Below are 113,013 nucleotides of genomic sequence, written 5' to 3'. Positions count from 1 at the left end.
ACCCAGAGACCGCCTCCCAACCCTCTTCCCGTCCACCGATTGGGTGCATGGTCGTCACGTCGTCCTCGTGTGACCAGACGTCCGCCATGGAGTCGGCATTCCCGTTCGCCATCGCTTCCAGCGCCCCGTAGAACTGGTCGGATGCGGCTCGGACGTCGTCTTCAGCTGCTACGCGTTTTGTAGACATTACAAACCTCACGGTGATGACGGCTCCAGAGCACATATACTAAATCTATGATATTTCGTACGGTCATCTATTTCGGACGTTTCGCCGGTAGGAGGCCTGACTGCTCGTTTCGACTAGAGTGAGTAAGGGACTGTACACGTCGGTATCGGACTGTTCGAACCGACACTGGATGCGAGACTCGCACCCCGTAGTTAGCACGGTCTCGACAAACTATCACCAGTCGAGAATTTCAACAGAGCCGCGTCTCCGACTGCTTCGACCGTCGGCTTCACCGTCTCTCCGACCGCTCACACTCGACCGCCGCCCGGACTCGCCCGAAGCGAAACGTTCGTTTGCGTGACGGACCTCGGCACGCGCATGTCGCTGTTTTCTATCTTCGTCACCGCGCTCCTGCCGATTCTCGCCATCGGCGCGGTGGGGTTCGCCCTCGGTCGCGTCCGCGACGTGGACCCCGAGCCGCTCAACACGGTCACGGTGTACGTCCTCGCGCCGGTCCTCGTGTTCTACAGCCTCGCGACGACCGAACTCGCCGGCGAGACGCTGGCGACTATCACCGCCGGCGTCGTCGTCTACCACGTCGCCATGCTCCTCGTCGCGGGGGGCGTCGCCCGACTCGCCGGCGTCTCCGAACCCCTCCTCGGCGCGCTCGTCCTCGTCGCCGCCTTTCCGAACTCGGGGAACTACGGCATCCCCGTCAGTTCGTTCGCCTTCGGCGACACCGGCCGCTCGACGGCTGTCGTCTACCTCGCCGTCCAGAGCGTCCTCATCTACACGCTGGGCGTCTACATCGCCGGACGGGGGACCGACCGCGACGACGGCGCGCCGGGGTGGCGCGTCGGCCTCGAACGCATCGTCCGCATCCCGCTCGTCTACGCGGTCGTCGCCGCGCTCGCGGCCCGGTGGCTCGGCGTCGTCCCGCCGACGGGCGTCCCCGCGATGGAGACGCTCAGGCTCGTCGGCGACTCGTCGATTCCGATGATGCTCCTCATCCTCGGCATCCAACTCGCGGGGGCCGACCTCGGCTCGACGCTCTCGGAGGTCGGCGTCGTCGCCGCGCTCAAGACAGTCGTCGCCCCCGCGGTCGCCATCGCCGTCGCGCTCGTCGCCGGTTTCGGCGACCCGACGGTCGCGCGGACGTTCGTCCTCGAATCCGCGATGCCCGCCGCGGTCACACCGCTCATCCTCGTCGCGGAGTTCGGCGACGCCACCGGAACCGGCTCGGCCACCTCGCTCGCCGAGTTCGTCTCCGCGGCCGTCTTCGTGACGACCCTCCTCAGCGTGCCCGCGCTCTCGGTGCTCATCTACCTCTTGAACCACGGCTTCGTGGTGTAGGCCCCGTTTCGCCACGATTTTGTGCGCTCTCTCCCACCTCCGAGTATGAAGATCGGATTCATCGGTGGCAGCGGTATCTACGAGGCGCTCCCGCTGGAGAACACCCGCGAGGAACCCGTCGAGACGCCCTTCGGCGAGCCCTCGACGACGCCCGTCGTCGGCGAGTTCGGCGACACCGGACGCGAGGTCGTCTTCCTCCCGCGACACGGCCCGGACCACCAGCACTCGCCGACGACGCTCCCCTACCGCGCGAACATCTTCGCGCTGAAGCAACTCGGCGTCACCCACGTCCTCGCCAGCAACGCCGTCGGCAGTCTCAAAGAGGACCTGCCGCCGCAGACGCTCGTCGTCCCCGACCAGATTTACGACCGCACGAAACACCGCCCGCTTACGTTCTTCGACGAGGGCATCGTCGTCCACCAACCCTTCGCGATGCCGTACGACGAGGAGCTCGTCTCCATCCTCGCCGAGGCCGCCGAGGAGGCGACCGACGCGCAGGTCCAAGCGGGCGGCACCTACGTCTGCATCGAAGGCCCCTCGTACTCCACGAAGGCCGAAAGCGAACACTACCGCGCACAGGGCTGGGACGTCATCGGCATGACGACCATCCCCGAGGCCAAACTCGCCCGGGAGGCCGAGATGGCCTACGCGACCATCACCGGCGTCACCGACTACGACGTCTGGAAGGAAGACAGCGAAGTCACGCTCGACGAGGTGCTGAAAAACGCCGCCGCCAACGAGGAGGCCATCAAGGAGACCGTCGAGGCCGCCATCCGCAAGATTCCCGACGGCCACGAGACCGACAGCCACTCCGCACTCGAAGGGACCATCAACACGCCCGACGAGGCCATCCCCGCCGAGACGAAACAAAAGCTCGCGCCGCTCATCGACGAGTACGTCGACTGAGCCGGCCTCAGTCGTTCAGTTCTGCGGATTCTGGCGAGTTGCCCTCCGGCTCCGGGGCCTCGCCTTCGCCGCGCGCCGCCTCGTCGTCCGGCGAGAACTCGACCGCGTGACAGCGCGCGCAGTACGCGTTTTCGCCGCGGTCGGTCGTCGCGAGCGGGATGCCGGCCGCCACGAGTTGCGTGCTGAACTCCCGAGCGACGCCGCTTTCGTCCGACTCGCCGCAGACGACGCACTCGCGGACCGCCCGCGGCGACGTGACCACCTCGCGGACGCGACCGAACGAGGTCGGACTGTACGAGACGTAGCCGGGAAAATAGCAGTGCAACCAGAATATGGGCAAGAAAAACAGGAGCGCCCACGTCCAGATGGCAGACTGGGGAAACAGGATAGCCGCCGCGAGCGCCGCGAACAGCGTCGACGTGACGAGCGAAACCGCGACCGTCAACCGCCGGAGCGTGCTGGAGAGCAGGGTCGGATGGGGCACGCCTGAGAGTGACGACGGGCCCGATAAAATAGCTAGTCGTCCGCGATAGCCTCGGCTTCGAGTTCGGGGTCGTCGCCGTCCTCATCAGCACCGTCGGAGCCGTCGGCGACCGCCTCGGCTTCCGGCGCATCAGTTCCGTCGGCGGTCGAGTCGACCCCCGACCCCGCGCCGGGGTCGGCGTCGAACACCTCGGGGTTCCGAATCCAGAGGTCGCCGAACAGGTCGTCCTGCTTGAGGTAGACCGTGCTCCGGTGGGACAGAAACAGGAGCGCGAGGTAGGTCGTCATCACGGTGTCGGCCACGTCGCGAACCTCGGCGAACAGCACCTCGTCGCGGCCCTTCTCGTAGTGCGTCGCGAGCACGTCGCCGACGGCTTCGACGACCGCCTCGATGTCTTCGTTGTGGGCGGTTCCCGTCACGTCGTCCTCCGTGGGCTCGCCCGCGCCGCGCATCTCGCCGGGCGTGTGGTAGTCGAGCGTCTGCGTCCCGCGGGAGAAGCCGCGCGGCGACTCGGAGGTGTCGTACTCGCGGCGGCGCTTCCACCACGACCCGCGTTCGACCTCCCGGAGTTCGCGGACGAGTTCGTCCAGCGTCTCCGGCGACCCGCGGGCGTGCTTGCGTTCGAGCCGACGGTCCATCTCGTCTTCCAGCGCGTCGATGGGGTCGAAGCCGGGCGGGCCGTCGCCGTCGTCGCCCGGATGGCCCTCATCGCCACCGCCCTGTAAGGCGAGTTCCCACGGTTCGAGTTCCTCCTCGTCGGGTTCGTCCGGCGCGAGGAGTTCGTCGGACTTCATGCGCAGGAGGACGCTCGCGTAGAACAGCGCCCGCCCGGTCGTCCGGAGGTCCATCGCGTCGAGGCGGTTCAGGAAGGCGTCTGTGACCTCCACGATGTCGATGTCCCACGGGTCGATGGTGCCCTCCTTTGCGAGTTGGACGAGGAGTTCGACCGGTTCGACCTCGTCGTCGTCGGTCTCCGAGACGTCCTCCGGGAGGACGTCGTCCATCGCGTCGGGTTCGGTGGGGCCGGTGGAGTCAGCGGCGTCCGGAGTGGTGTCGACCGCGGAGCCCGACTCGGCGTCGTCGCCGCCGAACGAGAAGACCGCGTCGTCATCGTCATCCTCGTCGCTCGCGTCGCGCTCGCCGCGCCCGCGAGAGAGATTCAGTTCGGGGATGTCGTCAGTCATCCGCCGGAACCTCCGCTTCCACGTCCGCGTCGGCTCCGCCGCCGTCACCACCGTCGGCGTCGTCGCCGTCGTCGCTTCCGCTGTCGTCGCCGCCGAACCCGTCCGCGTCGCCTCCGTCGCCTCCGTCGCTTCCGGGCCCGCCGTCGCCGCCGAACTGGATACCCGTGACGGCGCTGACGTTGTCGCCCTGCATCGTCACGCCGATGGCGCGCTCGGCGCGTTCGAGGAGCGCGGAGCGGTGCGAGACGACGACGAACTGGGCGTCGCCCGCGAGGTCGTCGACCATCTGGCCGACGCGCTCGGCGTTCGCGGCGTCGAGGAAGGCGTCCACCTCGTCGAGCGCGTAGAACGGCGCGGGGTTGTGCCGCTGGATTGCGAAGATGAACGCGAGCGCCGTCAGCGACTTCTCGCCGCCAGACATGGCGTCGAGGCGCTGGATGGGTTTGTCGCCCGGTTGGGCCTTCATCGTCAGGCCCTCCTCGAAGGGGTCCTCGGGATTCTCCAACTGGAGGTGACCCGTCCCGTTCGACAGGCGCTCGAAGATGTCGGTGAAGTTCTCGGCGATGGCGTCGAACGACTCCATGAACGTCGCCTTCTTCTGGGACTCGTACTGGTCGATGCGGTCGGCGATGGCGTCCCGCTCTTCGACCAGCACGTCGCGGCGCTCTTGGAGGTCTTCGAGGTCGGCCTTCACGTCGTCGTACTCGTCGATGGCGAGCATGTTGACCGGTTCGAGCTCTTCCATCTCCTCGGTGAGGCGCTCGATTTCGGACTCGACCGTGTCGTGGTCGGGAATCTCGTCGGGGTCGTAGTCGCCGACCTGCGATTCGAGTTCGTCGATTTCCCACTCGAGGCGCTCCGCGGCCGAGCGCATGCTTTCGAGCTTCGATTCGACCGCGTTCACCCGGTCTTTCTTCTCGTCGCGGGCGCTCCGAGCCTCCCGGAGGTCGCCCTGGAGCTCCGTGCGGTCCTCCTTGAGGTCGACCAGTTCCTCCTCGAGTTCGGCGACCGCCTCGCGCTTGGCCTCGAGGTCGTCCTCGCGGTCCTCGATTTTCGACTCCGACTCGGAGATGGACTTACGGGCCTCTGCCTTGCGGTTCTGGGCGGCCTCGACCGTGTCGTGGAGGTCGTCGACCGCGTCCTCGGCGTACTGCTTTTCGAGCTGAATCTCGTTGAGTCGGCCGTCGAGCGTGGACATCCGGTCTTCGAGGTCGTCGATGTCCGCGCGAATCTCGTCGGCGCGGGCGGTGAGTTCCGGGATCTCGGAGTCCGCGAGTTCGGCTTCGATGTCCTCGATTGCGGCTTCGACCGTCTCGATTTCGTCGTCGAGGTCGGCGATTTCGTCGTCGAGGTCGGACATCTGTTCGTCCACCGACTCGCGTTCGGACTGGAGTTCGTCGAGGCGGTCGTCGAGGCGGTCGATTTCGGCTTCGGCGTCCTCGATGTCCTCCTCGGCGTCCTCGATTTCGCGCTCGATGGTCCGGACGCGGTCGGCGGCGTCGGAGGCCCGGCCGCGGGCGTCGTCGAGGTCGTCGTCGATGTCTCGAATCTCCTCGTTGAGCGAGCGACGGCGGTCTTCGAGCTTCGTAATCTCCTTCGCGAGGCGGTCGAGTTTGCCCTCGCCGGACTTCGAAAAGGAGTAGCGAGAGCCGCCGCCGGAGCCGCCGGTCATCGCGCCGGAGCGCTCGACGAGGTCGCCGTCGAGGGTGACCATGCGGTAGTCGCCCATCAGGTCGCGGGCGGTCCCCATGTCCTCGACGACGAGCGTCGAGCCGAGGACGTACGAGAAGACGGACTCGTACTGCGAATCGTAGTCGACGAGGTTTCGCGCGAAGTCCACGACGCCGGGGTTGTTGGGCTTGCGCGGCAGGCTCCGGTTGTCCATCTTCGTGATGGGCAGGAACGTCGCGCGACCCGCGTTTCGGGACTTCAGGTGGTCGATACAGGACGAGCCCACGCCGTCGTCGTCGACGACGACGTTGGCGAGGCGGCCGCCGGCGGCCGTCTCACACGCCTTGGCGTACTCGCCGTCGACGGAGCCGAGTTGGCCGACCGCGCCGTGAACGCCGGAGATGCCGGCGTTGAGGATGGTCGTGACGGCTCGGGGCCACGAGTTGTCGCCGTCCTTCCCGGCGCGGGCTTCGAGGCGGGCGTACTCGGACTGCTTGGTCTGGAGTTCGTCCGTGACCTCCGAGAGTTCGTCGTTCAGTTCGGCCTTCTCGGCCTGCAGGTCCTCGATGACGCCGTCTATCTTCGCTTTGTTCTTCTCGGCGGTGTCGAGTTCGCTGTGCAGGTCGGAGACCGTCGCCTTCAGTTCGGGGATGCGCTCGCGGGCGCGTTCGAGTTCGTCCCGCGTCTCCGAAATCTGGTTCGAGCGGCGGCGCGCGTCGTCGAGCAGGCGGTCCTTGGCGCGCTGGCGGTCGTTTTTCTCGTCTTTGAGCTCGTCGAGCGTCTCCTTTCTCGCCGCGAGTTCGGACTTCAGCTCGTCGAACTCGGTGTCGACCGAGTCGATTTCGGCCTGCACCTCGGAGAGTTCGACCCGCTTGGACTGGATATCGCTTTTGACCGACGCCTTCTCGACTTTGACCTCGCGGATGTCGTCTTCGAGGTCGTCGATCTGTTCTTGCTTGCGGTCGATGTCGACGAACGCCTTCCGGCGCTCGGCCTCGGCGTCGTCGCGCTTTTCCTCGGCGGCCTCGATGGCGTTTTCGAGCCGGGAGATGTCGCCCTTTATCTCCTCCATCTCCGACTTGATGCGGAGCTGTTCGTCCTCTCCCTTGCGCTCTATCTCGCGGGTGAGGTCTTCGAGGTCCGCTTCGAGACGGGTGACCTTGCCCTGTCGCTCGTCGAGTTCGGCCTGCAGGTCTTCGAGGTCTGCCTCGGTGGACTCGATGCGCGATTCGGTCCGCGAGAGGTCGTCGCGCTTGTCTTCGAGCTCCGCAGCCTTCAGGTAGCCCTCGTACTCCTCTTTCTCTTCGCGGAGTCCCTTGTAGGTGAGCGCGGTCTCGCGCTCGTCGGCGAGTTGGTCGAGGCGCGTCTCCTTTTCCTCGATGCGGAGGTCCGCCTCGTCGACGCGCTCTTCGACCGCCTCCAACTCCTCGAAGGCGGCGTCTTTCTTCTCGTCGAACTCGGCGACGCCCGCGATTTCGTCGATGATGCCCCGCCGCTGGTAGGGCGTCATGTTGATTATCTCGGTCACGTCGCCCTGCATGACGACGTTGTAGCCCTCGGGGGTGATTCCCGCCTGGGCGAGCAGGTCCTTGATGTCCGAGAGGTTGACGGAGCGCTCGTTGAGGTAGTAGTACGAGTAGTAGTTGTCCGGCGTCTCCTTGACGCGGCGCTTGATGGTTATCTCCTCGACGTCGCCGACCTTGTCGGTGCCGGCGGCGTTGACGACCTGCGACCGGTCGAGCGTCCCCTCGGAGTTGTCGAGGACGACCGTGACGCTGGCCTCCTTGGGCTGTTTCGCGGCCTCGTCGCTCCCGTCGGCGTGACCGGGGTTGTAGATGAGGTCCGTCAGCTTCTCGGCGCGAATCCCGCGAGTGCGGGCGAGACCGAGCGCGAAGAGGACGCCGTCGATGATGTTCGATTTGCCGGAACCGTTCGGGCCCGTAACGACCGTGAAATCCTCGTAGAACGGGATGCGAGTCGGCCGCCCGAAGCTCTTGAAACCGTCAAGGACGAGCTCTTTGATGTGCATGGGTTGGTGTTCACGCGGGCGACGCCCGCAGGTGGAGCGCGCCGCATGAACACGGGGCGCGCTCGCGTCGGACGGCGCGCCCGATTACGCGACGATGATGTCGTCGTCGGGGGTCTCGCCGTCGCCTTCGTCAGTCTCGTCGGTCTCGTCCGGTTTAGTCTCATCGCCGTCGGCCGGCGCCGCCTCGTCGGCTTCGCCGGGCTCCGCGGCGGACTCGGCTTCGGTCTCCCAGTCGCCGCGACGGGTCGCGGCCCGCGAGGGGACGTCCACGTCGTTGGCGTCTTCGAGCTGGCGAAGCCGTTCTTTGGTCTCGACGAGTTCCTCGGTGAGTCCGTTCACGGCGGCCTGCAGTTCTGCGACTTTGGATTCGAGTTCCTCCACCCGGTTACTCATGGGTAACATAGCCCCTCGCGTGAGACATAAATGTGCGTCAGACAATCACCGAAAATGTGATACGTGTGCGGGCGACCCCGCCCTCGAACGCTCGCCGCCGGCCCCTCAGTCTCGGTACGACTCGGTCGTCGTCTTCCGGAGCGAGCGGACCGCCTCGAGGTACTCCTCCCGACTGCGCTTTTCTGCTTTCGCCGCGCGGACCTCGGCCATCGCCTCGGGGCTGGTGAGCAGGTCGACCAGCGTGCAGGCGGTGAGTTTCGCCGGGATGACGTACGCCATCTCCTCGTCGACGACCCGGAAGTCCCGGGCGTGAATCGCGCCCTCGAAGCCGCCGGTCCACGGGTGGATTCCGGGGACGAGCTGCGTGATGTCGCCCATGTCCGTCGAGCCCGAGAGGTGGGCGTGGCCCTCGTCGACGGCGTCGGGGCCGACGATGTCGCGGGCGTTCTCGTCGTAGAACGCGACCATCGTCTCGTCGGTCCGAAGCGGCATGTAACCGGGGTAGTCCTCGATTTCCACGTCGCCGCCGACGCCCATCGCGCCGGAGGCGAGCGCCCGGTTGACCGACTCGTTCGCCTCGGAGACGGCCTCGACGGAGGCCGCGCGGACGTACGACTCCATCGTCACCTCTGCGGGGACGACGTTGACGCCGTCGCCGCCGCGGGTGATGATGGGGTGGACGCGGACGTGGTCCTCGTCGCGGAAGCGCTCGCGCTGGGCGTGGACCGCGTTCATCCCCAGCATCGCGGCGTTGAGCGCGTTGACGCCCTCGTCGGGAGCCGCGCCGGCGTGCGCCTCGGCCCCGCGGTAGGTGACGAACTTGCCGACGAACCCGTTCGTCGAGAAGTCGCTCGTAATCGTCCGCTCGGGCGTGTCGCTGCCGGCGTGCATCATCGCGGCGGCGTCCCAGTCGTCGACGTAGCCGCGGCGGATGAGCTCCTGTTTGCCGCCGAAGAACTCGATGTCGCCCGCTTCGAGCAGGTCGCGGCGGTAGTCGAGGTCGAGGTACTCCTCCGCCGGGACGGCGACGAACTCGACCGCACCGTCGAGGTCGTCGACGACGCCGCTGCCGACGAGGCCGAAGGCGGCCCCGACGAGGTGCGCGAGTTGGGCGTTGTGGCCGCAGGCGTGGACCGCGCCGGTCTCGGGGTCCGCCATCGGGTGGTCCGGGTTGACGAGCGCGTCGAGTTCACCGAGGACGGCCGCGACGAAGTCGCCCGAGCCGGCTCTGGCCCGCGCGCCGGTAATCGCCAGTTCCGTCTCCACGTCGAGGTCGAGGTCCTCGAAGAGAGAGACGACCTTCTCGGTCGTCTTGACCTCCTTGTAGCCGAGTTCCGGTTCGGCTTGCACGTCCTTCGCGAAGGCGATGATTTCGTCGGCGCGGTCGTCGATAGCGTCGCAGACGCGGGCTTTGAGGGCCGCGACGCGGTCGTCGTCGGTCATCGCGTCTCACTCCTGCGGGCGGAGCGGTCGTCGGTGGCGGTCGTCATCAGATAATCCCCTGTGCGGAGAGCACGGCCTGCGAGATGAGCGCGGAGCCGAAGAACGTCCCGAAGAAGACGAACACCGCCACGAGGACGAGCTTCCAGCTGACTTCCTTCATCTTCCCGGTCTGGAGGCCGATAGAGAGCCCCGCGTAGGCGAGAATCGGCGTCGTCGTCGCGAGGAAGTCGACCTTCCCGACGGCGGCCAGAAACGGCGCTTGGACCGGCGAAAACGGGAGCGCCAGGGCGAACGCGAGAATCATCGCGTAGGCGAACGCCGGCAGGTCGAGCGGAACCAGCCGGCCCATGAGCAGGGCGACGAGCCCGATGAGGACGATGAGCGCCATGCCGGGGAGCGCGGCGAGGAAGCCGGTGCCGGTGGCGAGGAGGTTCGCCGTCAGCGTCAGGAACGCCACCACGAGCAGCATCTTCAGCGACTCGACGGAGAACTCCGGGGTCGACATCGACATCTCACTCACCTCCGTCGGTCGCGGCGGTACCGCGGCCGAGTACGGGTGCGAGGACCGCGTAGAGGCGCGTGATGACCGGGAGGCCGACGAGGATGACCATGTAGAGCCCCGTGATGCCGGTCAGGAGGTTGCTCGTCGCGGCGAAGCTCAGAATCTGGTCTTCGGCGACGCCCGCGCCGCCGACGGCCGCCGCCAGCGACGTGGAACAGGCGGTCATCATACTCGCGGAGCCCATGCCGCAGGCCATCGAGAGCGCGAGCGGGTGGAGCCCCGTCGCGGGGGCGAAACCGCCGAGCAGACCGAAGAAGACGGTTCCGAGGACCGTTCCCGTCATGTAGGTACCGAGGACGCCGCGCCCCTCGGGCGACTCGATGCCATACTTGTCGGTGATGACGCCGAGGGTCGGTTCGCGGGCGATGCTGACCGCGGCCCCGATGGACTCGCGCTTGAGGCCCAAAAGCAGGGCGAGCGGGAGGGCGACGAGAATCGTGCCGAGGTTACCGAACTCCTGCAGGACGAACGCCGGGCCGGCCGCCACGAGGTCGTAGAACGACGGCGCGACGAGCGTTCCGTACTTGACGCCGAGCGGCATCAGCGCGATGACCAGAAGCGGCGAAGCGATGCGGCTCACGTCCTCGTCGACGACCCGCCGGAGCGGTTCGAAGAGCGACCCGAGGACGCTGTAACTGAGGACGAGACCGAGGACGACGGCGTACAGGAGCGGCAGGAGCACGACCTGCCCCGGCCCGAGCGGGAACGTTATCGTGCCGACGAGTTCCGCGACGACGACGATGAAAAGAACCGTCAGGTGCGTCCGGAGGTGCGCCGAGAGTCGGCCGCCGGTGCGAATCGGTGCCCATCTATCCGAGGTGGTATCGTTTGTCATATGTGAACGACGTCTGTGAATCGTGGAGATGAAACGCCAGTATATAAAACCTCGTTAGTGATTGTCTGCCGGTTGTGGCAGGGGTCGGTGCCGGGGCCAGCGACCCACGAACGGGCTCCGCTGCGACCAGTCCCGTTAGTCTTTAGCCCACCGCCGTCGAAGCGCGGCCAATGACTGCGCAAGCGCTCGAACAGCGCGAACTCGCGGTCGTCATCGGGTTGGAGGTCCACGTTCAACTCGAGACGGCCACGAAGATTTTCTGTAGCTGTTCGACCGAGCCTGCCGAGGACGAGGAGCCGAACACCCGCGTGTGCCCCGTCTGTCTCGGGCTGCCGGGCGCGCTCCCGGTGCTCAACGAGGCGGCGGTGGAGTCGGCGGTCAAAATCGGCAAGGCGCTGAACGCCGATATCGCTGAGGACACCCGCTTCCACCGGAAGAACTACTACTACCCCGACCTGCCCAAGAACTTCCAAATCACCCAGTACGACGCGCCCATCTGCGCCGACGGGACGCTGGAGGTGTCCGTCGAGGGCACCCGCCGAGACATCGGCATCACGCGCGCCCACCTCGAAGAGGACCCCGGCAGCCTCCAGCACAAAGGCGGCAGCATCGACACGGCGGACTACACCCTCGTCAACTACAACCGCGCCGGTACGCCGCTGGTCGAAATCGTCACCGAGCCCGACTTCCGGAGCCCGCAGGAGACTCGCGCGTTCCTCGCGAAGCTCGAAGAGGTGCTCGAATACCTCGGCGTGTTCGACGCCACCCGCGACGGCTCGCTCCGCATCGACGCCAACATCTCGCTCGTCCCCGCCGACGAGGTCGACGACGACGGCTCGATTTCCGACGAGGCGCTCGAGGCGGCCAACCGCACCGAGGTCAAGAACATCTCCAGCCACAAGGGCGCAGAGAAGGCGCTGGCCTACGAGGTCACCCGCCAGAAGAACGCCATCAAGCGCGGCCGCGCCGTCGAGCAGGAGACGCGCCACTGGGACGAGTCCCGCGGCATCACCGTCTCGATGCGCTCGAAGGAAGAAGAAAAGGACTACCGCTACTTCCGCGAGGCCGACCTCCCGCCGCTCCAGGTCGCCCACTGGAAGGAGGAGATTCCGATTCCGGAACTCCCCGACGCCCGCCGCGAGCGCTTCCACACCGAGTACGGCATCGACGAGGAGTCCGCCTCGAAGCTCACCTCGACCAAGGAGGTCGCCGACTTCTTCGAGGACGTGGCCGCCGAGTTCGACGCCGACCTCGCCGCGACGTGGGTCGCCGACAACCTGCTCGGCGAACTCAACTACCGCGACATGCACATCACGGACGTGTCGGACCGCCTCGACGAGTTCACGCGGCTCGTCGAACTCGTCGACGCCGACGAGGTGACGACGAAGAACGCCGAGGAAATCGTCCTCCGCGAGATGCTCGACGAGGGCAAAGACCCCGACACCATCGTCGACGAAGCAGGACTCGGCAAGGCCGACGACGACGAAATCGGCGGCTTCGTGCAGGAAGCCATCGACGAGAACCCCGACGCCGTCGAGGACTACCACGACGGCGAGGGCGGCGCGCTGAACTTCCTCGTCGGACAGGTCATGCAGAAGTCCAAGGGGAGCGCCGACCCCGGCACCGTGAACCAGTTGCTCCGCGAGCGACTGGACGAGTAACCGACCGTCTTCGGTTTCGCTTCTCCGCGACGAGCGGTCGTTTCCTGTTAGGGTCGGCGTGCGTGGCTACGACCAGTCATCGTCATCATCGTCGCGCCCGAACAGCATCGCCGACCCGAGGACGACCGCGAACCACGTCAGCGCCTCCTCCGTTGCCGGGGAAGACGGAAGCGGACGCTCCACGCCGGTCCGGTAGACGAGGAAGTAGTCGCCGTCGACCTCGAACACTCTCGCGCCCGCGTCCGCAGACCAGAGTTCGCGGTCCGTCGTCGCCGACCCGTCTTCGATAACCGTCCACGCGGTCGGGTACCGGTCGGGAGGTCGAGCGACCCCATCCAGCGCCGCCGCGGCCGAGACGCGCGCCGTCGAGAGGACGTACCGGCCGTCCTCCCACGTCGATTCGCGCTCGAAGACCCGGCCGTCGTAGTACGCGAGGTACGGTTCGTCGGCGTCGAGATGCCCGGACGAACTGAATTTCACGTCCGGGTGGTCCACCGCGAGCGTCCCGTTCAGGGTCGCGGCCTCCAGCGCGCAGTAGCGAGTCACCGACGACCCGACCGAGCAGGCGAATCCGTCGATGCCGTGCCACAACTCCGAGCGAGCGTCGCGGTCGGGGACGACGAGTCGGTTGTCCTCGACCCCGATATCGGCTGACTCGTAGGTGTACGTCGGTCCGGTGAGCCCGAGCGCAGGTCCCCAGAGCGGCGTGAAAATCAGCAGGACCGCGAGGCCGAGACGAAGGTGTTCGGTGGAGGGCTGTCGCATGGCGCTCCCTTCCGACCCGTCGAGGAAAGTCGTTCTGCTGTCAGGTCAGTCGGGAGGGGTCGAAGGTGGTCGAGATTAATCGTCGCCCGCCGCCGGCGTCGCCCCGCGGTCGAGGACGCCCTCGCGCCACGTGCCGAGCCGGAACCACGCGACGGCGACCGCAAAGGAGGCGACGGCACCGACGACGTACGCCCACCAGAGGCCTTCGACGCCCCACGCGAGTCCCGAGACGGGGCCGACGACCGGGAGAGAGACGGTCCACGCGAACGCGACCGCGAGGGCGACCGGGACGCGGAAAATCCACCGCGAGAGGAACGACAGCGCCATCGCGGCCTTGGTGACGCCCGCGCCGCGGAACGCCCCCTGAATCACCATCACGCCGCCGAAGAACGCCCACGACGGGGCGACGATTCGGAGGAACGTCACGCCCGCATCGATGACCGGCTGTTCGTCGATAAAGAGACGCATCGCCTCGGCCGGGAAGGCCACCACGAGCCCCGCGGCGGCGAAGAGCAGCCCCATCGTCCCCGCCATCGCGGTCCACGCGACCGAGGCGGCCCGGTCGGGCGTCCGCGCGCCGAGGTTCTGGCCGACGCCGGTCGCCGTCGCCTGCCCGACCGCGCCGGAGACGGTCCACGAGACAGACATGAGTCGGACGCCGATACCGTAGGCCGCGGTCGCGGTCGGCCCGAACCGGGCGACGAACGCGGCCATCACGACCGCAGAGAAGCTCCGTGCCCAGCCATCGAGAGTGGCCGGGGAGCCGATATCGACCAGCTTTCTGAGGCGCTCCGGGTCGGGGCGGAGGTCGGTGGGGCGGAGTCTGACTCCCCAGTCGCCGCGCAGGAGGATGTAGACGCCGGCGGCCGTCGCGAACAGTCGGGCGATGAGCGTCGCAATCGCCGCGCCGCGGGTTCCCATCCCCGCGATTGGGCCCCAGCCGATGATGAGAATCGGGTCGAGGACGACGTTGAGGCCGGCGGAGGCGACCATGAGCCACATCGCGGTCTTCGTGTCGCCCGCGCCCTGTAGCGCCGCCCGGAACGCGAAAAACAGGAACGTGAGCGGGAGCGAGAGGAAGATGACTTCGATGTAGGCGAGCGCCGCGGTGAAGACGGCTCCCTCCGCGCCGATGAGTTCCAAAAGCGGATGTCTGAACGCGAAGCCGGCGACGGCGAGGACGACCGACACGGCGAGGGTGAGAAGCACCGTCTGGCCGACGACGCGGTCGGCCTCGCGGTCCTCGCCCGCGCCGACGTGTTGCGAGACGAGGGCGATGGTCGCCGCGGTGATGCCCATCGCAGTCGAGACGAACATCCAGCTCGTCGGGAACATGAGCGAGACGGCGGCGACGGCGTCCGCACCGACGCGGCCGACCCAGAACACGTCCGCGAGGTTGTACAGCGTCTGGAGGAGGTTCCCCGCGACGAGCGGCCACGAGAGCGAGAGCAGTTTGGGGGCGATTCGCCCCTCGGTCATGTCGATTCGCGAATCACCCGACACGGTCTCAGGTTCGGCGGGGAGGATGTCAACGCTTCTGGTGTCGCGGGCGCGCTCGGTGTCGAGCCGGGTGGCAAGGCGAGTCGGTGAAATCCGACGGGAGACGCGGCGTGTGGTGGACCGTCGGCAGACACACACCTTCGCGCGCGAAGCGCGCTCACCCGCACGCTCGTATCCGCGCGCGTTGAGGCCGCTACGCTCCGAATTCGGCACGAAAGGTTTAGGACAACCCCCGACATATCGCCGCTCAATGAGTAGGGGTCCGGAACTCATCATCACCGAGAAGGACAACGCCGCGAGGCGCATCGCCGACATCCTGAGCGGCGAGACCGCCTCCGCGGAGCGAATGAACGGCGTGAACGTCTACAAGTGGGGCGGCAAGCGTTGTATCGGCCTGTCGGGCCACGTCGTCGGCGTGGACTTCCCGCCGGAGTACAACGACTGGCGCGACGTGGAGCCGGTCGAGCTCATCGGCGCGCCCGTCGAGAAACACCCCACGCAGGAGAACATCGTCGCCGCGCTCCGCCGGCTCGCTCGCCGCGCGGGGACGGTCACCATCGCGACCGACTACGACCGTGAGGGCGAACTCATCGGGAAAGAGGCCTACGAGCTCGTCCGCGACGTGAACGAGGATGTGCCCGTCGACCGCGTGCGGTTTTCCTCCATCACGAAGCGCGAGGTGACCGAGGCGTTCGATAATCCCGACGACCTCGACTTCAACCTCGCCGCCGCGGGCGAGGCCCGACAGATTATCGACCTCGTCTGGGGGGCCGCGCTCACGCGCTTCCTCTCGCTTTCGGCCCGCCAGCTCGGCAACGACTTCATCTCGGTCGGCCGCGTGCAGGGACCGACGCTGAAGCTCATCGTCGACCGCGAGCGCGAAATCGAGGCGTTCGACCCCGAGGACTACTGGGAGCTGTTCTCCAAGCTGACGAAGGACGCCGACGGTGACGCCGAGTCCTTCGAGGCGCAGTACTTCTACCTCGACGACGACGGCACCGAAGCCGAGCGCATCTGGGACGAGGAGTCCGCGGAGTCGGCCTACCAGACGCTCCTCGGCGTCGAGGCCGCAGAAGTCGCGTCGGTCAATCGCCGCACGCGAACCGACACGCCGCCCGCACCGTTCAATACCACGCAGTTCATCCGCGCCGCCGGCTCTATCGGCTACTCCGCACAGCGGGCGATGAGCATCGCCGAGGACCTCTACACGGCCGGCTACATCACCTATCCGCGGACCGACAACACGGTGTACCCCGACGACCTCGACCCGCGCGAACTGCTCGGCGCGTTCGAGGGCGACCGCCGGTTCAAGGAGGACGCCGAATCCCTCCTCGAACAGGAGGAAATCGAGCCCACCGAGGGCGACAACGAGACGACCGACCACCCGCCGATTCACCCGACCGGCGAACTCCCCTCGGCGTCCGACCTCACCGAAGACGAGTGGGACGTGTACGAACTCGTCGTCCGGCGCTTCTTCGCAACCGTCGCCGAGGACGCCGTCTGGGAGCACCTCCGCGTCGTCGCCGAGGTCGAGGGGCTCTCGCTGAAGGCCAACGGCAAGCGCCTGCTCGAAGCCGGCTACCACGACGTCTACCCGTACTTCAACTCCAGCGAGTCGTTCGTGCCGGACGTCGAGGAAGGCGAGTCGCTCGTGCTGTCCGACACGCACCTCGACGCCAAGCAGACCCAGCCCCCGCGGCGCTACGGCCAGTCGCGGCTCATCGAGACGATGGAACAGATGGGCATCGGGACGAAGGCGACCCGCCACGACGTGATTCAGAAGCTCTACGACCGCGGCTACATCGAGAGCGACCCACCGCGGCCGACACGCCTCGCGCGGGCCGTCGTGGAGGCCTCCGAGGACTTCGCGAAACTCATCGTCAGCGAGGAGATGACCTCGCAACTCGAATCCGACATGCTGGCCATCGCCCGCGGCGAGGCCACCCTCGAAGACGTGACCGAGGAGTCCAAAGAGATGCTCCAGGACGTGTTCGAGGGGCTAATGGAGTCCCGCGAGGAACTCGGCAAGCAACTGCAGGACTCACTGAAAGCCGACAAGACGGTCGGCACCTGCCCCGACTGCGGCGGCGACCTCGTCGTCAGAAAGAGCCGCCGCGGCTCGTACTTCATCGGCTGTGACTCCTACCCCGACTGTACCTACACGCTCCCGCTTCCCTCCACGGGCAAGCCGCTCATCATGGAGGACTCCTGCGAAGAACACGACCTCCACCACATCAAGATGCTCGCCGGGCGCAAGACGTTCGTCCACGGCTGTCCGCTCTGTAAGGCCGAGGAGGCCGACGAGGAAGACGACCTCGTCATCGGGACGTGTCCGGAGTGCGGTGAGGAAGAAGGGGGAGAGCTAGCTATCAAGCGCCTCCGCTCCGGCTCTCGGCTCGTCGGCTGTACCCGCTACCCCGACTGTGACTACTCGTTGCCGCTGCCTCGTCGCGGCGACATCGAGGTGACAGACGAGTCCTGCGAGGAACACGACCTGCCAGAGCTCCGGATTACGTACGAAGGCGACCGCGAGCCGTGGGAGCTCGGCTGTCCCATCTGCAACTACCGCGAGTATCAGGCCCAGCAGAACGGCGAGGGCGGCTCGGACTTAGAGAGCATCAGCGGCATCGGCGCGAAGACCGCCGAGAAGCTGAAAGACGCCGGCATCGAGGACGTGAAGACGCTGAAGGCGTCCGAACCCGACGACATCGCGGCGAAAGTCGAAGGCGTTGGTGCGGATACGGTTCGGAAGTGGCAGACGGCGGCGGATTAATTCCCGTTCCAAACGTATCGTTTTCCCCGGCCGTTTTCGACCGAGACTTCGGGGAGTCGGGCGAGCCAAACGCCGACTGAACTCGCCCGGCGTTTCGCGCTACTCCGCGATAGCTCTGACTCGGATTCGACGAAGTCAACGAGCTCGCTGTGTCCGAACGACTCCGACTCCGAGAGCGGGTGTGCGAGTCGTTCGATTATCTCTGCGTTTCGAATCCCGTCGAGAAGGAGGGGTTCGGCCTCGGCGTTGAGGCCCGCTGTTCGATAGGCGATGTACCGAGCGCCGCTTCGGGTGAGCGACCAGCGGCGCTGTCTGTGGGTCTCCTCGTCGGGCCACTCTTGGTGAACGAACCCGAGAATCCAGCCCGCACCCGCGTACAGGTCCGCGTGGCGGGGCGATACGCCCGCGGACGAGACAATGTCGTCTTTGGTTCCGCGGGTGTCGCCGATAGCCGAGAGAACAGCGTCGAGGGTTTCGAACGAGTTGGCGAGCGGAATTCGTTTCGACGGAACCGTGCTCGTCTCGTCGGTCTCTCCGAACAGGTTCCAGAAACCCTCGTCGGGTTCGAACTGTCCGCCGCCTCGCCGAACGCCGACGCGAAGGTCGACCATCGACTCGAACAGCGCGGAACCGTTCACCAAGTGGATACCCGCCCGCTCGGCGCTTTCGGCGGCTGGTGTGGTAAACGAACTCGTCGTGATGACCGTCCCGGTGTCGCATCCCGTATCGGCTAGCGCGCCCTGAAATCGCTGTATTGCGGGCGAACCGACCGTGTTGCTCGGGTCGTACTGCTTCGCCTGAACGCCGAGCGAAACGTCCAGAAGCGGATTACTGACGCGACCGTCGATGTCGATGCCGCCGTCCTGTCGAAAAGCGGTTACCGAGAACCGCGCCGGGGGAAGCGACTCCGTGAGCACCGACTCGCAGAGTAGTTCGAACTCCGCCGCGGACAGGGACATCGCTCTGTGTTCGACGTATTCGGTCGCGGCGGCAGCGTCCATCGTACACTGGATTTGGTGACAGGTGGGTTAAAATTCACTCCCGACTATGCGTGTGACCCATTTCATCCGCACGCTTTTTACGCCCCCTCAAGCATAGAGCGACCAATGAGCTATCCGTGGGAAGACTGGGACCATATCACCAAAATCGACCCGGACAAGGACCTCGTCGACGGCGAGACGTTCGAAGACGTGTGTGAGACGGGCACCGACGCCCTCGAAATTGGCGGCACGCTCGACATCACAGAGGAGAAGATGGAACGCGTCATCGAGGCCACCTCGAAGTACGACGTGCCAATCTACCAGGAGCCGTCGAACCCCGGCGTCGTCATCGACGACGACGCGCTGGACGGTTACCTCATCCCGACGGTGTTCAACGCGAGCGACTCGTTTTGGATCACCGGCGCGCACAAGGAGTGGGTCCGCATCGAAGACGGCCTCGACTGGGACCGCACCCACACCGAGGCGTACATCGTGTTGAACCCCGAGTCGTCGGTCGCCGAGTACACCGACGCCGACACCGACCAGTCCGCCGAGGACGTGGCCTCGTTCGCTCGCGTCGCCGAGAAGATGTTCGGCCAGAAGATCATCTACGTCGAGTACTCCGGCACCTACGGCGACCCCGAGAAGGTCGGCGCGGCGCACGACGCGCTCGACGAGGCGACGCTGTTCTACGGCGGCGGCATCCACGACTACGACACCGCCTATGAGATGGGCCAGCACGCGGACGCGGTCGTCGTCGGCAACCTCCTGCACGACGAGGGCGTCGACGCGGTGCGCGAGACGGTCGAGGGCGCGAAAGACGCGACGGCCGAACTCGTCGCGGAGTAATCCCCACGGGCACGGGTTCCTCTTCTACGCCGACTCCATCGACTCGGCCGACCCCGAGCTCACGCCGCCAGCGTGTGACTGCCGAGACGCATCGACGTCGAGCACCGACGCGTTCGGCGCGCCGCGACCGAGGAGCGTCGCCGACGCGACGAGTGAGTAGAACGACGCGGTCGCGGCGAGCGCGGTACCGACGGCCGGCACCGCGGCGCAGAGGGCGACGAGCAGGCCGGCCACGAAGCCGACGAGCGCGACGCCAGAGGCGACGCCGATAAACGAGCGGTCGAACGCGAGGTCACGCGTGACTGGAATTGCCGCGACGAGCGACCCCTCGCGGGCGATGGCGACCGTGGCGGCCACCGAGAGATACGAACCCATCAGTGCCGCGAGGCCGGCCGCGACGAGACCGACGGTTTCGAGCGCGGAGAGGCCGAGGAGCCCGAGCATCGCCGGATTGGTCGCATACGTGAGCGTCGCAAGCGAGAGTCCGGAACCCGGAAGCGCGGCGGTCGCGAGGCCGACTGCGGGGAGTTGAAGCGCGACGAGCGCGGCCGAGAGACGAGCGCCGTCGGCGACCATGTCGGTGTAGTCGTCGAACGACGGGAGCGCGGTCGCGTCGCGGTCGCCGGCGCGAACGAGGCGGACCACGTAGCCCGCAAGGAGAACGCCCGCGAGCGGCGTGGCGAACGACGCGAGCGTCGCGAGGACGCCGACGAGCGTCGTATCGAACGAAGTGTCTTCGGCGAGCGGGAGGGCGAACGCGGCTTCGAGGTCTGAAACGTCCATGTCCGAGGCGAGGTGGCCGCGGGTTCGGATATAAACCTCAGCGACGGGTGCGTCGCAGTCGAAGCGAGAGGTACGTCACTCCTCGTCGGTCGGTTCACCCTCCCAGTAGCCGACGGCGGCGTCTCGGGGGAAATAATCGTTGAGCGTCCGGGCGTTCTCGTCGCCGCCCGGCGGCGCACCGCAGAACACTCCGACTTTGCCGGAGTCCGGATAGACCGTCACGTCGGGGTGGTTCATCGTCGAGAGCGCGAGGTACCGGAGCGGTTCGTCGCCGTCGTTCTCGATTTGTCTCGCGTAGTCGGCCCCGGCGGGGAGTGCGACGTAGGTATCCGCTTCGAGGTCGAGGTCGGCCGCGCCCTCTCGTGTCCGGAGCGTGCCCGTTCCGGAGAGCACGTACAGCGCCTCTTCGTTGCCTTCGTGGTAGTGGGTCGGCCACGGGCGCCTCCCCGGCGGGACCTCGTAGAGCGAGCAGCCGAGGTCGCGGCCGCCGGCGCGTTCGGCGAGTCGCTTCCGGCGGAACGCGAATCGGTCGCCCCGCTCGCTCTCGGACCAGTCGAGGTCGGCGACGCGGGCGGCGTTGGGTGCCGGGCCGGACTCCGGGGAAGCGTCCGCGTCGGTTCGCGGTTCGTCCGCCGGCGCGTCCGGTGAGTCGGGAGCCATACCGGGTGGACACGCGCAGCGAACTAAGTACCACGGTACCACAGACCCCGTCAACGCGTGCCTCGTATCGTCCCGCTTCTCGGTGGGTTCGACACTCGAACGCGTCCGAGCGAGGCGAAGACACGATGTTTAAGACGAACGGTCCGGAACCACGTCGTATGCGAAACCGAACGTACACGGCCGACGCCGAACCCGGTGACACGGTCACCGTCGCCGGCTGGGTCCACGAAGTTCGTGACCTCGGCGGCATCGCGTTTCTGATTCTCCGGGACACCTCCGGCAAGATTCAGGTCAAGTTCGAGAAAGACGAGATGGACGACGACCTCGTCGAGACGGGTCTCGGCGTCCACCGCGAGAGCGTCATCTCCGTGACCGGCGAGGTCGCAGAGGAGCCCCGCGCGCCGACGGGCGTCGAAGTCACGCCCGAGAGCCTCGACGTCATCGCCGAGGCCGAAGCGCAGCTCCCGCTCGACCCCTCCGGCAAGGTCGACGCCGAACTCTCGACGCGCCTCGACAACCGCACGCTCGACCTCCGCAAGGACGAGGTCAAGGCCATCTTCGAGATTCGCGCCGAGGTCCAGCGCGCCGTCCGCGAGCAGTTCCGCGACCTCCGCGCCACCGAGATCAACACGCCGAAAATCGTCGCCACGGGGACCGAGGGCGGCACCGAGCTCTTCCCCATCACGTACTTCGGCAAGGAAGCGTTCATGAACCAGTCGCCGCAGCTGTTCAAGCAGCTGATGGTCGGTTCCGGACTCGAACGCGTCTTCGAGGTCGGCCCCATCTTCCGCGCCGAAGAGCACAACACGCCCCGCCACCTCAACGAGGCGACCTCCATCGACTTCGAATCGGCGTTCATCGACCACACCGAGGCGATGGACGTGTGCGAGGCCGTCGTCAAGGCCGGCTACGAGGCCGTCGAAGAGAACTGCCAGGACGAACTCGAAGCGCTCGGTCTCGAAGACGAGTTCGAAGCGCCGTCCGGCGAGTTCCCGCGGCTCAGCTACGAGGAGGCCATCCAGCGCATCAACGCCACGGGCAAGCTCGACGAGCAGCTCGTCTGGGGCGACGACCTCCCCACCGAGGGCGAGAAGGCGCTCGGCGAGGACGTCGGCGAGCACTACTTCATCACCGACTGGCCCAGCGAGATCAAGCCGTTCTACATCAAGGACCACGACGACGACGAGACGCTCTCGACGGGCTTCGACATGATGCACCCGAGCATGGAGCTCGTCTCGGGCGGGCAGCGTGAACACCGCTTCGACCACCTCGTCGCCGGCTTCGAACAGCAGGGCCTCGACCCCGACGCGTTCGAGTACTACACGAAGATGTTCAAGTACGGCATGCCCCCGCACGCCGGCTTCGGACTCGGCGGCGAGCGACTCATCATGACGATGCTCGGACTGGAGAACATCCGGGAAGCGGTGCTGTTCCCACGAGACAGACAACGCCTGAGTCCGTAGACGAAGGCGTTTCTGCGAGTGGGTGCTCGTCGGACGAACGACGTGAGTCCGACGGTGTTCCCGCGCGACCGGCAGCGCCTGTCGCCCGAGGCGACGGCGCAACACGAGCGCGGGAACAGGGAGCAACGCCACGCGTTGCGAGTGAACTCCCGCGCGACTGCCACCATCTGAGCCCATAAGGGCGAAGACGCACCCATCGACGCGACCCATTTTTTGCGAAACAGTCGTTATCTCCCGGACACGTTAGAACACCATGCACGAACGTCGTCGTCGCGGAGGAGACCGATGACCGACCCGAAGCGAATCGTCGACGACGCCATCGACGACGCGGGCGACGACGAGGACTCGGCGCTCGAAGAACTGGTCGCCGGCGTCGTCATGGGGCTCATCTTTCTGGTCGGATTCGGCCTACTCGCGCTCGGAGTGTCGTGGTTCTGGGTCGTCTTCCCGGTCGGCTTCGCGGGCGTGCTCCCCGCCGCGATAGCCCTCGCTCGCATCTACGAGTCCCGTCGCGGCGACGACGCGGCCGAGTCGATGACGACCGAGACCGAAGACGCGCTCGAAACGCTCCGGCGGCGCTACGCGACCGGCGAACTCTCCGAAGAGGAGTTCGAGGCGAAAGTCGAGCGGCTGTTGGAGACGGAGACGGTCGCGGACGCTCGCAAAACGGCGGAATCGCGGCGAACGACCCGTGAGGACGAAGCGACCGAATACGAGCGTTCCTGAGTCAGACTCGGTATGAACGCGGACGCGACGAAACGCAACACCGTTAACCGACCCCCGTCGTAGAACGACCGATGAGCGACGACGCGACGGCGTTCGTGCCCGGCCACGTCACGGGCTTTTTCAGCGCCCACCCCGCCGACGACCCGGCGGTCGCCGGTTCCCGCGGCGCGGGGCTGACACTCTCCCACGGCGTCACCGTGACGGTCGAACCGGCACCGGAGACCACCGTCAGTCTCGACGGCGAGGCGGTCGAGATGCCGCCCGTCGCGGACGTGCTTCGGTCGCTCGGCGTGACGGCCGCCGTCGACGCGGAAAGCGACCTCCCACTCGGCGCGGGCTTCGGCGTCTCGGGCGCGATGGCGCTCGGGACGGCGCTCGCGGCGAACGCGGTGTTCGCCTGCGGCCGGTCGGAGAACGAACTCGTCACCCTCGCCCACGTGGCCGAGGTCCGCGCGGGGACCGGCCTCGGCGACGTGGTCGCGCAGGCCCGCGGCGGGATGCCCGTTCGGGTCGAACCCGGCGCGCCGGCCCACGGCCGGATGGACGGCGTCCCCGCGCGCCCCGAAATCGAGTACGTCGCGTTCGGCGGGCTCTCGACGGCCGACGTGCTGTCCGGGGACACCACCACACTCACCGCCGCCGGGGAGACGGCCCTCGAAGCACTCCGCGCCGAGCCCACGCTCGACCGATTCGTCGCCGAGTCGCGGCGGTTCGCCCGCGACGCCGGCCTCCTGACCGGCGGCCGGGTGGAGACCGCCATCGACGACGTGCGCGCGGCCGGTGGCGACGGCTCGATGGCGATGCTCGGCGAGACGGTGTTCGCGGTCGGGACGGGGCTGTCGGACGCCGGCTACGACCCAGAGCGCTGCCGCGTCCACCCCGCCGGCGCGACGCTGCGGAGCGAGTAGGCGGCCGCGAGGCCTCACCGAGCGGTCGGGGGCGTTGCGGAATCCCGCCCGCCCCGATGAGAAAACGTGTTACTGTCGCGGCGACGACCCACCACCAATGAGCGACATCGAGATTCCCGAGAGCCACCCGAGATACCAGTCGCTTCTCACCCGCCACCGCATCGAGGAGGGCGTCGAGAAGGGTATCACGAGCCGGCAGGGACTCATCGCGCAGGGGCGCGGCGAGGCGTTCGATTACCTCCTCGGCGAGCGGACGATTCCGAGCGCGGACGAGGCCGCGCGGGCGGCCGCGGCGCACCTCCTACGCGCCGACCAGCCGGTTATCTCGGTCAACGGGAACGTCGCGGCGCTCTGCCCCGGCGAAATCGTCGAACTCGCGGCGGCCGTCGACGCCGACATCGAAGTCAATCTGTTCAACCGAACCGACGAGCGCATGCGAGCCATCGTCGAGCACCTGCGCGACCACGGCGCGGACGAGGTGAAGGGACTCACCGCCGACGGGCGGATTCCGGGCATCGACCACGAGCGCGCGAAAGTCGACGCCGACGGTATCGGGAGCGCCGACGTGGTCGTCGTCCCGCTGGAGGACGGCGACCGAGCCGAGGCGCTCGGCGCGATGGATAAAGTCGAAATCGTCGTCGACCTCAACCCGATGTCGCGGTCGGCGCAGGTCGCCACGGTCCCCATCGTGGACAACATCGTGCGCGCCGTGCCGAACATCACCGCTCACGCCCGCGACCTGCGGGACGCCGGTGCGACGCGCGAGGAACTGGAAGCCATCGTCGCCGAGTTCGACGCCGACGCTGCTCTCGACGCCGCCGAGCAGGCGATTCGAAGCGGAAGCGACGAGTGAGAACAGGGAGCAAGATTATTTCTGGGTGACACGAGACGTGTCGATATGGACCGTCAACGAATTCTCGCGGTCGTGATGGCAGTCGCTGGCTTCGGAGCCGTGGTCGCCGGCATTCACCAGGAACTGCTCCACGTCGCACCCGGATACGACGGGACGATAACGACGGGATGGGACGGTCAACTCAACCACGAGGAGAACCTGCTAGCGCGACTCGGGGGCCTCGGTGTCGTCGGGGCGCTGGCCGCACTCCGGTGGAAGTACGCCGCGGCCCTCCCCGTAGCAGTCGGTGGGGTCGAAATCGGCTATTCGCTCGTAGCCGTGTCCCACTACGTCCGGGACCCGGGGCTCTACACCACGGTCCAAACGTTCGACGGGACGACGCGATTTGTCCTCGGGGCGGAACCGTTCTTACTCGTCGTCGGCGGCCTCCTGTTCCTCGGTGCCGGCTTCGTCGCGTGGCGAACTCACGGTGAGCGCGCCGCGACTGTACGAGCGTTCACCGACGCGGGACGAAAACAGCATCTCGCGGGATTCCGCGATGAGTGATGACCAGCGACCCCGCCCACAGAAAGTATTTCCACGTTGACAAGCATAGCGACGAGCATGCCCTCCACCGATTCGAGCGCACCCGACGAAGTCGGGGTGACGAACGTACAGGATGCGTCGCCCGACGACGCGACCGACGAGGACGACGAGACTGAGAAGACGATTCTGGACCGCCTCGTCGACGTGCTGTGGATTCTCCCGTGGTGAGCGCCGCTATCCGAATCCGCTCACCAGCACCGCGAGCCACTGCGCCGGGTCGCGTCGCCGGCGCACCTCGACCGCATCGACCCACTTGACCCACTGGAAGCCGCGTCGGTTCGGCGCGACCAGTCGGAGCGGCGCGCCGTGGCCGTGCGAGAGCGGTTCGCCGCCGACCCGGGTCGCCAACAGCATCTCTCGAGCCTCCGCGATGGGGAAGGACCACCGAAAGCCCGTCACCGACCGGACCGTCACCCACCGCGCTGACGAGTGAACACCGGCGCTATCGAGCGCGTCGCCGAGTCTCACGCCGGTCCAGTTCTGCTCGGTGTACCACCCGCTCGTGCAGTCCAAGAGGACCGACCGCGTCTCGTCGGGCGCGAGGTCCGCCCGGTCGAGTTCGAGGGGGCGGTCAACTAACCCCGCGACCGAAAGGGACCACGAGTCGGGGTCGACGGGGTCGGGGTCGTCGGCGACCCAACTCGTCACCGGAAAGGCGTCGTTGCCCTCGCCGGGCGGGAGCGGCCGCGACCCGGTGAATCGGCGACCGACGCCGCGGAGCGCCCCAACCGTCTCGGTCGCCCGGTAGCTCGCCGCGCCGAAGACGAGTATCGCGCCGTACTGGAGCGCCCGGCGTCGCTCCGCGAAGTCGACCGCGCGGGGCGCGCGGAAGCGCGACCGGAGGTGGACGAGAAGGACTGGAATGACGAGCAGGCCGAAGCCGATGTGGACGTTGAGAAGCGTCCAGAAGGCGATTCGGACCTCGACGCCGAGCACCCACGCGATGCCGGTTCCGAGTGCCGCGAGCGCGACGACCGCGAGGAGAATCGAGACGGCTGTGTGGCGGTCCCGGAGCCGCGAGTCGATGACGCGGTGGCGGACCCGATAGAGTTTGAAGCCGACGAGCGCGACCAGCGAGAGGCCGGCGACGCCGTGGACGACGAACAGGAGACCGTTGGCCGGGTGGCCGGCCCCGAGGCTCAGCACGCCCGAGAGCGTCTCGAAGACGACGAGCGCGAAGATGGACCAGTCGACCGCCCGCGGCGGCGGTTCGAATCGCCGGAGCGCGCGGGTCGCGCGGCTTGCCATGAGAAGTGATAGCGTTTCGAACGGGAATAGGGTGTCGAGAGAGGCGGCGAGAACGGAGCCGAGTGCGAAACGGAGACGGAGACGGAGACGAGCGCGAAAACCGAGCGACGGCTCAGTTGTCGGCCGTCAGCGCCGCGGGAAGGTCCGCCGGGAGGCGGTCGCGGTCGTGTTCCGCCTCGAAGTCGAGGTCGGGACCGACGCCGTAGATGCGCTTGGGGTTGATGTCGCCGTGGCTGACGAAGTAGTGCCGGACGATGTGGTCCATGTTGACCGTCTTTGCGACCCCCGGAAGCTGGTAGAGTTCCTTCGTGTAGTTCCAGAGGTTGTCGTACTCGTGGATGGCCTTCTTGTTACATTTGAAGTGCGTGTGGTAGACGTGGTCGAAGCGAATCAGCGTCGCGAACATCGCGATGTCCGCCTCGGTGAGCACGTCGCCGGCGAGGAACCGCTGGTCGTCGAGGACCTCGTCCCAGTGGTCCAGCGCGTCGAACAGTTCCTCGACGGCCTCCTCGTAGGCTTCTTGGGTCGTCGCGAATCCGGCGCGGTAGACGCCGTTGTTGACCGGCTCGTAAATCTCGTCGATGAGGCGGTCGACCTCCTCCTCGTAGCCGTCGGGGTTGAGGTCCGCGTCGTGCTCGGCGAGGGGGTCGAACGCCTCGTCGAGCATCCGCATGATTTCGCGTGACTCGTTGTTGACGATGGTCTCGCGCTCTTTGTCCCACAGCACGGGCACGGTGACGCGTCCGGTGAACTCGTCGTCGGCGCGGAGGTAGATGTCGCGGAGGAACTCCTTGCCGTACAGCGGGTCCGGGAGGTCCTCGGAGAACTCCCAGCCGTCGTCGATGCGGACGGGTTCGACGAGCGACAGCGAAATCGCGTCTTCGAGGCCCTTCAGCGCGCGCGTCATCGCGGTGCGGTGTGCCCACGGGCACGCCCGGCAGATGTAGAGGTGGTATCGCCCGGCCTCGACCGGGAACCGCTCGTCCTCGCCGACCCAGTTGCGGAAGTCGGTCGTCTGGCGCTCGAACTCGCCGTCTTCGTTGTTGGCGACGAACTTGTCGGTTCGCCACTCGCCTTCGTAGAGCATGTTCATGCTACCACGACCTGGAGTGCTTGCATGTCCGTTCGTTGGGACGTGAACACCAAAAGTTGGGAGGCGACATCGGTGTAACCGGCCGGCGATGGAGGACTAGAGACGCGCGCGCCACCTCGTGTAAGAAAGTCGTCAAAATCGACACAGCCCCGTGTGATTCGATTATACAGTCTCTTTCCCACGACTAACCCGATGACTGTCAGTTTGAGAAAAAGTCATCATAGATTATGGCAATTGTTGGTACGTCACATGGTGGTACTAGACATTGAGACGGAGGATGGACAGCGCGAGGCGCTTCGCCGGATGCTCACGATACGGGCGTTCGACACGAAGGCGGCCGACCTATTCAGCGACGGCGAACTCCCCGGGTTCGTCCACCTCTACGTCGGTGAAGAAGCGGTCGGGGTCGGCGCGTGTTCGGCCCTCGAATCGGACGACTACATCACGAGCACCCACAGGGGACACGGCCACTGTATCGCCAAGGGACTCGACCCGGACCTGATGATGGCCGAACTGTTCGGGAAGGCCAACGGCTACTGTAACGGCAAAGGCGGGTCGATGCACATCGCGGACGTCGACGCGGGGATGCTCGGGGCGAACGGCATCGTCGGCGCGGGGCCGCCACTGGCGACAGGTGCCGCGCTCACGTCGCACCTGAAAGGAGAAGACACCGTCGCGCTGGCGTTTTTCGGCGACGGCGCGGTCGCACAGGGACAGGTCCACGAGGCCATCAACCTCGCGGCGACGTGGAGCCTCCCGGCGGTGTTCCTCGTCGAGAACAACCAGTACGGCGAGGCGACGCCCGTCGAGAAACAGCACAACGTCCAGAACCTCAGCGAGACCGCGGAGGCGTACAACATCCCCGGCTTCACCGTCGACGGGATGGACATCACCGCGGTCTACGAGGCCGTCAAGGAGGCGCGCAAGCGGGCCGCCGACGGCGAGGGACCGACGTTCATCGAGGCCGAGACGTATCGGTACCACGGCCACTTCGAGGGCGACCAACAGCCGTACCGGACCGAAGAAGACGTGGCGATTTGGAAGGACCGCGACGCCATCGAGTCGTTCAAGCGACGACTCGTGGACGCGGGGGCGATTACCGAAGCCGAGTTCGACGAGATGAAAGCCGAAATCCACCAGCAGATCGAAGACGCCGTGGGGAAGGCGAAGGAGGCGGCGTACCCGGACCCCAGCGAGGCGTACGAAGACATGTTCAACGCGGCCGTCCCGGAGATTAGCGACTTCTCCAGCGGGATGCGGGCCGACGGAGGTGAGAACCGATGAGCACCGAGACCAGCAGCGGAACCGGCCCGGACCAGACGAAGGAGATGACCATCCGCGAGGCGATTCGACTCGCCCTCCGCGAGGAACTCGAACGCGACGACGACGTGTTCGTCATGGGCGAGGACGTCGGCAAGTTCGGCGGCGTCTACGAGGTCACGGGCGACCTCGTCGAGCAGTTCGGCGAGACGCGCGTCCGCGACACGCCCATCAGCGAGGCCGGCTTCATGGGCGCGGCGGTCGGCGCGGCGGCGACCGGGACGCGGCCGGTCGTCGAAATCATGTTCTCGGACTTCATCGGCGTCTGCTCCGAGCAGATAATCAACCAGATGGCGAAGAACCGCTACATGTTCGGCGGTAAAACGGAGATGCCCGTCACCGTCAGAACGACCGAGGGCGGCGGGAGCGGCGCGGCCAGCCAGCACTCCGGGACGATTCACACGTGGTTTGCCCACTTCCCGGGCGTGATGGCCGTCGCGCCCGCGACGCCGGCGTCCGCAAAGGGCCTGTTGAAGTCGGCCATCCGGTCGGACGACCCAGTCATCGTCTTCGAGAACAAGCAGATATACGAACAGAAAGGCGAGGTACCGCTCGACGAGGACTTCACCATCCCAATCGGCACCGCGAGCGTCGAGCGCGAGGGCGAGGACGTGACCGTCGTCGCCACCCAACGCATGGTCGGCGAGTCGCTCGAACTCGCCGAGGAACTCGCGGGCCAGACGAGCGTCGAGGTCATCGACCTCCGGTCGCTCTACCCGATGGACACCGACACGCTGGTCGAGAGCGTCGGAAAGACCGGCCGCCTCGTCATCGCCGACGAGAGCCCGCTGTCGTACGGAACTCACGCCGAGGTGGCGACGCGCGTCATGGAAAACGCGTTCTACAGCCTCGACGCCCCCATCCAGCGGGTCGGCGTCGCCGACGTTCACATCCCCTTCAGCCCCGCGCTCGAAGAGGAAGTGCTCCCCAGCGGCTCCGACGTGGAGGCCGCAATCAACCGCATCGTGTAAGTGACGACCACTATCGGGCTCGTCGTCAACCCCGCCGCGGGCCGCGACATCCGCAGACTCACCGGCGGCGCGAGCGTCAGTAACAACTACGCGAAACGCCGCACCGCGGGCTGCGTCCTCGCGGGACTGACGCTCGTCGACGACGTGGAGGTGCTCGTCATGCCCGACAGCACGGGGCTCGCCGACCGCATCGTCGACGACGCGCCCGACGACCTCGGCGTCGAGTTCGTGGACATGACGGTCACCGCGTCGGGACGGGACAGCCGAGCGGCCGCGGCCCACTTCGCGGACCACGCCGACGCCGTCGTCGTCCTCGGCGGCGACGGCACGACGCGAGACGTGGCCCAGACCATCGGCGACGTGCCGGTCGTGAGCATCTCGACGGGGACGAACAACGTCGTCCCGACGCCCGTCGACGGCACCGTTGCGGGCGCGGCCGCCGGCCTCGTCGGAAGCGGGGCCGTCCCCACCGCGGAGGCGACGACGCGCCACGGAACCATCGAGGTCGACGTCGTCCGGTCTGAAGAGACGACGGTCATCCGCGGACTCGCGACCGTCGGCGTGCTCGACCGACCCTTCGTCGGTACACGGGCGATTCTCGACCCGAGCGACATCGTCGGCGGCGTCGTCTCGCGCTCGTCGCCCGCGGAAATCGGGCTCTCGGGCATCGCCGGCGGCCTCGTTACGCACCGACCGGACGACCCCGGCGGCGTCGGCTTCCGACTGGCCCGTGCGGGCGAGAACGAAGCGACCGCCCCAACGACGGTCAGGGCGATTACCGTCCCCGGAACCCTCTCGACGGTCGACGTGGCCGAACACCGCGTCCTCGACGACCGTGAGGACTACGCGTTCGAGGTGGACCGCGGGGTCATAAGCGTCGACGGCGAGCGAGAACACGAGGTTCGGGACGGGACCGTCCGCCTCCGGCCGGTGAGCGACGGCCCGCGACTGGTCGACGTCGAGTCGGTCCTCGAACGGGCTGCCGACGAGGGACGCTTCAGGCTCGGGTGAGCCTCTTTCACCGCCCGCCGGCGGCGATGACGAGCGACCACGGGTTCTCGACGTGTTCGACGAGCGTGCCGAGCATGCGGGCGGCGTCCGCCCCGTCGACGATGCGGTGGTCGAACGACAGCGAAAAGGAGATGACCCGCCGGACGGTCACGTCGCCGTCGTCGGTCGGCACGGCCTCCCGGCGAATCGTGTTGACGCCGAGGATGGCGACCTGCGGCGGGTTGATGACCGGGTCGAACGACTCGACGCCGAGGACGCCGAGGTTCGAGACGGTGAACGTGCCCCCGGAGAGGTCGTCCATCGTGAAGTCACCCGACAGCGCCCGCTGGGTGACCTCGGCGCGAGTCTCGGCGAGTTCGGCGAGCGACAGCGAGGCCACGTCGCGGACGACCGGTGCGATGAGTCCCTCGTCGATGTCGACCGCGACGCAGACGTTGTGTTCCCCGTGGAGCCTGTGGACGCCGTCCTCGAAGGTCGCGTTGAACGCGGGGTGTTCGTCGAGCGACGCCGAGAGCGCGAGCAGCAGCACGTCCGTTATCGACACGTCCACGCCGAGGGCGTCGTCGGCGGCGTTCGCCGCGGCGAGCAGTTCCTCCGCGTCGGCGCGCCGGTCGACCGTGACGTGGACCGCCTCGCGGTAGCTCTCGCCGAGGCGGTCGGCGATGGTGCGGCGCATCCCCGACAGCGGCCGCTCCGTCTCGACCGGTTCGCTCGCGGCGGTCGCGTCGGTCGCGTCGTCGCCGGCGGCCGCGGAGTCGGTTGCCGCCGCGCTCGCGCCGCCCGCCGCCCGCACGTCGGACTCGGTGATGCGGCCGTTCTGTCCCGTGCCTTCGACCGCTGCGATGTCGACGCCGAGTTCGCGGGCGAGGCGACGGGCGCTCGGCGGGGCGAACACGCGCTTTTCGGCCGCCGCGACCGTCGCTCCGGCGTCGTCGGTCTCGGCGGGCGTCGCGGAGTCCGCGGCGGCCTCCACATCGCTCTCGGTGATTGCCCCCTGCGGACCGGTGCCCTCGACGGCCGTGAGGTCGACACCGAGGTCGTCCGCGAGTCGCTTCGCACGCGGCGACGCGCGGACCTCGCCGTTCCCCGACGCCCCGTCCGACCCGCTCGACCCTTGCTTCGTGACCGACGAGGCGTCGCCGGTCGCCGCCGCCGTCTCAGTCGTCTCGGTCGCGCCCGAGTCCGCCACCGCGTCGTCGGTCCCGGCGGATTCGTCGCCGCCCTCACCGACGCCCGCGTCCGCCTCCAACTGGGAGATGTCCTCGTCCGCGCCGGCGACGATGGCTAACGCGCCGCCGGGCGCTGTCGACTCGCCCTCAGCGAGAACGACACGCCGCAGGACGCCGTCTTCCTTGGCGTCAATCTCCGCCGTCGTCTTCTCCGACTCGATTTCGGCGATTGGCTCGCCCTCGGTGACCTCGTCGCCCTCCGAGACGAGCCACGCCGAGAGCTCGCCTGACTTCATCTCCAACCCCAGTTTGGGCATCTTGACTACGTACGCCATGGTAGTGACATACACAATAGAACATGATATACCTAGGTCGCCGCGGCCGCAGTCAACAGCTTTTACTACTAGGTGGTATCACTAGGTGATATGTCGTTCGACGGATTCACCGACGCGACAGAAGCACAGGTCACACGCGCGATTTCGGACTCGTGGATGGAGGAGTTCCGCGAGCGCACGGACACCGAAGTCATCGTCGTGGGCGGCGGGCCCTCCGGGCTCGTCGCGGCCAAGGAACTCGCCGAGCGCGGCGTCGACGTGACCATCGTGGAGAAGAACAACTACCTCGGCGGCGGCTTCTGGCTGGGCGGCTTCCTCATGAACAAGGTGACCGTCCGCGACCCGGCCCAGCGCGTCCTCGACGAGCTCGGCGTCCCCTACGAGGAGAGCGACGAGGCCGAGGGGCTGTACGTCGCCGACGGCCCGCACGCCTGTTCCGCACTCATCAAGGCCGCCTGCGACGCCGGCGCGAAAATCCAGAACATGACGGAGTTCACCGACGTCGTCCTCCGCGAGGAAGACCGCGTCGGCGGCATCGTCATGAACTGGACGCCGGTCCACGCGCTCCCGCGGGAACTCACCTGCGTCGACCCCATCGCGGTCGAGTCCGACCTCGTGCTCGACGCGACGGGCCACGACGCGGTCGTCCTCTCGAAGCTCTCCGAGCGCGGCGTCCTCGACGTGAACGGCATCGAACACGCCAAGGAACACAACACGGGCATGGACAAGACCGCCGACGGCGAGTACGGCGCGCCCGGCCACGACTCGCCCGGCCACGACTCGATGTGGGTCTCCGAGAGCGAAGACAGCATCGTCGACGCGACGGGTGTCGTCCACCCCGGCGTCGTCGCCTCCGGCATGGCCGTCGCCACCGCCCACCACCTGCCGCGTATGGGGCCGACCTTCGGTGCCATGCTGCTGTCCGGCCGACAGGCGGCGCAGTCCTGTCTCGACGAACTCGGCCGCGACGCGCCCGAAGTGAGCATCTCCGGGCCCGCTCCGGCCGACGACTGACCGTCTCCCGACGGTCCGATTGTCGGTTCCCCCGACGCCTCTGACACTTGTTTCGGGTCGCTCCCGACCCGTTTTCGACGTATCGCAGACTCCCCGAAAGTGACGACAGCGCGGCGCTCGGAACGCTTCTCACTCCACGACGCCCGCACGAACCCGCGCGAAGCCGAGGGCGTGGGTCGTCTCGTGAGTCACCCGACACCGCGATTCGAGCGCCCGATGGGCCGCGACGAGCCGCCGATTCAGCAGCTTCGTCGGCGAGGCGCGCATGGTGCGCGACCCCGGCGGCGCGGTGGCGCGGACGAGCGCCCGAAACACCGGGTTGAGCGGCCGCCAGCGCGGGTCGGTCGTCTCCGCGAGGTCCACGAGACAGAGTCGCCCGCCGGAGCCGACGAGGTCCGCCCACGACGAGACGACGGCCGCGGAGTCGTCGAACATCCCCGAGACGAAGGTGGCGAGGAGAGCGTCCGGGGCGTGGGGGACGCCGGCGGCGTCGGTCGGTCGAATCGGCGGGCGGGTCGCGTCGGCGCGGACGAGGTGGACCTGCGGGAACTCGCGGGTCCGCTCGCGGGCCACGTCGAGGACGCCGGGGGAGAAATCGACGCCGACGACAGTTCCCTCGGGACCGACGCGCTCGGCGAGGTACGGGAGGTTCGCGCCCGTCCCGCAGCCCATCTCGACGACCGTCTCGCCGGGGTCGAGCGCGAGCGCGTCGGCGGCTTCGGTTCTGACGCTCCCGACGCCGGGCGCGCGGCGGGCGAGCGCGTCGTACAGCGTCGCCCAGCGGGTGTAGAACGACTGGGCGACCGACGACGGGGAACGGGACTGTTCGGCTGTCATGGGACGGACCTCAGAGCAGGACGCGGACCACGTCGGCGACGGCGGGCGCGTCGGGGCCGAGGATGTACGTGATGGGTTCGATGCCGTAGCCGCCGCTCTGGTAGACGACGAACGTCTCCGGCAGGTCGCGGCCGGTGAGGTGTTCGCGGACCGGGTCGGTCGGCGCGTCCGGGTCGAACTCGATGCACTCGTAGCCCGCGGCTTCGAGGTCCTCGATGACGCCCGCGTCGTAGACGATGTTGAGCGCGGCGTTCACGTCGGCACCGGCGGCGCGAGCCGAAAGCAGGACGCCCGCGACGTGGCCGCTGACGCCGAACTCGGGTTCGCCGGGGACGGTCGCCTGCCCCTTCACGTCGAAGATGCGGCCGGGGATGGCGGCCACGTCGTCGACGCTGTCGGCGTCCGGGAGCGACTCCACGAGGTTGGAGCCGACGTTCGGGATGAGCCCCGCGAAGCCGGAGGTGTTCGTGAGCATGCGGAGGCCGCGGCGGACCGACGAGCGGACCTGCTCGACGGTTCGGAGGCGACCCTCGGGGTCGTGGATGCTCCGGAAGCCGTCGTGGGAGGCGAGTTCGGGCATCTCCGCTTCGTGGAGATCGGACAGGAGGTCGCCCTCTTCGAGTTGACGGATGAGGACCTCGGCCTCGACGAGCGCCTGCACGGGCGTCATGTCGCCGGTGGCGAGGCCGTCGCCGACGCGGGAGACGAGGTCGACGACGCGGGGGTCGGTGGCGACCCGCTCGTTCGTGGCGACCTCGCCGTGGGCGTACTTCGAGACGGCGCTCTGGCTGATGCCGAGCGCCTCGGCGACCTCCGACTGGGTGAACCCGCGGTCGCGGAGGTCCTCCGCGAGGAGCGCGCGGAACGTCGGGAGGAACGCGTCCACGACGATTTCTTCGATGAACTTCATTCGTCGCCACCGAACTCGGGGTCCGAGCTGAGCCGCGACGCCTGCGGCCCGCGCTGGCCCTGATACTTCGAGCCGCGTTCGACCCCGTAGGGGCGGTCGGCGGGCGACTTCATCTCCGTGAACACGAGCTGTGAGATGCGCATCCCGGGTGTGAGCGCGACCGGCGCGGTGCCGAGGTTCGACAGTTCGAGCGTGATTTGGCCCTCGTAGCCGGGGTCGACGATGCCGGCGGTCGCGTGGATGACGACCGCGAGGCGACCGAGGGAAGAGCGCCCCTCGACGGTCGCCAGCAGGTCGTCCGGAATCGCCACGCGCTCTTTGGTCGTGCCGAGGACGAAGTCACCGGGGTGGAGGATGAAGTCGTCGCCCTCCGGGACGTGCGTTTCGCGGACGTACTCAGAGACTTCGTGCTCTCGGTTCGGGTGGATACAGGAGATGTTCGTGCGCTGGAACTCCAGGAATTCGGTGCCGAGGCGGAGGTCGACGCTCGCGGGCTGGACCTGCATGTCCACGTCGTCTATCGGGTCGACCACGAGGTCACCCTCGGCGAGGCGCGAAAGGATGTCCGAGTCGGAGAGTATCATACTCGAAGGGAGCGCGTCGCGGACAAGTAAATCCACCTTTCGACGGGAGACACCGCCGCGTCTCGGCGCGGAGGCGACACCCCGCTCGGCGCGGCTCAGACGAGTTCGAACAGGAGGCCGACGAGGCTCAGGCCGACAGTGACGACCGCGGCCGACTCGACGTCAAGGTCGCGGGCGCGGGCCATCCCGTAGGTCCGGACGTACGTCGCCCACGCGACCGTGACGACCACGACGACCCCGCTGACGAGGCCGAACCCGGACAGCGCGGACTGCATCGCGGTGACCGCGGCCTCGGGAGTCGACGGGAGGTCGATTCGCGGGAGGGCGTAGGCGAGGTAGCCGGCGAGCGCGACGGCGCGGGCCGCGCTCGGGACCATGCCCCACGCGGCGACCGTCAGGGACTCGGCGAAGCCGCCCTCGCCGCCGACGAGCGACGTTCCGAGGTGGAGCATCGCCCCCTCGAAGAGCCAGAACAGCGGCACGCCGACGAGCATCGCCCACGGGACCCACGAGATTTCGTCCCAGACGAGGTCGCCGAGGCGCTCGTCGAGCTGTTCGGGGACCGAGGAGTCACAGCCCGCCGGCGCGTCCATGTCGGCGAACGGACCGCCCGCTTCGTAGTTTTCGCACATCCACTCGGGGGCGTGCGCGGGATTGTCGACGCTGACCTGCTGGTCGAGCTGTTGGGTGAACGTGACGAGGATGCCGCCGGTGGCGGCCGCGACGACGAGCGTCACGAGCGCGACGACGGCGAGCGCCCGCTTGGTGCCGAGCGGTCGCGTCCGCGACGCGAAGTACTCGCGCGGCTTGAGGAGGGGCGTTCGGGGACCTGCCATCAGTCGAACCACGGAGATGTCGGTGAAATGTCTTCTGCCCCGCACGCGACGCCCGCGATGGGAGGACATTTACCGCGTCGGCGGGGAGTAGCGGGCATGAAACAGGCCATCGTCGCACGCGCCGACCTCGGCATGGGCCGGGGGAAGCTCGCCGCGCAGGTCGCCCACGCCTCGCTGTCCGCCTACGAGGACACCGACTCGCAGACCCGGAAGCGCTGGAAGGGCGAGGGACAGAAGAAAGTCGTCCTCAAGGCCAACGGCGAGTCCGAACTGTTCCAACTCGCCGACAAGGCCGAGCGGGCGGGCATCCCCCACGCCATCATCCGCGACGCGGGGCACACGCAGCTCGACCCCGGCACGGTGACGGCGCTGGCGGTCGGCCCCGCCGACGACGAATCGGTCGACCGCGTGACCGGCGACCTCTCGCTGTACTGATGCGCGAGGCACACCCGCTGGAGCGCGCGGTCGGCATCGACAGCTACGTGAGCGACGCCGACGGCGTCGGCGGCCGCCTTCGCGTCGCTCCCGAGGACTTCCGCGTGCGCGAACTCGAACTCGACTCGCTGAACGTCCGCCCACCGGACGCGCCGACCGGCGACTTCCCGAACCTCGTGCTCCGCGTCACTCTCCGCGGCTGGGACACCAATGACTTCGCGGGGCGGCTCTCGGACGAACTCGACGCGAGTAGAGAGCGCGTCTCGTGGGCCGGCACGAAGGACAAACACGCCGTGACGACCCAACTGTTCACCGTCAACGGCGGCGACGCCGACGACGTGCCCGAGATTCCGAACGCCGACATCGAGGTCGTCGGCCGCCTCGGCCGCACGCTGAACTTCGGCGACCTCGCGGGCAACGGCTTCCGCATCCGCGTCCGCGACCCCGAACACCCCGAAAACGCCGCGGCCGTCACCGACGCTCTCGCCGAGTTCGGCGGCCGCGACGAGCGCGTCGGCGTCCCGAACTTCTTCGGCCACCAGCGGTTCGGCAGCATCCGCCCCATCACCCACAAAGTCGGCCTGCACGTCGTTCGCGGCGAGTGGCGGGAGGCCGTGTTGGCGTACTGCGGCGGACCGACCGAAGACGAACCCGAGGAAACACAGGCGGGCCGCGCCGTCGTCGACGAGGAAGCCGCGTCGGCCGACCCCGACTGGCACCGCGCGCTCGACCGGATTCCGGGCTACCTCGGCTACGAGCGCGGCATGCTCCACCGACTCGCCGAGGACGGCGCGGAGACCGACGAGGACTGGCGCAACGCGCTCGAATCGGTCCCGTCGAACCTCCAGCGATTGTTCGTCAACGCCGCGCAGTCCTACGCGTTCAACCGGATGCTCTCGGAGCGCCTCGACCGCGGCCTCCCGTTCGACGAACCCGTCGAGGGCGACGTGGTCTGCTTCGCCGACCGCGACGCGCCCGAGGGGCTGGAGCTCCCCGACGTGAGCCGGCTCCAGACCGCGACGGGCCGCCGCGTCGAGGTCATGGGCCGACACATCGAACGCGGCCGCGCGTTCGTCACGGCCCCGCTCGTCGGCACCGACACCGAACTCGCCGAGGGCGAACAGGGCGACATCGAGCGGGCCGTCCTCGACGACCTCGACCTCGAACCGGGCGACTTCGACCTCCCGGGCAACTTCCGGTCGACCGGGACGCGCCGGGCGATTCTCGTCCGCACCGACCTCGACGTGGACCGCGAGGGCGGCGACGGCGATGGCGACGCTGGCGACGACCTCGTCTTCGACTTCGCGCTCCCCCACGGCTCGTACGCGACGGCCGTGATGCGCGAGTACCTGAAGGCCGGCCCGCTCGACCTCTGAAACGGAAATCGAGACGCGAACCTCGAAGCTACTGTTTTGCGGCGCTCGCGGCGGGGGTCGTATCTGTCCGTCGCTCGGCGTCCGCGGTGCGCGTGGTCGCGTAGCCGATCGCAGCGAACGGAAGCGAAAAGAGCGTCGCGGTGACCGCGAATCCGACCGCGAGGCCGACGGTCTCCAACCGGAAGCCGGCAGCCTCCGCGGCCGGCGGGAAGTACGACCACGCGGGGATTGCGAACGCGAGCGCCGAGACCGTCGCGCCGAGGCGGAACCGGCCGCGGGCGCTGGCGACGCCGAGCGCGTAGCCGACCGCCAGCGGGAGCGCCAGCGTCGCGGTTCGGGCCACCGAGGGGCCGGCGACGAGCGACGCGACGACACCGCCGAGCGCCACGGGGGCCATCGCGTACAGCGACCCGGTGACGACGCCCTCGGCGTTCGAGCGACCGGCGAAGACGGCACCGCCGGCGGCGAGGAGTGCGACGCCCGCGCCGGCGACGACGACGGGTCTGTCGCGGGCGAAGACGACGACGAGCGGGACGGCCGCGGAGGCGACGAGCGCGAACGCGAGTTCGGCGGTCGTCCGCGTGTCCGAGGGGTCGCGGTGGGCGACGAACGCGCGGAAGCTCCCGGCGGCGACCCACGCGAGAACGGCGAAGAGCGCCGTCGAGAGGGGCGCCGCCCGGCGGAGGTACGAGGCGACAGCGAGACCCGTGTCGAGCGCCGACTGGCCCAGTTGCGTGGCGAGGCGGACGGTCGTCTCGGGGTCGAGCGCGAGCGCGACCAGTCCGACGAAACCGGCGAGCGCGAGCGGCGACAGCGACGCGAGAAGGGCGCGGCGGCGCATACGGAGTGGACTCTCGGACACGGGGACGAATATGTTTCGCTGGGCGAACCGCGCGCCGGGGACCGCGGCGCGGCCGCCCCGACCCGCATAAACGGCCTTTTGTACGCGCACGCCCGACACGTCGATATGCACTGTCGGCGGTGTGGAAACCCGTTAGAGAAGCCGGGAGACTACTGTCTCACCTGCAATACCGCCAACTGCGACGCCGTCGTGGCCGTCTTCGAGGCCGACCGCGCGACGCTGACGTTTCTCGACGAGGAAGACGTAGTCGGCGAGACGACGGTCACGACGATTCCCGAGTCGGACGACGAGACGAAGGTCGTCCAACTCCGCAACTTCGCCGGCCTCGTCGCCGACGAGATTCGGCGCAAGCGCCCCGGGACCGTGTACGCCGCGGGCGAGCGCGACCCGCTCCGCGAGACGCGCGCCCAACTCCACCACGAGTTCTACCGCGTCTCCGACGACGACCCGGTCCGGCGCGTCCTCGACACCCGCGGCGAGCGGACGCTGGAGGTCGTCGACATCCCGCCCGCGGAGAAGTTGGGCGGGAGCCACAGCACGCTCATCGGCGGGCGACGGGGTCGCCGGGCAATCGGCGTCGTCGCCGGCCACCCGCACGTCAAGAAGGTCATTCCGGGCCCCATCGACGCCGGGGGCACCGGGTCGCGGACGGGGCTCCGGGCAAAGGTCACCCGCGCCGACGACAACGGCAACGTCAGACTCCTCCTGCGAGACGGGTCGAGCGTCCAGGAGAACCGCATCGTCACGACGGCGATGAACCGCGAGACGGGCGAGCGCGTCCGCGACGACCTGAACGAGGCGCTGCGAGAAGACGAGTTACAAGACACGTAGCGGAGGAAAACACGCCGAGTCGGCGTCGGCGTCGGCGTCGGCGTCGGAGTCGGAGTCGAGTGGCCGACTCAGGCCGACTCGGCGGTCCCCTCCGAAACCGTCTCGATGTGAATCGGCTCGGCTTCGGCCGCTGTTTCTTCCCGTTGCGTTTCGTACCACGCGACCGTCTCGGCGATGGCGTCTTGCAGCGGCGTCGCCTCGACGGCGTCGCCGAACGTCTCGCGGAACTTCGCGTCACGGACGACGTACGGCTCCTCGAAGGCGTAGCGCATCTCCGAGAGTTCCTTCAGCGGCGCGCTCAGGTAGCCGCCGAGGGTCAGTGCGAGCCCCGGCGCGGCGATGATGTGCGGAAAGCCCGGGTCGACGTCGGCGGCCTCGTAGACGAGGTCGACGAAGCGGCGCGTCGAAACCGTCTCGGGGTTTGGGACGTGCCAGACCTCGCCGAGGGCCTCGTCGCGCTCGCCGAGGAGGACGAGCGCCCGCGCGAAGTCAGGGACGTAGGTGTAGGTGTGGGCGAGTCGCGGGTCGCCGAACACCTTCGCGCGCTTACCCGCGACGGCGGCCCCGAACACCTGCTCGCCGACGGCCGACTCGCGGACGCGCGGGCCGAAGAAATCGCTGGCGCGGCCGATGGTGGCCTCGATGCGACCCGCCTCGTGGGCGTCGAGGACGATATCGGCGCACTCGGCTCTGGTCTGGCCCTTCGGGCCGGTGGCGGCGTACGGGAGGTCCTCGGTGAGACGGGCCTGCACCGGGCCGTACATGTAGAGATTCTCGGCGACGACGAGACGCGCGCCGGCGGCTTCGACGCCCGCGACGATGCCGCGGGTGAGGTCGGGAAACAGTTCGGGCCACTCGTCGTACGGCGGTTGAGCGCAGTGGTAGACGACATCCGCACCCGCGAACGCGGCGACGGCGCGGTCGGGGTAGAGCACGTCGGCGAGGCGGCTCTCGACGCCCTCGGGGAGGAAGTCGGGTTCGTGGCGCGTCACCGCGGCCACGTCCGCCCCGCGCTCCCTGAGCTGTTCCATCACCGCGAGTCCGACCGGGCCGGCACCAACCACCACGTGTTGTGTCATGGTCTCCCGTACGCGCGCCGGCGACAAAGCGGTGTCTAGGCCCGTCACATGCCGAGACGACTCGTAGGGTTTATCCATACCGGCGAGGTAGTTCGCGGTACTATGGCCGACAAGAAGGCTCGATCCGTCGGTAGTTCCGGGCGCTTCGGCGCGCGGTACGGCCGCGTCGCTCGACGCCGCGTCAAGGAAATCGAAGCAGAGATGCGCAACTCCAAAGTCGACGGCGACGACGTCACCCGCGTCGGAACCGGCATCTGGAAGAACGAAGAGACCGGTGAGGTCTTCACCGGCGGTACCTACCGCCCGCAGACCCCCGCAGGCAAGCAGGTTCGCCGTTCCATCCGCGCCGCGCTCACCGGCGAGGACGAATAACTCCCAAGTAGCCTCGACTCTTCACATCTCACAATGAGCTACAAGTGTTCCCGGTGCAAGCGCGATGTCGAACTGGACGAGTTCGGTGGCGTCCGCTGTCCGTACTGCGGGCACCGCGTCCTGCTGAAGGAGCGGTCCCCCAACGTCAAAGAAGTCGCCGTCGAGTAGCGTGCGTCCAGCGCACAGCGCTTCGCTCGAATTCGACTATTCTGAGGAGCGGCGCGCACGCGTCGTCGAGCGGAGCGTCGCCGTCGAGGAAGGCGAGATAGACGACGCCCGGTCCGGTGCCCGCGTCGACCGCGAGGGACGGACCGTCGTCGTCACCGTCGAGGCCGACGACCTCGTCGCGCTCCGCGCGGGCGTGAACTCGTGGATACGCCTCGTCGAGACCGCAGAGCGCGTCGCGGACGTCGGCGAGCCACTGTCCGGGTCCGCGTAGGAGACCGCGGGTGTTTTAGGGCCGGCGTCCCGTCGGTTCGGGTATGCAGGGAAGTCTGCCGCCGGAAGCCCAAGAGAAGCTCGAAGAACTGCAGAACCTTCAGGAGACCGCCCAGAACGTCTCCGAGCAGAAGCAGTCCTCCGAGACCGCGCTCAACGAAGCACAGACGGCGCTCACCACGCTCGAGGAAATCGACGCTGACTCCAAGATGTACCGCGAGGTCGGCGAACTCCTCATCGAGACCGACTACGAAGCAGCCAAGGACGACCTCGAAGAGAAGGTCGAGAGCCTCGAAGTGCGCGTCGAACAGCTCACGAAGCAGGAGACGCGCGTGCAGGAGAAGTTCGAGAGCCTGCAGGAAGAACTCCAGCAGATGCTCCAGGGCGGCGCGGGCGGCGCGGGTCCGATGGGCCCCGGCGGCGCGTAAATGCCACAGCCGACGGACGAAGAAGTGGTCCAGACCGCCGCGGAGGCGGCTGAGGGCCTCATCTTCGCCCGCTTCAAGCAGTCTCGCGTCAAGGACTTCGACGTCACCGTGACGTTCGAAGACGGCGTCCTCGACGTTGACGTGTACGTCAACGCGCCCGACGACGCCGACGACGCGGAAGCCGTCGCCGAGGAGGCGGCGCTGACGGCGCAGGAGGCCGTGGACGAACTGTTCGCGGCCGCCGACGAAGAGTAAGGGACGTTCTCGCGGGCACCCCCCGCACTCGCTTTCTCCCGGTGAGCGACGGCGCTGTCCCGAGCGACGCTGTGCCGGTCGGCGCACGGGCCGACCGCGAAATATTCGGGCGATGATTTTTGGATTCCGTAAGTATCACCGCAGTTCGGTGTGCGATCCCCCGACACAATTAAACGTGATAGTGGTGTATGTTATCGTATGTCAATTAGACGGACGCCGAGAGGAACGACTGCGTTGGACCGGTTACGAGAGCGATACACCGAAGCCGACCTGACCTGTTCGAAGTGCGGCTTCACCGACGACGACGGCGAGTGGTCGGCAAAGACGTCCGGGTCGAGCGTGTTCTACCGGCGCGTCTGCCCCAGTTGCGGCGCTATCGAGACGCGAACCCTCTCGCTGAAGTAGTTCGACGGGCTGGTTGCTCGTCGCTCGAACCGAGTCGTGAGTGGCGACGCGAGCGGCAGGAGAACAGGAGTAGGCGACGGGTGACGGTGAATCGTCCGTCTATCCGTCTAGGCGAGGAAGAACACGAGCAGGCTGACGGCCATCGCCGCGAGGATGAGCGCGAGCGCGAGCGCCCCGCCCATCGAGACGACGACGTTGGCGTGGCTGGCGAGCGTCTCGGTGCGATCGTTGCCGAAGATCGTCACCTCGGCGCGCTCGGTCGCCATGCCGGCGACGACGGGTTCGCTGTCCGCGAGCGCCTCGTCGACGAGGCGGTCGATGGTCTCGCGGAGTTCGTCGGGGTCGATGGCCGCGCCGACCTGGTTTTCCGCCTCGACGGTGTTGACGATGTGCGTGTCGGTCGTCATCACCTCGGCCACGTCGGCTTTCGCGTTCGGCCCGGTCGTGAGTCCCTCGACGATGCGGTCGCGCAGGCCCGGTTCCATGTTGTTCCCGTCGATGAGAACGTACGCGGTCGTCTGGTCGCCGACGGTGGTCGCGGCCACGCGGATGCCCAGCGGGCCGATACCCTCCCGGGGCGTCCAGTCGGTCGGGTCGAACGCCGTCCCCAAGGTGAGCGAGGCGTGCGACGACGCGGAGAGTTCCTCGCCCGCGAGGCCGGCGGCGGTAATCATGTCGAACGATCGTTTGCTCCCCGGGGTGACGTGGCCGAGGTCGGCTCCTTGGAGTCCGTTGTTACAGTTGTGGGCGTCGACGAGAAGCACGTCCCGGAGGCCGCTTGTGCGGGCCTCGGCGGACGCCGAGAGGCCGACCGCGTACTCGACGTCGTCGGCGAACTGCGGGGCGTACGTCGACACGAGGAGCGCGTCGTCGCCGAAACGCTGGCCGAGCATCTTCGCGTCGCCGGACTGCACGCGGACGCTTTCTGTCACGTCGGGGCTGTACTCGATGTTCTCGTAGGCGTCGTCGGCCGCGTCGAGGACCACGTCGACCTCGCGCTCGGTCACGAGGTTGAAGTCGTGTCCGGCGGTCGCGTGCGGCGGGAACGCGAGCCCCTCGGAGCGTCGGGCGACGCGTTCGGGGAAGTTGCCGCCGCCGATTTCGCCCATCGGTCCGGGGTGAATCATCGGCAGGACGAAGCGGGCCTTCTCGGTGCCGTCCTCGCGCTCGAACGAGAGCACGGTGACGGGGACGATTGCCTCCTGGCCGAGCTGTTCGAAGAAGTCCTCCAGCTCGCGGGTCCCCTCGGCGATGTGGCCGATGAAGCCGCGGATGAAGTCGAGGACGGACACCCCGAGGCTCCGACGCCACGGGCGGTCGACGATGCGGAGGAAGACGTAGACGCCGAGGGCGTACACGACGCAGGTGATAGCGAGGAGTTGGAAGTGGCTCAGGGCGATAGCCGACAGCTCCGGGGGTGCCCGGTCGGGACGGGCGAGATACGGCATCAGATAGGCGTCGAGGATGGGACCGCCGACCTCGAAGAAGCGGAGTGTCCCGCTGTAGACGAACAGGAGCGCGGCGGACGTGAGCGTCTGGATGCTCGCCGGGACCGCCGCGATGAGCAGCGACGACCGCGAGACGGCCATCACGATGAGCAGGCGGAAGGCGAACACCGACGCGAGGGCGACCACGAGCGCGTCGAAGATGAACGTCTGGCCGAGGCCGGTGAAGACGGAGACGATGGCGGCTCCGGTGAGGAACGTGACGATGATTACCTCGCCGGCGAGCGCGAGGAGCGACGAGCGGTTGTGCGTCAGCTTCCCGCCGACGAACCGGTCGACGCCGGTGGTCCCGAACGCCGCGACGACGGTCGGAATCCCGATGAAGAAGATGCCTTCCCAAGCGTCTCTCCCGAGGAAGAAGATGCCCCGCCACGAGCCGGCGAGGTCCCCGGAGTCGAACGCCCCGATACCCGCCATCGCGGCGACGAGCAGGGCGAACCCGAGACTCGTGTACCAGCTGGGCGCGCGGAAGATGAACCGCGAGAGCCCGGCGAGGTCGCTCTGGGTGGAGGTCATTTCCCGAACAGACAGAACGGAGGCCGGTAAATGTCTCGGCTTGCTTCCGAGGAACGACTGTGAGAGACCGCGTCGTGTCGCCGGGATGCGATTTTCTCCCGCGGCGGCGGAGGGAAAGCGGGGCGTCGCCGCGGGTCGGGTGACGGTTTACTGCTCGCAGATGTCGATGAAGTTCTCGAAGACTTCCTCGCCCTCGGCGGTGTGGGCGACCTCGGGGTGCCACTGGACGCCGTAGAGGTCGCGGTCGGCGTCGCTCATGGCCTCGATGGTACACACGTCGCTCGTGGCGGTGTGGGTGAAGCCCTCGGGAACCTCCTTGACCTCGTCGGCGTGGCTGGCCCAGACGCGGGTCTCGGGGGCGAGCGAGCCGATGAGCGGGTCGTCCTCGTCGAGGATTTCCACGTCCACGTCGGCGTAGCCGCCGTAGTCGCCGGAGCCGACGCGACCGTCGAGTTCTTCGGCGAGAATCTGCATGCCAAGACAGATGCCGAGGACGGGGACGTCGAGGTCGAGGTAGTCGGGACAGCGGCCGATGCGGTCCATGTCGGGGCCGCCGGAGAGGACGATGCCGTCCGCGTCGATGTCCGCGGGGTCGGTGTCGTTGTCGACGAGTTCGGTGTCGACGCCGAGGTCGCGGAGCGCGCGCCGTTCGAGGTGGGTGAACTGCCCGTGGTTGTCGATGACGACGATGCGGGTCATGTCCCGGATTGGACCACCGTGCCTAAAAGTCAATCGAAGAGTGGTCGAGATACGCGTATCCGTGCATCAGATTGGCACATCGGGGGCGGTTGGGGGGCGAGGCTCGCCACGGCGACTCACCCGTCGCCGGCGCGGTCCCGGGCCGTCTGAAACCCGAGTTCGTCGAGTTCCTTCGTCCGGCGGCCCTCCCGCTCGGCGAGTGCCTCGACGTCGGGCGAGGCGTCGTCGTCGATGCGGGCGAACGACTTGTGGACCTTCGTGTGACACCACCGACACAGCGCGACCGTAATCTCGTGGGAGGGTTCGTCGCCGTCGCGGCCGCCGTACGAGAGGTGGTGTTCTTCGAGTAACGGGCGGGCGGCTGAGTCGTGGGCCATGCGAACCTCTTCGAGGCCGCAGCGGACGCACTCGCGGCCGCTCGTCGTCGACGCGTAGTGCGGGCAGTCGCGGAAGTCACAGCCCTCCGTGGCCGCGACACATTCGTAGTCCGCTCGGGCGCGTTCGCGGGCGAACGCCGGGTCGCGGTCGGCGTACTCGCGGGCGAGGCGACACGCGCCGTCGCTCGTGAGGTGGTCGCAGCGACCGGCGTGGTCGTAGGGGTCGTCGACTCCCACGGGCGTCCCTGTCGGCGTCCGCTCCATGGGGCGCGTTCGGAGCGGGGCGGGCCTAAACGTTGCTCTCGACGGCGGGCGAACCGTCGTCCCGGCGGTGGATTCATCACGCGCGCCGTCGAAGCCGGCGTCGTGAGACTCGTCCACCGACAGAACGGAACCCAATCGACACTCGCGTCGGACGTCGAGACGGCCGACTCGTTTCTCTCGCAGGCGCGCGGGCTGATGTTCCGCGGCTCCGTGCCGGACGACTACGCCCTCGTGTTCCGGTTCGACGACGCCGACCGCCACAGCCTCCACATGGTGTTCGTCCCGTTCGACATCGACGCGCTCTGGCTCGTCGGCGACGAGGTGACGAAGAAAAAGCGACTGTCGGCGTGGACGGGTATCGGCTTCGGCATGGCCGACACCATCATCGAACTCCCCGCGGGCGCGGCCGACGACGTGGAACCCGGCGATTTGGTCGAACTCTCGCAGTGAGGGGCAGCCCAAACGACCGGCCGCGACGCCGACACCGCTGCCGACCCCCGCGCCGCCAAGTGAACGCGCTTCCAACGACACCCCCGCCGAGACACCAATTACTGTCGGAACCATCTCTTTTATACACTCGACGACATATGTGTTCAACTACTATGTCGGGACCTACCACACCGACGGAGGATAGAGTAAGTCGTCGCGAGACGGCTGGCTGTGAAATTCGACGGTTCTAACCTACAAGGACACGATTCTACCGTGAACGAACGATTCGGGAAGACCCCCGAGCTACGCACTTCTGATTCAGTACAGCTCTTAGACACCACGCTCCGCGACGGCGAGCAGGCCCCCGGCGTCTCGCTGACGCCGGCCGAGAAGGCCGATATCGCCCACGCGCTCGACCGCGCGGAGGTCGATTACATCGAAGCCGGGAGCGCCTGCACCGGCCCCGGCGAGCGCGAGACGATAAAGCGCGTCACGTCGCTCGGCCTCGACGCGACGGTGACGAGTTTCGCCCGCGGCGTCAAGAACGACGTCGACCTCGCGCTCGACTGCGACGTGGACGGCATCACGCTCGTCGTGCCGGCGAGCGACCGACACGTCGAGTCGAAAGTCGGGACGACCCGCGAGGGTGTCGTCGAGACGACCGACGAACTCGTCGCCTACGCCAAGGACCACGGCCTCTGGGTCGAGGTCATCGGTGAAGACGGCTCGCGGGCCGCCCCGGAGTTCCTCGAATCGCTCGCGCGCGCCAGCCACGACGCCGGTGCCGACCGCTTCTGTTTCGCCGACACGGTCGGCCACACGAGCCCCGAACACACCTACGAGGTCGTCTCCCGGCTCGCCGAACTGGGGCCGACCTCGACGCACACCCACGACGACCTCGGCCTCGCGATGGCGAACGTCCACGCCAGCCTCGCCGCGGGCGCGGACCTCGTCCACACCACGGTCAACGGCATCGGCGAGCGCGCCGGCAACGTGGCGCTCGAAGAGGTCGCCATCGCGCTCGACCACTGCTACGACGTGGAGTCGGTGAAGCTCGACGAACTCTACGCACTCGCCCAGAAGGTCGCACAGGCCACGGGCGTCGCGCTCCCGCCGAACAAGGCGGTCGTCGGCCAGAACGCCTTCACCCACGAGAGCGGCATCCACACCGACGGGACGCTCAAGGACGACGCGATGTACGAGCCGTACCCGCCGGAGACGGTCGGCCGCGAGCGCCGGCTCGTCCTCGGGAAGCACGCCGGTCGCGCCGGCGTCAAGGCCGCCCTCGACGAACACGGCGTCGACGCCACCGATGAGGAAGTCGCGGCCGTCGTCGAGCGCGTGAAGGAACTCGGCGACCGCGGCAAGCGCGTCACCGACGCCGACCTCCTCGCGTTCGCAGAAGACGTCCAGGGCCGCGAGCGCGCCAGACAGGTCGAACTGCTCGACCTCACGGCCGCCTCGGGCGGCGGCACGCCGACCGCGAGCGTTCGCCTCCGCGTCGAGGGCGAAGAGCGCGTCGCCTCCGGCACCGGTTCCGGGCCGGTCGACGCCGCGGTGAAGGCGGTCCGCGAGGCGCTCGGCCCCGACGCCGACGCCCAACTCGACGAGTACCACGTCGACGCCATCACCGGCGGTACCGACGCCGTCGTGACCGTCGAGGTGACGATGTCGCTCGGCGACCGAAGCGTCACCGTCGCGGCGTCGCACGCCGACATCACGCGGGCGAGCGTCCAGGCGATGGTGAACGCGCTGGACCGACTGCTCGCGCCGAATCACACGTCGCCGACGCCCGCGTCGGCCGACGACTGAGAAAACGACCCTATCGCGTCCGCGTCCGCGTTCGCTCCCGCTCCCACTTCCCTTCTCGCGGCCGACCGATTTCGCTCAGAGACCGCAGTCGACCCCGAGTTACTGCGTGTCTTTGGCGACGAGGTAGGTCCAGCCGCCCCGGCGCTCGAACCCGATAGCGGCGTCGCCGAGTTCCGTCTCCGCGAAGTCGGCGACGCGGCCGGTCCGGACCGTCGTCACGTCGATGCGTCGCGTCCCGTCCCGTTCGCCCGTGTCCGCGCTTGCTACGTTCGCACTCATACTTGCGCTGATGCGGGCAGGGGATATGTATCGCATCCTAGTAGAGTGAAAGTGAAATCGAGGGACTGCGCGGGGGAGGCGCTCACGCGGGGAGAGCGCGACTCAGGTCGAACTCGGCTTCGAGCCCAGTCCGAAGGTGATGAGAGTGGCCACGATGACGAACGCGACGCCGAAGTAGCCGGCAAGTCGGTAGACCTCGATGGTGAGCAACAGGAACAGGAGGGCGATGATGACTTCGAGTCTGTGTTCGAGTGTGGCGTCCATACGGTCCACCATTCGTGTCTGATTAGTAACTATTTCGGCAGGCGAAGCGTGAGCCGTCTGGCGTATCAGAACCGATTTGCAAGCCAGTCTGGACTATCGAAACGATGGTTGGATTCACGGAGTCCGAGCGGGCGGGCGTGTACAAGTCGATATACGCGCGGCGGGACATTCGGCGGTTCAGCGACGACCCGGTGTCCGAGGAGACGCTGGCTCGACTGCTCGACGCCGCGCATCACGCCCCGAGCGTCGGCTTCTCGCAACCGTGGGACTTCGTCGTCGTCGAGGACGACGAGACGAAGACGGCCGTCGCGTCCATCGCGGAGCGGGCGATTGCAGCGGCCCGCGAGGGCTATCGAGAGCCCCGGAAGTCAGAGTTCGGTCGGCTGAAGTTGGAGGGCATCACCGACGCGCCGGTGAACATCTGCGTCACGTGCGACCCGACGCGGGACGCCCCGCACGTCCTCGGACGTAACACGATGCAGGCGATGGACACCTACTCGACGTGTCTCGCCGTGCAGAACCTCTGGCTGGCCGCGCGGGCCGAGGGCGTCGGCGTCGGCTGGGTGTCGTTTCTCTATCCGCACGAGGTCCGCGAGGTGCTCGGGATTCCGCACCACGTCGCGCCGATTGCGTATCTCTGTGTCGGCTATCCCGAGGACGGATTTCCCGAGGAGCCGGTGCTTCAGCGGGAGGGCTGGCGCGAGCGCATCGACACGAGCGAACTCGTCCATCGAGAGCAGTGGGACTGCGGGTCTGTCTAAGAGAATCGGAGCCGCGGCGCGACGAGACGCGCCGCTCGGAACGTTGTGGCCGCGAGAAGCGCCGAGGGTGAGATTTGAACCTCACTCGCTCACTGCGTTCGCTCGCTGGTTCAAATCTCGGGTCGTCGCACAGCCTCGTCACGCAGGGCGAGAGACACGAGCGTCTCTCGGGGGGTGACGTTCGGAAGAAGCGCCGAGGGTGAGATTTGAACTCACGTGTCCGAATGGACAGTAGATTTCGAATCTACCGCCTTGGCCGGGCTAGGCTACCTCGGCTTCCATCGTTGTCTCTCTCGCGGATAGTTTAATCCGTTTCGATTTCCGAGGGCCGCGGCGAGGACTCACACGGACGCAGTCGGCGAGTCTGTGGCCCAACTGCGTCCGGGCGGAGCGGGCGGTGTCGCCGACGGGCGAGCGAGCGCCGGCGACCAATGGGAATAAGTCGCACGCAGACCCGGGAGGTGTATGGACATCGACACGGCCAGCGAGACGTGCGCCGAGGTGCTCGACGCCATCTCGGAGGCCGTCATCGCCGACCGAGCCTTCCTCGAAACCGTCCTGACGGGCGTCCTCGCCCGCGGTCACGTCCTCCTCGAAGACGTCCCGGGAACCGGAAAGACACTCACCGCGCGGAGCGTCGCCACCGCGCTCGGACTGTCGTTTTCCCGCGTGCAGTTCACCCCGGACCTGCTTCCCGCCGACGTGACCGGGACGAACATCTACGACGAACGCGAGCGGACCTTCGAGTTCTCGCCGGGTCCTATCTTCGCCAACGTCGTCCTCGCCGACGAAATCAACCGCGCGCCGCCGAAGACCCAAGCCGCCCTCCTCGAAGCGATGGAGGAGGGACAGGTGACCGTCGACGGCGAGACCCACCAGCTCCCGAGGCCCTTTTTCGTCATCGCCACGCAGAACCCCGTCGAGCAGGAGGGGACGTTCACCCTCCCCGAGGCGCAGGTCGACCGGTTCGTCGTGAAGTCGGCCATCGGCTACCCCGACCTCGACGGCGAGGTCGAACTCCTCCACCGGCGCGCCGGCCGGAGCGAACAGAGCCCGAGCGTCGAGCGAGTCCTCGACCGCGACACCGTCGCCGCCATCCGCCGCGCGCCCGAGTCGGTCCGCGTCGAGGACGACCTGCTCGAATACATGGCAAAACTCGCGCGGGAGACGCGCACCGACCGCCGAGTCCGCATCGGCGTCTCGCCCCGCGGGACCCAACGGCTGTTCGAGGCGACCCGCGCCCGCGCCGTCATCGAGGGCCGCGAGTTCGTCACGCCCGACGACGTGAAACGCGTCTCGCAGTCCGTACTCGCCCACCGGCTCGTTCTGACACCGGACGCGCGGGTCGAAGACGTGCAGAAATCGGACGTCGTCGACGACGTGCTCGGCCGGGTGACCGTGCCGACGCTGGAGTGAGGCGGGAATCGAGGAGAATCGAGAAGACAGCGAGAGACCGCTCAGCGCGTGACGACCGTCACGAGCGCGACCACCCCGACCAAGAGTAAGACGACGGCCGTGATGGGCTGGCCGCCGGCGGCCGCCCGGTCCGCGCCGTAGACGACCGCTGCCCCGACCGCGAGCACGACGAGCGTCGCCGCCGCGTGGACGAGTTCGAGCCGGAGCGTATCGGTTTCGCGGCCGAGGTGTTCGCCGACCGAGTGCGCGTTCTCGGCGAGGTCCCACGCGAGTATCGAGCCGAGCGCGGCGAGGAGGAGCGCCTCCGTTCCGGCCCCGGTCGCGCCCGCGAAGAGGAGCGAGAGGAAGAACAGCCCGCCCGCGGCGTCGACGATGCGCCGCGAGCCCCGGAACAGCCCCGCGGCGAGCGCGACCGTCGCGACGAGGCCGCCGACCGCCGCGGTGGACGTGGTAAACCCGAGTGTGAACGTCGTGAGTCCGGCGACCGACAGCGCCATCGCGGTCCCCGTGCGGGTCGGCTTGCGGGTGATTTCGCTCACCGCGACCACCCCGCTTCGGCCCGCGCGAGCGCGACCCCGAGCGGTTCGTCACCCCAGTCGAGGACGCGGACGCCGCTCCGTCGGAGTTCGCGGAGCCGCAGGTCGCGCTCGATGCGCGCGAGCCGCGCGCCGATGGTCGCGGTCGTCGTCGGGTCGGGCGAGACGACCGTCACGGCGTGGCCGTAGGCCTCCAACCTGCGGGCGACCGACACGCCGTAGTCGTCCACGAGCGGCGAGCAGAAGATGACCTGCGCGTCGCTGGCGAGCCGACGCCGGAGCCGGCGGACCGCGACGGACGGGAAAAAGGCCCCGTCCGGCGGCGTCGGCGCGAACGCCGGGTGGGTCGCGAACAGCCGACGGGCGCGGGCGCGGTGGTCGGCGCCCGACGAGGGGGCGAGCCAGCACTCGTCGGGGCCGAACGCCGCGACGCCGACGCTGTCGCCGCTGTCGAGGAGCGCCGAGAAGGCGACGCTCGCGGCGTCGACGGAGCGCTCGACCGCGGTCTCCGCCTCGTCGTCGGGGGCGACGTGCGCCTCCGGGCGGGTGTCGACGACGAGGACGACGGATGCGGCGCGCTCCTCTCTGAACTCCACGGTGGCGAGTTCGCCCGTGCGAGCGCGGCGGTTCCAGTCGATGCGCCGAATCGGGTCGCCGTGGCGGTACTCGCGGATTGAGGCGAACTCCAGTCCCGACCCCGGCACGTCGGTCTCGACGCGGCCGGCGTACTTCGAGGTGAGGCCGCGAAGCGGCAGGTCGGCGGTCGCGGCGAGTTCGGGTTCACACCGGAGCGTCGTCTCGGCGCTGACCGTCTCGCGGGACTCGACGGCCCCGCTCGGGTCGCGGACGACGACGACCGTCTCGTCCCACGCGTGCTCGCCGCGGACGGCCGTGACCGTGTAGGTCGCGGTCGCGGTCGCTCCCGGTCGGAGCGCCGTTCCCAGTCGGGCAGGGCCGTCCGCGACGCCGAGCGCCGGCGGGACGCCGTCGACGACGCGGAGGTCGAACAGCGTCCCTGACCCCTCGTTGGTGACCCGGAGCGTCACCTCGACCTCGTCGTCGGGGTCGGGCGTCGCGTCCGAGAGGTCGCGCTCGATTCGGAGCGACACCTCGGGAATCGCCGCGACCCGGACGTAGCCGAGCACGACGACGCCGAGGCCGGCCGCGAGGAGCAGCGACGCCTCGCGGGTGAACACGCCCGCGCCGGCCGCGACGAGAACGAGGCCGTCGAGACCGGTCCAGCGTTCGGTGTCGAACCCGCGGCTCATCGGCGCTCACCCGTGGAGTCGTCGTCGGTGCCGATTCGCTCTATCGCGGCGACGGTTCGCCCGGCACGGTCGGTGAGCGACGACTGTCCCGACAGGAAGAGCCGGACGCGCTGTCGGAGCGGAATCGAGACGGACGCGCCGAGAAAGCGCGCGGCGACCGGGTCGTCGGTCCAGCCGCCGGTGTCGAGGAGCGCGGCCGCTTCCTCGGGGGCGCGACCGTCGCGGGCGACGAGCGCCTGTGTCGCCCGCGATTCGAGTCGGTCGACGACTCGCTTGCGGGCGGCCCAGTGGGTGTGCCGACCCATCGCCGACACGAGGTCGTCGTCGAAGTCGGAGCCGGGTATCGGGACCGCGACTCTCGCTTCCGGGTCTCCGGTGACCGTGGTGTTCATCGGGGTTTCGCGGCGGCGCTGGACGTACCGAAGCCCCTGAAGCGCCGCGAGCGCTGCGACGAGACCGAGAAAGACGTCCGTCAGTTCGAGGCCGAGCGAGACGCCGGCGACGACCGCGAAGCCCGCGGCCGTGGCGACGACGCCGACGAGCAAGAACAGCCGACGCGCGAGCGTCATCGGTCGTCCCCCGTCGCGTCGGCGTAGGTGTCTTCGATGTTCCTGAGCGCGTCGACCGCGCGGCGCTCGCGCTCCGGCGTCGCCTCGAAGCCGCCGTAGCGGACTTCCTCGAACAGCGTCGTCAGGTCACCCACGTCGTCGCGGTCCATGCCCGCGTCGACGGCCGAATCCGCGAACTCGGCGGGCGTCGCGGCGCGGCGGTTCGGCACGTCGAGGAGCGCCGTCATCTCACCCCACGCGCGGAACACTTCGTTTTCCACGTCGGCGTCACCGTCTTCGATGCGCTGGGCCGCGGCCCCGGCGGCCCGTCCGACGGCGGCGACGTTCGGCCCCTCGTCCTCGTCGATGGGCGCGACTTCATCGTCGGCCTCGGGCGAGTCGCCGGTCCCGGTGACGAGCAGGAAGACAGCGACGACGAGCGCGGTCGCGAGCAGGAGACCGAACACGAGCGTCGGCGGCGAGACGGCCTGTGCCGCGCCGCCGTCGCCGAGGCTACCGCCACCACCGGCGGGGAGAAACGAGACGTTTCGCGCGGCGGCCGCGGCGCGAGACGAAAACGAGAACTCGCGGCGACACGCCGTGAGGAGGGCGAAAAGCAAGACGACCGGCGGGCCGAGCGCCACGAAAATGGCAAGCGGCGGGAGCAACGAACCGGTCTCTCGATAGGCGTACGCGCCGAGGAGGACGAAGACGAGGGCGACCCCGGCGAGGATTCCGGGCGAGAGCAGCCACGGGAGACACGGCGTCGGAATGCTGAGACCGTCGAACGACCCCGAGGGTTGCACGCCGGTCCCGTTCGTGTCACCAGCGACTGCGCCCCCGGTCTCACCGCCACCGAAGCCGACTGGACCGCCGCTACTGACGACGGTCGAATCGATGGTGGCGGCGACGACCGAGAGGGCGACGACCGCGAGGAGGGCGAGCGCGAGTGCGCGGAGGGCGGAACGGTCCACGATGGTAGGTAACAGTATCCGGGGTAAAGACATTTCGAGGGACGAAGCGGTCGTCGGAGGAGCGAACGACGTTCGGCCGACCGACCGAATCAAGCGGGCGTCCTATCGTTCGGCCCGCAGACGACGCGGCTGGACAGACCACCATTACAAGTGAACCACCCGCGGGTACGGCGGACGAAAGCCGAGGCACGACACCCACACACCACGTTTGCAAGTGAATTGGCGGTGGGAAGGAGGGGCTGGGGAGACACACAGACACCACCGTTGCACGTGAAGCGTGGTAACGCCGAGAGGGGGTGCCATCGGCGGGCACTCGGAGAGAGCACGGGTGCAAGTGAACCTCGGTCGCGACTCGAACGTCGTCACCCACCACCGTTGCAGGTGATTTCTCCCGAACTGGACCGTTTACGGGCCGTTCACGACAGAAACGTTTGACTGCAAACTGCACCGCGGGCACCGAGACATGTCAACGCTTTAGTTGAACTCGCGCTCTGTTGTTCTACTAGCTACTCTCGTATCCTCCTATTCACTTGCAAAAGTGGTGTGTGTCTGTTCAAACGAGTTCACACGAACCACGCTATGTGGTACCAAGAGTTGGTTGGGAGGCGACGATTCCGACCCGAACACGCCACCCACCACCCGACGACACCGCCGCCGCAATTCACATGAATCAGATGAAATCGGGGTTTTAAATAAGGGGACGCCACAACGGACCGACGCTAATGCGCCGGTTCGAGCGAAAACAAAACGTCTTCACCAACAAGGACGCCCTCGGGGAGTCCTACAAGCCCGAGCGCATCGAGGAGCGCGACGACGAGATTTCGGAGTACATGGACGCGCTCCAACCGGTCGTCGACGGCTGGGAGCCGAACAACGTCTTCCTGTACGGAAACACCGGCGTGGGGAAGACCGCGGTCACCGAATTCCTCCTCGAGATGCTCCTCGAAGACGTCTCGCAGTACGACGACGTGGACCTCAGCGTCATCTCCATCAACTGCAAGACGCTCAACTCCTCGTATCAGGTGGCGGTCGAACTCGTCAACGAGCTTCGACCACCGGGCGCGGAGATTAGCTCGACCGGCTACCCCCAACAGACCGTCTTCAAGAAACTGTTTCAGGAGTTGGACGACGTGGGCGGGACGGTTCTCATCGTTCTCGACGAGGTGGATTCCATCGGCGACCGCGACGAACTCCTCTACGAACTCCCGCGAGCGCGCTCGAACGGCAAGCTCGAAGACGCCAAGGTCGGCCTCATCGGCATCTCGAACGATTTCAAGTTCCACGACCAACTCGACCCGCGCGTGCAGGATACCCTCTGCGAGCGCGAACTGCACTTTCCGCCGTACCAAGCGCCCGAACTGCAGAACATCCTTGAATCGCGCGCTGAGGTCGCCATCGCCGAAGACGCCTGCGAGGAGGGCGTGCTCAACCTCTGTGCGGCGCTCGCCGCCCGCGACAGCGGGAGCGCGAGACAGGCGCTCGACCTCCTCCGACTGGCCGGCGAACACGCCGAGAACAAAGACGACGAGCGAATCACGCTCGACCACGTCGACATCGCCCGGCAGAAGCTCGAACAGGAGCGCGTCGTCGAGGGGATGCGCGAGCTCACCGAAAACGGTCACTTCGCGCTCCTCGCGGTCGTCTCGAAGGCCGCCCACGACGAGACGCCGTGTCGGATGCGCGACCTCTATCAGGAGTACCTCCGGCTGTGCAACTCCGCCGGCATCGACCCGCTGGCCCAGCGGTCGGTCCACAACCACCTCTCTGACCTCCGGATGCTCGGCATCCTCTCGGCCGAGGAGAACCGCACCGGCTCGCGCGGGAACTACTACAGCTACGCGCTCGACGTCCCCTTCGCCAGCGCGATGGAAGCGCTCTCGGACGTGCTCGCTCTCGACTCCGTCCTCGACGAGATTCGGAAGACCGCGAAACAGGCCGAGGCAGTCTGAACCCCACCGGACGCCGCGCCTCTCCCGAGACCTTTTTCTGAGACTGTTGTTCTGAGGCGTGGCACGCCGAGACGGTGGTAGTTTCTTGGTGTGCCGGCGAGACGTGAGTAGCATGACGGATCTCTCCCCGCGGCTCTCCACGGGAATCGATGGACTCGATTCGGTACTGGACGGTGGGCTCATGCCGAACCGGACGTACATGGTCCGTGGAGCGTCCGGGGCGGGAAAGACAATCGTCGGCTACCACTTCCTGTCGGCTGGGGTCGAACGCGGCGAAGGCGTCCTTTTCGTCTCCTTCGAGGAGTCGGCGGCCGACCTCCGAGCGAACGCCGAGACGCTCGGGTTCGACCTCGCCGCGGTACCGATTCTCGACCTGAGCCCGTCGCCCGAGGCGTTCCTCGACGACGAGGCGTACACGATGCTGTCGCCGAGCGAGGTCGAAGGGAAATCGACGACGACCGAACTGAAAGCGGCAATCGAGGAACGCGACCCCGACAGGGTGGTCATCGACCCGCTGAGCCAATTCGGCCGGCTCTCGTCGGACAAATACCAGTTCCGTCGACTCGTCTCGTCACTCCTGAGCTACCTCAAGCAGTCGGGGACGACGACGATGTTTACGAGCCAGCCGTCGAGCGACGACACCGACGAGACGCTCGCGTACCTCTGTGACGGGTCGCTGTCGCTCCTGCGGTCCGAGGAGGGACGGTCGGTTCGCGTCGAGAAGTTCCGCGGGTCGGACTCCCAGACGGGGCCGCACGCCATGCGAATCGACGGCAACCGCGGCATACGCGTCTTCCCGCGGCTCGTCCCCGGGTCGCACCACCGCGAATTCGCCATCGAACCGCTCTCGTCCGGCATCGACGACCTCGACGCCCTGCTCGGCGGCGGCATCGAGCGCGGGAGCATCACGCTCATCAGCGGTCCGAGCGGCGTCGGAAAATCGACCACCGGGGCCGCGTTCGCGCGGGCGACCGCCGACCGCGGCGAGCGCGCCGCAGTCTACCTCTTCGAAGAAAGCAAAGCGAGCTTCCGGCACCGCTCCGAGTCCATCGGTATCCCGATAGACGACCTCGTCGAGTCGGGGACCCTCCGGGTCGACGCCGTCGAACCGCTCTCGATTTCGACCGACGAGTTCGCCCACCGAGTCCGCGCCGAGGTCGAGGCGAACGGCACGGAGTTCGTGCTGATAGACGGCACGGCCGGCTACCAACTCAGCCTCACCGACGAGCGAAGCGACATCCGCCGCGAACTCCACGCGCTGGCGCGGTACCTCAAGAACATGGGCGTCACCGTCGTGCTGACCGAGGAGGTACAGCAGGTCACCGGCGCGTTCTACGCCTCCGACAACCACGTGAGCTACCTCGCGGACAACATCCTGTTCATCCGGTACATCGAGGTGCGCGGCGAGATTCGCAAGGCCATCGGCGTCCTGAAAAAGCGATTCGGTTCCTTCGAGCCGACGCTCCGGTCGTTCGAAATCGGGAGCGACGGCATCGTCGTCGGCGAACCGCTGGACGAACTCCGAGGCATCCTCACGGGGACGCCGACGTGGAACGAGGCTGAGTAACCGTGGGCGAAGACGCGTCCCGGAACGGAGCACGTTCCGCGCGAGACGCGTCCGGGGACGAGCGGATACTCCTCGCGCTCCACGGCGCTCGCGACCGCGAGCTACTGGCTGAACTCCTCGACGCGTACGAGGTCATCGTCTGGGAACGCGGCCGCGAAGGCGAAGACGGAGGTGCAGGCGAAGGCGAAGACGGAGACGAAGGTGCAGGCGAGGACCCGCTCCCGGAGTTCGACCTCTGTATCGTCGATATGGAGACCTACTCGACGGTCGCAGACGCGCTCGCCGAGCGCAAAGCCGACGCCGGTGACCGGTTCGTCCCGGTGTTGTTGACGGTCGCGCAGGACCAACAGGTCGTCGCCGCGCGACGACTCGACGACGTTCCCGACGACGTGCTCGCGGTGCCCGCACCGAAGGCGGTCATCCGGTCGCGGGTCGAATCGCTCCTCCAGACCCGACGGCAGTCGCTCCAACTCGCGTTGTACCGCCGCGCGATGGACAGCGCGACCGTCGGCATCACCATCACCGAGGCCGACGACGACCAGCCGCTCACGTACATCAACGACGCTTTCGAAGAGATGACCGGCTACGACCGCTCGGAGGTACTCGGTCGGAACTGTCGGTTTCTGCAGGGCGAAGAGACCGACTCCGAGCCGGTCGAGAAACTCCACGAGGCAATCGAAGCCGGCGAGAGCGTCGCCGTCAGTCTCACGAACTACCGGAAGGACGGGACGCCCTTCTGGAACGAACTGAAGATATCGCCGGTGTACGAGGACGGCGAGCTCACCCACTTCGTCGGGTTCCAGACCGACGCGACCGTCCGCCACGCGCTCAAGAACCAACTCGTCCACGAGACCCAAACGCTCAAACAGCTCTTCGAGACGAGTCCGGTCGGCATCGCGGTCCTCAACGACGACGGGATTATCGTGCGCGCCAACGAGGCGGCCCAGGCGGTCCTCGGTCTGCGGCGGTCGGTCGTGCTCGGACAGTCGTACGACGCCCCCGAGTGGGACCTCGTCGACGCACGCGGAGAGCCGCTCGACCACGAGGACCTCCCCTTCGACCGGGTGAGAGACACCGGCGAGACGGTCACGAACTTCGAACACGGTATCGGCGTCGACGGCGAGCGGCGGTGGCTCGTCGTCCACGCCGCTCCGCTGACCCGAAGCGACGGGGAGCACGTCGGCGTGATTGCCGCCATCGAGGACGTGACAGCACAGAAGCGACAGGAGCGCGAGCGCGAACGATTACTCGACCTGTTCGACCAGAGCCAGAAGATCGCCTCGGTCGGCGCGTGGGAGGTCAACGCGGAGAGCGGAGCGGTTCTGTTCACGAGCGGGCTCGCGGAGCTCCTCGGCGTCGACCCGGGAACGGTGTTCGACCTCTCGGAGGCGTTTTCGTTCTACCACCCCGAAGACGAACCCCTGGTCCGAGCGGCGTTCGAACGGCTCGTCGAAACCGGCGAAGAACAGTCAGTCGAATGTCGCCTCGAGATGGCTGGCGGCGAGATGCGCTGGGTGAACGTCCGCGGCGTCGCGACGCGGGAGACCGACGCCCCCGTCTTCCGCGGAACCGTCCAAGACATCACCGAGCGAAAGGCCCGGTCGGGAGAGTTAGAGCGCTACGAGCGCATCGTCGAGACGACCGCGGACCCGATTTACACGCTGGACGACAATCTCCGGTTCGTCCTCGCGAACAGCGCGACCGCCGACCTGCTGGGTCGCGACCCCGACGACCTCGTCGGCGAACACGTCTCGACGGTGTTCGGCGAGCACCACTCGCAAGCGCTGTTAGAGTCCATCGCGTCGCTCCTCGCGGGCGACAGCGACAAAGAGACCATGGAGACGGTCGTCGTCGACCGAGACGGTGCCGAGCGACAGTTTCAGACGACCATCGCGGCGAAGTCTTCGGAGGACGAGTTCGAGGGCATCGTCTGTGTCGGCCGCGACGTGACCGAGCTCCAAGAGCGCGAACGGCGGCTGTCCGTCCTCGACCGCGTCATCAGACACAACCTCCGGAACAAGATGAACATCGCGCAGGCGCACGCGGCGATGCTGCTCGAACACACCGACGACGACGTGCTCGAGTCGGCGGCGGCCATCGAGCGAGCGACCAGCGAACTCCTCTCGCTCGCCGAGACGGCCCGGAAGTTCAGCTCCGCGCTCGACCCCAACGTGGCGGAGCGAGTGCAACCACAGAACGTCGCCGACTGCGTTCGCAACGTGGTCGAGGGCGCGCAGCTCAGCTACCCCGACGCGACCATCACCGTCGACGCGCCGGACGTCGCGAACGCGCGAGCCCACACGACGTTCGAACTCGCGGTGAACGAACTCATCGACAACGCCGTCGTTTACGGCGGTGACGAGGTCGAAATCCATCTCTCGGTCACCGACGACGACGGCCCGGAGCAGGTTGTCATCCGCGTCGCCGACAACGGACCGGGAATCCCACCACTCGAACGCGAATCGCTCAACTCCGGACGAGAGTCACCGCTCCAGCACACGAACGGGCTCGGTCTCTGGTTCGTCCGCTGGGCGGTGACGAACAGCAACGGCTCGATGGAAATCACGGACAACCAACCGAACGGGACGGTCATCGAACTCCGACTGCCGAGAGCCTAACGCCGAGGCGTCGCTCGGCGGACTTAGGCGACGGCAGAGACGGCCGTACCGACCGTCGTCGCCCCGAGCATCACGCCGAGTCCGAACCCGAGAATCCGGGCCATCGCCCGCCGAGCGTCCGCTTCCGTCCACCCCGTGCCGGTGTCGAGGTGGGTCTGCATCGACTCGATACCGCGGCCGAGCGCGACCGCCCCGGACCAGCCGAGGAGGCCGAACCCGAACGCGAGCGAGCCGAGCGCGAACGTCGTCTCGACGCTCCCTGCGAAATCACCGACGACCAGCGTGGCGACCAGCCAGACGGCGGCGATGAGCGCGCCCGCGAGGGCCGCGGTGCCGACGAGACGGAGCCGAACCGCCGCCCGTTCGAGGGCTGGGGGCGCGTCCGCGTCCGCCGGCTCCGGTGGCGCTGACACGGTCGGTCAGTCGACCGCTTCGCGCATCCGCGGGTCGAGCGCGTCGCGCATGCCGTCGCCGAGGAGATTGAACCCCAGCACGGTGAGCGCGAGGAAGAACCCGGGGAAGAACGACCACCACCAGACGCCCGTGAGCAGGCCCTGACTCACGCCGTTCGAGAGCATGAGCCCCCACGAGGGCGTGCCGGCCTCGGCACCGAAGCCGAGGAACGACAGCGCCGCGAGGTCGATGATGGCCAGCCCGAAGTTGAGCGTGCTCTGGACCGTGATGGGCGCGAGGCAGTTCGGCAGGACGTGCCGAATCAGCACCCGCGGGTCGGCCGCGCCGAGCGCGACCGTCGCGTCGATGTACTCGTTTTCGAGCACGGTCAACGCGGCCCCGCGGACGACCCGGGCGAACCGCGGCGTGTAGACGAGCGTCAAGGCGGCGACCGCCCGCCACAGCCCGAGTTCGTCGGGGAAGATGGCGACGAGCGCCAGCGCCAACAGCAGCGACGGGAACGCGAGCAGCACGTCCATCGTCCGCATGATGACGTTGTCGGTCACGTCGCTGTAGTAGGCCGCGACGATGCCGAGGCCGACGCCGAGGACGGTCGAGGCGGCGACCGTGACGGTGCCGAACAGCATCGCGTACCACGCGCCGTAGGCAACCCGCGGCAGGAGACTACGGGCCTGTCCGTCGGTGCCGAACGGGAAGTCGAGACTCGGCGCGGCGCGGTTCGGGTTCGTCCCGAGTTGCGACTGCGTGATGACCTCGAGGTCCAAGAACAGCCGCGCGTACAGCGCGGCGACCACCATCGCGACGATGATGGCGATGCCGGCGAGCGCGAGGCGGTTCGACAGCAGTCGGGAGACGAACGGCGACGCAGTCAAGCGGTCGATGAGCCCGCGCTGGTTGACGTCCGCCGCCGTCTCGTTCGTGGTCGTGGTTTCCGTGCTCATTGTTCGATCCTCGGGTCAAGGACGGAGTAGGTGATGTCGACGCCGAGGTTGACCAGCGTGAACAGGAACGCGAAGGTCAGGACCGTCCCCTGAACGATGGGGTAGTCGCCGACCTTGATGGCCTCGACCAGAAGCGTCCCGATGCCGCCGATGGCGAACACCGTCTCCGTGAGTACTGCGCCGCCGAGCAGGCCACCGAACTGGATGCCGATGACCGTGATGACGGGAATCATCGCGTTGCGGAAGCCGTGTTTCAGGACCGTTATCTTCGCGCCTTGGCCCTTCGCGCGGGCGGTCCGCATGTAGTCCTGCCGGATGACCTCCAGCATCGACGAACGCATCATCCGGGAGATGAGCGCCATCGAGTAAACCCCGATGACCGACGCCGGGAGAATCATGTGGCGGACCGCGGAGACGAACATCTCCCAGTTGCCCGCGATGAGGGTGTCGACCGTGACGAGCCCCGTCACCCGGATGGCCTCGACGTTGTAGAGGACCGAGATGCGGCCGCTCGTCGGGAGCCACCCGAGCACCTGCGCGAACAGCAAGATGAGAAGCGGGCCGCTCCAAAAGATGGGCACGCTGATGCCGGCGAGCGCGCCGATGCGCGTCAGGTGGTCCGTGATGCTGTCCTGCTTGACGGCGCTCAGGATGCCGAGCGGGATGCCCAGCGAGATACCGATGAGCTGGCCGTAGATGGCGAGTTCGAGCGTGACCGGCAGCTTGTTGGCGAGCACCTCGCGGACCGCGGTGTTCCGCTGGATGATGAACGACTCGCCGAACTGGAACTGCGCGGCATCGACGAGGAACCGCCCGTACTGCACCCAGATGGGGTCGTTCAGGCCGAGGCTCTCTTCGATCTGCCGGACGAACTCCTCGCTGGCGCGCTCGCCCGCGATGGTGAGCGCCGGGTCACCCGGCGAGAGGTGCAGAATGGAAAAGACGAGCGACGCCACTCCCACCAGCACGGGGACGAGCAACAGCAGCCGCTTGAGTACGAATCGTGTGGAAATCATGAAAGTCGAAGGCGCGGTCAGTGCCTCAGTTCAGGCTGACCAGGTTGAGGTACGGACCGCTGATGGCGGCGATCTGGAACCCGCTGACGCGGTTGGAGACGCCGCGAAGCTCGTCGGCGTAGTCGAGGTAGACCCACGGGGCTTCGTCGTGTGCGATCTGGTTCGCCTCGTTGTACAGCGACTCGCGCTCGGCCTCGTCGTAGGTGCTCTGGCCCTGTTCGACGAGGTCCATGTAGTCGCGGTTCGCCCACGCCGAGCGGTTACTGGTGTTGTAGCCTTCGGCGTCGAAGCTGACCCAGTCCTGTCCCTCCGTGAGTTCGCCTTCCTCTACCTGCGGGTGCAGGAGGACGTACATGAAGTTGTCCGGGTCGGCGTTGTCGGTGTACCAGCCGAGGAAACACGCGTCGTGGCGGCCCTGGGCGGTGTATTCGAGGAACGGCCCGAACGACTGCTGGTTGATGTCGACCTCGATGCCGATTTCGCCGAGGTTGGACGCGACGGTCTCGGCGGTCTGAATCGGCGACGGGTTGTAGCCGCGGGGGTTCTGGAACGTCGCCAGTTCGAACGAGAAGCCGTCACCGTAGCCGGCCTCTTCGAGGAGGCGCTGGGCCTCCTCGGGGTCGTACGGGTACGGGTCGATGTCGTCGTTGTGACCGAGGACGTTCGGCGGGAGCGGCTGGCTCGCCTGCGTCGCGAAGCCCGAGTAAATCTCGTTGACGATGGCCTCGGTGTTGATGGCGTGGCTGACGGCCTGCCGGACGCGGCGGTCGCGGAACTCCTCGCGGCTCGCCATGTTGAACGCCATGTAGCCGATGTTGATACCCTCGGTGCGGACGAGGTTCGCGTTGCTGGCGTTTTCGACCTGGACGGACGACTGCGCGCCGAGTCCGTCGATGATGTCGAGTTCGCCCGACGCGAGCGACTGGGCGCGCGTCGAGTTCTGTCCGATGGTGACGAAGACGACCTCGTCCACGTTCGGCCCCTCGCCCCAGTACTCGGAGTTAGCTTCGAGGCGGATGCGCTCGTTCGCGTCGTCGAGGTTGCTCAGCTGGAACGGGCCCGTGCCGACGGGGTTCGAACTGAGGTCCGTGCCGTACTCCTCGATTGCGGCGAGAGAGTGCACCGACGCCGCGAACATCGCCAGGTTACGCAGGAACGGCGCGTACGACTGGGTCAGCTGAATCGTCATCGAGTAGTCGCCGTCGACCTGAATCTCGTCGATCCACGAGCCGAGGGTGAACGGCCCATACGCCGAGACGTAGTCGTCGCCGGCGTAGTACTCGTAGTCGCTGTCGACGAAGCGGCGATACGTCGCCACGAAGTCCTCCGCCGTGAACTCCTCGCCGTTGTGGAACATCACGCCCTCGCGGAGCGTGATGGAGGCCGACTGGCCCTCCAGGGAGTACTCGGTGGCGAGCCCCTGCGTCAGCGTCGACTGGCCCGGCTCGAAGTTGATGAGCGTGTCGTAGAGCTGTTCGGTCACCTTCGCGACCTCGCCGCTCGTGCTGTTCTGGAAGTCGAGCGTCGGCGAGTGGCTGCCGCGACCGTAGCGGAGGACCGACGTCGACCCGCCGTCTTCGGTCTCCGTCTCGGTCTGGTCCGTCTCGCCCTCACCGGTCGTCTCACCGGATTCGGTGGTGGTGTCCTCACCGCCGCCGCCGGAACAGCCCGCGAGTCCGGCCGTCGCTGCAGCAGCTCCTGCGGCCGTCAGGAACCGACGCCGCGAAACATCATTGCCATCTTGTGACATACGTGTACCTATCAATGACTCCCTATAAAAATAACGAAGCGCTGAAGGACGGAACGAGAGACACCGCCGACCTGTTCCGGTAAAAATACGAGACAATCAAAAAACGTCGAATGCGTGACGAGAGGCCGCATAGGCCCCGATGCGCGGTCTATTCGTCTACGAGGTGACACGCCGCGGGGTGGGTCTGTTCGCCCAGTTCGGGCGCGTCGCGCTCGCAGACGCTCTCGAATCGGTCGCGCAGAATCTCGCTCGCCTCGTCCCAGTCGTCGGCGACGACGCGTTCGAGCGCGCGGTCGACGACGCCCCGGAGTTCGGGCGACAGCGTGTGTGACAGGTGCGACTCGCGGAGTTTGTCCACGACGGCGTCGGCGTCGGCGGTGCCGCCGTCGGCGCTCACCGTCGCTTCGGCGCTCGGGTCGCCCGCATCGAGTGCCGCGTCGCGAGCGGTCTCCACGTCCAGCGACTCGCGCTCGACGCGCTGGCGGAGGTCCATCACCTCGCGGTAGGCCGCCTGCTCGATGTCGAGGTCCGCGGGCGGGATGACCTGCGGACACCGCGTCCGGAAGTGACAGCCCGACGGCGGGTTGATGGGGCTCGGCACGTCGCCTTCGAGGATGATGCGGTCGTCGGTCTCGGCGGCCGGGTCGGGCTCCGGAATCGCCGACAGCAACGCCTGCGTGTAGGGGTGCCGCGGGTCGTCGAACAGCTCGTCGGTCGCCGCGACCTCCACGATTTCGCCGAGGTACATCACGGCCACGCGGTCGGAGATGTGGCGAACCACAGAGAGGTCGTGGGCGATAAAGAGGTACGTCAGCCCGAAGCGCTCCTGGAGGTCTTCGAGGAGGTTGAGAATCTGCGCCTGCACGGACACGTCGAGCGCCGACACCGGCTCGTCGGCGACGATGAAATCGGGGTCGACCGCGAGCGCCCGGGCGATGCCGACGCGCTGGCGCTGGCCGCCGGAGAGTTCGTGCGGGTAACGGTCGTACTGGCCGACTTCGAGGCCGACCGCGTCGAGCAGTTGGTGGACCCGGCGACGTCGACGCTCGCTGGTCGAGTCGCCCGGCGTGACGCGGACGGTGACGCCCGAGACGACGTCACCTTCGCGCTCGACTTCGACCTCGGCGCGGAGGCGCTCTTCGACGGCCACGTCGACCTCGCCGTCGGCGACCGTGACGGTCACGGTGGCGGTGGCGACGCCGTTCGAGGAGCCGACGATGGCGTCGATCTCGTCGCTCGCGGTGACCGAGACGCGCTCGGCATCGATGCCGGTCACGGTGACGTCGGCCTCGCCGCGCACGTCCGGGTCGGACACGGGGAGGTCGTGGACGTCGAGGGGCTCGCGGATGGTCTGTCCGACGGTCATCCGCGGGTCCAGCGACGACAGCGGGTCCTGGAAGATCATCTGCATGTCGCGGCGCATCGCGCGGAGTTCGTCGCTGTCGAGCCCGGAGAGGTCCGTCCCCGAGAAGACGACGCGCCCGCCGGTCGGCGGCGTCAGATGCAGGAGGCTCCGCCCGGCGGTGGACTTCCCACAGCCCGACTCGCCGACTAAGCCGAGCGTCTCGCCCTCGTAGACGGTGAAGTCGATGCCGTCGACCGCCTTCACGCTCCGGTCGTCCGCCCCGAGGAAGCGGTCGAGGAGGCCGTCGGCCTGCTCGTAGTACTTCTGCATGCCGTCGACTTCGAGCAGCGGCGTGTCGGAGGGCTCGGTACCCGTCGACGATTCGATGGCGTCGCCGCCGTACTCGTCGGTGTCGAAGTCGTCGAGGATGCACTTCGAGCGGTGGTCCACGGCGTCGTCGCCGTGTTGCTTGTACGGTATCTCACCCGATGTACACTCCGGCTGGGCCCACGGACACCGGGGGGCGAAGTGGCACCCTTCGGGCATGTCGATGAGGTCCGGCACGTTGCCCTCGATGGGCGTCAAGCGCTCTTTTTCCTCGCTCGGGAGCGATTCGAGGAGCGTGTACGTGTAGGGGTGCGAGGGGTTGTGGAAGATTTCCTCGACCGGTCCTTCCTCGACGATTTCGCCGGCGTACATGACCGCCACCCGGTCGCACGTCTCGGCGACGACGCCGAGGTCGTGGGTGATCATGAGCACGGACATGCCGAGGTCCTCCTGCAGGTCGTCGATGAGGTCGAGAATCTGCGCCTGAATGGTCACGTCGAGCGCGGTCGTCGGCTCGTCGGCGACGAGCACGCGCGGCTGGCAGGCGAGCGCGATGGCGATGAGAACGCGCTGGCGCATCCCCCCGGAGAACTCGTGGGGGTACTCGTCGACCCGCGCGCCGGGTTCGGGGATGCCGACCGACTCGAGCACGTCGATGGTCCGCTCGACGACTTCGTCGTCGATGTCGCGGCTGATGCGGGGGAGCAGTTCGCGGACCGCGTTGAACCACGAGTCCTTGCGTCGGCCGCCGTACTGGTGGAGTCGCAGGCTCTCTGCGACCTGCTCGCCGACCGTCAGCGAGGGGTTCAGCGAGGTCATCGGGTCCTGGAAGATCATCCCGAGTTCGCGCCCGCGGACGGCCCGCAGCGCCTCCTCGGGGGCGTCGACCAGATTGACCACGTCGCCGTCGACGAAGCCGGGGTTGTTGTACTCCTCGCGGAACTCCTCGGCGAGTCGGGCGCTCTCGAGTTCGACCGACCCGGAGACGATTTCGCCGGGGTCGTCGACGAGTCCCATCGCCGACAACGCCGTCACACTCTTTCCGGACCCGGATTCGCCGACCAGTCCGACCGTCTCGCCCTCGCCGACCGTGAGGTCGAGGCCGTCGACGGCCTTGACCCGACCCCGGCCGGTCGAGAACTGGGTTCGAAGGTCCGAAAGAGAGAGTAGATTCCTCATTGAATGGGAATGACCTGCATGGCGTGAAATACCTTTTCAATTTTTGCCAATTGATACGTGGGAAACATAATGCTGAATCGCCTGCGGTCGCCCGCGTGACGCGCGAAAGCGCGCGACTGCGGCGGGAGAAGCCAAAGTTTAGGTAGCGGACTCCGACACCATGCCGCATGGAAGAACATCCGCTCTCGGACGAGTCGGGCACGTGGGAGACCGTGGTCGAAGAGTGCGAGGCGCTCGCCGACGACTATCGGGAGCGAGACTGGACGGTCGTCGTCGCCCTGCCGGGGGACGTGGTCCCGGTTCCCGGAACGGGCGACGAAGTCGTCGACCACGTCGGCCTCGACGTGGTCGTTGGCGACGACGTGTACCCCGACCTCGAAGCCGCCGTCGAGGGCGCGGCGTTCGACGAGTACGAGGCGTTCCGCGCGGTCACCGGCGGCCTCGTCTACCTCGCGCTCGTCGTCCGCGCCACCGACGACGAAGTCGCCGTCTGCCTCCCGCTATACTACCGCCTCGCGGAGTCCGAACGCATGTTCTCGCTCCTCAACGCCGGCGAGACGATGCGGACGAAGGTCCACCCGCTGGACCCCGACAAGGGCGTCGAGTTCGTCCACGAGGACCCCGACCCGCTGCTCCCGCCGGACTGGGACGCCGACCTCTCTGACGAGTTCGCCTAATCGTCGCGTCGCCGACGGTCGAAGACGCGTTTTGGCGCTGCTGGAATTCGGCGCTGTCAGGCTCGCGGCGCGATATTCTGATTTACACGGAACCGGTTCTCCGGGTCGTACCGGCGTTTCAGTTCGACCAGTCGGCCGTAATTGTCTCCGAAGGCGGCGCGAACGCGTCCGAGCCGAGACAGCGGAGCGTCCGAGCCGGACTATCGCCGTGCTGTGCTATTGTCGCCGAGGAGGCACCTAGAAGCCGTTCGACCAGTCTGGACCGTTCCGTCACGTCCGCGACCAGTCTGCGTTCGATACGCCATTGTGTCGTGTCCAAGAGGCAGTCATGACAGACGACGTGATTCTCGTACATCCGATACTCCAGGTGTCCCCACCGAAGGTCTCGCTCCGCGAGCGTGTGTGCGACGACGCCCATCACGACCGCACTCGCACCGACGGCCGCCCACGTCGCCCCGGCAAGGACGTACCCGAGAAAGGCCGCGATGGCGACCGTGGCGAAGCGTCGAGGGCTCAGCACGCCGAAGAGTCCGTCGACAACCGCGCTGCCCCACACCGCACGGCGGTTCGTGTGGTACACATCTCTCGGAGCCCCATCCGGGATACCGATTGGTGCCCATTCATCGTCGTCTGCGGCCTCAAAATCAGCCTCGGTCGGGTCACGCGGGGCGAACCGGTTGCGATTCTCGACCACGCTGTACGCGTCGAACCCGACGCGAGCGAGATAAACGAGTACGAAGAGAAATCCTGTGCGTTCGGTCGGTGACGGCCCGAATGCAACGCCCCAGACGACGACTCCCGCAAGAACGATGACCCCGAGAGTGGACCGCGGGGTGAGCACCGACAGGGGGACGAGGTCGCGGTAGTCGCGTGATTTGACGTGGCGCACGAGTGTCGCCGCCTCGCGGGCGAGCGTCGTCACGCCCGCCACGAGGAGACTCTCGACAAACATGCCGCTCCCGACGGTTGCGAACCAGAGTCCACCGCCGCTGACGAGCGAGAGACCGATGACCACTCGTCCGAGTTCGAACACACGCGGAAACGACCGTGGATAAAGCGGCGGTAGTGACGCGTGGAGGTGGACACTCCCACGCTTTTCTCGGAGCGAGCGAAACGGCGACCGCCAGCCCCACCGCGAGTCCGCGGCCACCCAGTTTTCTGCGGCACCGCGTTGGCCTGCGAACGTCGCTTCCAGCATCCGCCGGAGCGCCCCACCGGCTATCTCGACCCAGTAGACGACGAGAAGATTGACCAGACGCCAGTCGAACAAGAGGATTCCGACGAGCGGAAGCGCGTTGGCCACAGTCAGTCCAGCCAACGTGCGTCGTCCCGTCCGGCGCCGGTGCTCCGTCATCTCTCGAAGAGTTGTCAGGAACTGATTAATTCGTTATGAATTTCACTTCGGGTCGTCGGACGGACCAGCCGCTCTGCGACGGACTCGACGGTCAAAGCATCTCAGGACGTGGTGAACGTCGTTCCCGTCGTCTATTCCTCGTACTCCTCGTCATCCGCCTCGCTGACCGAAATCTCCGTCTCGTGTTCCCGGTCCGCCTCGCGCTGTAACTCCTCGGCCCGGAGTTCGGCGCGGGTGTAGGCGTCGTACACCGAGTAGAGCCACACGGCAGGCGCGAGGAGGAAACCGATGAAGACCATCACCGAGACGGAGGCGACGATGAAGCCGACCGCGAAGACGAGGCCGCGTTCGAGTTCGCGGTTGTACAGCTGTCCGAGGCCGGGGAAAATCGCCGACAGCACCGCCGCGACGAAGGGGTTGCCGCCTTCGAGGAGGTCGTCGAGCGCCGAGTCGACCGACGACTTCGGCGGGTCGCGCTGACGGACCCCACATTCGGGACAGATTTCGGCGCGCGCGTCGATGACCGCGCCACAGTCGCGGCAGAACACCTCGTCCGGGCCGCGTTCGCGAGTCGAGTCGTCCGCGGAGGGCGATGACATACCGGTTATCTGTCGGCGGGGGACGTTAGTCCTGCGGCGGTCGGACATGGGGGAATTCGCGGTCACGGCCGATGAGACCGACCACGCAGACGCCCCGCTCACAGACAGAACAGAAACGGCTTCATCAGCGCGACGCGGTCGCCGTCTTCGAGCCGCGTGTCGAAGCCGTCGAGGTTCTCGTTGAACACGCCGTTGACGAGGACGCGAGCGTAGGGGCGCGTCTGCTCTCCTTCGGGGTTCTTTCGCCACGTGCCCGGGGGTCGCTCCACTCGCGCCCACCCCCGCGTCGTCGCGTCCGCCTCGCGCTCCGCGATGACGAGGTCGCGCACGTCGTACGCCGCGAAGAACGCGTCGAGGAACGCCCGGAGCGTCTCGCCCTCGAAGGTGAACTCCACCTGATGGGTGTCCGCGGCCGACCTGACGTGCCCGGTCAGTTTGACCTCGACCGTCGTCGTCACCGCCTCGGCCGTCGCTGACGCCGCATCTGTCGCTCCCGTCTCACCTGTCGCTCCCGTCTCACCTGTCGCTCCCGTCTCCGTCCGCTCGGCTGTCCCTGTCTCCATGCGTCCCGCTACGCGCCGAAGCCGAATGAGCGAGGCCCCGAACACGTTCGACCGCGAGCGCAAACCGAGCAACCGGAACGAACTGTTGTCTGGCGCACAACTAATCCACTCGCGGCACGACACGAAGGCGCAATGCGAATCGTCCCACCCCGCCTGTACGGTGCAGTCGTCCACAGCTCAGTATTCCTCGGCGCGGCGACCATCGCCGAAGTGTTCGTCGCGTCCGCGCTCGCCGGAATCACCCCGAACGCCGCCCTCGCCGTCGGCTTTCTCATCACCGTCGGCGTGTACAACTTCGACAAGCTTGCCGACCTCGACGCCGACGCCGAGAACTACGCGGAGCGGACCGCCTTCGTGGCGTCCCATCCGCGGGTGTACGCCGCGTGCTCGGTGGTCGCCGTCGCCGTCGCGATCTGGCTCGCCGTCCGGCACGGCGGCGTTTACGCCCTCGGGCTGACGCTGTTTCCGGGCGTCGTCGCGGCGTTCTACAGCGTCCCGCTCGTCCCGCTGTCGTCTGTCGACCGACTCAAGGACGTCTTTCTCGTCAACACCGCGACGGTGTCGCTCGCGTGGGCGGTCCCCGTCGCGTTCATCCCGCTCGCGGTCGCCGCGACGGCACCCGAGTACGCCGCCGGCGCGGCCGGCGCGGCCGTCGCGGCGCTGTGGTTCTTCTTCCGCTCGGCCATCTCGGTCGAAGTCCACAACGTCCGTGACGTGACGGGGGACGCCCGGAACGGCGTCGAGACCCTGCCGACGGTCGTCGGCGTCCGCCGCACGCAACTGGGCCTCTACGGACTGGAACTCGTCTCGCTCGGACTCGTCTGGGTGGCGTCGTGGGTCGGCGTCGTCCCCGTGTGGGCTCCGGTCGCGCTCCTTCCTTCGGTCGCCTATTCGACGTGGATTACCCACGCGCTCACCGGGTCGGACCGGTCGGTCGAACGACTCTGTACGCTCCGTGACGGCGAGGGCGTACTGATGGCCGTCGGCGTCGCGGTCGTCGCTTCGGTTGCCGGTCCCGCCGGTGCGTTCGTGTGACGCACACCGGACCGAGCGCCCGTGCGGAGTGACGCCGGCGTAGCTGTCGACCCGAGGCGGCCACCCCGAATTCTCGAATACCCTTTTGTCACTCGATGAATAACTATCTGGATAGTGATTCCGAACATCGGGTGGGCCACGTTCGAGCAGTTGGTGTTCGGGGGAACCGCCGGTGCGAATTTCCTCACGCAACCGGTGCCGCTCGTCGTCGTCATCGTGGGGCTGATGATACTCACCGCAGTGATAAGTGGCTACGTCGTCCTGTTCGCGTGGCGGCGACGGCCGACGCCCGGTTCGACCGGGCTGGTCGCGTTCGGCCTCGCCAGCGGGTGGTGGTCGGCAGGCTACCTCTTGGAACTCCTCGTCGAGGACCTGACGCTCAAGCTCGCGCTCGCGAACCTCCAGTGGATCGGCGTCCTCGCGGCCCCGCTGGCGTGGTTTCTCTTTTCGTGTTCCTACGCCGGTCGAGACCGCTACACCGCACCAGCGTCGCTCCTCGCGCTCTCTGTGCTCCCGCTAGCCAGCCTCGTCGCCGTGTGGACCAACCCCCTGCACCACCTGATGTGGGGCAGCGTGACGGTCGTCCCCGCCGTCGGCCGGACGATTACCGTCCTCCAGACCGAGTGGGGGCCGCTGTACTGGGTCGTGTTGGGGTACAGCTACTTGCTGTGGCTCGCCGGCTCGGCCGCCATCTTGCGGACGGCGCTCGACATGCCGACGATTTACCGACTGCAGGCGGCGACCCTCATCGTCGGGGCGCTGATGCCCGTCCTCGGAAACGCCGCCACGACGCTCCTCGAACTCTACGGCCCGGCCATCGACATGACTCCCGCGGCGTTCGCGTTCGCGGGACTCGCCTGTACCGTCGCCATCAGCCGCTACGAACTCCTCGAAGCCCGACCGGTCCCTCGGTGGGTCGCCCGCGAACGCGTGGTCGAGACGATGGCCGACGCGGTGCTCATCACCGACACGAAGTGGCGCGTCACCGACGTGAACCAGTCGGCCGCGCGGATTCTCGGCGACGACAACGCCGAACTCAAGGGCCGGCCCATCGGCGACGTCATCGAGGAATTCTCGCCCGACCAGCGGGACACAGACCAGATTACGGTCAGACTCGGGTCGGGCCAGCGGTACTTCGAACTTCGGACGAGCGCCTTCACCGACCACCACGGTCGCGACATCGGCCACGCGCTCGTCTTCCGCGACGTGACCGACCGCCGACTGAACCTCCAGCAACTCGAGGTGATGAACCGCGTCCTCCGGCACAACCTCCGGACTGAGGCGAACCTCCTCGAAGGCTACGCAAACCTCGTCTTGGACGACATCGACGACAGCGAACTCGCCGACGCGCGGGACCACGCCCAAATCCTCCACGACCACGCATCGACGCTCGTCAACATCAGCCAGAAGGCGCGGAAACTCGGCGCGGCCCTCGGGAGCGATGGGAACGGCGATATCCGCCTGCTCCCCGCGGCCGTTCAGATACGGGCCGCCGCCGACGCCGTCCGAGCCGACTCCCCCGGTGCGAACGTCCGCGTTATCGACCTTCCAGACCACGAAATCGTCTGTGCGCCCACGCTCGAACCAATCGTCCGCGAACTCGTCGAAAACGGCGTCCAGCACAACCCGGTGGCGACGCCTGTCGTCTCGGTGACGACGACCCGCGAGGGCGACGAACTCGTGATTCGCGTCGAAGACGACGGCCCCGGCATCAACGCGAGCGAACTCGCCGCCATCAACGCCCACGGCGAGACGCAACTCAGACACGCCAGCGGCCTCGGCCTGTGGCTGGTGAAGTGGGGCGTCGACCAACTCGGTGGCACCGTCGCGTTCCACTCCCACGACGTAGGTGGGACGGAAGTGGTGCTTCGGATTCCGGCGTTGCGGGGTGAGTAGTGTGCGTCCGGACAAACCGTGACCGGTCGCGCTCGATTCCAAGTTTGATAATTTCCGAGGGCATTATTAGTCAAATTTTCAATTATTAATGAGGCATCTGTAATGCTCGAATCGGCATATATGCCCGGAGAGTCTCGAATTCGTCGGTTTCTGCGAATCCAACATCGGTGGTCGGACGCAGTAAATTCTTAAATATGAATACTCGGCAAGCCACGGTGTATGCCTACCCAAGGCGATAACAACGGGTCGGAGCGGCCCACTCCGACCCTCGAATTCGGTGCCGCCTCGGCTCCCGCGGCGGCGGGCGCGGTCCCAGCGCCCGTCCCCCCGGACGACCCGAACGCGTGGTACGCGCCGACCGTCCGGTCGCAGTACGAAGTGGCCCCGGACACCGTCGTCACCATCAGCGACGCGGACCACGGCTTCGACTACGCGGTCCGAGAGCCGACGCTCGGCGCGCGTGAAGCCGATGCGTTGGCGACCGTCCGCGACCACTTCTCGACCGTCGTCCGCCGACGGCCGCTCACTCGCGAGGGCGCGGCCGCTCGCGCGGAGACCGGCCTCTCGCCGAAGTACCGCCGCATCTTCGACCGCCTGCTCGACCTGACGCCGAGCGCCCGCAGACGCGTCGAACACCACGCGCTGTCCGAGCTACGGCTCCTCGGCGAAGTCACGCCGCTGGCGCTCGACGAGCGAATCGAGGTCGTCGACGCCGGCCGCGGCGACGGCTCCGAGCGGTTGGTCGTCCACACCGAGGCCTTCGCACCGGCGGCGACCGACTTCGACTCCGACGTGAGGTTCGCGGACCGCATCGCCGCCGAGCGGGTCGCTCACTACACCGTCCCGTTCGCAGGCTACGACGTGGACGTGGTCGTCTACCGGGACCGGCTCCTCGGCGACGACCACTTCGCCACGAAGTACGCCGTCCTCGAACCGGACCTCGTGCCCGGCGACGCCGAACTCATCGAGGAGTGCAAGGAGCGAATCTGGGAGGCGAACGTCGACGACGTGGTCGCAGACCGCATCGACTTCGTCCGCGACCGCGCCCGCGAGTTCCTCTCGCGGCGACTCACCGCTCGCAACACCCGCGCGTGGGTCGACGCGACGCGATTCCGCGTCCGCGCCGCGCTCTCGGAGTACGGCCTCGCGCTCCCGCCGGTCGACCGCCGGTTCGCCGAGGACCGCCTCGACGACCTCGTCTACTACGTCCTCCGCGACTACGTCGGCGAGGGCGTCCTCACCGTTCCCATCCGCGACCCCCACCTCGAAGACGTAGAGGCCAACCGGGTCGGCGAACGGGTCAAAGTCATTCCGCGGGCGGACGTGACTGGCCGCGGCGGCCTGCGGGTGCCGACGAACCTCGTCTTCGAAGACGAGACCGAGTTCACGAACGTCGTCACCCAACTCGCCGCCGCCGACGGCGTGGAGTTGAACGCCTCGAACCCGAGCGCGAAGGTGAACCTCCGACCCGGAGCGGTCGGCGGCGACCCCGCGTCGGCCGACACCGACGAGACGATTCGCTGCGCCGTCGCCCTCCCCGTCATCTCCGAGGGCGGCCCGCACGTCTCGATTCGGAAACAGACTGGCGACGTGCTCACGCCGGTCGACCTCGTCGAAAGCGGTTCGGTCTCGACCGAACTCGTCACCCTGCTGTGGCTCTGTTACGAGCACCATCGTGTCGTCCTCTTTTCGGGCTCGACGGGGGTTGGAAAAACGACGTTGATGAACGCGTGCATGCCGTTCGTGCCCTACGACCACCGGCCCATCAGCATCGACGAGGGTTCTCGCGAGGTGCATCTCCCCCACGAGACGGGCATCTCCCTGACGACCCGCGACCACGAGTCCGAGTTCAAGCGCGTCTCGATGGCCGACCTGATGACCGAGGCGAACTACCTCAACCCCGACGTGGAGGTCATCGCCGAAATCAACACGCCCGAGTCGTTCGCCACGTTCGCCGAGACGCTCAACACCGGCCACGGCGTCATCGGCACGACTCACGCCGCCGACGTCGAGACGCTCGTCAATCGCGTCATCGAGCAGGGCCTCCCGCCGTACCTCCTCCGCGAACTCGACCTCGTCGTCTTCCCGCACAAGGTCGACGGCGAGCGGTACGTCTCCGAGGTGGTCGAACTCGTCCCCGAGTCGGAGTACGACGAGACGTGGGGTCGCCGCGGCGTCGTCGAGAAAGACGGGCGGACGCTCCACTGGAACACGGTCGGCCGGCGAACGCCGGACGGTTCGTTCGACCTCTCGTACGAGCACCCGCAGTTGGGCGACGACCGCCGACGCGCCGGCATCCGATTGTTCCACCGCATCGCCGAGGCCACAGACCGCGACGTGGAGGCCGTCGAGCGCGAGTTCCACCGGAAGCACCGCTACGTTGAATACCTCGTCCGCGAGCAGGTGACCGACGTGGACCGGTTGTTCGGCTTCCTCTCGGACCTCCGAACCGACGAAGCCGCAACGGTCGAGCGCGTCCGCCGGCGGATGGCCGAGCGGACCGCTGACGGCAGAGATAGCGCCGACGGCGGAGACAGCGCCGACGACACGCGGGGGGTCGACTCCGACGCTGACGGCGAGGTCGACCCGTGACCGGATTCGACGCCGGACTCGAAGAGCGCCGGGTCGGCCGCGTTCGCTCGCTTTCGGTCCTCGACAGGGCGCTGTACGCGCTGTTCGCCCGCCACGTCGACGCCACCCGACACGACCGAGACCGCCGCCGCTACCGCGGTACCGACATGCGGATGAGCTTCGACCTCTACCTCGCTCGCGCCTACGGCCTCGCGTGGGCGGTCGGACTGTTCGTCGCATTCCCGACGGTGCTCGTCTTCCTCGCGGTACCCGACTCGGCGATAGATGCCGCACTCTCCGTCCTCCGCGCGGCGCTTCCACCTCTCGAATACGTCCCGGTACCCGTCGTTCCCCGACTCCCCGTGGCCGGGCTGTTCGCCCTCGGGGCGGCAGTAGCGACGCGACGCGTCGTTCTCGCCGTCGCCGGGCGGTACCTCGGCTGGCGAGCGACCGCCCGGCGGGAGAACATCGAGCGAACCCTGCCCGGCGCGGTCCGCTACCTGCACGTCCTCTCGTCGGGGAGCGACGGCCCCCGCGAGATGCTCCGGCGCGTCGCCGAGACCGACGCCTACGGCGAGACGGCCGTCGCCTTCCGTGGCGTCCTCAACACCGCCTCGCTGACCGGCAACGTGAACGAGGGCCTGCGGCGCGTCGCCCGCGACACGCCCTCCGAGGGGATGCTCGCGCCCTTCCTCCTGAAGTTCCGCGAGCACGCCGGACAGGGCGACGACGCGCTCCGGAACTACCTGCGGATGGAGAGCCGGATGCTCGGCCACCGGCAGGACCGCGCCCGCGAGCGCGCCGAGGGCTTCCTCGAACTGCTCGCCGAACTGTTCATCGTCCTCCTCGTGCTCCCGTCGCTGCTCGTCATCGTCCTCACGGTGATGAGCGTCATCGCGCCCGGCCTCTCCGCGCCGGTGGTCACGCCGCTCGGACAGACGACCACCCGCGGCATCGTCGTCTACGCGAGCGCCGCGTTCATCCTCGGCGTCGGTCTCGGCGCGAGCGTGCTCGTCGCCGGGCTCCGACCGCCGGACCAATCGGTCGAGTACGACCGGCCGACCGGCGCGTTCCGCGTCCTCGACTCGGCGCTCTGGAACCCGGCCAGCGCGGCCGTCGTCTTCGTCTTTCCGGGGCTCGTCGTGGCCGGCGTCGCGGCCCTCGCCGGCGCTGACGCCGTCGGTGTCGCGCTCGTCGGCTACGTCGCCTACGCGGCCCCGGTCGGACTCGTCGGCGTCCGCCGCGCCCGCCTCGACGACGCGAAGGACCGCGAGTTGAAGGACTTCGTCCACGCCGTCTCGGGACACGTCAGTCTCGGGCGACCCTTCGGTGACGCGGTCGAGCGCGTCGGCCGCGACGTGGACCTCGGCCCGCTCGATTCGGACGTGGCCGACCTCGCGCTCAACCTCCGGTTCACCGCACCGAGTTCCGGGACCGACGTGAACCTCCGAACGGCCGCGTTGGCTCGGTTCGTCGACCGCGTCGGGACGCCCATGGCCGAACAGACCATCGGCCTCGTCGTCGGCGCGCTCGACGGCGGCAGCGACACGGGAACCGTCTTCGACACGCTCCAGACCGAAATCGGCCGCCTCTACCACGAAAAGCGCGCGCTCCGGTCGGGACTGCTCGTCTACGTCGCGGTTGGCTGGACGACCGCGCTCCTCGTCGTCGGCATCACCGTCGCCGTCAACGTCCACGTCTTCGACGGCTTCGCCCAGCTCTCGACGCTTTCGACCGGCGGGTCGTTCGCCATCAACGCCGGCGCGGTGGACCTCGAACGCGACCGCTACCGGATGTACGTCGTCACCCAGGCGACGATGCTCGCGTCGGGGTGGTTCTCCGGGACGGCCAGCCGCGGTCGCTACGAGGCGCTGTTACACTCCGCCGCTCTCGTCGTCGCGTGCTATCTCGTCTACGCCGGGGTGGGACTGATATGACCGCGACCCGCGGGCAGGCGAACGTGGTCGGCGTCGCGCTCCTGCTCGGCATCGGCGTGGTCGCCATCGGCCTCTTGACCGCCAGCGTCGGCGGCCTCGTGGATGCCCAAATCGCGACCGCGGACGCCGACGCCGCCGCGGACGGCTTCTCGTCGCTCCGGGACGGCGTCGCCGCCGGCGCGAACGACAGCTACCCGATTCGCGTCACCGACGGCGACCTCTCGCGAGTGAACAGGTCGGTCCGAATCATCCCGGAGGCGGGAACTAACAGGACCTACGACGCCGACGGCTACGTCGCCGACCTCGGCGGTCAGCGCGTGGCGTTCGTCGGCGGCGCGGTCGTCCGCGGAACCGGCGACCGCGCCGTGCTCGTCACGCCCGTCCCGCTGTCGTTCGCCGGCGACGCGGCGTTTCTCACGGTGCCCGTTCTAACCGCCGACGCCACCGACGGCGGCGGCCTCGGCGGCGGTGCAGCGCTTCGAACGCGAACGACGCGAACCGTGACCGACCTCCCGACAGACGGCTACGCCGTCGCCATCGAGACAGCGACCCCGGTCGCGTGGGAACGCGCGTTCGAGGGCCGCGGGTTCGATACGAGCCGAGCCGACTTCGACGGCGACGGCACCGAGAGCGTCGTCGCCGTCGTCTCCGGCGACCGAACGCTCACCGTCGCTCGATACGACCTCGCCGTGGTGGTCGACCGTGGCTGACGCTCCTCGCCGGCCGACCTCGTCACCGACCGAACCTGCCCGCCGCACCGCCGACCGTGCCGTGGTCCCCGTCGTCGGGAAAGCGCTCGAAGCCGCCATCGCCGTGCTGTTCATCGGACTCTTGACCACCGTGCTCCTCGGCGGCGTCGTTCCCGACCACCGCGCCGCGGTCGGCCACGAGCTCGCCGACCGGACGCTCGCAACGGCCACCGACCGGGTCGAAACCACCGCCGTCGTCCCCGAATCGGCGGTCGTCGGGTCCAGGCGAGCCGACGTTGACCTCCCGCGAACGATTCGCGGGAGTTCCTATCGCGTCGCGTACGTCCCGAACGCCACGTTCGGGGGCGACTCGAACGCGACCGCCCCGGCACTGGTCCTCGACCATCCGAACGACGCGTTCGACCGGCAGGTCCCGGTCACGCTCCCCGAATCGGTGACCGTCTCGGGCACGTGGGACAGCGGAAACGACTGCGTCGTTCGCGTCGTCGTCGGCGACGACGGCGCGACGCTCGAACTCACGAACGAACCTGTGTCGGGAGGGACTGATGAGTGACCGTAACCGGCCCGCAGCGCGCGCACAGACGACGCTCGCCGGACTCGCGGTGGCGCTCGTGCTCGTGACCGCGGTCACGGTCGGGGGCGTCGTCGCCGCCGACCGGGCCCTCGCGGACGCGGCCGGTGAGTCGCTCGAACAACACCGCGCTGAGCGCACCGCCGACGCGCTAGTCACGGAATCCCCGCTGGTCTCATCTGACAATGGGAGCGCGGCCGAGGCAATCGACCTGGCGCTCGCGAACGACACGAACGCCACCGAACTCGCCGCCGCCGTTCCGTCTCTCCGCGGCGTCGCGTTCCGCGTCCGGGTCGATGACCGGACGATAGCCGAGCGGGGCGACCTGTCGGGCGGCCACACGGTCAGCCGCGGTGCGCTCGCCGTCAGTCGACGGAGCGTCGGCGGGACCGTCGACCTCTCGGAGGAGACCACCACGACGCTCGACGGGCGGACGAACCGCGTTCGACTCGACGTGAACCCCGGGTCGAACACGACTGTTCAGACGGTTCGAGTCGGCGACAGGGTCGTCCTCCACCGACCGACCGGAATCGAAGGGGTACGCGTCGTCGAGGTATCGTCTCGCGCGAGCCCCGTGATTCGAGTCGAAACCGCCGAGTCCGACCCGTCCGGGAGCGTCGACGCGTCCGCAACCGCGTTCGATTCGACGGTCGTGCGAATCGAGGTGACCGTCGATGTGTGAGCGTCACGGCGAGCGTTCGCGGCGGTTGAGCTGTCGCCGTACGGACGACGCCTCCGCCCGGACGGAAGACCGAGGACAACTCTCGCTGACGGTCGTCGAAGCGGCCGTCGCGACCCTGCTCGTCCTCGCCGTCGCGGCGGGGTTCGCACTCGCGCCGCCCGCGCCGGCTTCCGAGGCGGACTCGCTGGAGCGACAGGCGGCAGATGCCGCGTCGCTGGTGGCGACCGTGCCGGCGGGCGCGACGGGAACGCTTCTCGGCTCGGCCTGCGCTTCGTCGGGCGACTTCGACGCCCGTGCAGCGCGGCTTCACGAGGTCGCTTCGGCGGGGCTCCCGAGCGGGGCGTTCGTCTCGCTCCGAACCGACGTCGGGTCAGTCGGTAGGCCCCCGCCGGAGACCGCACGAGTCGGGAGTGCGACCGCCGCGGTCCCGCGCTGTACCGCGACGGTGAAGGTGTGGTACCCGTGACTCGTGTCGGGAGTTCGGATGACGACGTCACCACATCGAACGACGACCGCGGGCAGTTGGTGCTCGTCTCCGGTGCGGTCGTCGCCGTGGCCCTGCTCGCGCTCCTCGTCGTTCACGCGCAACTCGGCTTCGCCGGCGTGGTCGAAACCACCGAACCACCGCCGCTGGACGACGTCGTTGAGACGACCGATGGCGGGGTCGAAATGGCGGCCGCCGGCGTCGCGGGTCGGTACGATTGGGCGGCGAGAGACGTCGCAGTCGAGGATTTTCGCTCGCGACTCGACCCCGCGCTGGCGAACGTCGAGCGCGCGCACGCCGGCGAGGGCGGCGTCGCGCTGCGGACGAACGACTCCGCGGCCGCCGGCTGGGCGCTCAGGAACTGTCCCGACGGCCCGTACCGGGAGTTCGGTCCCTGCGTCGTCGACGACGGCGTCGTCGTCCAAGAGCGCGCGGGAGAGACGGCCGTCGTCGCCGTTCTCGTCGACGTTCGAATCGCGACGCCGCGCTCGCGGACGGCCCTGACGGTCGCCGTGCGCCCGAACTGAACGCGGTCGAAAAGGCAGTTAGGCGCTCGGCACGTAGCCGAGGACTTCGTAGGTGTGTTCGGCGTCGTCTTCCGATTTGGGCTCGGTGTAGCGCGCCTCGTGGACTCGGTCCAGTCGGGCGGCGAGGAGCGTCTTGTAGGCGTCCAGAATCGGCACCTCGGTGAGCGGCGCTTCCGGCCCCTCGTCTTGGCCGACGATGTTCGCCATACAGAGCACGCCGTCGGGGGAAAGCAGGCCGGCTACCACGTCGAGAAACCGGTGGAACTCTGGGACGCTCATCGTGTCCCCGAGATAGTAGATGGTCTCGCTCCAGACGATGACGTCGAACTGCTCGTCAAGGGAGTCGAGATACGCGCTCGCCTCGCCGGCGAAGAACGTCGCCCGGTCGCTATCGGTCCGCTCCCGAGCGCGCTCAACGGCAGCCTCGGAGATGTCGATGCCGTGGAGGTCTGCGTCGGGGAAGCGTTCTAAGAGGAGTTCCGAGTGAACGCCCTCGGCGCAGCCGATCTCCAGAATCGACTCCGGCGAGCCGACGTGGCTCTCGACGACGCGGTTCTGGCGGCGGTACTTGCGCTGCTCGTAGGTCGAAGAATCGAAGTCCCACGGGTCCGGTTCGTCGAACTCGTCCTCGAAGTAGTCGGCGTTCCAGCCGTCGTTTGGCACGTTAGTTCACCTCCGTGTCGCTGGTCTCGGCCGGATTGTAAATGCTCTGGATGACCCGAGATTGGAGCGCCGGGTCCTGGAGCCAGAGCTTGCAGAGAGCCCCGTAGGCGAACAGTTGAATCGCCACGAAGAGGATGAGGTCTCGGGCCTCGGGTTCGACGGCGTAGGCGTCGAGTCGGACGAGCCCGTCCCGACCGTACAGCGAGCGCTCGCGGACGGCCTGCTCTGCGGGACCACCGTTCAGCGTGAACGCGATGAGCGGGACCTTCTGGTCGAAGTCCGCAGACTGGAGGACGTTCCAGACGGAAGTTTCGTCGCCGAACAGGACGTCGTTCCACTCGCGGTACGTCGCGGAGCCCTGTTGCGGAATCGCCGTCACGAGGTAGCTCGAACCGCCGTGGAGGACGTTGACCAGGCGGTGGACGATGTTCTGGAGGTTTGTTGCCTCGGCGTGGACGTGGAGGAACTCCGTGAGCTTGAGTTGTGCCTCGTTTCCGAGTCCGCGCTGTGATCCGAGGGCCCCGAAGATGGGGTCGCTCTGGAGGTCGTTGTGTCGCTGTAGCTCTTCGATGGCCGCGAGAATATCGCTTTGGCCGGAGAGGCCGGCGGCGTCGTCGCCCTGTTTGAACTGGCCTTCGACGAACTCGTCGAGCGCCCTGAACCGCGCCTGAAACCGCTGGAGGTCGACGTAGTCGTCGAGGAAGACGACCTGGAGGACGGCGAGCTGGGCGACGAGACTTTTCGTCGCGTAGATGTCGATTCGCTCTTCGACGCTCGGAAGCGGAACGACGTGGTCGGCGCGCTCCGCGAGCGGACTGTCCGGGTCGGTCACGGCGACGACAGTCGCCGGTTGGTTCGAACAGAGGTCGAGTATAGAATCAGTCTTCCCGCTCCGTGAGATGGCGAGGATCGTGTCGTCGGCCGACGAGTGCATCCCGGTGGCTTCGACGCCGCTGCGGACCTGCGACCGGATGCCGCGGTCGCGGAGGCGGTCGGCGAGCCAGTAGCCGACTGACGTCGAGGACCCCTGCCCGGCGATGGTGACGGTGCCGTCGGCGTCGAACACCGGCCGCCGAACCTCCTGTCGGAAGGCGTCGTCGGCGATGGTCTCCCAGACCTGCGCTTCGATGGCCTCGTACACGCCCGTCCGCTCGCCCGTGTCGCGCGCAATCGAACGGAGGTCGTCTTCGAACAGCTTCGGGATGTTGACCGACGCGCTGTCGTCCGTGAGGTTCGCCTTGATGACCGACCGGACGTATTCGGACGTTTTCTTGTTCTTCTGCTGGGCGATCTCGTCCACCTGTCTCTTGACCCGCTTCGAGACGCGGGCCTGGAGTATCTCGTCTTTCGTCATGACCGCCGGTATGTCAAACGGTGAGATAGTTCTTGTCATCGTGTATGTCATACGATTTTGCCCTACTGTATACGCATATAAACTGTATACGAGAGTACAAAAGGCAGCGAATTATGTCACACGCAAGATATTTGTTTACAGTCATACAATCTATTTGTGTGACGCGAAGACGAAAACGAGAACGTCACGAGAACACTCACAAACCCGATACACAACAGATCACGATGACCAACGATTCAACCCAGTCCAGCAAATCGACGGAATCGGATTCAAATACTCTGACTTCAGACATGAACTCGCGGCTCGGACACGGGTGTACCCACCGGGCGTTCGAAGAGACGGAGCGGCGGCCATCCGTGACGACGGTGGTCGTCCGCACCACCCTCGCGGCGTTCGTCGTGCTTTCGCTGTTCGCGGTCGCCGTCCCAGTCGTCACGGCCGACGCGGGGTCGGCGGCGCTGTCCGGACCACCGACCGCTTCGGTGAGCGCGGACGAGGCGCTCGACGCCCGTGAAGCGGCGAAAGACAGACTCGCGGAACTCCGCCGCCTCGACGACCGACCGATGGTCTCGGTCGAGGCGAGCACGCTCCAGACGGTCCAGAACCGCATCGAGACGGGGAACCTGAGCTACACGCGAGCGAACTACGACACCGCGGCCGAACACTGGTCGGTCGCGGAGAAGCAGGCGACCGCGGCCCTCGCCCGCGCCTACGCCGAGGGAACCGCGCGGAACCTCAACGCGACGGTCGGCTTCATCGAAAAGCGCGAGGCGAAGGGCTACGCGACGGCCGATACCGCCGAGTTCACCGAGCGCGCCGCCGAGCTGCGCGCCCAGAACCCGGAGACGCTCTCGGACCACCGGAAGCGCTACCGAGCGGCGCGGCAGCTGAACAGCGACGCCGAGTCGTCGCTTCCCTCGATGAACGTGGTCCGACTGGCGAACCTGCTGTCGCCGACGTGGGTCGCTGGCGGGGTAGTCGTCGTCCTCGGCGCGGTGACGAGCGTCATCGGCTTCGCCCTCGGCCGTCGCGGACAGTCCGAAACGGAGACGAAACGCAAAAAAGGCGAACGCGAGGTCGAGAGGTCCGGACTCAGATAACCACTCACGGAGACACACATGAACCCACTCAACTACGTACGCAACGCGGTTTCGCGGAGCGGCACCGACGATTCGAACGCCGACGACGCGGTCATCACCGACGGCGCGGGCGGCGGCGCGGTCGAGGCGAACGCGGCGGCAGACCGACCGAGTGCCGACGTCGACGACCACGACGAGCACAGCGTGGGCGTGTTCTTCCCGCCGAACACGCTCGCGGACGTGGTGCGGCGCGAGTGGATTTCCCGCGCCGAGGAGATGCTCGGAACGTCGATTCCGACGCGGTTCGTCCAGGACGTCCGACTCGGGCGCAACCCGCTTCGAATCGAGGACGTCACGCCGATGCTCGCCCCGGAAGTCGAGCGCGAACTGCTCAGGCTGTCGTACGACGCGGACCACGCGCTGGTCCCGTCGTCGCTCGGGACCGGCTTTCCGGCCTACAAGTTCGTCGACGTCGGCCTCGTCTTCGAGGAGACGGTCGACGTGGTTGTCCCCTCGCACAAGACCGCGGACGGGCTGTACAAGAACCCGCAGAACGCGCTGTTGGCCGGCCTCGGCGTCGCGGTCATGGACGCGCCGGCGATACTCATCGACCACCGGGCGCAGGAGATCGGAATGGACGAGGTGGCACCGGAGCTGGCGAAGTTCCTCGCGGCGACGACCCACACCGACGTGGCGAACCGGTCGTACGGCTACTGGAGCGCCGCGATGACGACGGTCCCCATCGGCGGCCGCGCCGAGATGGACCTCAACCCCGCGATTCAGCGGGCGGCCAACAGCCTCACGCCGTGGCTGTCGGCCGAGCAGTGGGCCCCGTGGGCGATCGAAAACGGAGACATCGAACCCGACGCGACGGTCCCGACGTTGGCCGAACCGGACCTGATGGTCGTCCTCCCCCACGGCGTCACCCTCGGCCAGCACCACAACCTCCGGACGATTCACGCGGACGTGGCAAACGCCCACGTCGTCGGCTTCTGGCCGCTCGACGCGGCGTGGATTCACACCCACGTCCGCCGAGGCGGCGCGGCGTACGTCGACGCGGAGGTCCACGACGAGTCGTCGCCGCTCCGGCAGGTGTGGGAGGCACACACGGCGAAGTTCGGCGTGAGCGACCCCGTCGACCGCTGGGAGCGCTTCTTCGCCGACCACATCGAGCCGGCGCTCCCGGAGCAGTAAGCCGCACCGCCCGCAGACGACCCACGAACGCGCGTTTTCACCGACCATGACAGACGATATCCAACTCGTAGAACTGAGCGCAGTCATCGAGCCGACCGACGACGACCACGAGCGAGCCGACGAACCGAGCGACAGCGACTCCAGCTCCAGCCGACGCCGCCGCCTCCTTTGGGTCGCACTCGGCGTGACGGCCGCCGTGCTCCTCGGACTGGGCGTGGTCGCGGTCGTCGCTCCGGAATCGGTCGAGGCGGCCATCGCTCCGAACCTCGGTCTCTCGGGGCTGATGCCCGGATTCCGCCCGCGCCTGCGGGCGCTCCGACGGGCCGTTCGGAGGGTGGTCCCGTTCAGGGCGACCCGAGACGAACCACCGGACCGCCAGCCCGAGGGCGCGCCTTCGCTCGATGGGGCGGACGACGCGGACGACGCGAACGCCGAGATGAACCCGGACGGCTCGGGCCTCTCGGACGCGGACGACGCTCGTGGCGCGAGCGACCCGCCGTCGATTTCGGTCAGCCGCCTCTCCGACGAGCGAGCCGTGTCCGTCATCGTCGACCACCTCATGCGCGCGGCGGACTCGCGGCCGCTCCCGGACGCGTTCGGCGTCGTCTCGCCCATCAAGCGCCCGCTGGCGTCGACGCTCGAAGGCATCCCGCAGGAACTCGGCGTTCACTGTCGGGACGTGAGTCCCGTTCTCGTCGGGACCGCCAACAACGAGACGACCGTCGAGCGCCTCGGCCGGACGTACGAGTTACTGCTCGTAGTCACCCCGGACCACGAGGCCGTCCTCTCGGACGTGCTCAGATACCTCCCAGCGCTGATTCGAACCGACGGGGTTGCCGGCGTCGGTTCCGTCCGCACCGTGACGCTCCCGGCGACCGAGCGGCCCGGAACCGAACGCGAGAGTCAGGGGACGCTGAAGGCACTCCGCGGACACAAGGGCGAGCCTCGGCACCCGATGGCCCGGACCGACCCGGACTTCATCGCCGCGTCGGCACCGTCCGAGTGGACCGGGCCCGTCCGGTCGGTGCTGTCCGACTACGCGCCGGTCATCGAGGTCGTCGAGTGGGACCGCCCCGCGATTCACGTCGCGGGGTTCGTGTTCGCGTCGGCGGTCGACCTCCCCGACCACGTGACCGCGTCGGGCGACGACTCGCCGGGGCACGCGCCGTCCGGTGACTCGTCGTCGTCCGGCGCCGACGGGCGGCCGACCGGAAGCGGCGGGTCGACACCGACGAGAAGTTCGGCCCCCGCTGACGAGTCGACGCCCACCTCGCCGCCCGATTCCGACGGGCCGCCGAGTACCGACTCTTCGCCCGAATCGTCGGGTGAGGACCCTCCGCAGTCGCCCGATACAGGCGAGAAGGCGATGCCCCGCGACGGGACGACCCCACAGACCACACCAGACGGCGGCCGCGCGTCGGGCGGGTCCACCCTGCCCCGTTCGTCGCAGTCGCCGCCGCAAACTGGAGGGGATGCGCCCGAGGAGGAGGCACCGCAGACTGGTGCGGAACCAGATGACTCGACGACCGGGGCGAAGCCCGACCAAGACGGACCGAACCGGACGAATCGTGGGTCCGATCCGACCCCGGAAAAAGACGACTCGAGTCCGGACGCTGGTAGTTCGGGTGCCGATTCCGACGACGACCAATCCGACGCAGAGGGTGAGCGAGACACTCGTGGAGCCGAAGCCGACGGCGGCGGCGACGGTGCGGGCGGCGCTGGCGGCGCTCTCGACGCGGGAGACGACGCGCCATCGAGCGAAAGCGCGGCGTCGGACGATGCGAACGCGCCCGCGAGTACGCCCTCGGGGCCTCCGAACGAGTCGGCTCAGCCGACTTCCGGGTCGGACGACTCGGCTCCCGCGTCGGACTCCGCGGAAGCGACGCCCGAGAGCCGGCCGGCCGCCCCAGAGAGCGGAGCGAATCGTTCCTCGACGGGCGGGGCACCGAGCGGTCGGGGTCCGTCCGGTGGCGGGGAGTCCCAGACGGCACCGGAGCCCGAGACGACGCTCCCGGCGGAGTTTCCGGTCCCGGCGGGGACGACCCCGGACGACGGCGCGGGCAGTCCGCCGAGCAGCGGTGGCTCGAAATCGCCTTCGCCGGAACCGACGCCGACCCGGCCCGAGGGGTCGTCAGCGTCGCCGTCGTCGACGCCGGAGACGCCCGCGGACGATATCGACGCCGGCGCGGGAATCGTCCCGTTCGGCGACGCGCCCGCGTCGAGCGACCCCTCGGTCGTCGACGTGACGGAGCACGTGCTGAACGAACTGACGTTTCAGGCCACCGCGACGCCGGGGCGTGAAGTCTACTCGACGGTGTACGCCGACGAGCGCGGCCTGATTCGCCACCACCACGCCATCGACCACCCGGACTTCCTCCGGAGCCGCACGGACTCCATCTCGTTTACCTCGGAGTTCTTCTCGCACCTCCGGCGACTGGCCAGCCTCCACAAGGACATCGACCACCGCCTGGCCGGCGGCGCGCACTCCCATCCGGTGAGCGGGCAACCGCTCCAGAGCGGCGCGGACAAGCGGTTCGTCCGGAAAGTCTGGCGGAACACCCGAAACACCTCGTTCATCGTCGGCGTGACCGAAGGCGAGGGGCCGGACGAGTGGACCATCACGGACGACGGCCGCGAGGTCCGCCGCCAGTCCAACGACCACCTCGTGCGAATCCGCGCCTTCTCGGGGCGAAACGAGCCGAAGCGGATTCGACTCCATCAGAACATGGGTCAGTAGTCGCGCAGAAGGTGTCGAGGAAATATCTATTTTGACACTTTCAAATAAATATATTATTTTAAGTATTTCTCAGCGCTGGAGTCGAATATCCGTGGATTCTCCGAAATCACATTAAGAACACCTAAAGCTGAAGAATACGGCCATATCGGATACTTAGTAACCGACATATTCGTATTCAACGTCAGAGAAAGAGAAATCGGCGTAAAGAGATGTACTGAACGGTCTAACTCGATAGTAGGGTGCGCACCCAACAGGTGAAAATTCAGAAAACGCTGTCTTGGTGACTCAGAGATATCTATCTTCAGTACATAAAATTATTCTGTTAAAATGGGTGCGAACGCATGTGGCACTGTGTGTTCGCACGTGCGCCGAACGACGCCACTGGTCGATTCAACCGATTCAGTACGACAGCGTCCACTCGCGGTCGATGAGCCAGGCGTCGAGCTTTCCGAGCGGGTCCTCGTCGACGTGCGTGCCGTGACTCACGAGGACCCGTTCGACGTCGTAGTCGAACAGTTTGACGAGGTTTCGCTCGGCTTCCTCGTGGCTCAGGTCGTTGAACTGCGCCGCGGGCGGGACGAGGAACCCCGGTGGGAGCCCGCGACGGTCCGACCCCTCCAAGACGTCACCGGCGATGAAGACGCCCTCGTCTTCCAAGAGCAGCCCGCTGTTCGCGACCGTGTGCCCCGGGACCTGTACGATTCGAATCCCGCCGTCGAGCACGTCGTCGTGGCGGAAGTGCCGGTCGGCCTCGACGTCGAGCGCGTCGTAAAAACCCTTCGCGCCGCCGGGGACGAGGAGTTCGGGGTCGAACGCGTCTACCACGGCGGGCGTCCCGCCGAAGTGTCCCTCGTCGCCGTGGGTGATGATGACGCGGTCGACGCCGCCGAACGTCGAGTCCAGCACGGACACCAACTCGTCGCCGTCATCCGGAAACGCGGCGTCAACCAGCGTGGTCGTTCCGGACGGTCGGTCTTCGAGGACGAACACGCGGACGTGGTCGAACTGTACCGTGTACACTCCGTCTGCGACTGCTGTTACCGTCATGTACGGTCGAGGCTACGGGGGGTTGCGATAAAAAAAGGGACGCGCGTTCTCAGGGGCGTGTAACGGGTGTACGGGAAACGGCCCCGAGCGTCGGCGGCCCGCGGAGCGAACGTCCCGGAAAACGGCTATTCCTCCGCGGCGAGCGTCGAGACGACCGGGCACGACGCGTTCAGGAGAATCGACTGAGCGACGCTTCCGAACAGCATCTTTCCCGTACGCGAGCGGCGTCGCGGGCTCACCACAATGTAGCTCGCGTCCTGTTCGTCGGCGTACTCGGTGACCTCGTCGGCCGGGTCGCCGACGAGTCCCACCGTCTCGTACGGGACGGACAGTCCCGACACGGCGTCTTCGGCCATCTCGGCGGCGGCGGACCGAATCTCCGCCATGTCCTTCGGCTTCTCGGCCTGCGCGCTCGTCAGCCCGAGGTCGACGAACTCCGAGCGGGTCAACGCGTGGACGACGTGGACCGGTTCGTCGAACGCCGCCGCCAGCGATGCGGCTTCCGCGACAACGTGTGATGAGCGACCTGACCGGTCAACTGCTGCAACAACGACCATATCAGCGTGTACCACGGAGAGATATAATATCGTTTCGCCGAATCTCGTTCGGAGCAACCGCGTCGACGCGGCTCGCGGTCCCGACGGTCGTCCTCCGCGCACGGGTTCGTCCGGCGAGCAGTATCTGATTTCAACGATGTCGTAATACGGGTCGGAATCGACGAGTTTCGTTACAGTTGTACTGCTGTAATTTCGATGCCGGACGGGAGAAAAATATCCCTGTATTTCAACATCCTCAAAACTGAGGGCGGGCCGAGCGGTACGCTCCGCTCTCGACGAAGGTACGACAGAGAAATGCGGAAGCGAGCGGGCCGAAACGCTGCCAGCCGCGGCAGGGGCTCAGCGAGGCGACGGGAGCGCAGCGCGGTTCGTGGACAGTCGGCGACGCGAGATAGCGCTCGACGGAACGCGCGTGCCGTGAGAAAAGAGGACGAGGTCTGAACGCGGTGCTACGCGCGAATCGAGCGCACGGCGGGCAGCGCGATCGCGCCCAGGCCGAGCAGGATGATGACGAGGGCGATGGGGCTCGTGAGGAAGATGCTCGGCGAGCCGCCCGAGAGGACGAGCGACCGACGGAGGTTCTCCTCCGCGATGGGGGCGAGGATGAGCCCGAGCACCATGGGTGCCAGCGGGTACCCCCGGAGCCGCATCGCGTACCCTAACACGCCCGCGCCGAGCATAATCCACGCGTCGAAGACGTTGCCGCGGAGGGCGATGGCTCCGATGACACACAGCACGAGGATGACGGGCCAGATATGGGACTTCGGGATGTTGATGAGGCGCGCCCAGTAGTTCGCGCCGAGCAGGCCGAAGATGAGGATGAACACGTAGATGAGGAGGAACCCGACGAAGATGGTGTACAGCAACACCGGCTCTTCTTGGTACAGGCCCGGCCCGGGGTTCACGTCGTGGACCAACAGCGCGCCGATGAGGATGGCGGAGACGGAGTCACCCGGGATACCGAGCGTCAGCGTCGGAATCAGCGCGCCGCCGGTGCTCGCGTTGTTCCCGGACTCGGCGGCCGCGACGCCGCGGACGTTCCCCTCACCGAACGACGGGATACTGTCTTTGAGCCAGCGGGTGGCCTCGTTGTACGTGATGAACGCGGCGATGTCGCCGCCAGCGCCGGGAATCGCGCCGATGAACGACCCGAGAACGCCCGAACCGACGCTGACCGGTGCGATGGACCGCAGGTCAGAAAGCGAGGGGAACACGCCGGAAATCTCCTGGTCGACGCGGTCGTTCCCGCTGTTGATGCCCTGCGAGTACTTGCGGAGTCCCTCGGCGATGCCGAAGAGACCGATCATGACGGCGATGAACTCGACGCCCGTGAGCAGTTCGGGGATGTCGAAGGTAAAGCGGTGGAAGCCGGTCACGGGGTCGATACCGACCGTCGCGACGAGCATCCCGAGCAGGCCCGAGACCATCCCCTTCGTGAGCGAGTCGCCGCTCACGCTGGCGATGATTGTCAATCCGAAGAAGGCGAGCGCGAAGAACTCCGGCGACCGGAACCGGAGGGCGGCGTCGGCGATGACCGGCGAGAAGAACATCAGCGCGAAGACGCTGATGACGCCGCCGACGAACGACGCGATGGTGCTCACGCGAATCGCGCGGCCCGCCTCGCCCTTCTGGGAGAGCGGGTGGCCGTCGAAGATGGTCGCCGCCGCCGACGGGGTGCCCGGCGTGCGGATGAGAATCGCCGGAATCGACCCCGCGTAGACCGCGCCGCCGTAGATGCCCAACAGGAGAATCATTCCCTGACTCGGCTCCATCGTGAAGGTAAACGACAGCAGGACCGCGATGGTCATCGTCGCGGTCATCCCCGGAATCGACCCCATGAGGATGCCGAGGAAGATACCCCCGACCATCAGCAGGAGGACGAACGGGTCGGCGAGGTTGACGAGCGCCTGCGAAATGTACTCAAGCACCATCAGAACGTCACCACCAGCGGGAGCTGCGGCAGCAGCCGCGACACCGGGATGACGCCCTCAGGCAGGCGCACGAGGAAAATCCGGCCGAAGATGTAGAATAGCGCGACCGGGAATCCGATCGACAGCGCCACGACGAGGAGCTTCGAGCGGATGTCCGAGTAGTAGAGGACGACCGGCATGAACAGCATGGTCGACACGAGGAACCCGAGAGCCGGCATCAACAGGACGTACCCGACGAGGAAGGCCGCGACGACGGCGGCGGGTCCGAAGTCGAACTCCGACATTTCGAGTTCCGTGTCGGAGCCCGTCAGCACGTCGATAGCGGCGAAGAAGATGATGCCGACCGACACTGCAATCGGGAAGAACGACGGCCCGACGCCGTCGCCCGACGGGAACTGGCTCGCAAAGAAAATGACGACGACCGAAAACAGGATAAACAGGACTGACAGCGGACTTGAACGAACACTCTCCAAGCCGATTCTATCAAGGACGGCCCCGACTTTCTGAATCACCATTATTTTTTCTGCCTCGTGGTATGATACCAAGCAATCGTTCGTAATAAACATATTGGTCTTTACGAGCCCGTTCGGGGCTGAAAGTCACGATTTCGACACGAACGCCGCAGGCGGCCGAGTCGATTGTCCAGTCGAGCCTCGGGCTGGCCGTCGAGAGTGGGCGACTGCACAACGAGAGAGGTTGCGACGGCCGGCCGGTACATTCACCCGTTCGACATGTCTACGGGCGACAACGCTGCGTTTCGCGGCCACCGATAGAATTAACCAGCGTTGCGAACTACCGTTCCACCGGAATGAGTGTTAGCAACGTCACCGAGGGTATCGACCAGATTCAGTTCGAACACGTCCGGGTGCTCGTGTTGAAGGACACGCCGACGGGGAAGACGACGCTCGTGGACACCGGCTTCGACGAGGACGGCGACGAACTCGTCGAGCATCTGGAACGGGAGTACGGCGGCGTCGACCGCGTCATCATCACCCACGGCGACCACGGCCACCACGGCGGTCTCCCGTCGGTGATGGAGGCGTTCGACCCCGAACTCCTCGCGTCGGCCAACGAGTCGAAGCTCCACGAGGCCATCGACTACGAGCCGGACGTGGCGTTCACCGACGGCGACGTGCTCGACGGAAACGTCCGCGTCATCGAGGTGCCGGGCCACACGAAGGCGACCTCGGCGCTCCTGCTCGAAGACCGCGGCATCCTCATCTCCGGGGACGCCCTCGACGGGGCCGACCGTGCGGGGCTCCCGGCGGGCTACCTCCTCCCGCCGCCGGCGCTGTTCAACGACGACCACGAGGCCGCCGAAATCAACCTCTACGACTTGCTCCAGTACGACTTCGAGACGCTGCTCGTCTTCCACGGCTCGCACGTCTTCGAGGACCCGAGGGGCAAACTCGACGACTTCCTCGTCGAGCGCGAGTGGGACCCACGTCCGGAGTGACCCCGACCCGCCGAACCGAGCGGCGTTGACGGCGTCACAGTCCTCGATAGCCGACTCCGCGGCATGCTTTTCCGACCGTCGACCCCGAGCGGCCGCGCCGTAAACGGCGTCCGATCGAGACACGAACGAACGGAGTAGTGAGCGACCTGCGTCTGAGAAAAACCGCGGTTGAGAGATGAATCGCTGAGGAGAGTCGGATACGAACGAGACGGAACTGGTCGGTCAGTCTCGAAGGACCGAAACGTCGAACACCGGCTTGCAGGTCTCGCCGGCCAGGAACGCCTCGAAGGCGTCTTCGGATTCGGTGAGTCGGAACCGGTCGTCGAGGAACGTGGCGTGGTCCACGTCGCCCGAGCCGATGAGCCGGAACGCCCGCTCGAAGTCCTCGTAGGTCGCGCCGTAGGTACACTGGAGGTCGACCTCGGCGCGGACGAGCGGCGTGAACTCCATCGTGGTCTCGCCGGTCTGGCCGACGAGGACGATTTGACCGCCCTTGCGGACCTGCTCGACCGCCATCGGCAGTCCCGACGGGTGGCCCGTCGTGTCGAACACCACGTCGAAGCCGACGCCGCCGGTCAGGTCACGCTGGGTGGCGGTCAGGTCGTCTTCCTCGATGTTGACCGCGGGGTAGCCGAGTTCCTCCGCGAGCGGCAGTCGGTAGTTCGTGTCTCGACCGACGCCCGCGACGACGACCTCCGCGCCCTGCGAGGCGGCCACCTGCGCGCAGAGCAACCCGATGGGCCCGGGGCCGGCGACGAGCACTCGGTCGCCCGCCTCGACGCGAGAGTTCCGAAGGACCGCGCGCGTGCAAATCGCCGTCGGCTCGACGAGCGCCGCGTGCTTCGGGTCGACGTTCGAGGGTACCGACTGGAGCGCCGACTCGGGAACGGCGATGTACTCGGCGTACGCGCCGTCGTGGTCGATACCGGTCAGTTCTGCGTCCTGACAGATACTCTCCTCGCCGATTTGGCACTGGAAACACTCGCCGCAGCCCCGAATCGGCCGTTCGACCACGCGCTCACCGACGGAAAACCGGGTTGCGTCGTCGCCGCGCTCGACCACGCGACCGGTGTACTCGTGACCGATGATGGTCGGCATGGTCATCCGCTCGAAGGCGGACTTGAACTTGTAGATTCCCGCGTCGCTCCCGCAGAGCCCGGCGTAGTCGATTTCGATGAGGACCTCGTCCGACGCCGGTTCGGGTGTCTCGACGTCGACGAGTTCCATAGCTCCGGGCTCTCGGCTCGTTTTGGCTAACCCGCGCATACATCTCCTTGAATACCGCCGGGGTATAAATCTACGCTCTTGGGGGAGAAGCTTGCGGGCGGAAGCCGGTCCAGACGTACGCGAGCGTCCCGCCACGCGCCCGCTCGCCTCGGCGCTCGCGGGCGCACAGAAGCGAAGCACTGCGCCGACTCCGCTGGCTCCGCGTCATATTCAGAGGGACCGCAATGCTTATTGTATGGATTGTTCAAACATTCGGGTACAATGGGAGACGATACCATTAGCAATCGGAGTGGACGCAGCGCGCTGAACAGACGGAACTTCATCAAGGCAGCCGGCGTCGGCGGCGTGGCGCTATCTGCCGGTTGTCTCGGCAGTCTCTCCGGACAGCAGGAGTGGCCCTCTCGGCCGGTCGAAGTCATCTCCCCGTGGTCGGCCGGAGGCGGGGCCGACCGGACCAGCCGCGCGGTCGCCGACGCGGCCGAGAACCACACCGAGGTCTCGTGGAACGTCAGCAACCAGACCGGCGGCTCCGGCTCGGTCGGGATGAACGCGGCGGCCAACGCCGAGCCCGACGGGCACACTATCGGCTGTACGGCCCCCGAAATCGCGCTGTTCGAGCACCTCGGTATCGCCGACCTCAGCCCCGAAGACATCACGCCCATCATGCAGTACACCGAGTTCCCCGCGGCGCTCGTCGTCAGCGAGGACGCCGAGTTCTCCACGCTCGACGAGTGGATCAACTACGGGAAGGACAACACCCTGCAGATGGCGAACTCCGGCTTCGGCTCGTCGTGGCACATGGCCGCGGCGGGTATCGCCAGCGAGGCCGGCGTCAACGTCGAACACATCTCCTACGAGGGTGCCGCGCCGGCCATGACGGCCGTCGTGAACGGCGAGGTGGACTGTACCGCGGTCGGCGCGGCGGAAGTCGCCCCGCAGGTCCAAGACGGCGGGCTGACCGCCCTCGGCGTGGCGTTCGACCAGCAGGTCGACGCGCTCCCGAACACGCCGACGCTCGCCAACCAGGGCCTCGACATCTCCATCGGCTCGTGGCTCGCGCACTTCGCGCCCGCCGGCATCGACGACGAGCTGAAGCAGGAGCTCGCCGACGTGTACAGCGCCGTCTACGAGGACGACTCGTTCGTGGAGTTCATGGAGAACAACGACTTCATCCGCGTCGAACGCGGTCCCGACGAGCTTCAGGACTTCCTCGACCAGCAGTACGAGTTCTACGGCAACCTCGTCGACGAACTCGGCATCGAAAAGCAGTAACGCCGCAGTCGAATTCCGAGCCCCGCGACCGACTGACTCCCTACGCGACACGTACCTGCGCCCTTCTCCCTTTCGGACCCGCGTCACCGCGAGCGACGGCCGTTCCGACCGGACCGGACCCGCGGCACGCGGCGCGAACCGCACGTTCGACCGACCGATAGTTTAACGTGAATCGTCCGCATCAGGTCCGGTATGCACACGATAGAGCCCGACGTAGAGCGACCGGACCGCGAACTCGTCGAGGCGTTCGAAGAGATTCCGAGCACCATCGTCTCCGACGTGACCGGCAACATCGGACTGACCATGGACGCCGGCCTCCGGCCCGCCTACGAGGGCGTCGAGATGGCGGGCACCGCGGTCACGGTGAAGGCCGCCCCGGGCGACAATCTCATCATCCACAAGGCGATCACGCTGACCGAGCCCGGCGACGTGCTGATTATCGACTGCGACGGCTACACCGACACCGGCCACGTCGGCGAACTGATGTGTACCTCCTGTCAGGCGAACGGCCTCGCCGGGCTGGTCATCGACGGCGCGTACCGCGACAGCCGGGAAATCGCCGAGATGGAGTTCCCGGTGTACGGCCGCGGCGTCAACCCGCAGGGACCGCTCAAGCAGGACCCCGGCTCCATCAACGTCACCGTCTCCGTCGGCGGCGTGAGCGTCGACCCCGGCGACATCGTCATCGGCGACGACGACGGACTGGCGGTCATCCCCCGCGAGGGGGCCGAAGAAGTCCTCGAACGCGCCCACGAGAAGCTCAGCGCCGAAGACTCCGTCCGCGAGGAAGTACTGGACGGCGAGTACCTCTACGAACTCAACGGCTACGACGAACTGTTCGAAAACCTGACCATCGTCGGTCCCGAAGACTCGATTCAGTAACGTCACCGAAGACGCGGCGGACAGCGACCGCGACTGACCCGCGACGTCCGCATCTCGACTGGCATGCCATCCGGCGACCCGCGTTTTTTGCGAGCACCCGACCCGTAGCGAGCGACGCCTCGGCCCGTGACCCCGGTGACCGAAGCGTTCGCCACCTCGAAATCCAACATCGTTGAAACGAATCGGTGCTATTAGGGACGCGGTGGCCAATTGTCGAATCATGACGAACTCCACCGGGTCGGGCTCGCGGCGGATACAGAGCGTCGAACAGGCGTTCGACATCATTCGGTACCTCCGCGAAGTCGACGGCGCGACGCTGTCGGAGACCGCCGAGGACATGGAGATGCCGGTCAGCACGGCGCACATCCACCTGGCGACGCTCGTGGACACCGACTACGTCGTCAAGGTCGGAAGCGAGTACCGCTGTAGTCTCCGCTTTCTCGAGATGGGCGGGGCGATGCGCGACGGGATGGCGCTGTACCGGGTCGCCAAGCCGGAACTCGACGAGCTGAAAGAACAGACCGGCGAGCACACCAACGTGACGGTCGAGCAAAACGGGTTCGCCGTTCAGCTCTACAAGGCCCAGAGCCCGGAGTCCATCGACGACGACGCGCCGCTCGGCGACCACCTCTACCTCCACTCGACGGCGACGGGGAAGGCGATGCTCGCGGAGCGCTCGCGGGACGAGGTCGACCGAATCGTCGACCGCCGCGGTCTCCCCGCCCTGACCGACGACACCATCACCGACCGCGGGGCGCTCCACGAGGAACTCGCGGCGATTCGCGACCGAGGTTACTCCATCAACCGCGGCGAACACTACCCCGGCGTCTGCGCCGTCGGAACCGCCATCGTCTCCGAACCGGACGACGCCGTCGGCGCGATAAGCATCAGCGGTCCGATGAGCCGCATGGAGCCCGAGCGCATCGAGGAGGAACTCGCCCCGTCGCTTCTGAACAAGAAGAACATCATCGAGCTGAAAATAAAGCAGTACTGAGCGGGCGGCCTCACCGCCGTCGGCCGTGGCCGTCGCTCTCGGAGTCGGTCTCTCGTCGGCTCACTCGGGCGGGCTGTCCCACTCGGAGCCGTCGTCGGCCGGTTCGTAGTCGAGGACCGCCTTCGCGTGGTCGATATCGAACCAGCGGGCCTTGTTGCCGCTCACCGCGTAGAACGTGTCGTAGGTGACCGACTCGTCTTCGAGACAGCATTCGAGCAGGTGCGCGAAGTCCCGCTGGGAGGTCCACGTCGCTTTGAGCCGCTTGACCATCTCCTCGTACTCGGGGCTGCCGCGCTCCCACGAACCGGTCTGGGACTGGTCCCACACCTCGCCCTCCTCGACTTTGTGCTCGTCGCCGCGGTCGACGCCGCGCTCCGCGTCACCGTAGGGATGGTCGTACCGCTCGGTCCGGACGCTCGAGATGCGAATCGAGTAGACCTGGCTCGGCGCGCCGTCGCGGCGGGCGTGCGTCCGGCAGATGTGCTCGCCGAACACCTTCGAGGCCCCGTAGTAGCCGTCCGGCTTCGGGAGCGTCTCGTGGGTGAGCCGGAAGGGGTCGTACCTGCTGGGGTAGTCTTCCTCGTAGAGGTCGGGCGCGAGGTCCTCTTCGTACAGGCCCATCACGCGCTGGGAGGAGGCGTAGATGAGCTTCTCGACGCCGGCGTCCTCCATCGCCGTGAGGACGTTGTACGTGCCCGTGATGTTCGGCTCGATGATGTCCTCGAAGGACGCGCCCGCGTCGGACTGCGCGGCGAGGTGGATGACGGCGTCTTGCCCGTCGAACGCCGGGCGAATCGCCTCGTAGTCCGCGATGTCGGCGACAAACGTCTCGTACTCCGGATGTTCGGTCCGGTCGAGATACGTGAACTCGTACTCGTCTCGTTCCGCGAGGTGGTTGAGAATCGCTTCGCCCGCCTCACCGAACGGACCCGTGACTAGGACTTGCTGCGTAACCATCGTTACTGAGGGATACGGAACTCCCCGATTTAAATCTTGGTGGCGTCGGTCAGTTCAGCCCGGTCGAACGAGCGACGATTGGATCCATCTCCTTTCGACATCGTTGAAACAAATTCGGGCTGTAAGACCATGATAATTACAGACATAAGATTGTAATCTATCGCGGGCAAACGGCGTCGTTTCCCGAGATTTCGCGGCTCTCGCGTCGTTACAACATTGTAGAAACGGCGGTGTCAGCGACTGCAACTGGAGTTTCACGGGAACGACAGGAGTCGCCGCGGAGCACTCTCGAGGGAACTACTTTTATACCAGTGCTTGGTATCAAATCTCATGGGTGCGGACGCATACGCGTTAGCCGGAGTGACCGACACGCTGACCGAAGCGACGGCCGCGGAGGGCATCGCGGACTACGTCGAGTTCCGGATGGACGGGGCGGACCGCCCGCTCGCCGCGCTCGGCGAGTACGAGGGAGCACTCCCGCTCGTCGTCTCCAACCGGCCGGAGTGGGCCGGCGGCACCGCCGGTGAGTCCGAGCGACTGGAGACGCTCGCGGCCGCCGCCGCGGTCGACGCCGTCGAGATGGTCGACGTGGAACTGCGGACGATTCGCGAGTGCGAGTGGCTTCGGGACGAACTGCGCGGACACGACGTCGAACTGGTCGTCTCTCACTACGACCGCCGCGAGACACCTCAGAAATCAGAGTTGAACAGAATTATATCAGAGTGTAATACGTACGGGGACGTGGTGAAACTCGTCGTGTTCGCCGAGGAGAGGACGGACTCGCTCTCGCTGTTGCAGTCGTTCAACGCCGCCTCCGAGAGGGGAGTGCGAGTCACCGGATACGCGTTGGGGGATATCGGTCGACACACTCGCGTTATCGGCGTTTTTTACGGTGCGTCCATCGCCTACGCGCCCGTCGTCAGCGACGAGCGCGGCCCGAACGACATCGACCTCAGAAAACTGTCAAACCTGCTTGACTGGGTCGCTTCCGCGCGCTGAGGCCGTACTTCCGGTGTCGAACACGTGGACGCGGACACGCACCGAAGCGACCGGCCTGCCCGGAAAACAGTCCGCGACATCCGGGACCGCAGGGTGAGCGCTTCGAAGACGACGGGCCGGAAGGTTCGAATTAGTATCAGAAATAATGTATTCAAAATTTTTCGAGAGGTTTGATATGGCTCGCTCGCTCGACCGCGCGTCGTCCAGCTATCATCTGGCTCCGCACAACTGAGCGGGCAGTCCCGAGCGCACGCACGCCCTCGGTGTACCTGTACCCAGCACCGACGACCACCTCCGCCAGTCCCGACTCGGGTCAACAGCGAATGGCCGACGATGAGCGACGAACACCGAAGATGTCTCGGGAGCATTCAAACCCGCGCCGATAGAGCGTCGGCTCACGCCGATTATTCTGGATGAACATTCCGGAGAATCCCCCGAAAACGGCGTCTCTCACCGCCTACGAGGAGGTGAGAACTCTTGCACCGACAGCTAACATTTATACGCGGCGGAGTGATAGGCGTTCACATGAAAATCGACGAGTCTGCGCTGGCGGCAACAACAAACGACCTCACACGAGAGGTCGACGCACGAGGGGTGGCAGACCTCATCGAATTCCGGATGGACAAGGCGGACGACCCGCTCGAACAACTCGCCGCGTACGACGGCGAACTCCCGATAATCGCGACTAACCGCGCTCGCTGGTTCGGAGGAAAGGCCAGCGACGCCGGACGGCTGGACGACCTCTTTTCCGCATCTCGATTCGACGCCGTGGAGTTCGTCGACATCGAACTCGAGACCGTTCGCGCCAAAGGGTGGTTGGCCCACGAGTTCCGCGAGAACGACGTCCAGCTCATCATCTCGCACCACGACTTCGACGAGACGCCCGACCGCGAGGTCCTCGACGCCATCATCGAACAGTGCGCGGAGTTCGGCGACATCGCGAAGGTGGCGGTCTTCCCCCAGAACCAAGGTGACACGCTCACCCTCCTCGAGGCCGTCAACGACGCGACCAACCGCGGCATCGACGTGGCCGGCATCTCCATGGGCGAAATCGGGAGCCACACGCGGGTCATCGGCCACCTCTACGGGTCGAAGCTCGGATACGCGCCCCTGCTCGCGGACGACAACGACTACGCACCCGGGCAGATTCCGCTCGAAAAGCTCGCTTCGCTCATCGAACTCACGAAAAACGAGCGCGTCGACGGGCAGGTCATCGACACGCTCCGGAGCGAAGTGTCGGTGCCGAAGGAACTGACGCTCTCGGACTGACGCCGGAAAACCCGAGGGCCGTCCCCCGTCAACAGACTCGTTTCATCTCTTTTCGCCGCGAACTCGTCGCTCGACGTCAGTCGGCGAGTCGCTCGACGTCTGTCAGCACCGCGCTCGCCGTCTCGGGACCGCCGGCGCCTCGGCCGGTGATACCCAGTCGACCGCAGTAGTCGGCTTCGATTTGAACGGCGTTTTCCGTCCCTGACGGGGCGACAGCCCCGTTTTCAGGTACCAGTCGCGGGCCGACACGGACCGCGCCGTCCGCGACCTCGACGATGAGTCGAATCGTCTGGCCGTCTTCCTGTGCCAGGTCGAGCATACTCCCCGAGAGCTCCTGAATCCCCTCGACTTCGGCGTCATCGAGCGTGAACTCCGTCTCACCGTCGGAGAGGACGTTGGCGACGATGACACCCTTGAGGGCCGTGTCCGTCCCGTCGACGTCGAACGTCGGGTCCGCCTCGGCGACGCCGAGGTCCTGGGCCTCCGCGAGCACGTGCTCGTAGTCGAGTCCCTCGGCGGCCATCCGCGAGAGGATGAAGTTCGCCGTCCCGTTCAGCACGCCGTAAACCGCCGACACCCGCGACGGACCCACGTCCTCGATAGTCGAGAGGATGGGAAGCGCGCCGCCGACGGTCGCGCCGAATCGGACGATTCCCTCGCTTTCGGCTTCGAGCGCGCGCAGGTCGGCGTACCGTTCAGCCACGGGCCCTTTGTTCGCGAGCACGACGTGCCGGTCGTCGGCCAGCGCCCGCTCGACGTGCGAGAACCCGGGCTCGGCGTCGCCCAGCGTCGTCGGCGTCGCCTCCACCAACACGTCGTAGTCTGCGTCGAACACCGCACCGGGGTCCGCCTCGCCGACCACGCCGTCGTCTCGTTTCTTCGAGCGCACCGCGTCGGCGTCGACGCCGTCGGCGTCGACGGCGGCGCTCTCGGAGTCCGCGAACGCGGTCACGACGTGGCCGTGCTCCGCGGCCAGTTCGACGACGGCACTCCCGACCGCACCGGCGCCGAGGACACAGAGCCTCACGCGCGACCCCCCACGGTCAGCGGCTCGACGAGTTGCAGGTCCTTTTCGTCGGCGATTTCTCGCATCGCGGCGAGGACCTCTTCAGTCGCCCCCGACGCGGCGGCCAACTGGAAGCGGGCGCTGGAGACGTCGATGGAGCCGGCGGGCGCGGACAGCGAGATGTCGGTGACCGTCGCGTTCCGCGTCGCCTCGATCTGCGTCAGCGTGTCGGAGAGGTCCGTCTCGATGAGGTGACCCGAGAGGATGATGGTCAGGCGCTCGCTGTAGCGCTCGGTTCCGGCCTGAATGACGTTGATGCCGGCGTCGCTCAGGCCCTCGACGATGTTGTCGAAGCGGTCGGGAGTCGCCTCAATATCGACCTCCACCGGGATGTAACCGCGCGGGGTGACGTTGCCGCGCTCGTGGAAAATCGAGAGGAGGTTCCCTCCGTGTTCGGCGATGGGCTGCAGCGAGCGCAGGAGTTCGCCGGGTTCGTCGACGAGTTCGAGCCGGAGCGTGTACGCTTGGACGTCGTTGTGCACCTCACTCATCCGTACAACACCGTACCAACGTGTCGTTCATTGTCGGGAGTCGAGCGAGCACACCCATATACGTATTGCGTTCGAACGGCTCGGACGCCGACTGCGGACGCGGCCGTCGTCCCGCCTGCTGTGAGAGAGTCATCACTGAGGGTTCGCCGTACGCGCGTCGGCCCGAAATGTACTCAGGTTCGCTACAAAGATTACCGCACCGAGGCGACGATTGGGCCCGAGGCAGAACGCAAATATCATACAATACTCTTCATCGAGACAGCACCGGCCACGAGCGATTTCTGAGGCGATATTCGATAAGCGACATATATTAGTAGCTATTCAACCGATTCTCAATAGCTATCAGAATATTTCAGAAGATAGTGTTCGAGTATATCTTATCGGATTAGTTCTCAGATTATCCACACCACCGTTTGTGTATGTTATGAACATAACTATCTCCCCGAACTACACGATTCTAAACAAACAATAGTTAACAGACCACACAGCGTAGATACAGTCGTATCCACCGCCGGCGGCGAGCGAGAACGCGGCCGCACGCGGACGGATACGAGAGGGGAAATTCAGAATGGCATCAGCAAGCACACCGACACCGACGCCGACGGGGAACGAGCGAATCGCCCGACGCTTCCCGGAGGAAGTCGCGAGCGAGGGGAACATCGGGCTCATCGACGAGATTTGTGCCGAGGACATCCTCGACCACAGCCCGCTCGGAGAGGTTCAGGGGCGCGACGAACTCAAAGCGCAGATTTCGGGGCTCCGAGAGTCCTTTTCGGATTTCTCGGCCACGGTCGAAGACGCGATTACGGAGGGCGACACGGTCGCCATGCGCGTCACGCTCCGCGGGACGCACGACGGCGCGTTCATGGGCATCGAACCCACCGGGAAGACGGTCGAGGTCGGCAACATGGTGTTCAGCCGTATCGAAGACGACATGATAGTCGAGCGGTGGGTCCAACCGGACATGCTCGGCATGCTCACGCAACTCGGCGCTGTCGAACTACCTGAGGCGTGACCTGAACAGAGACCGATACTTTTTGTGCGACGGACGCGCCGCTCAGCGACTGAGAAGGAAGTACGGGCGACCGGGCACCCGCCCGCACTCCACGGACACTGGGGAAAAACTCCCCTGTATACGCAACCCAAGTGCAGGTATGTACCTGCAGTAGACGCCTACAACGTCCTCGGTTAAAACATTTTTCAAGTGTCATATGCGACGTGTGGACAGCAATCACCCCTCGGCGACCGGCGAGTCAGCCGTCGAACGCCGAGAGCCGGCGGCGTTCCTGTGCGAGGATTCGCTCCCAGTAGTCGAACAGGACGCTGTCGAGGTCGTACACGTCGGCGATGCGACGGACCCACTCGTCGTCCGAAAACAGCAGTCGCTGGAAGGTCCGCACGTCGGGGTCGAGTTCGGTCCGCCGGCCGGTGTAGTAGGCGACGGTCTGCTCGCGGGTCCGCTCGACCAACAGCGGCGGGACGAAGATGCCCGACTCGCGGGCGACGTAGGTGAACCACTCTAGATGGAGAATCGCGTCGGCGAGGACGAACCGCTCGGCGAAGCCGTCGACGTACGCCGTCGCGGGGCGACCGTCGACGTACACGTCGTCCGGGCGGGAAAACCGTGGCACCGACAGGTGCGGGAGGTCGTCGGCGTAGCGCTCGGCGACCCGCCGAAGCCGGAAGTCGGCGTAGGCACAGGGGGCCGCGAGGCCGAGTTCGTACCACAGCGGCATCCACTGACAGAACGGGTCGCAGAACACCGCGTCGGCCAGCAGGTCGGCGGCGACAGAACGGGCGAGGTCCGGTGGGAGGTCGGTCCGCCCCGCCCGCATGGCGTCCGTCGCGCGGACCACCCGCGACTCGAAATCGCCGACGCGGAGTCCCATGCCCGCGGCCGCGTCGTGGACGTACTCGGCACCGATTCGGTACCAGTCCGCGAAGTCGGCGGGCCGGCGGAGTCGAAGGAGACGCAGAACGGTCACAGGAGAACTACGGACGACGGCGGTTTGGCTCTATCCCCGTGTGGGCGAGGCGAGGACGACACCTACCGTCGGTCGAACGAGAGCGCGAGCGGCGTCGCGTTGGTCAGGTTGTCGCTGACCGGGCAGCGCGATTCCACGGCGGCGAGCCACGCGTCGATGGTCTCTTCGTCGGCGTCCACGTCGGCGGTGACCGCGACGCGAATCTCCTCGTAGCCGGCGCGGCCGTCGTCGCGCTTGCCGATGAATTTCGCGGGATTCAGGTCGCCCTCGATGGAGATTTCGAGGTCTCGTACGTCGAGGTCCATCTCGCGGGCGACCACGTGCCCCGTGACGTTCAGACAGCCGGCGAGCGCCCCGAGGACGTACTCCACGGGGTTCGGCCCGGCGTTCGCCCCACCGAGCGATTCGGGCTCGTCGACGACGAACTCGAAGCCGCGGGTGGAGACGCGGGTCTCGGTCGGGGAGTCCGCGCGGGCGCTGACGTCGAAGGTGAGTTGTTGGGGTTTCTCTGCGGACATAGCCGTACAGACGTGCACGCGGTCGATAACACCAGTCGGCGGTTCTCAGCCCTCGGGAAGCGTGTTAGCGGCTGTCTGTCCCGGGTTCTATCGCGGCCGAGTCGCGCGCGTCGTCCGCCAGCACGTCGTCGAGTCCCCACTCCGACGCCCTCGCGCGAGCCTCCTCGCGGGCCTCGGACCGAATCTCCTCGATTGCGTCGGCGTCGGCGAGGAACGCTTCGACCGCGCTCTGGTCGCGGCCCTCGTCGCGGCGGGCGGCGGGGGCGGCGTCGACGGTCTGTTCTGCCAACCGCTCGTCGCCGGCGAGGACGCGGGCCGGCTCGCCCGGCGGGATGCGGAACGCCTCGACCTCGTGGGCGTCCGCGAGGGCCGCGGTGTCGACGGCGTGGACCGCGGCGCGGGTCGGGCCGGTGACGGCGAACCCCTCCAAGCCGTCGCGGCCGCCGACCTCGCGCTCCGTGTCGTAGGCGAGCACGGGAATCCCGTCTTCGAACGTGACGACGCCGCTGGTGGTCTCGCCGAGGAGGAGCGCGTCTTGCGGCTCGAAGACGACGTAGCCGGTCAGTTCCTCGTCGAGCACCGCCCGAAGGACCGCCGCGGCGTCGTCGACGACGCGCGACCGGCGGAGTTCGCCCCGCGGGATTCTCATATCCGCTCGGGGACGACGGCGCTCTTGAACCGCTCTGCTACGTCGCGGCCGTCGCCGTCGCGCACGTCGAGTCGGGCGGCCGCCTCGCGGAAGGCGTCCGCGGCCGGGTCCTCGGGGGCGTGCGCAAGGAGGGGTTTCCCCTCGCGGCGGGCCGCCCGGACCGCGTCACTCTCGGGAACCGAGGCGAGCGTCTGCCCTCCGAAGTAGCGGCCGGCCTGCTCGGCGATTTTGTCGACGTTCTCGTCGGGTCGCACGCGGTTGAACACCACGCCCGCCGTGTCGGTGCCGTAGGAGTGAGCGTACTCCTGGACTTTCAGCCCGTCGGACAACGACGGCACGGTGGGCTGGAGGACGACGACGATGCGGTCCGCGAGGACGACCGGAAGCACCGCGCTCTTCGAGCCGAGCGCGGCGGGCGAATCAAGGAGGAGCACGTCCGCGTCGGCGGCGAGTTCGGCGACCACGTCCCGGAGGCGACCGGGGTCCGCGGCCTCGAACGCCGCGAGACTCGTCCCGCAGGGGACGACCGACATGCCGAACCGCTCGTAGACCGCGTCGGACACCGCGGCGTCGCGCTCGTCGACGAGTAAGTCGTGGAGCGTCACGTCGGCGTCGTCCAACCCGGCGTGGAACAGCAGGTTTGCCATGCCCGTGTCCGCGTCGATGACGGTCACGTCGTAGTCCTCGGCGAGCGCCATCCCCAGCGCGAGCGTACTCGTCGTCTTCCCCGTGCCGCCCTTCCCGCTGGCGACGGCGAACGCCTCGACCATGCCCCCACGTGTCCGGTGATTTCGCATAAGTGTTCGGAACGGCTGTGGACGCGCGCCGACGAACATCGTGTTAAACGGTGACAAGCATTAATAGTGAGGCCATAATGGTGTAGAACGACCAGCGATGTTCCGAATCGTCATCCAATCGTTCGCTTTCGTCGTCGACGACTCGACGTTCGCGGTGTACGCGACCCTCCTCACCATCGCGTTCATCGTCTATCTGAATCGGTGACTCGGCGTCAGCGAGACGGTCGGTGAACGAGTTCCGCGGCCCCGACGGAGAGAAAGCGAGACGCGACCGCGGCGACTCAGGCCGCCTCGGCGAGCGCGGCGAGCAGACGGTCGTTTTCGTCCGGGCGGCGGACGTTGATTCTGACGTGCGAGTCGAGCCGCTGGTAGTCGCGGGCGTCGCGGACGGCGAAGCCGCGACGCCGGGTCTCGTGAAGAACGCGGTCGACGTCGTCGGCGCGGAACAAGACGAGCGTGCTGTCGGCCGGGTGCGGTTCGTACCCGAGTCGGTCCAAGCCCGCGACCACCCGCGGGCGCTCCCGTTCGACCCGGTCCCGCGTGGCTTCGAGGAAGGCGTCCTGTTTGAGACAGAACGTCGCGACCTCCACCGCGGGGGCCGACAACACCCACGTACACCGCGCCCGCGAGAGCCGGTCGCCGAGGTCACCCGTCGCGGCCGCGAACCCCGCGCGGAGCGAGGGGACGCCGAAGACGTTCGTCACCGAGTGGAGGGCGATGACGCCGTCGAGGCCGGCCGTGCTCGGGAGGCGCGTGAAACCGAGGTACGACTCGTCGACGATGACGGGCGTGTCGGCCCGGCAGCAGGCGTCGATGAACGCCCGAAGCTCGTCTCGCGGGTAGGCCGTCCCGAGCGGGTTCGCGGGGTAGCTGAGAATCACCGCCGCGTGCTCGTCGGGGTCGACGGTTTCGAGCAGTCGGTCGTGGGGAACGTGGACCGGCTCGCCGCCTTGGAGCCGGATTTCGCGGGCGTACTCGCCGCAACAGGGTGCCGGGAGCGCCACGCTGTCGCCCGGCGAGACTGTCACTCCGACGGCGAGTCGCATCGCCTCGATGACGCCCGCCGCGGGGACGACCTCCTCGGGGTGACAGCCCACGAACTCCGCGGCCGCGACGCGAAACCGAGAGTAGTCGTCCAGCGAGTATCGCCGCGAGGTGGAGAGCGCCGACTCGTAGACGCCGGCGATGCCCGCTGGCCGCTCCGGGTTCGACCCGGTGCTGAAATCGACGAGGGAGTGGTCGGCGGTCCCGCCGTGGGTAACGTGGTCGACATCGGGAACGGAACCGGGATCCATACCAACGTGCTAGCCACCGACTATAATCAAGGCTTCTACGGGAACCATTTAGCTACCACCGTGGATTTCACACCCTACGAGCCGTTTTTTCGGTGGTTCTCAAATCGGAGAGACGGTCGCGCGGTCGTCGGCGACGACGCCGTAACTCGCCTCGTCGACGCACCGGGGAATCGGGTCGTCGTCGTACCGCGAATCGAGGCTCGCGAGCACCGCGTCGCGGACGCAGACCCGCGCGGCGTTGCCGACCTCGGTCGCGCTCCCCGAGAACGTCACCGGGTCGCCCGTGGGGTCGCACGCGGCGACCACGGCGTCGGTCGTCGTCCCCGGCGCGCCGCAGCGGTCGAGGAGCGTCGCCGCCTTCGCCTCGGCGGCCACGGCGACGAGGTTCGCGAGCGCACCCGGCTCCAGCGACCGCGTCGTCCCGACGAAGACGTTGACCGTGCCTGTCGGGTCACCGCCGTCGCCGCCGGCCGTCACGTCAGCCGTGTCCGACTCGTCGTCCCGTTCGCTCGGGTCGCCGTCTATCGGGAGTTCCGCCGGGTTCGACACGCCCGCAGTGGCGACGACCCCGACCGGGCCGAACCGGGCGCGTCGGGCGTGTTCCTGCCCCACGCCCGTCAGGAGCGTCGGGCCGCGCTCGTCGAAGCCGGCAGACGAGAGTCGACGTTCGACGTACGCGTCGAGGTCCGTCTCGGGCCAGCCCTCGGGGACGGTGACGTTGAACGCGGCGTCGGCCCGCGACTCGCCGCCGGCGTAGCCCGTCGAGAGCCAGCGCGTGTCCGGACGGCTCAGTCGACAGACGCCGTCGCGGCGCGTCGCCTCAAACATCGTCGGCGACGGCGGCGAGCGCCCGGAGCAGTTCGTCGTTCTCGTCGGGGCGTTTCACCGCGACGCGGACGTGCGAGTCGAGCGTCGGAAACGTCGTCGCGTCCCGGACGGCGACGCCGCGGTCGCGGGCGGTCTCGACCACCGCGTCGACGTCGCGGTCGCCGACGTCGAAGAGGAGAAACGGCGCGTCCGACGGGTACACGTCGAAGGCCTCGGACAGCGTCTCGCGGAGTCGTTCGCGCTCGTCCGCGACGCGCTCTCGCGTGCGCGAGACGAACTCTGCGTCGTCCATGCAGTGCGTGCCGACGGCGGCCGCGGGCGTCGAGAGCGACCACGCTCGTCGGGCCACGGCGAGTCGGTCGCTGAGGTCGTCGGTGGCGACGGCGAACCCGGCGCGGATGCCCGGCAGGCCGAACATCTTCGTCAGCGACCGGGCGACGACGACGCCGGGTTCTCCCGCGAGGCTCGGCTCGTCGGTGAAATCGAGGAACGCCTCGTCGACGACGAGGACCGTGTCGGCCTCGCGGCAGCGCGCCGCGAACGCCCGGAGGTCGGCGGCGGGCGCGAGTTCGCCCGTCGGGTTGTTCGGCGTGCAGACGACCGCGACCGCGTGGCCCGCGGGGTCGGCGTCGAGGAGTTCGTCGTGGGCGACGGGAACCGGCTCCGCGCCCTGCAGGCGAATCTCGCGGTCGTACTCCCCGAAACTCGGTTGGGGGACGAGCGCGGTGTCGCCGGGCGACAGCGTCACCTCGAACGCGAGCCGCAGGGCTTCGAGGCCGCCCGCGGTCGGCACGACCGCGTCGGGGACACAGCCGACGTAGTCGCCGGCGGCCGCCCGGAAGTCGCCGTAGTCGTCGTCGGGGTAGCGGGTCGAAGCGTCGAACGCCTCGCGGTACACCGCCTCGACGCCCGCGGGCCGCTCGGGGTTGGTGTTCGCGCTGAAGTCGAGGACGGTCGGGTCGGTGGTCCCGCCGTGGGGGACGCGGCTCCCCGCCCGGACGGACTCAGGGTCCATCGTCGGTATCGGCGTCGGCCGCCGTGGTCTCGACGGCCTCGGGGTCCAACGTCGAGAGCACGTCGAGCGTGGCCGACTCCACGTCGTCGAGGACGCCCATCCGGTCGGCGAGCATGAGCGCGCCGCCCATCCCCGCGCCCTCCTTGGCCTCGCCCGCGGCGTAGCGGTCCAGCGGGTGCGTCTCGAAGCCGGGGTCGGTGACGGTCAACTCGAGGTCGAGCGCCTCGGCGGCGGCGGCCAACTCGGGCACGTCGTCGGCGAGGTACGAAGTGGTGGCGAGGGTCAGGTCGCCGTTCGCGCCGGCGTGGCGGGCGAGCGCGGCGGCCGCGAGCAGTTGCGTCCCGCCGCCGAGCGTCACGTCGATACCGTTTTCGAGCGCGCCGACGGTGAGTCCGGCAACGACCGGAAGCACCGGGTCGCCGAGGTAGCGGGCGGCGCGCCGGGGCTTGTGGGCCGCGAAGCCGGGTTCGACGTCGCTGGCTTCGAACGCCTCGTCGACGACCTCTTCCTTCAGGCTCGTCGGGTTGTCCGGGAGCGACGACGAGACGGGGAACTCCTCGCCGAGCGCGCGGAACACCGCGAGCGCGGTGGTCGTCCCGCCGGGGACGGTCTCGCCGATGACGAGTTCGTCTTCGGGGAGCGCGAGGCCCATCCGCCGGGCCGCCTCGAACGCGCCGGGCGCGGTCGGGACCGGTTCGCTCTCGCGGATGTCGCGGCCGGGTCGCGCCCCCACGTCGATGGTCGGTGCGGCGCTCGGCTTGGCGAGACCGGCGTCCACGGTGAGCACGTCGAATCCGGTGAGTTGCTTGACGGCGCGGGTGACGGCCGCGGGCGTCGGACAGCCGGTCGGGCTGACCGGCGTCACCGGCGAGCGGACGGGCTCGCCGTACTCGATGATTTCGGCGTCGGCGCTCGGCGTGTGGCCGACGAGCGAGGGGTCCGCGCCGGCGGCGCTGATACCGGGAATCTTCGCCGTCTCGGTCGTCCCGGCGACGAGGACTACTCGCATCGGTCCTCCGCGAGCGCGATGTCTGTCGGGCGGTTCACGTTGAGTGCGAGTCTGGTGTCTGTGGAGAGGTACATGGTCGAATCGGTGTCTGTGTCTGCGTCGGTGTTGGTGTCGGCGTCGGTGCCGGCGTTCGTCTCGGCGTCGGTCTCGGCAGCTGCGTCCGCGGGGCCGACGACGCCCAGTCCGGTCGGGCAGACGGCGGTCCCCTCGTAGTCGAAGACGAGCGCGTCGTCGACGCTGGCGCCGAGTTCTCGCTTCAGTTCGACGGGGACGCACGCGGTGGCGGCCCCGCCATCGGCGGCCGCGACGACGGCGTCGACGTGTTCGGGAGCTACGAGCGGCAGGTCGGAGACGACGGTGACGGCTGGTCGAGAGACGCGGGCCAGCGCGAATCCGAGGTCGGAGACGTAGCCGTCGCCGGGGGCCTCGATGGGGTCGAGACCGAGGTCGGCGGCGCGGTCGCGGGTGTTCGGCGTGTGCGGCGAGGTGACCGCGCGGACGGTCTCGACGCTCGAATCGCGGAGCGCCGCGGCGACTCGGTCGAGCATGGGCCGCCCGCAGATTTCCACGAGCGGCTTTTCGACCGGCGCGTCGAGGCGGGTGCCGCGGCCGCCGCACATCACGAGAGCGTCCATACCACCACCCCCACGTGGACGGCCGCGGCGCGGGCCAGTTCGTTCGTCGCGCCGAGCAGGTCGCCCGAGACGCCGCCGAGTCGGGCGCGACCCCACGAGCGGACGAGGAGCGCGACGACCGGTCCACAGCAGAGCGCCGCGACGACCGCGGGACCGCCCGTGACCGGCGCGAGCGCGACGACCGGGAGACAGGCCACGGCGACGGCGAGCAGCCCCGAGGGACTGTTCTCGCCGACGAGCGCCGATCCGAGCCCCTCGTGGGCGGGCGCGCCGAGACAGACCAGCGTCGCCATGCCGGCTTTCGCGCCGACCTCGGCGGCGAGCGCGATTGCGACGGCGGCCGTGAGGCCGACGCGACCACCCGCGCCTGCGAGTCCGAACGCGCCGAGCGCGAGGACGACGAGCGTCAGGCCGAACGCGAGCAGGCCGCCGACCCCCGTCTGAGAGTCCTTCAGGACCGACAGCCGCCGGCCGGCGTCGCCGTGGACGACCGCGGCGTCGCCGAGGTCCGCGAGGCCGTCGGCGTGGGTGACGCCGGTCACGAGGTACAGCGTCACGAGGTACAGCGCGGCCGCGGTCGGAATCGGCAGCGGGAGCAACAGCGGGAGCGCGGCGAGCGCGCCGACGACGTAGCCGACGAGCGGAAACGCCACGGGCGCGCGCCTGAAGGCGTCCCAGTTCGACTCGTCGCCGCCGACGGGGAGGCGGGTGAGGAAGCCGAGCGCGCCGCGGAGCGCGGTCAGAACCACGCGACCACCCCCGCGACGGCGAACGCGGCGAGGCCCGCCCGCGAGACGAGTCGGACGCCCCGCGCGGCCGTCGCCGCGTCGGGTGCCTCGGGACCCCCGTCGAGCAGGTAGTGGCCGGGCTTTTCGAGTCGCGTTTCCAGCAGGACCGCGAGGGTCGCCATCGGCCACCCCGAGTTGGGCGACGACGGGCGGCGCGCCAGCTCGCCGACCCGGGCCACCGTGGCCGGCGCGCCGGCGACGACGGCCAGTAAGACGGCCGAGGCGCGCGCCGGGAGCCACATCACCGCGTCGTCGAGGCGGGCCGGAACGCGACCGACCGGCTTGTGTCGGTAGCCGAGCATCGAGTCGAGCGTGTTGACGCCTTTCACCCACGCGGCCGCGCCGACCGCGAGCGGGAGCGACGCGGGCGCGAGGAGCGTAAACGCGAGCAACGGGGCGACGAGCCCGTCGGCGAGGTTCTCCGCGGCGCTCTCGACGGCGGCGCTCCGGATGTCGGCCGCCGAGAGCGACGACGGGTCGCGCCCGGCCAGCGCCCGGAGTTCGTCCCGGGCGGCGTCGAGGTCGGACTCGTCCGCCGTGGCCGAGACGACCGTCTCCGCCGCGTCGAGCAACATGCGAAGGCTCGTGGTCGAAAACAGCGCGAGCGCGGCGACGGCA

General features: G+C 67.6%; 112 protein-coding genes and 1 tRNA gene (1 of these 113 running past the window's edge). 51 read left to right on the top strand and 62 right to left on the bottom strand.

Going from position 1 to position 113,013, the window contains the following annotated elements; genetic code table 11:
* Window positions 1-187, bottom strand: partial view of a YybH family protein gene (locus BN984_RS09770; RefSeq protein ID WP_233514183.1) — the 5' end (the start) only. The gene continues 254 nt to the left of window position 1, outside the view; the window shows 187 of its 441 coding nt (coding positions 1-187); its start codon is at window positions 185-187; its stop codon lies beyond the left edge, outside the window.
* 336 nt (window positions 188-523) lie between these two features.
* Between BN984_RS09770 and BN984_RS09765 the strand changes: the two genes are divergently transcribed.
* Window positions 524-1,519 carry an AEC family transporter gene (locus BN984_RS09765; RefSeq protein ID WP_049968126.1) on the top strand — a complete coding sequence of 332 codons (996 nt, stop codon included), beginning with the start codon at window positions 524-526 and terminating at the stop codon, window positions 1,517-1,519.
* Window positions 1,520-1,564: 45 nt separating this feature from the next.
* A complete protein-coding gene (gene mtnP / locus BN984_RS09760; RefSeq protein WP_008092066.1) occupies window positions 1,565-2,425 on the top strand; it encodes an S-methyl-5'-thioadenosine phosphorylase in 861 nt (286 codons plus the stop codon).
* Window positions 2,426-2,432: 7 nt separating this feature from the next.
* Here mtnP and BN984_RS09755 read toward each other — a convergent pair whose 3' ends face one another.
* From BN984_RS09755 to BN984_RS09725, 7 genes are all read right to left on the bottom strand, one after another.
* Complete coding sequence (locus BN984_RS09755) at window positions 2,433-2,909, bottom strand: hypothetical protein (RefSeq protein WP_049913371.1); 477 nt, start codon at window positions 2,907-2,909, stop codon at window positions 2,433-2,435.
* Window positions 2,910-2,941: 32 nt separating this feature from the next.
* The gene (locus BN984_RS09750; RefSeq protein WP_049968601.1) at window positions 2,942-4,093 is read right to left on the bottom strand and encodes a segregation and condensation protein A; all 1,152 of its coding nucleotides are present in this window, start codon (window positions 4,091-4,093) and stop codon (window positions 2,942-2,944) included.
* On the bottom strand, window positions 4,086-7,793 hold the full coding sequence (gene smc, locus BN984_RS09745; protein ID WP_049968125.1) for a chromosome segregation protein SMC: 3,708 nt from the start codon (window positions 7,791-7,793) through the stop codon (window positions 4,086-4,088). The genes BN984_RS09750 and smc overlap by 8 nt, the downstream gene beginning before the upstream one ends.
* A gap of 84 nt (window positions 7,794-7,877) precedes the next feature.
* A complete protein-coding gene (locus tag BN984_RS09740; protein ID WP_008092056.1) occupies window positions 7,878-8,186 on the bottom strand; it encodes a DUF7518 family protein in 309 nt (102 codons plus the stop codon).
* A 105-nt stretch (window positions 8,187-8,291) separates the two neighbouring features.
* Window positions 8,292-9,629, bottom strand: a complete 1,338-nt coding sequence (locus BN984_RS09735) for an amidohydrolase (protein WP_049968124.1) — start codon at window positions 9,627-9,629, stop codon at window positions 8,292-8,294.
* A gap of 46 nt (window positions 9,630-9,675) precedes the next feature.
* Complete coding sequence (locus tag BN984_RS09730; RefSeq protein WP_008092052.1) at window positions 9,676-10,140, bottom strand: hypothetical protein; 465 nt, start codon at window positions 10,138-10,140, stop codon at window positions 9,676-9,678.
* A 1-nt stretch (window position 10,141) separates the two neighbouring features.
* Entirely contained in the window at window positions 10,142-11,026 is an 885-nt protein-coding gene (locus BN984_RS09725; protein WP_008092050.1) for a DUF3100 domain-containing protein, read from the bottom strand.
* A gap of 170 nt (window positions 11,027-11,196) precedes the next feature.
* On the opposite strand from BN984_RS09725, the gene gatB reads away from it, so the two are divergent.
* Window positions 11,197-12,687, top strand: coding sequence for an Asp-tRNA(Asn)/Glu-tRNA(Gln) amidotransferase subunit GatB (gene gatB, locus BN984_RS09720; protein ID WP_008092047.1), 1,491 nt, complete (start codon window positions 11,197-11,199; stop codon window positions 12,685-12,687).
* Between the two features lie 66 nt (window positions 12,688-12,753).
* Here the strand turns inward: gatB and BN984_RS09715 are convergent, their stop codons facing one another.
* Window positions 12,754-13,452 (bottom strand): hypothetical protein, encoded by a 699-nt coding sequence (locus BN984_RS09715; protein WP_049968123.1) that lies wholly within the window; start codon window positions 13,450-13,452, stop codon window positions 12,754-12,756.
* A gap of 75 nt (window positions 13,453-13,527) precedes the next feature.
* Window positions 13,528-14,955 carry an MATE family efflux transporter gene (locus BN984_RS09710; protein WP_008092044.1) on the bottom strand — a complete coding sequence of 476 codons (1,428 nt, stop codon included), beginning with the start codon at window positions 14,953-14,955 and terminating at the stop codon, window positions 13,528-13,530.
* Window positions 14,956-15,202: 247 nt separating this feature from the next.
* On the opposite strand from BN984_RS09710, the gene BN984_RS09705 reads away from it, so the two are divergent.
* Window positions 15,203-17,725, top strand: a complete 2,523-nt coding sequence (locus BN984_RS09705) for a DNA topoisomerase I (RefSeq protein WP_049968122.1) — start codon at window positions 15,203-15,205, stop codon at window positions 17,723-17,725.
* On the opposite strand, the gene BN984_RS09700 is transcribed toward BN984_RS09705, so the two are convergent.
* Window positions 17,722-18,726, bottom strand: a complete 1,005-nt coding sequence (locus BN984_RS09700) for a restriction endonuclease (RefSeq protein WP_049968121.1) — start codon at window positions 18,724-18,726, stop codon at window positions 17,722-17,724. The two genes, BN984_RS09705 and BN984_RS09700, sit on opposite strands and share 4 nt — an antisense overlap.
* Before the next feature lie 105 nt (window positions 18,727-18,831).
* On the opposite strand from BN984_RS09700, the gene BN984_RS09695 reads away from it, so the two are divergent.
* The gene (locus tag BN984_RS09695) at window positions 18,832-19,554 is read left to right on the top strand and encodes a phosphoglycerol geranylgeranyltransferase (RefSeq protein ID WP_008092041.1); all 723 of its coding nucleotides are present in this window, start codon (window positions 18,832-18,834) and stop codon (window positions 19,552-19,554) included.
* A gap of 24 nt (window positions 19,555-19,578) precedes the next feature.
* Here BN984_RS09695 and BN984_RS09690 read toward each other — a convergent pair whose 3' ends face one another.
* Window positions 19,579-20,337 (bottom strand): DUF4013 domain-containing protein, encoded by a 759-nt coding sequence (locus BN984_RS09690; RefSeq protein WP_081909191.1) that lies wholly within the window; start codon window positions 20,335-20,337, stop codon window positions 19,579-19,581.
* 75 nt (window positions 20,338-20,412) lie between these two features.
* A complete protein-coding gene (locus tag BN984_RS09685; RefSeq protein ID WP_049968119.1) occupies window positions 20,413-20,997 on the bottom strand; it encodes a cupin domain-containing protein in 585 nt (194 codons plus the stop codon).
* Window positions 20,998-21,155: 158 nt separating this feature from the next.
* Between BN984_RS09685 and aspS the strand changes: the two genes are divergently transcribed.
* The 6 genes from aspS (at window position 21,156) to BN984_RS19735 (ending at window position 25,700) form a co-directional block, all read left to right on the top strand.
* A complete protein-coding gene (gene aspS, locus BN984_RS09680; RefSeq protein ID WP_049968118.1) occupies window positions 21,156-22,460 on the top strand; it encodes an aspartate--tRNA(Asn) ligase in 1,305 nt (434 codons plus the stop codon).
* A gap of 285 nt (window positions 22,461-22,745) precedes the next feature.
* Window positions 22,746-23,186 carry an SHOCT domain-containing protein gene (locus BN984_RS09675; protein WP_008092037.1) on the top strand — a complete coding sequence of 147 codons (441 nt, stop codon included), beginning with the start codon at window positions 22,746-22,748 and terminating at the stop codon, window positions 23,184-23,186.
* A 71-nt stretch (window positions 23,187-23,257) separates the two neighbouring features.
* Entirely contained in the window at window positions 23,258-24,094 is an 837-nt protein-coding gene (locus BN984_RS09670; protein ID WP_049968117.1) for a pantoate kinase, read from the top strand.
* Window positions 24,095-24,191: 97 nt separating this feature from the next.
* Window positions 24,192-24,947, top strand: a complete 756-nt coding sequence (locus BN984_RS09665) for a 4-phosphopantoate--beta-alanine ligase (protein ID WP_008092035.1) — start codon at window positions 24,192-24,194, stop codon at window positions 24,945-24,947.
* A gap of 45 nt (window positions 24,948-24,992) precedes the next feature.
* Entirely contained in the window at window positions 24,993-25,493 is a 501-nt protein-coding gene (locus BN984_RS09660) for a hypothetical protein (protein WP_244877460.1), read from the top strand.
* A gap of 57 nt (window positions 25,494-25,550) precedes the next feature.
* Window positions 25,551-25,700 (top strand): hypothetical protein, encoded by a 150-nt coding sequence (locus tag BN984_RS19735; protein WP_181950692.1) that lies wholly within the window; start codon window positions 25,551-25,553, stop codon window positions 25,698-25,700.
* A 6-nt stretch (window positions 25,701-25,706) separates the two neighbouring features.
* Here BN984_RS19735 and BN984_RS09655 read toward each other — a convergent pair whose 3' ends face one another.
* Both BN984_RS09655 and BN984_RS09650 read right to left on the bottom strand, forming a co-directional pair.
* Entirely contained in the window at window positions 25,707-26,780 is a 1,074-nt protein-coding gene (locus tag BN984_RS09655) for a molybdopterin-dependent oxidoreductase (protein ID WP_049968116.1), read from the bottom strand.
* 112 nt (window positions 26,781-26,892) lie between these two features.
* Window positions 26,893-27,873 carry a glutathione S-transferase family protein gene (locus BN984_RS09650; RefSeq protein WP_008092030.1) on the bottom strand — a complete coding sequence of 327 codons (981 nt, stop codon included), beginning with the start codon at window positions 27,871-27,873 and terminating at the stop codon, window positions 26,893-26,895.
* A gap of 249 nt (window positions 27,874-28,122) precedes the next feature.
* Here BN984_RS09650 and BN984_RS09645 point away from each other — a divergent pair, with 249 nt between their 5' ends.
* Genes BN984_RS09645 through BN984_RS09635 form a run of 3 tightly spaced genes read left to right on the top strand, consistent with a single transcriptional unit; the run spans window position 28,123 to window position 31,175 of the window.
* Entirely contained in the window at window positions 28,123-29,157 is a 1,035-nt protein-coding gene (locus BN984_RS09645; protein WP_049913369.1) for a thiamine pyrophosphate-dependent dehydrogenase E1 component subunit alpha, read from the top strand.
* On the top strand, window positions 29,154-30,164 hold the full coding sequence (locus tag BN984_RS09640) for an alpha-ketoacid dehydrogenase subunit beta (protein ID WP_004044267.1): 1,011 nt from the start codon (window positions 29,154-29,156) through the stop codon (window positions 30,162-30,164). Before BN984_RS09645 ends, BN984_RS09640 begins: the two co-directional genes overlap by 4 nt.
* Window positions 30,165-31,175, top strand: coding sequence for an NAD(+)/NADH kinase (locus BN984_RS09635; protein WP_008092022.1), 1,011 nt, complete (start codon window positions 30,165-30,167; stop codon window positions 31,173-31,175). It begins immediately after the preceding gene.
* Window positions 31,176-31,182: 7 nt separating this feature from the next.
* Here the strand turns inward: BN984_RS09635 and BN984_RS09630 are convergent, their stop codons facing one another.
* Window positions 31,183-32,679: a 2-oxo acid dehydrogenase subunit E2 gene (locus BN984_RS09630; RefSeq protein WP_049913368.1), complete on the bottom strand. Its 1,497-nt coding sequence runs from the start codon at window positions 32,677-32,679 to the stop codon at window positions 31,183-31,185.
* Window positions 32,680-32,769: 90 nt separating this feature from the next.
* Between BN984_RS09630 and BN984_RS09625 the strand changes: the two genes are divergently transcribed.
* A complete protein-coding gene (locus BN984_RS09625; protein WP_008092018.1) occupies window positions 32,770-33,693 on the top strand; it encodes a sulfide-dependent adenosine diphosphate thiazole synthase in 924 nt (307 codons plus the stop codon).
* A gap of 129 nt (window positions 33,694-33,822) precedes the next feature.
* On the opposite strand, the gene BN984_RS09620 is transcribed toward BN984_RS09625, so the two are convergent.
* From BN984_RS09620 to BN984_RS09605, 4 genes are all read right to left on the bottom strand, one after another.
* Complete coding sequence (locus tag BN984_RS09620; protein ID WP_049968115.1) at window positions 33,823-34,530, bottom strand: class I SAM-dependent methyltransferase; 708 nt, start codon at window positions 34,528-34,530, stop codon at window positions 33,823-33,825.
* Window positions 34,531-34,540: 10 nt separating this feature from the next.
* Window positions 34,541-35,440, bottom strand: coding sequence for a thiamine-phosphate synthase family protein (locus tag BN984_RS09615; protein WP_049968114.1), 900 nt, complete (start codon window positions 35,438-35,440; stop codon window positions 34,541-34,543).
* The gene (gene dcd / locus BN984_RS09610; RefSeq protein ID WP_008092013.1) at window positions 35,437-36,024 is read right to left on the bottom strand and encodes a dCTP deaminase; all 588 of its coding nucleotides are present in this window, start codon (window positions 36,022-36,024) and stop codon (window positions 35,437-35,439) included. The genes BN984_RS09615 and dcd overlap by 4 nt, the downstream gene beginning before the upstream one ends.
* Before the next feature lie 95 nt (window positions 36,025-36,119).
* Window positions 36,120-36,860: a Yip1 family protein gene (locus BN984_RS09605; protein WP_008092010.1), complete on the bottom strand. Its 741-nt coding sequence runs from the start codon at window positions 36,858-36,860 to the stop codon at window positions 36,120-36,122.
* Window positions 36,861-36,956: 96 nt separating this feature from the next.
* Here BN984_RS09605 and pth2 point away from each other — a divergent pair, with 96 nt between their 5' ends.
* A complete protein-coding gene (pth2, locus tag BN984_RS09600; protein WP_008092008.1) occupies window positions 36,957-37,295 on the top strand; it encodes a peptidyl-tRNA hydrolase Pth2 in 339 nt (112 codons plus the stop codon).
* The gene (truD, locus tag BN984_RS09595; protein ID WP_049968113.1) at window positions 37,295-38,671 is read left to right on the top strand and encodes a tRNA pseudouridine(13) synthase TruD; all 1,377 of its coding nucleotides are present in this window, start codon (window positions 37,295-37,297) and stop codon (window positions 38,669-38,671) included. Before pth2 ends, truD begins: the two co-directional genes overlap by 1 nt.
* 28 nt (window positions 38,672-38,699) lie before the next feature.
* On the opposite strand, the gene BN984_RS09590 is transcribed toward truD, so the two are convergent.
* Entirely contained in the window at window positions 38,700-39,512 is an 813-nt protein-coding gene (locus tag BN984_RS09590; RefSeq protein ID WP_049968599.1) for a hypothetical protein, read from the bottom strand.
* A gap of 126 nt (window positions 39,513-39,638) precedes the next feature.
* Here BN984_RS09590 and BN984_RS09585 point away from each other — a divergent pair, with 126 nt between their 5' ends.
* Entirely contained in the window at window positions 39,639-40,364 is a 726-nt protein-coding gene (locus BN984_RS09585; protein WP_008092002.1) for a DUF2103 domain-containing protein, read from the top strand.
* 68 nt (window positions 40,365-40,432) lie between these two features.
* Here the strand turns inward: BN984_RS09585 and BN984_RS09580 are convergent, their stop codons facing one another.
* Complete coding sequence (locus BN984_RS09580) at window positions 40,433-41,443, bottom strand: NAD-dependent epimerase/dehydratase family protein (protein ID WP_049913367.1); 1,011 nt, start codon at window positions 41,441-41,443, stop codon at window positions 40,433-40,435.
* Between the two features lie 102 nt (window positions 41,444-41,545).
* Here BN984_RS09580 and BN984_RS09575 point away from each other — a divergent pair, with 102 nt between their 5' ends.
* The 6 genes from BN984_RS09575 (at window position 41,546) to BN984_RS19440 (ending at window position 43,341) form a co-directional block, all read left to right on the top strand.
* Window positions 41,546-41,815 (top strand): eL43 family ribosomal protein, encoded by a 270-nt coding sequence (locus BN984_RS09575; protein WP_004972948.1) that lies wholly within the window; start codon window positions 41,546-41,548, stop codon window positions 41,813-41,815.
* Window positions 41,816-41,848: 33 nt separating this feature from the next.
* Window positions 41,849-41,983, top strand: a complete 135-nt coding sequence (locus BN984_RS09570; protein WP_004044283.1) for a DNA-directed RNA polymerase subunit P — start codon at window positions 41,849-41,851, stop codon at window positions 41,981-41,983.
* Window position 41,984: 1 nt separating this feature from the next.
* Window positions 41,985-42,254, top strand: coding sequence for a KEOPS complex subunit Pcc1 (locus tag BN984_RS09565; RefSeq protein ID WP_008091987.1), 270 nt, complete (start codon window positions 41,985-41,987; stop codon window positions 42,252-42,254).
* Window positions 42,255-42,297: 43 nt separating this feature from the next.
* On the top strand, window positions 42,298-42,681 hold the full coding sequence (locus BN984_RS09560; RefSeq protein ID WP_004972952.1) for a prefoldin subunit beta: 384 nt from the start codon (window positions 42,298-42,300) through the stop codon (window positions 42,679-42,681).
* Window positions 42,682-42,936 carry a DUF3194 domain-containing protein gene (locus tag BN984_RS09555; protein WP_004972953.1) on the top strand — a complete coding sequence of 85 codons (255 nt, stop codon included), beginning with the start codon at window positions 42,682-42,684 and terminating at the stop codon, window positions 42,934-42,936.
* 198 nt (window positions 42,937-43,134) lie between these two features.
* A complete protein-coding gene (locus BN984_RS19440) occupies window positions 43,135-43,341 on the top strand; it encodes an HVO_0649 family zinc finger protein (protein WP_147298769.1) in 207 nt (68 codons plus the stop codon).
* Between the two features lie 107 nt (window positions 43,342-43,448).
* On the opposite strand, the gene BN984_RS09550 is transcribed toward BN984_RS19440, so the two are convergent.
* The 3 genes from BN984_RS09550 to BN984_RS09540 form a co-directional block, all read right to left on the bottom strand.
* Window positions 43,449-45,362: a DUF2070 family protein gene (locus BN984_RS09550; RefSeq protein WP_008091981.1), complete on the bottom strand. Its 1,914-nt coding sequence runs from the start codon at window positions 45,360-45,362 to the stop codon at window positions 43,449-43,451.
* A 147-nt stretch (window positions 45,363-45,509) separates the two neighbouring features.
* A complete protein-coding gene (locus BN984_RS09545) occupies window positions 45,510-46,061 on the bottom strand; it encodes a GMP synthase subunit A (protein WP_049968112.1) in 552 nt (183 codons plus the stop codon).
* Between the two features lie 116 nt (window positions 46,062-46,177).
* A complete protein-coding gene (locus tag BN984_RS09540; protein ID WP_008091972.1) occupies window positions 46,178-46,702 on the bottom strand; it encodes a DUF7097 family protein in 525 nt (174 codons plus the stop codon).
* A 102-nt stretch (window positions 46,703-46,804) separates the two neighbouring features.
* Between BN984_RS09540 and BN984_RS09535 the strand changes: the two genes are divergently transcribed.
* A complete protein-coding gene (locus tag BN984_RS09535; RefSeq protein ID WP_008091970.1) occupies window positions 46,805-47,152 on the top strand; it encodes a DUF192 domain-containing protein in 348 nt (115 codons plus the stop codon).
* Between the two features lie 252 nt (window positions 47,153-47,404).
* On the top strand, window positions 47,405-48,943 hold the full coding sequence (locus BN984_RS09530) for a (R)-citramalate synthase (RefSeq protein WP_049968111.1): 1,539 nt from the start codon (window positions 47,405-47,407) through the stop codon (window positions 48,941-48,943).
* A 99-nt stretch (window positions 48,944-49,042) separates the two neighbouring features.
* On the opposite strand, the gene BN984_RS09525 is transcribed toward BN984_RS09530, so the two are convergent.
* On the bottom strand, window positions 49,043-49,222 hold the full coding sequence (locus tag BN984_RS09525; RefSeq protein ID WP_049968110.1) for a hypothetical protein: 180 nt from the start codon (window positions 49,220-49,222) through the stop codon (window positions 49,043-49,045).
* Window positions 49,223-49,324: 102 nt separating this feature from the next.
* Entirely contained in the window at window positions 49,325-49,486 is a 162-nt protein-coding gene (locus BN984_RS19730; protein WP_007275755.1) for a hypothetical protein, read from the bottom strand.
* 104 nt (window positions 49,487-49,590) lie between these two features.
* Between BN984_RS19730 and bluB the strand changes: the two genes are divergently transcribed.
* Window positions 49,591-50,247, top strand: coding sequence for a 5,6-dimethylbenzimidazole synthase (gene bluB, locus BN984_RS09520; RefSeq protein WP_049968109.1), 657 nt, complete (start codon window positions 49,591-49,593; stop codon window positions 50,245-50,247).
* Between the two features lie 191 nt (window positions 50,248-50,438).
* On the opposite strand, the gene BN984_RS09515 is transcribed toward bluB, so the two are convergent.
* Window positions 50,439-50,523 (bottom strand) — tRNA-Ser (locus BN984_RS09515).
* A 189-nt stretch (window positions 50,524-50,712) separates the two neighbouring features.
* Here BN984_RS09515 and BN984_RS09510 point away from each other — a divergent pair.
* Window positions 50,713-51,663: an AAA family ATPase gene (locus tag BN984_RS09510; RefSeq protein ID WP_008091961.1), complete on the top strand. Its 951-nt coding sequence runs from the start codon at window positions 50,713-50,715 to the stop codon at window positions 51,661-51,663.
* Window positions 51,664-51,704: 41 nt separating this feature from the next.
* Here the strand turns inward: BN984_RS09510 and BN984_RS09505 are convergent, their stop codons facing one another.
* From BN984_RS09505 to BN984_RS09490, 4 genes are read right to left on the bottom strand one after another with little or no spacing between them, the layout of a single operon-like run.
* Entirely contained in the window at window positions 51,705-52,211 is a 507-nt protein-coding gene (locus BN984_RS09505; protein WP_008091959.1) for a DUF7519 family protein, read from the bottom strand.
* Window positions 52,199-53,467 carry a DUF58 domain-containing protein gene (locus tag BN984_RS09500; protein WP_049968108.1) on the bottom strand — a complete coding sequence of 423 codons (1,269 nt, stop codon included), beginning with the start codon at window positions 53,465-53,467 and terminating at the stop codon, window positions 52,199-52,201. The genes BN984_RS09505 and BN984_RS09500 overlap by 13 nt, the downstream gene beginning before the upstream one ends.
* A complete protein-coding gene (locus BN984_RS09495) occupies window positions 53,464-54,036 on the bottom strand; it encodes a DUF7269 family protein (RefSeq protein WP_049968107.1) in 573 nt (190 codons plus the stop codon). The genes BN984_RS09500 and BN984_RS09495 overlap by 4 nt, the downstream gene beginning before the upstream one ends.
* Window positions 54,033-54,989, bottom strand: a complete 957-nt coding sequence (locus tag BN984_RS09490; RefSeq protein ID WP_049968106.1) for a DUF4129 domain-containing protein — start codon at window positions 54,987-54,989, stop codon at window positions 54,033-54,035. The genes BN984_RS09495 and BN984_RS09490 overlap by 4 nt, the downstream gene beginning before the upstream one ends.
* Window positions 54,990-55,711: 722 nt before the next feature.
* Between BN984_RS09490 and BN984_RS09485 the strand changes: the two genes are divergently transcribed.
* The 3 genes from BN984_RS09485 (at window position 55,712) to BN984_RS09475 (ending at window position 61,123) form a co-directional block, all read left to right on the top strand.
* Window positions 55,712-56,938 (top strand): orc1/cdc6 family replication initiation protein, encoded by a 1,227-nt coding sequence (locus BN984_RS09485; RefSeq protein ID WP_004972987.1) that lies wholly within the window; start codon window positions 55,712-55,714, stop codon window positions 56,936-56,938.
* Window positions 56,939-57,050: 112 nt separating this feature from the next.
* Window positions 57,051-58,505 (top strand): ATPase domain-containing protein, encoded by a 1,455-nt coding sequence (locus BN984_RS09480; RefSeq protein WP_049968105.1) that lies wholly within the window; start codon window positions 57,051-57,053, stop codon window positions 58,503-58,505.
* 2 nt (window positions 58,506-58,507) lie between these two features.
* Window positions 58,508-61,123 carry a PAS domain S-box protein gene (locus BN984_RS09475; RefSeq protein WP_049968104.1) on the top strand — a complete coding sequence of 872 codons (2,616 nt, stop codon included), beginning with the start codon at window positions 58,508-58,510 and terminating at the stop codon, window positions 61,121-61,123.
* 23 nt (window positions 61,124-61,146) lie between these two features.
* Here the strand turns inward: BN984_RS09475 and BN984_RS09470 are convergent, their stop codons facing one another.
* From BN984_RS09470 to BN984_RS09450, 5 genes are all read right to left on the bottom strand, one after another.
* Window positions 61,147-61,536, bottom strand: a complete 390-nt coding sequence (locus tag BN984_RS09470) for a DUF7268 family protein (RefSeq protein WP_008091947.1) — start codon at window positions 61,534-61,536, stop codon at window positions 61,147-61,149.
* A gap of 6 nt (window positions 61,537-61,542) precedes the next feature.
* Complete coding sequence (locus BN984_RS09465; protein ID WP_008091946.1) at window positions 61,543-62,478, bottom strand: ABC transporter permease; 936 nt, start codon at window positions 62,476-62,478, stop codon at window positions 61,543-61,545.
* Complete coding sequence (locus BN984_RS09460) at window positions 62,475-63,494, bottom strand: ABC transporter permease (RefSeq protein ID WP_008091945.1); 1,020 nt, start codon at window positions 63,492-63,494, stop codon at window positions 62,475-62,477. Before BN984_RS09460 ends, BN984_RS09465 begins: the two co-directional genes overlap by 4 nt.
* A gap of 25 nt (window positions 63,495-63,519) precedes the next feature.
* Window positions 63,520-65,244 carry an ABC transporter substrate-binding protein gene (locus tag BN984_RS09455; RefSeq protein WP_008091944.1) on the bottom strand — a complete coding sequence of 575 codons (1,725 nt, stop codon included), beginning with the start codon at window positions 65,242-65,244 and terminating at the stop codon, window positions 63,520-63,522.
* A 148-nt stretch (window positions 65,245-65,392) separates the two neighbouring features.
* Window positions 65,393-68,095 carry an ABC transporter ATP-binding protein gene (locus BN984_RS09450; RefSeq protein WP_008091943.1) on the bottom strand — a complete coding sequence of 901 codons (2,703 nt, stop codon included), beginning with the start codon at window positions 68,093-68,095 and terminating at the stop codon, window positions 65,393-65,395.
* Window positions 68,096-68,262: 167 nt separating this feature from the next.
* Between BN984_RS09450 and BN984_RS09445 the strand changes: the two genes are divergently transcribed.
* The gene (locus BN984_RS09445; RefSeq protein ID WP_049968103.1) at window positions 68,263-68,772 is read left to right on the top strand and encodes a DUF7529 family protein; all 510 of its coding nucleotides are present in this window, start codon (window positions 68,263-68,265) and stop codon (window positions 68,770-68,772) included.
* 56 nt (window positions 68,773-68,828) lie between these two features.
* Here BN984_RS09445 and BN984_RS20155 read toward each other — a convergent pair whose 3' ends face one another.
* From BN984_RS20155 to BN984_RS09430, 4 genes are all read right to left on the bottom strand, one after another.
* Window positions 68,829-68,894, bottom strand: coding sequence for a BBE domain-containing protein (locus BN984_RS20155; RefSeq protein ID WP_342339136.1), 66 nt, complete (start codon window positions 68,892-68,894; stop codon window positions 68,829-68,831).
* Entirely contained in the window at window positions 68,891-70,126 is a 1,236-nt protein-coding gene (locus tag BN984_RS09440) for a DUF6498-containing protein (protein WP_049968102.1), read from the bottom strand. The genes BN984_RS20155 and BN984_RS09440 overlap by 4 nt, the downstream gene beginning before the upstream one ends.
* 131 nt (window positions 70,127-70,257) lie before the next feature.
* Window positions 70,258-70,725: a zinc ribbon domain-containing protein gene (locus BN984_RS09435; protein WP_049968101.1), complete on the bottom strand. Its 468-nt coding sequence runs from the start codon at window positions 70,723-70,725 to the stop codon at window positions 70,258-70,260.
* 98 nt (window positions 70,726-70,823) lie between these two features.
* Complete coding sequence (locus BN984_RS09430) at window positions 70,824-71,288, bottom strand: MoaD/ThiS family protein (RefSeq protein ID WP_081909190.1); 465 nt, start codon at window positions 71,286-71,288, stop codon at window positions 70,824-70,826.
* A gap of 132 nt (window positions 71,289-71,420) precedes the next feature.
* Between BN984_RS09430 and BN984_RS09425 the strand changes: the two genes are divergently transcribed.
* The 9 genes from BN984_RS09425 (at window position 71,421) to BN984_RS09385 (ending at window position 81,701) form a co-directional block, all read left to right on the top strand.
* Window positions 71,421-72,323, top strand: coding sequence for a UbiA family prenyltransferase (locus tag BN984_RS09425; RefSeq protein WP_049968099.1), 903 nt, complete (start codon window positions 71,421-71,423; stop codon window positions 72,321-72,323).
* A 114-nt stretch (window positions 72,324-72,437) separates the two neighbouring features.
* Window positions 72,438-74,219 (top strand): histidine kinase N-terminal 7TM domain-containing protein, encoded by a 1,782-nt coding sequence (locus BN984_RS09420; protein WP_049968098.1) that lies wholly within the window; start codon window positions 72,438-72,440, stop codon window positions 74,217-74,219.
* Window positions 74,220-74,438: 219 nt separating this feature from the next.
* The gene (locus BN984_RS09415; protein ID WP_049968097.1) at window positions 74,439-76,811 is read left to right on the top strand and encodes a type II/IV secretion system ATPase subunit; all 2,373 of its coding nucleotides are present in this window, start codon (window positions 74,439-74,441) and stop codon (window positions 76,809-76,811) included.
* Window positions 76,808-78,727, top strand: coding sequence for a type II secretion system F family protein (locus tag BN984_RS09410; RefSeq protein ID WP_008091924.1), 1,920 nt, complete (start codon window positions 76,808-76,810; stop codon window positions 78,725-78,727). The genes BN984_RS09415 and BN984_RS09410 overlap by 4 nt, the downstream gene beginning before the upstream one ends.
* Window positions 78,724-79,437, top strand: coding sequence for a DUF7289 family protein (locus BN984_RS09405; protein ID WP_049968096.1), 714 nt, complete (start codon window positions 78,724-78,726; stop codon window positions 79,435-79,437). Before BN984_RS09410 ends, BN984_RS09405 begins: the two co-directional genes overlap by 4 nt.
* Complete coding sequence (locus BN984_RS09400) at window positions 79,430-79,990, top strand: DUF7266 family protein (RefSeq protein WP_049968095.1); 561 nt, start codon at window positions 79,430-79,432, stop codon at window positions 79,988-79,990. The genes BN984_RS09405 and BN984_RS09400 overlap by 8 nt, the downstream gene beginning before the upstream one ends.
* On the top strand, window positions 79,983-80,690 hold the full coding sequence (locus BN984_RS09395) for a DUF7263 family protein (protein WP_049968094.1): 708 nt from the start codon (window positions 79,983-79,985) through the stop codon (window positions 80,688-80,690). Before BN984_RS09400 ends, BN984_RS09395 begins: the two co-directional genes overlap by 8 nt.
* A complete protein-coding gene (locus BN984_RS09390) occupies window positions 80,683-81,156 on the top strand; it encodes a DUF7262 family protein (RefSeq protein ID WP_081909189.1) in 474 nt (157 codons plus the stop codon). The genes BN984_RS09395 and BN984_RS09390 overlap by 8 nt, the downstream gene beginning before the upstream one ends.
* Complete coding sequence (locus BN984_RS09385; protein ID WP_008091919.1) at window positions 81,153-81,701, top strand: DUF7261 family protein; 549 nt, start codon at window positions 81,153-81,155, stop codon at window positions 81,699-81,701. The genes BN984_RS09390 and BN984_RS09385 overlap by 4 nt, the downstream gene beginning before the upstream one ends.
* Window positions 81,702-81,719: 18 nt before the next feature.
* Here the strand turns inward: BN984_RS09385 and BN984_RS09380 are convergent, their stop codons facing one another.
* Both BN984_RS09380 and BN984_RS09375 read right to left on the bottom strand, forming a co-directional pair.
* Window positions 81,720-82,364 carry a class I SAM-dependent methyltransferase gene (locus BN984_RS09380; RefSeq protein WP_008091918.1) on the bottom strand — a complete coding sequence of 215 codons (645 nt, stop codon included), beginning with the start codon at window positions 82,362-82,364 and terminating at the stop codon, window positions 81,720-81,722.
* A 1-nt stretch (window position 82,365) separates the two neighbouring features.
* Entirely contained in the window at window positions 82,366-83,718 is a 1,353-nt protein-coding gene (locus tag BN984_RS09375) for an SIS domain-containing protein (protein WP_008091917.1), read from the bottom strand.
* A gap of 290 nt (window positions 83,719-84,008) precedes the next feature.
* Between BN984_RS09375 and BN984_RS09370 the strand changes: the two genes are divergently transcribed.
* From BN984_RS09370 to BN984_RS09360, 3 genes are read left to right on the top strand one after another with little or no spacing between them, the layout of a single operon-like run.
* Window positions 84,009-84,818: a hypothetical protein gene (locus BN984_RS09370; RefSeq protein ID WP_049968093.1), complete on the top strand. Its 810-nt coding sequence runs from the start codon at window positions 84,009-84,011 to the stop codon at window positions 84,816-84,818.
* Window positions 84,819-84,836: 18 nt separating this feature from the next.
* Window positions 84,837-85,991, top strand: a complete 1,155-nt coding sequence (locus BN984_RS09365) for a hypothetical protein (protein ID WP_049968092.1) — start codon at window positions 84,837-84,839, stop codon at window positions 85,989-85,991.
* Window positions 85,992-86,037: 46 nt separating this feature from the next.
* Window positions 86,038-88,728, top strand: a complete 2,691-nt coding sequence (locus tag BN984_RS09360) for a hypothetical protein (protein WP_049968091.1) — start codon at window positions 86,038-86,040, stop codon at window positions 88,726-88,728.
* A 399-nt stretch (window positions 88,729-89,127) separates the two neighbouring features.
* Here BN984_RS09360 and BN984_RS09355 read toward each other — a convergent pair whose 3' ends face one another.
* The 4 genes from BN984_RS09355 to BN984_RS09340 form a co-directional block, all read right to left on the bottom strand.
* Window positions 89,128-89,775 (bottom strand): MBL fold metallo-hydrolase, encoded by a 648-nt coding sequence (locus BN984_RS09355; protein WP_049968090.1) that lies wholly within the window; start codon window positions 89,773-89,775, stop codon window positions 89,128-89,130.
* A 125-nt stretch (window positions 89,776-89,900) separates the two neighbouring features.
* Window positions 89,901-90,332 (bottom strand): universal stress protein, encoded by a 432-nt coding sequence (locus BN984_RS09350; RefSeq protein WP_049913361.1) that lies wholly within the window; start codon window positions 90,330-90,332, stop codon window positions 89,901-89,903.
* Between the two features lie 449 nt (window positions 90,333-90,781).
* Window positions 90,782-92,263 carry a tripartite tricarboxylate transporter permease gene (locus tag BN984_RS09345; RefSeq protein WP_008091907.1) on the bottom strand — a complete coding sequence of 494 codons (1,482 nt, stop codon included), beginning with the start codon at window positions 92,261-92,263 and terminating at the stop codon, window positions 90,782-90,784.
* A complete protein-coding gene (locus BN984_RS09340) occupies window positions 92,263-92,778 on the bottom strand; it encodes a tripartite tricarboxylate transporter TctB family protein (protein ID WP_008091904.1) in 516 nt (171 codons plus the stop codon). The genes BN984_RS09345 and BN984_RS09340 overlap by 1 nt, the downstream gene beginning before the upstream one ends.
* A 293-nt stretch (window positions 92,779-93,071) precedes the next feature.
* On the opposite strand from BN984_RS09340, the gene BN984_RS09335 reads away from it, so the two are divergent.
* Window positions 93,072-93,719 (top strand): MBL fold metallo-hydrolase, encoded by a 648-nt coding sequence (locus BN984_RS09335; RefSeq protein ID WP_008091901.1) that lies wholly within the window; start codon window positions 93,072-93,074, stop codon window positions 93,717-93,719.
* A gap of 222 nt (window positions 93,720-93,941) precedes the next feature.
* Here BN984_RS09335 and BN984_RS09330 read toward each other — a convergent pair whose 3' ends face one another.
* On the bottom strand, window positions 93,942-94,985 hold the full coding sequence (locus BN984_RS09330) for a zinc-dependent alcohol dehydrogenase (RefSeq protein WP_049968089.1): 1,044 nt from the start codon (window positions 94,983-94,985) through the stop codon (window positions 93,942-93,944).
* A gap of 222 nt (window positions 94,986-95,207) precedes the next feature.
* Here BN984_RS09330 and BN984_RS09325 point away from each other — a divergent pair, with 222 nt between their 5' ends.
* The 3 genes from BN984_RS09325 (at window position 95,208) to BN984_RS09315 (ending at window position 98,094) form a co-directional block, all read left to right on the top strand.
* Entirely contained in the window at window positions 95,208-96,218 is a 1,011-nt protein-coding gene (locus BN984_RS09325) for a Bug family tripartite tricarboxylate transporter substrate binding protein (RefSeq protein ID WP_008091899.1), read from the top strand.
* Between the two features lie 192 nt (window positions 96,219-96,410).
* Window positions 96,411-97,100: a 4-carboxy-4-hydroxy-2-oxoadipate aldolase/oxaloacetate decarboxylase gene (locus BN984_RS09320; protein WP_004973111.1), complete on the top strand. Its 690-nt coding sequence runs from the start codon at window positions 96,411-96,413 to the stop codon at window positions 97,098-97,100.
* Window positions 97,101-97,320: 220 nt separating this feature from the next.
* On the top strand, window positions 97,321-98,094 hold the full coding sequence (locus BN984_RS09315; protein ID WP_004973112.1) for an IclR family transcriptional regulator: 774 nt from the start codon (window positions 97,321-97,323) through the stop codon (window positions 98,092-98,094).
* Between the two features lie 60 nt (window positions 98,095-98,154).
* On the opposite strand, the gene BN984_RS09310 is transcribed toward BN984_RS09315, so the two are convergent.
* Entirely contained in the window at window positions 98,155-99,051 is an 897-nt protein-coding gene (locus BN984_RS09310; RefSeq protein ID WP_008091898.1) for an NAD-dependent epimerase/dehydratase family protein, read from the bottom strand.
* Window positions 99,052-99,381: 330 nt separating this feature from the next.
* On the opposite strand from BN984_RS09310, the gene BN984_RS09305 reads away from it, so the two are divergent.
* Both BN984_RS09305 and BN984_RS09300 read left to right on the top strand, forming a co-directional pair.
* Entirely contained in the window at window positions 99,382-100,050 is a 669-nt protein-coding gene (locus tag BN984_RS09305; RefSeq protein ID WP_049968088.1) for a type I 3-dehydroquinate dehydratase, read from the top strand.
* A 594-nt stretch (window positions 100,051-100,644) separates the two neighbouring features.
* Window positions 100,645-101,319, top strand: coding sequence for a type I 3-dehydroquinate dehydratase (locus BN984_RS09300; protein WP_008091896.1), 675 nt, complete (start codon window positions 100,645-100,647; stop codon window positions 101,317-101,319).
* Between the two features lie 76 nt (window positions 101,320-101,395).
* Here the strand turns inward: BN984_RS09300 and BN984_RS09295 are convergent, their stop codons facing one another.
* Entirely contained in the window at window positions 101,396-102,346 is a 951-nt protein-coding gene (locus BN984_RS09295) for a homoserine dehydrogenase (protein ID WP_049968087.1), read from the bottom strand.
* Complete coding sequence (locus BN984_RS09290) at window positions 102,343-102,876, bottom strand: amino acid-binding protein (RefSeq protein ID WP_004973130.1); 534 nt, start codon at window positions 102,874-102,876, stop codon at window positions 102,343-102,345. The genes BN984_RS09295 and BN984_RS09290 overlap by 4 nt, the downstream gene beginning before the upstream one ends.
* 568 nt (window positions 102,877-103,444) lie before the next feature.
* Between BN984_RS09290 and BN984_RS09285 the strand changes: the two genes are divergently transcribed.
* Complete coding sequence (locus BN984_RS09285) at window positions 103,445-103,891, top strand: ester cyclase (RefSeq protein ID WP_008091894.1); 447 nt, start codon at window positions 103,445-103,447, stop codon at window positions 103,889-103,891.
* A 238-nt stretch (window positions 103,892-104,129) separates the two neighbouring features.
* Here the strand turns inward: BN984_RS09285 and BN984_RS09280 are convergent, their stop codons facing one another.
* The 11 genes from BN984_RS09280 to BN984_RS09230 form a co-directional block, all read right to left on the bottom strand.
* Window positions 104,130-104,861 (bottom strand): hypothetical protein, encoded by a 732-nt coding sequence (locus BN984_RS09280; RefSeq protein ID WP_049968086.1) that lies wholly within the window; start codon window positions 104,859-104,861, stop codon window positions 104,130-104,132.
* A gap of 62 nt (window positions 104,862-104,923) precedes the next feature.
* Window positions 104,924-105,379 (bottom strand): OsmC family protein, encoded by a 456-nt coding sequence (locus BN984_RS09275; RefSeq protein WP_008091892.1) that lies wholly within the window; start codon window positions 105,377-105,379, stop codon window positions 104,924-104,926.
* Window positions 105,380-105,443: 64 nt separating this feature from the next.
* Window positions 105,444-106,028, bottom strand: a complete 585-nt coding sequence (locus BN984_RS09270; RefSeq protein WP_049968085.1) for a hypothetical protein — start codon at window positions 106,026-106,028, stop codon at window positions 105,444-105,446.
* Window positions 106,025-106,798, bottom strand: a complete 774-nt coding sequence (locus BN984_RS09265; RefSeq protein ID WP_008091890.1) for a nucleotide-binding protein — start codon at window positions 106,796-106,798, stop codon at window positions 106,025-106,027. The genes BN984_RS09270 and BN984_RS09265 overlap by 4 nt, the downstream gene beginning before the upstream one ends.
* A 308-nt stretch (window positions 106,799-107,106) precedes the next feature.
* Complete coding sequence (locus BN984_RS09260; RefSeq protein ID WP_049968084.1) at window positions 107,107-108,120, bottom strand: pyridoxal phosphate-dependent aminotransferase; 1,014 nt, start codon at window positions 108,118-108,120, stop codon at window positions 107,107-107,109.
* Between the two features lie 99 nt (window positions 108,121-108,219).
* Entirely contained in the window at window positions 108,220-108,948 is a 729-nt protein-coding gene (locus tag BN984_RS09255; RefSeq protein ID WP_049968083.1) for an adenosylcobinamide amidohydrolase, read from the bottom strand.
* A complete protein-coding gene (gene cobD / locus BN984_RS09250) occupies window positions 108,941-109,963 on the bottom strand; it encodes a threonine-phosphate decarboxylase CobD (protein WP_049968082.1) in 1,023 nt (340 codons plus the stop codon). Before cobD ends, BN984_RS09255 begins: the two co-directional genes overlap by 8 nt.
* Complete coding sequence (locus tag BN984_RS09245) at window positions 109,953-110,972, bottom strand: nicotinate-nucleotide--dimethylbenzimidazole phosphoribosyltransferase (protein ID WP_049968081.1); 1,020 nt, start codon at window positions 110,970-110,972, stop codon at window positions 109,953-109,955. Before BN984_RS09245 ends, cobD begins: the two co-directional genes overlap by 11 nt.
* On the bottom strand, window positions 110,963-111,607 hold the full coding sequence (locus tag BN984_RS09240; protein ID WP_244877459.1) for an NTP transferase domain-containing protein: 645 nt from the start codon (window positions 111,605-111,607) through the stop codon (window positions 110,963-110,965). Before BN984_RS09240 ends, BN984_RS09245 begins: the two co-directional genes overlap by 10 nt.
* Entirely contained in the window at window positions 111,592-112,356 is a 765-nt protein-coding gene (gene cobS / locus BN984_RS09235) for an adenosylcobinamide-GDP ribazoletransferase (protein ID WP_008091878.1), read from the bottom strand. Before cobS ends, BN984_RS09240 begins: the two co-directional genes overlap by 16 nt.
* The coding region (locus BN984_RS09230) for a CobD/CbiB family cobalamin biosynthesis protein (protein WP_244877458.1) at window positions 112,347-113,013 on the bottom strand (667 nt) is incomplete at its 5' end. The genes cobS and BN984_RS09230, both read right to left, overlap by 10 nt.

The sequence above is a fragment of the Haloferax prahovense genome (assembly GCF_000723845.1).
Taxonomy (GTDB): Archaea; Halobacteriota; Halobacteria; order Halobacteriales; family Haloferacaceae; genus Haloferax; species Haloferax prahovense.
The sequence above is the reverse complement of the archived record's forward strand: the minus strand, read 5'-3'. Positions and strand labels throughout refer to the sequence as shown.

Coding starts and splice junctions, on each gene's coding strand:
- BN984_RS09700 (WP_049968121.1), bottom strand. CDS start 18,726: ATGGACGCTGCCGCCGCGACCGAATACGTCGAACACAGAGCGATGTCC.
- BN984_RS09360 (WP_049968091.1), top strand. CDS start 86,038: ATGACAGACGATATCCAACTCGTAGAACTGAGCGCAGTCATCGAGCCG.
- BN984_RS09715 (WP_049968123.1), bottom strand. CDS start 13,452: ATGCGACAGCCCTCCACCGAACACCTTCGTCTCGGCCTCGCGGTCCTG.
- BN984_RS09485 (WP_004972987.1), top strand. CDS start 55,712: ATGCGCCGGTTCGAGCGAAAACAAAACGTCTTCACCAACAAGGACGCC.
- BN984_RS09245 (WP_049968081.1), bottom strand. CDS start 110,972: ATGCGAGTAGTCCTCGTCGCCGGGACGACCGAGACGGCGAAGATTCCC.
- bluB (WP_049968109.1), top strand. CDS start 49,591: ATGGTTGGATTCACGGAGTCCGAGCGGGCGGGCGTGTACAAGTCGATA.
- BN984_RS09345 (WP_008091907.1), bottom strand. CDS start 92,263: ATGGTGCTTGAGTACATTTCGCAGGCGCTCGTCAACCTCGCCGACCCG.
- gatB (WP_008092047.1), top strand. CDS start 11,197: ATGACTGCGCAAGCGCTCGAACAGCGCGAACTCGCGGTCGTCATCGGG.
- BN984_RS09440 (WP_049968102.1), bottom strand. CDS start 70,126: ATGACGGAGCACCGGCGCCGGACGGGACGACGCACGTTGGCTGGACTG.
- BN984_RS09620 (WP_049968115.1), bottom strand. CDS start 34,530: ATGACAGCCGAACAGTCCCGTTCCCCGTCGTCGGTCGCCCAGTCGTTC.
- BN984_RS09675 (WP_008092037.1), top strand. CDS start 22,746: ATGACCGACCCGAAGCGAATCGTCGACGACGCCATCGACGACGCGGGC.
- BN984_RS09320 (WP_004973111.1), top strand. CDS start 96,411: ATGCACACGATAGAGCCCGACGTAGAGCGACCGGACCGCGAACTCGTC.
- BN984_RS09665 (WP_008092035.1), top strand. CDS start 24,192: ATGAGCGACATCGAGATTCCCGAGAGCCACCCGAGATACCAGTCGCTT.
- BN984_RS09555 (WP_004972953.1), top strand. CDS start 42,682: ATGCCACAGCCGACGGACGAAGAAGTGGTCCAGACCGCCGCGGAGGCG.
- BN984_RS09435 (WP_049968101.1), bottom strand. CDS start 70,725: ATGTCATCGCCCTCCGCGGACGACTCGACTCGCGAACGCGGCCCGGAC.
- BN984_RS09725 (WP_008092050.1), bottom strand. CDS start 11,026: ATGACAAACGATACCACCTCGGATAGATGGGCACCGATTCGCACCGGC.
- BN984_RS09395 (WP_049968094.1), top strand. CDS start 79,983: ATGAGTGACCGTAACCGGCCCGCAGCGCGCGCACAGACGACGCTCGCC.
- BN984_RS09260 (WP_049968084.1), bottom strand. CDS start 108,120: ATGGATCCCGGTTCCGTTCCCGATGTCGACCACGTTACCCACGGCGGG.
- BN984_RS09525 (WP_049968110.1), bottom strand. CDS start 49,222: ATGAGTGCGAACGTAGCAAGCGCGGACACGGGCGAACGGGACGGGACG.
- BN984_RS09655 (WP_049968116.1), bottom strand. CDS start 26,780: ATGGCAAGCCGCGCGACCCGCGCGCTCCGGCGATTCGAACCGCCGCCG.
- BN984_RS09545 (WP_049968112.1), bottom strand. CDS start 46,061: ATGACCCGCATCGTCGTCATCGACAACCACGGGCAGTTCACCCACCTC.
- BN984_RS09625 (WP_008092018.1), top strand. CDS start 32,770: ATGTCGTTCGACGGATTCACCGACGCGACAGAAGCACAGGTCACACGC.
- BN984_RS09705 (WP_049968122.1), top strand. CDS start 15,203: ATGAGTAGGGGTCCGGAACTCATCATCACCGAGAAGGACAACGCCGCG.
- BN984_RS09570 (WP_004044283.1), top strand. CDS start 41,849: ATGAGCTACAAGTGTTCCCGGTGCAAGCGCGATGTCGAACTGGACGAG.
- BN984_RS09585 (WP_008092002.1), top strand. CDS start 39,639: ATGCACTGTCGGCGGTGTGGAAACCCGTTAGAGAAGCCGGGAGACTAC.
- BN984_RS09660 (WP_244877460.1), top strand. CDS start 24,993: ATGGACCGTCAACGAATTCTCGCGGTCGTGATGGCAGTCGCTGGCTTC.
- BN984_RS09465 (WP_008091946.1), bottom strand. CDS start 62,478: ATGAGCACGGAAACCACGACCACGAACGAGACGGCGGCGGACGTCAAC.
- BN984_RS09285 (WP_008091894.1), top strand. CDS start 103,445: ATGGCATCAGCAAGCACACCGACACCGACGCCGACGGGGAACGAGCGA.
- pth2 (WP_008092008.1), top strand. CDS start 36,957: ATGAAACAGGCCATCGTCGCACGCGCCGACCTCGGCATGGGCCGGGGG.
- BN984_RS09645 (WP_049913369.1), top strand. CDS start 28,123: ATGGTGGTACTAGACATTGAGACGGAGGATGGACAGCGCGAGGCGCTT.
- truD (WP_049968113.1), top strand. CDS start 37,295: ATGCGCGAGGCACACCCGCTGGAGCGCGCGGTCGGCATCGACAGCTAC.
- BN984_RS09255 (WP_049968083.1), bottom strand. CDS start 108,948: ATGTTTGAGGCGACGCGCCGCGACGGCGTCTGTCGACTGAGCCGTCCG.
- BN984_RS09425 (WP_049968099.1), top strand. CDS start 71,421: ATGCGAATCGTCCCACCCCGCCTGTACGGTGCAGTCGTCCACAGCTCA.
- BN984_RS09550 (WP_008091981.1), bottom strand. CDS start 45,362: ATGACCTCCACCCAGAGCGACCTCGCCGGGCTCTCGCGGTTCATCTTC.
- BN984_RS09330 (WP_049968089.1), bottom strand. CDS start 94,985: ATGCGCGGGTTAGCCAAAACGAGCCGAGAGCCCGGAGCTATGGAACTC.
- BN984_RS09460 (WP_008091945.1), bottom strand. CDS start 63,494: ATGATTTCCACACGATTCGTACTCAAGCGGCTGCTGTTGCTCGTCCCC.
- BN984_RS19730 (WP_007275755.1), bottom strand. CDS start 49,486: ATGGACGCCACACTCGAACACAGACTCGAAGTCATCATCGCCCTCCTG.
- BN984_RS09685 (WP_049968119.1), bottom strand. CDS start 20,997: ATGGCTCCCGACTCACCGGACGCGCCGGCGGACGAACCGCGAACCGAC.
- BN984_RS09580 (WP_049913367.1), bottom strand. CDS start 41,443: ATGACACAACACGTGGTGGTTGGTGCCGGCCCGGTCGGACTCGCGGTG.
- BN984_RS09340 (WP_008091904.1), bottom strand. CDS start 92,778: ATGGTGATTCAGAAAGTCGGGGCCGTCCTTGATAGAATCGGCTTGGAG.
- BN984_RS09350 (WP_049913361.1), bottom strand. CDS start 90,332: ATGGTCGTTGTTGCAGCAGTTGACCGGTCAGGTCGCTCATCACACGTT.
- BN984_RS09695 (WP_008092041.1), top strand. CDS start 18,832: ATGAGCTATCCGTGGGAAGACTGGGACCATATCACCAAAATCGACCCG.
- BN984_RS09265 (WP_008091890.1), bottom strand. CDS start 106,798: ATGGTCGAGGCGTTCGCCGTCGCCAGCGGGAAGGGCGGCACGGGGAAG.
- BN984_RS09650 (WP_008092030.1), bottom strand. CDS start 27,873: ATGAACATGCTCTACGAAGGCGAGTGGCGAACCGACAAGTTCGTCGCC.
- BN984_RS09690 (WP_081909191.1), bottom strand. CDS start 20,337: ATGGACGTTTCAGACCTCGAAGCCGCGTTCGCCCTCCCGCTCGCCGAA.
- aspS (WP_049968118.1), top strand. CDS start 21,156: ATGCGAAACCGAACGTACACGGCCGACGCCGAACCCGGTGACACGGTC.
- BN984_RS09325 (WP_008091899.1), top strand. CDS start 95,208: ATGGGAGACGATACCATTAGCAATCGGAGTGGACGCAGCGCGCTGAAC.
- BN984_RS09560 (WP_004972952.1), top strand. CDS start 42,298: ATGCAGGGAAGTCTGCCGCCGGAAGCCCAAGAGAAGCTCGAAGAACTG.
- BN984_RS09735 (WP_049968124.1), bottom strand. CDS start 9,629: ATGACCGACGACGACCGCGTCGCGGCCCTCAAAGCCCGCGTCTGCGAC.
- BN984_RS09445 (WP_049968103.1), top strand. CDS start 68,263: ATGGAAGAACATCCGCTCTCGGACGAGTCGGGCACGTGGGAGACCGTG.
- smc (WP_049968125.1), bottom strand. CDS start 7,793: ATGCACATCAAAGAGCTCGTCCTTGACGGTTTCAAGAGCTTCGGGCGG.
- BN984_RS09270 (WP_049968085.1), bottom strand. CDS start 106,028: ATGAGAATCCCGCGGGGCGAACTCCGCCGGTCGCGCGTCGTCGACGAC.
- BN984_RS09310 (WP_008091898.1), bottom strand. CDS start 99,051: ATGGTTACGCAGCAAGTCCTAGTCACGGGTCCGTTCGGTGAGGCGGGC.
- BN984_RS09415 (WP_049968097.1), top strand. CDS start 74,439: ATGCCTACCCAAGGCGATAACAACGGGTCGGAGCGGCCCACTCCGACC.
- BN984_RS09495 (WP_049968107.1), bottom strand. CDS start 54,036: ATGACGCTCGCGCGTCGGCTGTTCTTGCTCGTCGGCGTCGTCGCCACG.
- BN984_RS09500 (WP_049968108.1), bottom strand. CDS start 53,467: ATGAGCCGCGGGTTCGACACCGAACGCTGGACCGGTCTCGACGGCCTC.
- BN984_RS09375 (WP_008091917.1), bottom strand. CDS start 83,718: ATGACGAAAGACGAGATACTCCAGGCCCGCGTCTCGAAGCGGGTCAAG.
- BN984_RS09240 (WP_244877459.1), bottom strand. CDS start 111,607: ATGGACGCTCTCGTGATGTGCGGCGGCCGCGGCACCCGCCTCGACGCG.
- BN984_RS09590 (WP_049968599.1), bottom strand. CDS start 39,512: ATGCGCCGCCGCGCCCTTCTCGCGTCGCTGTCGCCGCTCGCGCTCGCC.
- BN984_RS09510 (WP_008091961.1), top strand. CDS start 50,713: ATGGACATCGACACGGCCAGCGAGACGTGCGCCGAGGTGCTCGACGCC.
- BN984_RS09750 (WP_049968601.1), bottom strand. CDS start 4,093: ATGACTGACGACATCCCCGAACTGAATCTCTCTCGCGGGCGCGGCGAG.
- BN984_RS19440 (WP_147298769.1), top strand. CDS start 43,135: ATGTCAATTAGACGGACGCCGAGAGGAACGACTGCGTTGGACCGGTTA.
- BN984_RS09605 (WP_008092010.1), bottom strand. CDS start 36,860: ATGGCAGGTCCCCGAACGCCCCTCCTCAAGCCGCGCGAGTACTTCGCG.
- BN984_RS09740 (WP_008092056.1), bottom strand. CDS start 8,186: ATGAGTAACCGGGTGGAGGAACTCGAATCCAAAGTCGCAGAACTGCAG.
- BN984_RS09365 (WP_049968092.1), top strand. CDS start 84,837: ATGAACCCACTCAACTACGTACGCAACGCGGTTTCGCGGAGCGGCACC.
- BN984_RS09540 (WP_008091972.1), bottom strand. CDS start 46,702: ATGGAGCGGACGCCGACAGGGACGCCCGTGGGAGTCGACGACCCCTAC.
- BN984_RS09480 (WP_049968105.1), top strand. CDS start 57,051: ATGACGGATCTCTCCCCGCGGCTCTCCACGGGAATCGATGGACTCGAT.
- BN984_RS09315 (WP_004973112.1), top strand. CDS start 97,321: ATGACGAACTCCACCGGGTCGGGCTCGCGGCGGATACAGAGCGTCGAA.
- BN984_RS09430 (WP_081909190.1), bottom strand. CDS start 71,288: ATGGAGACAGGGACAGCCGAGCGGACGGAGACGGGAGCGACAGGTGAG.
- BN984_RS09575 (WP_004972948.1), top strand. CDS start 41,546: ATGGCCGACAAGAAGGCTCGATCCGTCGGTAGTTCCGGGCGCTTCGGC.
- BN984_RS09290 (WP_004973130.1), bottom strand. CDS start 102,876: ATGAGTGAGGTGCACAACGACGTCCAAGCGTACACGCTCCGGCTCGAA.
- mtnP (WP_008092066.1), top strand. CDS start 1,565: ATGAAGATCGGATTCATCGGTGGCAGCGGTATCTACGAGGCGCTCCCG.
- BN984_RS09370 (WP_049968093.1), top strand. CDS start 84,009: ATGAACTCGCGGCTCGGACACGGGTGTACCCACCGGGCGTTCGAAGAG.
- BN984_RS09630 (WP_049913368.1), bottom strand. CDS start 32,679: ATGGCGTACGTAGTCAAGATGCCCAAACTGGGGTTGGAGATGAAGTCA.
- BN984_RS09275 (WP_008091892.1), bottom strand. CDS start 105,379: ATGTCCGCAGAGAAACCCCAACAACTCACCTTCGACGTCAGCGCCCGC.
- BN984_RS09405 (WP_049968096.1), top strand. CDS start 78,724: ATGACCGCGACCCGCGGGCAGGCGAACGTGGTCGGCGTCGCGCTCCTG.
- BN984_RS09305 (WP_049968088.1), top strand. CDS start 99,382: ATGGGTGCGGACGCATACGCGTTAGCCGGAGTGACCGACACGCTGACC.
- BN984_RS09455 (WP_008091944.1), bottom strand. CDS start 65,244: ATGTCACAAGATGGCAATGATGTTTCGCGGCGTCGGTTCCTGACGGCC.
- BN984_RS09615 (WP_049968114.1), bottom strand. CDS start 35,440: ATGAAGTTCATCGAAGAAATCGTCGTGGACGCGTTCCTCCCGACGTTC.
- BN984_RS09390 (WP_081909189.1), top strand. CDS start 80,683: ATGTGTGAGCGTCACGGCGAGCGTTCGCGGCGGTTGAGCTGTCGCCGT.
- BN984_RS09335 (WP_008091901.1), top strand. CDS start 93,072: ATGAGTGTTAGCAACGTCACCGAGGGTATCGACCAGATTCAGTTCGAA.
- BN984_RS09450 (WP_008091943.1), bottom strand. CDS start 68,095: ATGAGGAATCTACTCTCTCTTTCGGACCTTCGAACCCAGTTCTCGACC.
- cobD (WP_049968082.1), bottom strand. CDS start 109,963: ATGGACCCTGAGTCCGTCCGGGCGGGGAGCCGCGTCCCCCACGGCGGG.
- BN984_RS09355 (WP_049968090.1), bottom strand. CDS start 89,775: ATGACGGTAACAGCAGTCGCAGACGGAGTGTACACGGTACAGTTCGAC.
- BN984_RS09730 (WP_008092052.1), bottom strand. CDS start 10,140: ATGTCGATGTCGACCCCGGAGTTCTCCGTCGAGTCGCTGAAGATGCTG.
- BN984_RS09670 (WP_049968117.1), top strand. CDS start 23,258: ATGAGCGACGACGCGACGGCGTTCGTGCCCGGCCACGTCACGGGCTTT.
- dcd (WP_008092013.1), bottom strand. CDS start 36,024: ATGATACTCTCCGACTCGGACATCCTTTCGCGCCTCGCCGAGGGTGAC.
- BN984_RS19735 (WP_181950692.1), top strand. CDS start 25,551: ATGCCCTCCACCGATTCGAGCGCACCCGACGAAGTCGGGGTGACGAAC.
- BN984_RS09640 (WP_004044267.1), top strand. CDS start 29,154: ATGAGCACCGAGACCAGCAGCGGAACCGGCCCGGACCAGACGAAGGAG.